Annotated in this window: 64 protein-coding genes, 4 pseudogenes and 1 riboswitch (1 of these 69 running past the window's edge); of the genes and pseudogenes, 40 read left to right on the forward strand and 28 right to left on the reverse strand. The window is 69.9% G+C overall.

Going from position 1 to position 90,683, the window contains the following annotated elements:
• A protein-coding gene (gene rsgA / locus IPN03_19825; GenBank protein MBK9375900.1) for a ribosome small subunit-dependent GTPase A crosses the window boundary here: on the forward strand, nt 1–1,057 show its 3' portion. 8 nt of this gene lie to the left of the window's left edge; 1,057 of the gene's 1,065 nt are visible here — the last part of the coding sequence; its start codon lies off the left edge, out of view; the stop codon is at nt 1,055–1,057.
• Between the two features lie 14 nt (nt 1,058–1,071).
• Here the strand turns inward: rsgA and IPN03_19830 are convergent, their stop codons facing one another.
• From IPN03_19830 to IPN03_19850, 5 genes are all read right to left on the reverse strand, one after another.
• Nucleotides 1,072–2,016, reverse strand: coding sequence for a phosphatase PAP2 family protein (locus IPN03_19830; GenBank protein ID MBK9375901.1), 945 nt, complete (start codon nt 2,014–2,016; stop codon nt 1,072–1,074).
• 10 nt (nt 2,017–2,026) lie between these two features.
• On the reverse strand, nt 2,027–2,749 hold the full coding sequence (locus IPN03_19835) for a CPBP family intramembrane metalloprotease (protein MBK9375902.1): 723 nt from the start codon (nt 2,747–2,749) through the stop codon (nt 2,027–2,029).
• Entirely contained in the window at nt 2,746–3,690 is a 945-nt protein-coding gene (locus tag IPN03_19840; protein ID MBK9375903.1) for an NAD-dependent epimerase/dehydratase family protein, read from the reverse strand. Before IPN03_19840 ends, IPN03_19835 begins: the two co-directional genes overlap by 4 nt.
• Before the next feature lie 163 nt (nt 3,691–3,853).
• Nucleotides 3,854–5,161 (reverse strand): HAMP domain-containing histidine kinase, encoded by a 1,308-nt coding sequence (locus IPN03_19845; protein ID MBK9375904.1) that lies wholly within the window; start codon nt 5,159–5,161, stop codon nt 3,854–3,856.
• Complete coding sequence (locus IPN03_19850) at nt 5,158–5,853, reverse strand: response regulator transcription factor (GenBank protein ID MBK9375905.1); 696 nt, start codon at nt 5,851–5,853, stop codon at nt 5,158–5,160. Before IPN03_19850 ends, IPN03_19845 begins: the two co-directional genes overlap by 4 nt.
• 164 nt (nt 5,854–6,017) lie before the next feature.
• On the opposite strand from IPN03_19850, the gene IPN03_19855 reads away from it, so the two are divergent.
• From IPN03_19855 to IPN03_19875, 5 genes are all read left to right on the forward strand, one after another.
• Nucleotides 6,018–6,458 (forward strand): hypothetical protein, encoded by a 441-nt coding sequence (locus tag IPN03_19855; GenBank protein ID MBK9375906.1) that lies wholly within the window; start codon nt 6,018–6,020, stop codon nt 6,456–6,458.
• A 137-nt stretch (nt 6,459–6,595) separates the two neighbouring features.
• On the forward strand, nt 6,596–7,828 hold the full coding sequence (locus IPN03_19860) for a glycosyltransferase family 39 protein (protein MBK9375907.1): 1,233 nt from the start codon (nt 6,596–6,598) through the stop codon (nt 7,826–7,828).
• A 96-nt stretch (nt 7,829–7,924) separates the two neighbouring features.
• Nucleotides 7,925–8,833: a fumarylacetoacetate hydrolase family protein gene (locus IPN03_19865; GenBank protein ID MBK9375908.1), complete on the forward strand. Its 909-nt coding sequence runs from the start codon at nt 7,925–7,927 to the stop codon at nt 8,831–8,833.
• The gene (locus tag IPN03_19870; protein ID MBK9375909.1) at nt 8,830–9,342 is read left to right on the forward strand and encodes a DinB family protein; all 513 of its coding nucleotides are present in this window, start codon (nt 8,830–8,832) and stop codon (nt 9,340–9,342) included. The genes IPN03_19865 and IPN03_19870 overlap by 4 nt, the downstream gene beginning before the upstream one ends.
• A gap of 4 nt (nt 9,343–9,346) precedes the next feature.
• A complete protein-coding gene (locus IPN03_19875; GenBank protein MBK9375910.1) occupies nt 9,347–10,045 on the forward strand; it encodes a 1-acyl-sn-glycerol-3-phosphate acyltransferase in 699 nt (232 codons plus the stop codon).
• A gap of 36 nt (nt 10,046–10,081) precedes the next feature.
• Here the strand turns inward: IPN03_19875 and IPN03_19880 are convergent, their stop codons facing one another.
• The 4 genes from IPN03_19880 to IPN03_19895 all read right to left on the reverse strand — a co-directional run bounded on the left by IPN03_19880 (nt 10,082) and on the right by IPN03_19895 (nt 15,266).
• The gene (locus IPN03_19880; protein ID MBK9375911.1) at nt 10,082–10,465 is read right to left on the reverse strand and encodes a hypothetical protein; all 384 of its coding nucleotides are present in this window, start codon (nt 10,463–10,465) and stop codon (nt 10,082–10,084) included.
• A gap of 35 nt (nt 10,466–10,500) precedes the next feature.
• Complete coding sequence (gene ispH / locus IPN03_19885) at nt 10,501–11,352, reverse strand: 4-hydroxy-3-methylbut-2-enyl diphosphate reductase (protein MBK9375912.1); 852 nt, start codon at nt 11,350–11,352, stop codon at nt 10,501–10,503.
• Between the two features lie 2 nt (nt 11,353–11,354).
• Nucleotides 11,355–13,688 (reverse strand): DNA topoisomerase 4 subunit A, encoded by a 2,334-nt coding sequence (locus IPN03_19890; GenBank protein MBK9375913.1) that lies wholly within the window; start codon nt 13,686–13,688, stop codon nt 11,355–11,357.
• Between the two features lie 84 nt (nt 13,689–13,772).
• Nucleotides 13,773–15,266: a S1 RNA-binding domain-containing protein gene (locus IPN03_19895; protein ID MBK9375914.1), complete on the reverse strand. Its 1,494-nt coding sequence runs from the start codon at nt 15,264–15,266 to the stop codon at nt 13,773–13,775.
• A 318-nt stretch (nt 15,267–15,584) separates the two neighbouring features.
• Between IPN03_19895 and IPN03_19900 the strand changes: the two genes are divergently transcribed.
• Both IPN03_19900 and IPN03_19905 read left to right on the forward strand, forming a co-directional pair.
• The gene (locus tag IPN03_19900; protein ID MBK9375915.1) at nt 15,585–17,582 is read left to right on the forward strand and encodes a 2-oxoisovalerate dehydrogenase; all 1,998 of its coding nucleotides are present in this window, start codon (nt 15,585–15,587) and stop codon (nt 17,580–17,582) included.
• Between the two features lie 66 nt (nt 17,583–17,648).
• Complete coding sequence (locus tag IPN03_19905; GenBank protein ID MBK9375916.1) at nt 17,649–22,133, forward strand: response regulator; 4,485 nt, start codon at nt 17,649–17,651, stop codon at nt 22,131–22,133.
• Here the strand turns inward: IPN03_19905 and IPN03_19910 are convergent.
• The 6 genes from IPN03_19910 to IPN03_19935 form a co-directional block, all read right to left on the reverse strand.
• The gene (locus IPN03_19910) at nt 22,093–25,146 is read right to left on the reverse strand and encodes a DUF1028 domain-containing protein (GenBank protein ID MBK9375917.1); all 3,054 of its coding nucleotides are present in this window, start codon (nt 25,144–25,146) and stop codon (nt 22,093–22,095) included. The two genes, IPN03_19905 and IPN03_19910, sit on opposite strands and share 41 nt — an antisense overlap.
• 133 nt (nt 25,147–25,279) lie before the next feature.
• Nucleotides 25,280–26,263: a hypothetical protein gene (locus tag IPN03_19915; protein MBK9375918.1), complete on the reverse strand. Its 984-nt coding sequence runs from the start codon at nt 26,261–26,263 to the stop codon at nt 25,280–25,282.
• 1 nt (nt 26,264) lies between these two features.
• Nucleotides 26,265–27,119: an ABC transporter permease subunit gene (locus tag IPN03_19920; protein ID MBK9375919.1), complete on the reverse strand. Its 855-nt coding sequence runs from the start codon at nt 27,117–27,119 to the stop codon at nt 26,265–26,267.
• Nucleotides 27,116–28,102 (reverse strand): ABC transporter ATP-binding protein, encoded by a 987-nt coding sequence (locus tag IPN03_19925; protein ID MBK9375920.1) that lies wholly within the window; start codon nt 28,100–28,102, stop codon nt 27,116–27,118. The genes IPN03_19920 and IPN03_19925 overlap by 4 nt, the downstream gene beginning before the upstream one ends.
• Before the next feature lie 71 nt (nt 28,103–28,173).
• On the reverse strand, nt 28,174–29,361 hold the full coding sequence (locus tag IPN03_19930) for a metallophosphoesterase (protein MBK9375921.1): 1,188 nt from the start codon (nt 29,359–29,361) through the stop codon (nt 28,174–28,176).
• A complete protein-coding gene (locus tag IPN03_19935) occupies nt 29,304–30,116 on the reverse strand; it encodes a ParA family protein (protein ID MBK9375922.1) in 813 nt (270 codons plus the stop codon). The genes IPN03_19930 and IPN03_19935 overlap by 58 nt, the downstream gene beginning before the upstream one ends.
• Nucleotides 30,117–30,199: 83 nt before the next feature.
• On the opposite strand from IPN03_19935, the gene IPN03_19940 reads away from it, so the two are divergent.
• The 3 genes and pseudogenes from IPN03_19940 to acnA all read left to right on the forward strand — a co-directional run bounded on the left by IPN03_19940 (nt 30,200) and on the right by acnA (nt 35,286).
• Complete coding sequence (locus tag IPN03_19940; protein ID MBK9375923.1) at nt 30,200–32,242, forward strand: bifunctional diguanylate cyclase/phosphodiesterase; 2,043 nt, start codon at nt 30,200–30,202, stop codon at nt 32,240–32,242.
• Between the two features lie 54 nt (nt 32,243–32,296).
• Nucleotides 32,297–32,575 carry a zinc ribbon domain-containing protein gene (locus IPN03_19945; protein ID MBK9375924.1) on the forward strand — a complete coding sequence of 93 codons (279 nt, stop codon included), beginning with the start codon at nt 32,297–32,299 and terminating at the stop codon, nt 32,573–32,575.
• Between the two features lie 149 nt (nt 32,576–32,724).
• Nucleotides 32,725–35,286 (forward strand): annotated as a pseudogene (gene acnA, locus IPN03_19950) (aconitate hydratase AcnA).
• 67 nt (nt 35,287–35,353) lie between these two features.
• Here the strand turns inward: acnA and IPN03_19955 are convergent.
• Nucleotides 35,354–36,796 carry an ATP-binding protein gene (locus tag IPN03_19955; protein ID MBK9375925.1) on the reverse strand — a complete coding sequence of 481 codons (1,443 nt, stop codon included), beginning with the start codon at nt 36,794–36,796 and terminating at the stop codon, nt 35,354–35,356.
• 386 nt (nt 36,797–37,182) lie between these two features.
• Nucleotides 37,183–37,323 carry a hypothetical protein gene (locus IPN03_19960; protein ID MBK9375926.1) on the reverse strand — a complete coding sequence of 47 codons (141 nt, stop codon included), beginning with the start codon at nt 37,321–37,323 and terminating at the stop codon, nt 37,183–37,185.
• Between the two features lie 48 nt (nt 37,324–37,371).
• On the opposite strand from IPN03_19960, the gene IPN03_19965 reads away from it, so the two are divergent.
• Both IPN03_19965 and IPN03_19970 read left to right on the forward strand, forming a co-directional pair.
• Complete coding sequence (locus tag IPN03_19965) at nt 37,372–38,760, forward strand: cyclic nucleotide-binding domain-containing protein (GenBank protein ID MBK9375927.1); 1,389 nt, start codon at nt 37,372–37,374, stop codon at nt 38,758–38,760.
• Between the two features lie 349 nt (nt 38,761–39,109).
• A complete protein-coding gene (locus IPN03_19970; GenBank protein ID MBK9375928.1) occupies nt 39,110–40,072 on the forward strand; it encodes an N-acetylmuramoyl-L-alanine amidase in 963 nt (320 codons plus the stop codon).
• A 7-nt stretch (nt 40,073–40,079) separates the two neighbouring features.
• Here IPN03_19970 and IPN03_19975 read toward each other — a convergent pair whose 3' ends face one another.
• Nucleotides 40,080–42,176 carry a M13 family metallopeptidase gene (locus IPN03_19975; protein MBK9375929.1) on the reverse strand — a complete coding sequence of 699 codons (2,097 nt, stop codon included), beginning with the start codon at nt 42,174–42,176 and terminating at the stop codon, nt 40,080–40,082.
• A gap of 88 nt (nt 42,177–42,264) precedes the next feature.
• On the opposite strand from IPN03_19975, the gene IPN03_19980 reads away from it, so the two are divergent.
• From IPN03_19980 to pulA, 5 genes are all read left to right on the forward strand, one after another.
• Nucleotides 42,265–43,200 (forward strand): NAD-dependent protein deacetylase, encoded by a 936-nt coding sequence (locus IPN03_19980; GenBank protein MBK9375930.1) that lies wholly within the window; start codon nt 42,265–42,267, stop codon nt 43,198–43,200.
• A gap of 136 nt (nt 43,201–43,336) precedes the next feature.
• A complete protein-coding gene (gene vorB, locus IPN03_19985; protein MBK9375931.1) occupies nt 43,337–44,734 on the forward strand; it encodes a 3-methyl-2-oxobutanoate dehydrogenase subunit VorB in 1,398 nt (465 codons plus the stop codon).
• Nucleotides 44,731–46,161 carry a 2-oxoacid:acceptor oxidoreductase family protein gene (locus tag IPN03_19990; GenBank protein MBK9375932.1) on the forward strand — a complete coding sequence of 477 codons (1,431 nt, stop codon included), beginning with the start codon at nt 44,731–44,733 and terminating at the stop codon, nt 46,159–46,161. Before vorB ends, IPN03_19990 begins: the two co-directional genes overlap by 4 nt.
• Nucleotides 46,158–46,415, forward strand: a complete 258-nt coding sequence (locus tag IPN03_19995; GenBank protein MBK9375933.1) for a hypothetical protein — start codon at nt 46,158–46,160, stop codon at nt 46,413–46,415. Before IPN03_19990 ends, IPN03_19995 begins: the two co-directional genes overlap by 4 nt.
• 247 nt (nt 46,416–46,662) lie before the next feature.
• Complete coding sequence (pulA, locus tag IPN03_20000) at nt 46,663–51,447, forward strand: pullulanase-type alpha-1,6-glucosidase (protein ID MBK9375934.1); 4,785 nt, start codon at nt 46,663–46,665, stop codon at nt 51,445–51,447.
• A gap of 28 nt (nt 51,448–51,475) precedes the next feature.
• Here the strand turns inward: pulA and IPN03_20005 are convergent, their stop codons facing one another.
• Nucleotides 51,476–53,698, reverse strand: a complete 2,223-nt coding sequence (locus IPN03_20005) for a patatin-like phospholipase family protein (protein ID MBK9375935.1) — start codon at nt 53,696–53,698, stop codon at nt 51,476–51,478.
• Between the two features lie 78 nt (nt 53,699–53,776).
• Nucleotides 53,777–53,871, forward strand: a riboswitch (TPP riboswitch).
• A gap of 80 nt (nt 53,872–53,951) precedes the next feature.
• On the opposite strand from IPN03_20005, the gene IPN03_20010 reads away from it, so the two are divergent.
• The 6 genes from IPN03_20010 (at nt 53,952) to IPN03_20035 (ending at nt 60,115) form a co-directional block, all read left to right on the forward strand.
• Nucleotides 53,952–56,123: a TonB-dependent receptor gene (locus IPN03_20010; protein ID MBK9375936.1), complete on the forward strand. Its 2,172-nt coding sequence runs from the start codon at nt 53,952–53,954 to the stop codon at nt 56,121–56,123.
• Between the two features lies 1 nt (nt 56,124).
• A complete protein-coding gene (locus IPN03_20015; protein ID MBK9375937.1) occupies nt 56,125–56,703 on the forward strand; it encodes a nicotinamide mononucleotide transporter in 579 nt (192 codons plus the stop codon).
• Nucleotides 56,700–57,302 (forward strand): ATP-binding protein, encoded by a 603-nt coding sequence (locus tag IPN03_20020; protein MBK9375938.1) that lies wholly within the window; start codon nt 56,700–56,702, stop codon nt 57,300–57,302. Before IPN03_20015 ends, IPN03_20020 begins: the two co-directional genes overlap by 4 nt.
• A 2-nt stretch (nt 57,303–57,304) precedes the next feature.
• Nucleotides 57,305–58,354: a haloacid dehalogenase-like hydrolase gene (locus IPN03_20025; GenBank protein ID MBK9375939.1), complete on the forward strand. Its 1,050-nt coding sequence runs from the start codon at nt 57,305–57,307 to the stop codon at nt 58,352–58,354.
• A gap of 71 nt (nt 58,355–58,425) precedes the next feature.
• Nucleotides 58,426–59,184, forward strand: coding sequence for a TerC family protein (locus IPN03_20030; protein ID MBK9375940.1), 759 nt, complete (start codon nt 58,426–58,428; stop codon nt 59,182–59,184).
• A 43-nt stretch (nt 59,185–59,227) separates the two neighbouring features.
• Complete coding sequence (locus IPN03_20035) at nt 59,228–60,115, forward strand: polyphosphate kinase 2 family protein (protein MBK9375941.1); 888 nt, start codon at nt 59,228–59,230, stop codon at nt 60,113–60,115.
• Between the two features lie 9 nt (nt 60,116–60,124).
• Here IPN03_20035 and IPN03_20040 read toward each other — a convergent pair whose 3' ends face one another.
• A complete protein-coding gene (locus IPN03_20040) occupies nt 60,125–61,111 on the reverse strand; it encodes a 50S ribosome-binding GTPase (GenBank protein MBK9375942.1) in 987 nt (328 codons plus the stop codon).
• Between IPN03_20040 and IPN03_20045 the strand changes: the two are divergent.
• The 7 genes and pseudogenes from IPN03_20045 to IPN03_20075 all read left to right on the forward strand — a co-directional run bounded on the left by IPN03_20045 (nt 60,993) and on the right by IPN03_20075 (nt 68,949).
• Nucleotides 60,993–61,349: pseudogene (locus IPN03_20045) on the forward strand (hypothetical protein). The gene IPN03_20040 and the pseudogene IPN03_20045 sit on opposite strands and share 119 nt — an antisense overlap.
• 73 nt (nt 61,350–61,422) lie before the next feature.
• Nucleotides 61,423–62,595 (forward strand): annotated as a pseudogene (locus IPN03_20050) (gliding motility protein).
• Complete coding sequence (locus IPN03_20055; protein MBK9375943.1) at nt 62,481–63,014, forward strand: hypothetical protein; 534 nt, start codon at nt 62,481–62,483, stop codon at nt 63,012–63,014. Before IPN03_20050 ends, IPN03_20055 begins: the two are co-directional and overlap by 115 nt.
• Before the next feature lie 51 nt (nt 63,015–63,065).
• Complete coding sequence (locus IPN03_20060) at nt 63,066–63,752, forward strand: GntR family transcriptional regulator (GenBank protein ID MBK9375944.1); 687 nt, start codon at nt 63,066–63,068, stop codon at nt 63,750–63,752.
• 113 nt (nt 63,753–63,865) lie between these two features.
• The gene (locus IPN03_20065) at nt 63,866–66,625 is read left to right on the forward strand and encodes a TonB-dependent receptor (protein ID MBK9375945.1); all 2,760 of its coding nucleotides are present in this window, start codon (nt 63,866–63,868) and stop codon (nt 66,623–66,625) included.
• Between the two features lie 114 nt (nt 66,626–66,739).
• Nucleotides 66,740–67,609, forward strand: a complete 870-nt coding sequence (locus IPN03_20070) for a cyanophycinase (GenBank protein MBK9375946.1) — start codon at nt 66,740–66,742, stop codon at nt 67,607–67,609.
• Nucleotides 67,606–68,949 (forward strand): CapA family protein, encoded by a 1,344-nt coding sequence (locus IPN03_20075; GenBank protein MBK9375947.1) that lies wholly within the window; start codon nt 67,606–67,608, stop codon nt 68,947–68,949. Before IPN03_20070 ends, IPN03_20075 begins: the two co-directional genes overlap by 4 nt.
• A 322-nt stretch (nt 68,950–69,271) precedes the next feature.
• On the opposite strand, the gene menC is transcribed toward IPN03_20075, so the two are convergent.
• From menC to IPN03_20110, 7 genes are all read right to left on the reverse strand, one after another.
• Entirely contained in the window at nt 69,272–69,943 is a 672-nt protein-coding gene (menC, locus tag IPN03_20080) for an o-succinylbenzoate synthase (GenBank protein MBK9375948.1), read from the reverse strand.
• Nucleotides 69,940–70,374, reverse strand: a complete 435-nt coding sequence (locus IPN03_20085) for a hypothetical protein (GenBank protein ID MBK9375949.1) — start codon at nt 70,372–70,374, stop codon at nt 69,940–69,942. Before IPN03_20085 ends, menC begins: the two co-directional genes overlap by 4 nt.
• A 48-nt stretch (nt 70,375–70,422) precedes the next feature.
• Nucleotides 70,423–71,952, reverse strand: coding sequence for a hypothetical protein (locus IPN03_20090; protein MBK9375950.1), 1,530 nt, complete (start codon nt 71,950–71,952; stop codon nt 70,423–70,425).
• Nucleotides 71,953–71,965: 13 nt separating this feature from the next.
• On the reverse strand, nt 71,966–73,384 hold the full coding sequence (gene yfcC, locus IPN03_20095) for a putative basic amino acid antiporter YfcC (protein ID MBK9375951.1): 1,419 nt from the start codon (nt 73,382–73,384) through the stop codon (nt 71,966–71,968).
• A gap of 202 nt (nt 73,385–73,586) precedes the next feature.
• Nucleotides 73,587–77,210, reverse strand: a complete 3,624-nt coding sequence (locus IPN03_20100) for a DUF748 domain-containing protein (GenBank protein ID MBK9375952.1) — start codon at nt 77,208–77,210, stop codon at nt 73,587–73,589.
• Between the two features lie 9 nt (nt 77,211–77,219).
• Nucleotides 77,220–78,077 carry a bile acid:sodium symporter family protein gene (locus tag IPN03_20105; GenBank protein ID MBK9375953.1) on the reverse strand — a complete coding sequence of 286 codons (858 nt, stop codon included), beginning with the start codon at nt 78,075–78,077 and terminating at the stop codon, nt 77,220–77,222.
• Complete coding sequence (locus IPN03_20110) at nt 78,074–79,231, reverse strand: sigma 54-interacting transcriptional regulator (protein MBK9375954.1); 1,158 nt, start codon at nt 79,229–79,231, stop codon at nt 78,074–78,076. The genes IPN03_20105 and IPN03_20110 overlap by 4 nt, the downstream gene beginning before the upstream one ends.
• Nucleotides 79,232–79,803: 572 nt before the next feature.
• Between IPN03_20110 and IPN03_20115 the strand changes: the two genes are divergently transcribed.
• From IPN03_20115 to traF, 5 genes are all read left to right on the forward strand, one after another.
• On the forward strand, nt 79,804–80,067 hold the full coding sequence (locus IPN03_20115) for a hypothetical protein (GenBank protein MBK9375955.1): 264 nt from the start codon (nt 79,804–79,806) through the stop codon (nt 80,065–80,067).
• A 106-nt stretch (nt 80,068–80,173) separates the two neighbouring features.
• Nucleotides 80,174–81,718, forward strand: a complete 1,545-nt coding sequence (locus IPN03_20120; GenBank protein ID MBK9375956.1) for an arylsulfatase — start codon at nt 80,174–80,176, stop codon at nt 81,716–81,718.
• Nucleotides 81,719–81,884: 166 nt separating this feature from the next.
• Nucleotides 81,885–83,324, forward strand: coding sequence for an arylsulfatase (locus IPN03_20125; GenBank protein MBK9375957.1), 1,440 nt, complete (start codon nt 81,885–81,887; stop codon nt 83,322–83,324).
• A 62-nt stretch (nt 83,325–83,386) separates the two neighbouring features.
• Entirely contained in the window at nt 83,387–84,058 is a 672-nt protein-coding gene (locus IPN03_20130) for a hypothetical protein (GenBank protein ID MBK9375958.1), read from the forward strand.
• A 40-nt stretch (nt 84,059–84,098) separates the two neighbouring features.
• A complete protein-coding gene (gene traF, locus IPN03_20135; protein MBK9375959.1) occupies nt 84,099–85,292 on the forward strand; it encodes a conjugal transfer protein TraF in 1,194 nt (397 codons plus the stop codon).
• Between the two features lie 7 nt (nt 85,293–85,299).
• Here the strand turns inward: traF and IPN03_20140 are convergent, their stop codons facing one another.
• Nucleotides 85,300–86,226, reverse strand: coding sequence for a dienelactone hydrolase family protein (locus IPN03_20140; GenBank protein MBK9375960.1), 927 nt, complete (start codon nt 86,224–86,226; stop codon nt 85,300–85,302).
• A gap of 108 nt (nt 86,227–86,334) precedes the next feature.
• Between IPN03_20140 and hydG the strand changes: the two genes are divergently transcribed.
• The 4 genes and pseudogenes from hydG (at nt 86,335) to IPN03_20160 (ending at nt 90,534) form a co-directional block, all read left to right on the forward strand.
• Complete coding sequence (gene hydG / locus IPN03_20145; protein MBK9375961.1) at nt 86,335–87,747, forward strand: [FeFe] hydrogenase H-cluster radical SAM maturase HydG; 1,413 nt, start codon at nt 86,335–86,337, stop codon at nt 87,745–87,747.
• A gap of 12 nt (nt 87,748–87,759) precedes the next feature.
• Nucleotides 87,760–88,749, forward strand: a complete 990-nt coding sequence (locus IPN03_20150) for a 50S ribosome-binding GTPase (GenBank protein ID MBK9375962.1) — start codon at nt 87,760–87,762, stop codon at nt 88,747–88,749.
• Nucleotides 88,749–89,771: pseudogene (hydE, locus tag IPN03_20155) on the forward strand ([FeFe] hydrogenase H-cluster radical SAM maturase HydE). Before IPN03_20150 ends, hydE begins: the two are co-directional and overlap by 1 nt.
• Before the next feature lie 385 nt (nt 89,772–90,156).
• On the forward strand, nt 90,157–90,534 hold the full coding sequence (locus IPN03_20160; GenBank protein MBK9375963.1) for a hypothetical protein: 378 nt from the start codon (nt 90,157–90,159) through the stop codon (nt 90,532–90,534).
• The last annotated feature ends 149 nt before the right edge of the window (nt 90,535–90,683 follow it).

A 90,683-nucleotide genomic window follows, 5' to 3' on the forward strand; every position in this document is an offset into this window, starting at 1 on the left:
GACCCGATTCGGGTGGGACCCTGACTTCGAAACCCTCTTCGAGGACTACGCGCGGCAGGGGCTCGCCCCCGGCCGCGTCCTGACCGCGACACGCGAGATCTACCGCCTCGCAACGCCGCACGGCGAGCTCGCCGGGGAGCTCTCCGGCCGCCTGCGCTTCGCGTCCGACACCCCCGCCGACCTCCCGGCCGTCGGCGACTGGGTCGCCGCGCGTGCCTACCCCGGCGACGACCTCGCCGTCGTCGACGCCGTCCTCCCGCGGCGGTCGGCGCTCGTCCGCCGCGCGGCGGGGCGTCGCGACGAGGCGCAGCTCCTCGCGGCGAACGTCGACCTCCTCCTCGTGGCGGCCCCGCTCGGCGGCGACCTGCGCGCGCGGCGCATCGAGCGCTTCCTCGCCCTCGCACGCGAGGCGGGCGTGCCGCCGGCCGTCGTCCTGACGAAAGCGGACCTCGTGGCCGACCCGGAGGCCACTCTCGCGGCTGCCCGCGAGATCGCCGGCGGCGCCCCCGTCGTCGCCGTGAGCGCGGTGTCGGGCCACGGCCTCGACGACCTGTCGGCCCTGCTCGTCCCCCGCGCGACGGCAGCCCTCCTCGGCCCCTCCGGCGCCGGGAAGTCGACGCTCGTCAACGCGCTGCTCGGCGAGGAGCGGCAGGCGACGCGCGAGATCCGTGACGCGGACCGGCGCGGCCGCCACGCGACGACGCACCGCGAGCTCTTCGCGCTTCCATCGGGAGCGCTTCTCGTCGACACCCCGGGCCTGCGGGAGCTCGCGCTGTGGGACGCCGCAGACGGCATCGCCGCGACCTACGACGAGGTCTCCGCCCTCGCCCCGTCGTGCCGCTTCCGCGATTGCCGTCACGAGGCCGAGCCGGACTGCGCGGTCCGCGAGGCCGCGGGCACGGGCGGCCTCGACGCCGGCCGCATCGCGGCCTGGGAGAAGCTCCGCCGCGAGGAGGAAGCGCTCGAGATGCGCCGAAACCTCGGCCCCGCGCGCGCCGAGCGCCTCCGCTGGAAGCGGATCATGGGTGGCGCGAAGGGGCCGGAGAAGCTCCGCTGAGACGGGGGTCTGGTCTACGTTCTACACGCTGCCGAGGTGTCCGGGCCGGCTCCCGAGAGCCGGCCCCACGCCCGCTGGACGAGCGGCGTCAGCACGACCGCGAGACCCGCCGTCGCGATGCCGAAGACCGCGTCCGTCACGTAGTGGAACCGTCCGTAGAACGTGGAGACGTAGAGGGAGAGGACCACCGGCGAGAGGAGCCAGAACGTCGGGCGGTGGTGCTTCCACGCCATGACCCACATGACCGTCGCGGCGGCGGCGTGGGGGCTCGGGAGGGATCCGCCCGCGTAGTGGGCATGGGTCCGGATGAGCTCCCCCACCCACGTGAAGAGCGCCCCGTCGAGCGGAATACGGAACCGGTCTGCCATCCAGTACATCGGGCTGGCGACCGGAAAGAGGATGAAGCCGGCGTCGCAGAGGACGTTCGCCAGGCCCAGCGCGAGGAAGTACTCCTCCGCCGCCGCCCGGCCCCGCCGGACCCAGAGGACCGCGCAGAGGACGGGGTAGAGAGGCACGTAGATGACGTAGCAGAACATCATCCACTCGGTGAGGGGAGGCGTGACGCATCGCTCCAGCCAGAGCGTTGGCTGGACGCCGAAGAGCCACGCCTCGAACGCGAGGACGAGGTCGTCCTGGAACCTTCCGTGGAGGACCAGCTGCAGGGAGGCGACGGCGCCGAACAGGTAGGCGTACGAGAGCGAAACGGTGGCCGTCCGCAGGAAGAACGCGACGACGGGGCGCCGGACGCGCGGCATCACGGCAGCCGAGGCGAGGACGGCGAGTGCGACACCAACGTTCTTCGCGACCAGGAGGGACCACCCTTCGACGGCCCCCCGGAAGCCCACGGCGAGGAGGCTGAAGAGCGCGAGGGTCGCGAGGATGACCCCGTCTGCAGCGCGCAGCTCCACCCCTCCGAAGACCCGCCGCGCCTCTCCGTCTCTCGTCGGTATACCGGTCATCGCGTGGAAGCTAGCGGCACACGATGAAGAGGTCGAGCGAGAGTCCGAGCACCCAGTGCGTCAGGAGGGGAACGAGCAGGGACCGCGAACGGAACGCGATGACGCCCCACACGAGACCGCCCAGGACGGCACCGAGCGTCTCGCCGAAGGGCTTTCCGACGTGGAAGGCGGCCGAGACGGCGGTCTGGACGAGGATGGCGTTCCAGTCCCCGATCTCCTCGCGCAGACCGAACTGGACGAACCCCCGGAAGCCGAACTCCCAGCCCGCGTAGAAAGCGAGGTACGCGAGGGCGTGGCCCCCGAACGCGAGCGGCCCCGCACCGGAGGCCCGGTTCAGCGGGTAGACGGCGAGGAACTCCGGCATCCGGGACGCCGAAAGGCTCAGGAGAGCCATGACCGGAGCGACCACGGCGAAGGCCTTCCATCCGAAGGAGAGGTCGCCCAGCTGCACCCCGTAGGCCGAGAGCGGCTCATGCAACACGAGCTTCACGATCAGGGCGGGAATCAGGCCCAGGAGGACGAAGGCCGCGGCGAATGAGTAGAGCCCGGCGGTGAAGACCGGGTCTCGCCCGAGGACGAACGTGGAGGCCAGGTGCCGGAGGTAGGTTGGCTGGTTCCCGAAGTAGAAGAAGAGGATTCCAAGGACCGACGCGCCGACGACGACGATGGTGGATTTCCGGCTGACCGGGGGAACGAGGTCTCCGGCAGAGGCGGGCTCCGCGCGCAGAATCACCGGCCGCCGCCCTGGCCGTGCAGCCAGTCCAGCGTCCGGCGCACACCCTCCCGAAGAGGCGTGATCCGGTAGCCGAGCTCCGTCTCGGCTTTCGCGCTGGAATAGGCCCAATCCTCGAGGAACGTCTCGACCCATCCGGGCGTGATCCGGGGATAGAGACCGAACCATTCGGCCTTCAGCTTCTCGAGGCGTGCGTAGGACACCGCGACCGGCCGAGGCAGCCCGATCTGGATGTGCCTCTTCCCCGTCAGCTCGTCCACGAGCCGCAGGAGACCTCTCAGCGAGATGTTCTCGCCTCCGAGGATGTACCGCTCGGCCACCCGGCCCTTCTCCATCGCGAGGAGATGCCCCTCGACGAGGTCGTCCACGAACGCGTAGTTCCCGACGTTCTCGCCGCTGCCGGGGACGACCGGGAACCTCCCGCGGTCGTACTCGTCGATCATCAGCGACACCGAGTTACCCTCGGTCCGCTTTCCCGGACCAAAGACCCGCGTCGGGTGTACGACCACGATGGGGACGCCCCGGGCGGCCATTTCCAGGGCCTCCCGCTCGGCAACGGACTTGGTCTCCTCGTATTCCGTGAGAAAGCGCGGCGTCGACCTCGGCGTCGCCTCGTTCCCGACGACCCCCTTCGTCGTCGGCCCGAAGACGACCACCGTCGACGTGTAGACGATGCGCCGTACGCCGGACTCCGCCGCGGCTTCGAAGACGTTCCGGGTCCCCCCGACGTTGAGCCGGGAGAACGTCGAAGGGTCCTTCGCCCAGTTCCGGGCATAGGCGGCGAGGTGAAAGACCTCCGAACAGCCTTCCAGCGCGCGGCGGAGCGAGGCGCGATCCAGGATGTCGCCTTCCACCCACTCCAGTCGCTCGGCGGCGGATCTCTTGCTCGTCGGGCGCGCCAGCGCCCGTACGGTTCGACCCCGGGCCAGGAGGGACGCCACGAGCCTGTCGCCGACGAACCCGGTGCCACCCGTGACGAAGACCCGTTCAGGGCTCAGATCGACTCCATCCGGACGGATGGGAGGGCGCTCCTCGGCGCGCTACCGTACATCGGTCGGCGATCGTAGCACTCGCGGTACGCCCACGATCCTTCATCGAATGGCGTCAGGCGCCGCTTCGCCAGCCGGGGAGGCGAAGCTCGAAGATGGCCTTCTCCCCGCCGCCCTCGGCAGCGATCACGTCTCCTCCGTGGAAGCGTGCGACGTGCCGCGCCAGTGCGAGGCCGAGGCCGAGACCGGGCGCCGCTTCCCTCGCCGCAGCTCCCCGGTAGAAGCGATCGAAGACCTTCTCGCGTTCCTCCAGCGCCAGCGCGACGCCGGGCGTCTCCACCGAGAGGGTCACCCGCCCGCCGTCGGCGGAGAGCACCGCCAGTGGCGTGACCCCTGCCGGTGCGTACTTCCGGGCGTTGTCGAAGAGGTTGTCGACGGCGAGCCGCAGGAGGTCCTCGTCTCCCCGGACGAGCGCCTCGTCCGGCGCCGTCAGCGCAATGGCCCGTCCGCTTCCTTCGGCGGATGCCCTCACCAGGTCGGCGACGTTCACGGTTTCACCGGCGCCGAGCCCGCTGGTTTCGTCACGCGACAGAACGAGGAGGGCATCCACGAGCCGCGCGAGCCGGTCCACCTCCGATGTCAACGCCTCCAGCTCGGTCCGGCACTCCCCCGAGGCCACCGCCGCGGCCCTTTCGGTCCGCAGTCGGATGCGCGTGAGCGGCGTCCTCAGCTCGTGCGCTGCGTTGAGGACGAACTCCGCCTCCCTGTCGAGCGCCGCTCCGAGCCGCCCGAGGACCCCGGAGAAGGCCCGCTCGAGAACGGCGGCCTCGGACGGGAGCGCTTCGTGCGGGACCGAAACGTAGTCGCGCGGGTGATCGACGGCGCCGAGGCGCAGGGCGAGGTCCTCCATGGGGCGCGCCGCCGCCCGGCCTGCCCAACGGCCAACGGCCAGAGCCAGCAGGGACGAGGGGATGGCCGCCAGAAAGAGCGCCGCCCAGAACAGGCGCCGGAGCGGAAGACCGTCCTGCGGCCGGCGGACGACCTCGAGGACAAAGCCCCCCGGCATCTCGCGCCGAACGCCAATCCAGCCCACCGGCAGACCGGTTGCGCCGTCGAGCCGTGGCCCCTCCCCGTGCTCGGCCACGACGACCGCCCCCTTCCGGATCTCCGCCCGGTCCGGGTGGACGATCATCTCCTCCAGGACCTCCTTGGCGGCCTCCGAGAGAGTGTGCCCGTGCTCCTTCATCTCCAGCCTGAACGTCCGCTCCAGGGTTACCGCGGTACGGTCCAGCTCTCGAAGGTCGTGCCGCTGCCAGAGGAGCCGCAGGGCGAGCGCGGCACCCGCGGCGAGGACGACGGAGGAGACCACCGCAGTCAGGAGCGTGGCGGCAACGGTTCGTCGCGAAAGAGAGTCGAACTTCATGTGCCGTCCTCGTCGAGCGCGTAGCCGATGCCCCGTACGTTGCGGACGAGACTCGACCCTCCGGGTCCCGGGACCTTCCGCCTGAGGCGGCTGACGATGACCTCGAGGCTCGCCGCGGCTTCCGGCGTGTCCCGTCCCCAGATGTCCCCCAGGAGGACCTCGCGAGGCACGACGACGCCGCGGGCCCGCACGAGCCTCACGAGAAGGTCCAGCTCGCGCCGCGTCAGAGGGATCTCCTCCGCTCCCCTGTAGGCTCGGCGACGGCGCAGGTCGATGCGGATGCCGGCGTGCTCGAGGACGGATTCCGCGACACCCGGCCGGACCCGCCGGAGGAGGGCGCGGACCCGCGCCTTGAGCTCGGCAAGGGCGAACGGCTTGCCGAGGTAGTCGTCGGCGCCCGCCTCCAGCCCCTCGACCCGCGAGCCGACGTCGGAACGCGCCGTGAGCATCAGGATCGGGACGTCGAGGCCCTGGCGGCGGATCTCTCCGCAGAGCTCGAAACCGGAGGCGCCCGGAAGGCCGACGTCGAGGATGACGACGTCGACCTCGGGCTCGACGAGTAGCGAGCGGGCGCTGTCGGCCCGTCCTGCGGATCGGACCTCGAGTCCCTCCTCCTCCAGCGCGCGGACGACGAACCTCCTCGTCTCCGCGTCGTCCTCGACGACGACGGCCCGGCGGCGTCGCTCCGTCACGCTCGGTCCTCCCCCTCGCCTGCCGCCGCCGCGGTCTTCGCAGCGACGAGCACGGCAGACGGGACGGGCGCGGTCGCAAGGAGTACCGCGATCTGGTCGACGGCGTGTTGAGGGAGCATTCCGGGATCGTACAGGCCGCACGGATCGTCGTATAACGCCGACGGATGCGCCTTCTCTCGTTCGTTCGGGCGGACCTCGGCCTCTCGCCGGCCCGTAGAGCCGGCCTCGTGCTGGTGATGGCCGTGCTGGCGGTCCAGGCCTCGAGGAACGTCGAGGGGAACCCTTCCGGGGCCTGGGACGCTTTCAGAGAGGTCCTCTCGACGTCCGCGCTCGAGTCGGACCGCCGCCTCGCCCCGATCAGAGGCCGGCTGCCCGCCCGCGGCGTGGTCCAGCTGGAGTGGAATCCAGGCGACGACGTGCAGCTCGGCTACCTCTCTCAGTTCGCGCTCGCTCCGCTCGTCCTGACGACCGAGCCCGTCCCGGGCCGCCTTCTCCTGGAGGACCCGATGATCCGCGCCGTCCCGGCAGACGCCGCCGCCAGGGGCCTTCGGCTCCTCCACCGGACGAACGACGGGATCGGCCTCTGGCTCCTGGAGGCTCCCTGATCCCTGTCGGTGCGGCCGGTATCGCCCTTCTGCCGACGATCCTGACCGCGTTCGTCCTGCGGCCGTTCCTCGCCGGCCGGATCGAGCGGCTGGCGATCGCGATTCCCCTCGGAACCGGCGCCTGGGCTCTCGTCCACGTGCTGGGCCTTCTGGCCGGAGGAAGCCCCGCCGTACTCATCGTCTCCGAGCTCGCACTGGGGGCCACCTGCCTCGTCGTCTCGGCCCGGGCGAAGGTCGTCCCCCTGCTTCCGGACTCCCGCGATCCGATCCTCGCGACCGCGACGGGGGCCACCGGCCTCGTCTTCGCCCTCTCCGTCGCTCTCCTCGGGTTCTCGCGTCACGCCGTTCCATTCGGCGGCTGGGATTCCTGGTCGATCTGGACCCTCCACGCCCGGTTCCTCCACCGGGGACGGACGGGGGCGTGGGTCGACATGTTCTCGCCGTTGATCGGCTGGAGCCATCCCGACTACCCCCTCCTCGTTCCCGCGACGATCGCCCGCACGTGGTCGATCACGGGCAGCGAGGGAGCGTTCGTGCCGTGGTTCGTCGCACTCGTCTCGACGCTCGGTCTGCCGCTCCTCGTCTTCGGCGTCCTCCGGCGAATCCGGGGCCCCCTCGTGGGGGCGATCGGGGCTCTCGCGATCGTCGCGTCGCCCCGAATCGTCCGGATCGGGGCAGAACAGTACGCGGACGTCCCCCTCGCGGGGGCCTTCGCGGCGACGATCGCGTTCCTGACTCTCGCAGGGGGTGCCGGGAGCCGCCGGACGGCGCTGCTCGTCCTCGCCGGGGTGACGGCGAGCGTCGCCGCCTGGACGAAGAACGAAGGCGCTCCCTTTGCGATCGCCGCGATCGCCCTGTCGCCCTTCCTCGGCACGGGGTCGGCGCCCGCCTCCCGGTTCCGCGACGCTGCCGCCGTCCTCGCTGGCGCCCTCCCGGGCCTGGTGGCGCTCGGGCTTTACCGGGCCTTCCTCGCCCCTGCCGAGACGGTCTTCGGCGGCGCGTTCGCCGGCCTCGCCCGCAAGTGCCTCGACGCGGAACGCCACCGCTTCGTTCTCGCGGCCGCCCGCGCGGAGATCCTCGAGCACTACGCCCTCGTCCTCGGCCTGCTCGCGCTGGCCGTTCTGCTGCTCGGTCCGGCCACCCGCCCGGAACGGAACGCCGCCTTTCCGGGTCTCGGGCTCGTCGCGATCCAGGCCGCCGTCTACTACGCCGTCTATATCGTCACCCCGCTCGACCAGCAGTGGCACACCTCGAACTCCATCCACAGGCTCTTCGTGCAGCTGGCCCCGTCCGGAATCCTCGGACTGCTGCTGCTCGCGGCGGAGCCCGGCCGCGGGCACCCCCCTCCCCGCGCCGGCGCGCCAGCCTGACGCTGCGGCCGGAGGGGCCGTGTCGTATAACCGCCACCGATGAAGCTCGTCACGTTCGCCCGCCCGGGGGGGGATCCCGCCGGCCTTCCCGGCCTCATGCTCCCCGGGGCGGGGCTCATCGACCTCGGCCGGGCCTCCGAGACCTTTCGCGGCCTCTCCGTTCTCGACATCGTCCGGCGAAACGAGGAGCTCCTCCCGGAGGCGCTCTTCCTCTCGACCGGGGAGGCGTCGCTCCCGAGCGGCAGCCTCCTCCGGGAGGACGAGGTCCGCCTCCTCGCGCCGCTGCCGCGGCCCGTCTCGGTGCGCGACGGCTACGCCTTCCGGCAGCACGTCGAGACGGCCCGCCGGAACCGCAGCCTCCCGATGATCCCGGAGTTCGACGAGTTTCCCGTCTTCTACTTCACGAACGCCCTCGCCGTCATCGGGCCGGGCGAGCTGCGCGTCGGGCGGCGCCGCCTGGAGAAGCTCGACTTCGAGCTGGAGTGCTTCGTCGTGATCGGCAAACGCGTCACGAACCCGACCCTCGAGGAAGCGGACGCTGCGATCCTCGGGTACGGCGTCATGAACGACCTCTCGGCGCGCACCCTCCAGATGGAGGAGATGAAGCTGAACCTCGGGCCGGCCAAGGGGAAGGACTTCGCGACCGCGATCGGCCCCTGGCTCGTCACGAAGGACGAGCTCGCGAGCCGGATCTCGCCCTCGCCGAGGGGCAACGTCCTCCACGCCCGGATGACGGCGCACGTCAACGGCGTCCAGGTCTCCGACGGAAACGTCGCCCAGATGAGCTGGACCTTCGCCCAGATCGTTCAGCGCGCCGCCGACGGCGTGACGCTCGAGCCGGGAGAAGTGATCGGCTCGGGGACGGTCGGCACCGGCTGCTTCCTCGAGCTGAACGGCTCGGGAATCACGAAGGACCAGTGGCTGCGCCCCGGCGACGTCGTGAGCCTCGCGATCGACGGCCTCGGGACGCTGGCGAACACGATCGTCGAGGACCCCGCGAGATGAAGGACGACCTCTTCGCGCTCCAGGACTACAACCTCTGGGCGAACCGGCTCCTCCTCGAGTCGCTCGCGCCCCTGACGCACGAGGAGTACGTCCGCGAGATGGGTGGCGGCTGGCCCTCGATCCGTGCCTCGCTCGTCCACCTCGCGGGCGCGACCCGCGCGTGGGCGGAGCGGTTCGAGGGGCGGGACGCGACGGTCCTCCCGGCCGTCGACGAGGTCGCGACCCTCGTCGACGCCGCACGGATGCTGAACGACGCGGACGCGCGGATCTCGGCGTTCCTCGCGACGCTGACCCCGGAGCGTCTCCTGGCGCCGCTCGCGTGGAGGAACCTGAAGAGGGAAGAGAAGGCGGCCCCCCTCTGGGCCGTCCTCCGTCACACCGTGAACCACGCCTCCTACCACCGCGGCCAGATCGCCGCGATGCTCAAGCGGCTGGGCGGAAGACCGCTCGCCACCGACCTCGTCCGGTGGGCGATCGAGCGCCACGAGACCGGCGCCTTCGAGGACTGAGCGCGTGATCGAGTCCTCCTTCGACCGCCTCGTGAGGCGCGGGATGATCCTCGCGATCGGGAATCTCCTCACGCCGGTCTACTTCCGCTGGCTGAACTCCGTGAAGGCCGAAGGGGTCGACGTCCTGAAGGCGCTCCCCCGCAGGAACGTCATCTTCCTGTCGAATCACCAGACCTACTTCACCGAGGCGATCGCTTTCTACGACCTCTTCTACATCGTCCACGACATGCCCTACGAGGACCCGCACCTGCGGTTCTCGGCGGCGACCGAGACGATGAAGAAGAACCTCCTGACGCAGATCCTGACCTACGCGGGCGGGGTCACGTTCCGGAGGTCCTTCCGCGAGGCGGGCAAGGAGGTCAACCGGCCGGTCGACCTCGAAGGAATCGGCAAGATCGAGGAGGCGATCGCCACGGGCTGGCTCCTCCACTTCCCCACGGGGACGACGCAGCACCACGCGCCGATCCGTCCCGGGATCGCACAGCTCCTCCACCGCACGAAGCCGATCGCCGTCCCCGTGCGCGTCGACGGCTTCCGCGACCTGCTCCTCCACAAGCAGTTCCCCGGCCGGACCGGAAAGAGCCCGACGATCCGCTTCTTCCCGCCGATGGACCTCGACGCGTTCTATGCCGCGCCGTTCGACAAGGAGACGGGCCGGAAGGTCATCGCGGAACTCGGGACGCTCATCCTGGACCCGGCGTAGGGACGCGCCCGTCCGCGGCGGCTCGGAGCCCGGGCGTCAGCCCTTCTCCGCCGGTTTCGACTTCAGCGACCGTGCCACGAGGCCGATGCCGCCCGCGAGGAGTCCGAGCATCATCAGCGTGTTGTAGAGGCTCGTCGGCCGGAACCAGATCTGGAGGTTCGCGATGATCCCCGCCACGATCATGAGCGCCCCGGCCCCGGTGAGAAGCCAGCCCGCCACCGACTTCCCGTCGAAGAAGAGAACGCCGATGCCGACGAGGAGCGGGATCAGCGTGAGGCCGAACGTGTTCGGCCCGAACCAGTCCCAGAAGCCGCTGTGGACCTGCACCTGCTGGAGGAGGAGGTAGCCCCCGACGACCATCATCGCGAGGCCGCCGAGGAAGAGCCCGACGCCGCCCGGCGTCCCGCCTGCACCTTTGATCTCCATGGCGAAAGTGTACGCCCCGGGGTGCCCGGTCAGCCGACCGCCCGGAGCCTCTCCACGACCGCCTCGACGTCGTAGTCGGGTGTCGAGGCGCCGGCCGTCACGCCCACCTTCCGCATCCCGGCGAAAGCCGCAGGGTCGAGATCCGCGGCCGTCCCGACGAAGATCGTCGGCTTGCTCTCTCCCGCGATCTTCACGAGCTCCTTCGTGTTCTTCGAGTGCTGCCCGCCGATGACGACGATGGCGTCGATCGAGGGGTCGGCGCAGAGGACGCGCAGGGCGTCCTGGTTCTCCTTCGTCGCGTAGCAGATCGTGTCGGCGATCCTCAGGTCGGGGACGCGGCGTCGCAGGTCCGAGACGTGCTCGGAGAATCGTTCGGCGCTGAGGGTCGTCTGGAAGACGATCTTGACCTTCGGGTGCGCCTCCCACGGGAACGCCTTCACCTCCTCGATGTCGTAGAAGATTCCGTACCGCTGCGGATCGAGGTCCTTCGTGTACCCGATGACCTCGCGGTGCCCCTTCTGCCCGAGGACCGCGATGAAGCACCCGTCGTCGAGCGAACGGGAGATCTCCCGGTGGATGTCGGTCACGAACTTGCACGTCGTGTCGATGGCCGCGAGCCCGAGCGAGGCCGCCTCGGCCCGGACCGACGGCGCGACGCCGTGGGCGGAGAAGACGATCCGCCCCGCGTGCTCCCGCGCCTCCTCGAGCCGGTGAACCGTGGGGAAGCCGAGCGTGGCCATCTCCCGCTCGACGCTCTCGTTGTGGACGACCTGGCCCAGGATCGCGCCCGTCTGTCCCTTCGCCGCAGCGATCCGGACGAGCTTGTCGGCGACCCTGACCCCGGCGCAGAACCCGTACTTCTCGGCGAGGACGACGTCCACGGCTACCTCCCCCCGCCCCCGGACCGCTCGGGAAGGTCCAGCAGGACGATCTCGGGAGGGACGGTCTTCACGAACCGGTCCCTCTTGATCATCTCGAAGCCCTTCCCCCCGCGCCCGACGACGTCGTACCGGCGGGTGACGGTGTACGTCGTTCCCTTCGAGTTCTCGAGCGTCAGCACGGCGCGCTTCTCGTCCTTCCCGAAGAGTGTCGCGCCGACGACCCGGTCGTCCTCGGCGAGACGGATGCCGATGACGCCCTTCCCCGGACCCGCGAGGACGGGAACATCGTCCGCGTCGAAGAGGATCGCCCTTCCCTTCTCGGACGCCAGCGCCACGACCGCGCCCCCTTCGCAGACCTCGACGGCCGCGACCTCGTCGCCGTCCGCGGGCTTGGCGAAGCGGCGACCCGAGCGCGTCGTCGCCTCCCTGAGCGGATCGGCCGAGAAGCGCAGGACCATGCCCTGGCGGGTCGCCGCGAGGAGGACGACGTCCTTCTCCGGCGTCACGCGCGGGTCGAGAGAGAGGGTCGCGACGACCCGTTCGCCGTCGGCGAACTTGAAGAGCTTCTGCACGGGCTCGCCGTAGCCCGTCGAGGCCGGGACGTCGTTCATCCGGAGGACGTAGGCCGATCCCCGGTTGCTGAAGAGGACGACGAGCTCGCGCGTCCCGCCCTGCAGGACGGCCAGGACGTCGTCCCCCTCCCGCAGCCGCGTCTGCTTCGGGTCCTTCAGCTGCCCGAGGCGCTTGAGCCACCCGTCGACGGTGACGACGGCGAAGGCGTCCTCGTCGGGAATGAACGCCTCGGCGTCGTACTCCGGCTCCTCGACCGCGGCGGAAACGCGCGTCTTCCGCTTCTCGCCCGAGAGGACGCCGCGCAGCTCGACGAGCTCGCGCTGGACGACCCCCCAGAGCTTCCCCGGCGACTTCAGGATCGCCTCGATCCGCGCGGCCTCGGCCCGCTTCTCGGCCAGCTCCTTTCGAATCGACTCGATCTCCAGGCGCGCGAGCTTGTAGAGCTTCGTCTCGAGGACGGCGTCGGCCTGCTCGTCGTCGAGGTCGAAGCGCTTCACGAGCTTTCCGGCGGCGTCGGCCTTGCCGTCGCTCTTTCGGATGATCCGGATCGCCTCGTCGAGCTCGTCGAAGATCTTCTCGAACCCCTCGAGGAGGTGGATGCGGCGGAGCAGCTCCTCGAGCTCGTACTCGAAGCGGCGCTTCACCGTCGCGAAGCGGAAGTCGAGGAAGTGCCTGAGGATCGCCGAGAGCGAGAGGCGGGCCGGCTCGGCGACCTCGGGGTTGGCCGTCGGGACGAGCGCCGTCAGGTTCACCGGCACGGTCGTCTGGAGCGGCGTGTGCCTGTAGAGGTAGCTCATCACGAGCGCCGGGTCGGCGTCACGCTTGAGCTCGAGGACGACCCGGACGTCGTCGGTCGACTCGTCCCGCACGTCGACGAGGGCCGGGAGCTTCCGCGCGATGATCACCTCGGCGATCTTCTCGACGAGCGAGGCCTTCGCGACGCCGTACGGGACGGAGGTCACGACGATCGCCTGCACGCCGCGGCCGCGCTCCTCGATCTCGTACTCGGCCCGGAGCTTCAGCGTCCCCTGCCCCGACTCGTAGATCTCCCTCAGCTCCTTCTTCGTCGAGAGGAGCTGTCCGCCCGTCGGGAAGTCGGGCCCCTTCACGAACCTCAGCGGGTCGGCCGCGGGGTCGTCGATGGCGGCGATCGCCGCGTCGAGGATCTCGACCGGGTTGTGGGGAGGGATCGAGGTGGCCATGCCGACGGCGATGCCGGAGGCGCCGTTCACGAGGAGGTTGGGGAATCGGGCGGGCAGCACGATCGGCTCGAAGTGGACGCCGTCGTAGTTCGGCTTCCAGTCGACCGTCCGCTTCCTGATCTCGGAGAGGAGCTCCACCGCCAGGGGCCGCAGGCGCGCCTCCGTGTAGCGGTACGCGGCGGCGGAGTCGCCGTCGAGGGAGCCGAAGTTCCCGTGACCCTCCACGAGCGGGGCCCTGAGGGTGAAGGGCTGCGCCATCCGGACCATGGCGTCGTAGATCGCCACGTCGCCGTGGGGATGGTACTTGCCGATGACGTCGCCGACGACCGTGGCCGACTTCTTGAACTTGGCGTCGGGCGTCAGGTGGAGGTTCTGGAACATGGCGAACAGGATCCGCCGCTGGACGGGCTTCAGGCCGTCGCGGACGTCGGGGAGGGCCCGGGCGGTGATGACCGAGAGGGCGTAGTTCAGGTAGCGCCGCCGCGCCTCCTCCGGGAGAGGAATCTCGGCATCGAAAGCCAGCGCCGGCTGGTCGGCGCTCTCGGATCGTTTCCTCGTCATGACCCCCCCAAGAGAAATCCCCCCGGCTTTGGGCCGGGGGGACGGATGTTACGGGGAAGCGCGGCCCCGGAGGGGCCGCCCGTCTCAGCGGGCCGACTTCGCCGACTTGTTCGGCTGGGTGAGCGCCGCCATGAGGGAGGCGCCGAAGTTCGTCGGGCGGCTCGGGTCGCTCTTCTCGCGCTTGGCCGAGTCCTCGCGGTACTTGCGGATCTCGCCGCGTTCGGCCTCCTCTCCGGCGCCCTTGGCCGAGAGGGAAATGCGGCGGCGCTGTGCGTCGAGGCCGATCACCTTCACCTCGACCTTCTGGCCGGGCGTGAAGAGCTTCGTCGCGGGGGTCCCGTGCGGGAGGCCCGTCTCGGAGTTCGGGATGAGGCCGGTGAGTCCGATCTCGAGCCGGACGAAGACTCCGAACGCCGCGACGTTCTCGACCTGTCCCGCGACGACCGAGCCCTCGGGCATCTTCGTGGAGAGCCCTTCCCAGGGGTCGGAGGTGGAGACCTCGCGGAGAGAGAGGGAGAGGCGGCGGTGCTCCTCGTCGATCTCGCGGACCCAGCCGGAGACCTCCTGGCCGGCCGCGACGGACGGGTCCTTGAGGTCGACTCCGGGGGGGAGCTGGGAGACGTGGACGAGACCGTCGATGCCCGGTTCGATCTCGATGAAGATGCCGAACTCGGCGTGGCGCGCAACGGGTTTCGTGAACGCGGTGCCGGGAGGGATCCTCTGGGCGAGACCCTCCCACGGGTCCTTCTCGAGCTCCTTCATGGAGAGCGAGATGCGCTTGCCCTCGTTCTCGACCTTGGTGACCTTGACGGACACGTCCTGGCCGACGGTGAGGACGTCCTTGGCGTGCGCCACGCGGCGGCGCGAGATCTCGGTGACGTGGACGAGGCCGTCGACGCCGCCGAGGTCGACGAACGCGCCGAAGTCGGTGATCGAGCGGACCCGGCCCGTGAGGATCGCGCCGACGACGATCTTGTCGCGGATCTCTCCGAGGCTCTTCTCCATGGCATCGCGAAGGAGGGCCGCGCGGCTGACGACGACGCGTCGCCCGTCCTCGGCGTACTCGATCACCCGGAAGTCGAACGACTGGTTGACGAACTCGAGGAGGCCCGGCTCGTCGTGGCGCCCGACGTCGATCTGGGAGACGGGGCAGAACGCGCGCGGCCCGCCCGGCCCACCGATGGCGACCTCGAAGCCGCCCTTGTTGCGGGAGAGGACCTTGCCGAGGACCGGAATTCCGGTCTCCCACGCGGCACGCAGCTCCGCCTTGGCGCGACGCGCGCCGGCGAGCTTCTTCGAGAGCCGGATGTCCGGCCCGGCCTTGATGACCACGGCGTCGATCCGGTCGCCGACCTTCTCGCCATCCAGCTCGTGGAGGTCCATCAGCGCCTCGGACTTGGCTCCGATCGAGACGAGCACGACGTCCGGCGTGATGCCGGCGATGATCCCGCTGACGGCTTCCCCTTCCTGGGGCCGCTTGCTGGCGGGGAAAGTCGCCTCGAGGGCGGCTTCGAATGCGTGACGATCCGCCGACTCGGTGGAGTCGACGGGGGGAACGGCAACGGCGTGTGTGGTCACGGACGGAACTCCTGCCCGCGGGACTGGGATCGCCGGGCGGTCCGGCGAAGCGCGGGAATGCGGATTGTACCCCCACCGGCCACCGGGCAACCGGAAAGCGTCGGGAGGCCGGCGACGACCCCGAAAATGAGAACCCATCGCGAAGTCTTTCTCGTATAGTCAAGGGTTTATGACCCGCAGACTTGCCGCCCTGCGCCCCTGCGCGGCCGGCCCCGGAGGACGTACTTGACCGAATCGCTCCTGACCGCGTCGGAGATCGCCCCCGCCCTCGCTGCCGTCAACCCGACTCGGGACGAGCTCCGTAAGTGGTACGCCCTCATGCACATGGGGCGCGTCCTCGACGACAAGGCCCCCAACTACCTCAAGCAGGGTCTCGGCTGGTCCTACCACGCGCCGTGCGCCGGCCACGACGGCATCCAGGTCGCGCTGGGGACGATCTTCCGGCCCGCATTCGACTACCTGTTCCCCTACTACCGCGACCTGACGACCTGCCTCGCGGCGGGAGTGACCCCCGAGCAGATCCTCCTCAACGGCATGTCGAAGGCCTCGGACGTCGCCTCGGGCGGCCGGCACATGTCGAACCACTTCGCCCGGCACGACCTCTACGTCTGGAACGTCTCTTCCTGCGTCTCCAACCACGCGCAGCACGCCGCCGGCCTCGGCCGGGCCATCCGGTCGTACGGGATGAAGAGCCTCGTCTACTGCTCGATGGGAGAGTCGTCCACCTCCGAGGGCTACTTCTACGAAGCCGTCAACGGCTGCTCCCTCGGAAAGCTCCCGGTCATCTTCGTCATCCAGGACAACGGATACGGCATTTCCGTCCCGAAGCGCCAGCAGACGGCGAACCACTACGCCTCGGACAACTTCGCGAGCTTCCCGAACCTCAAGGTCATCCACTGCGACGGCAAGGACGTCCTCGACTCGGTCCGCGCCCTGCGCGAGGCCGCCGAATTCGCGCAGAGCGGCGCGGGGACCGTCCTCGTCCACGCCGAGTGCGTGCGCATCGGCTCCCACTCGAACTCCGACCGGCACGAGCTCTACCGCGACGACGACGAGCTGGCCTCGGCCCGCGAGCTCGACCCGCTCCCCCGCTTCCGCCGTCTCCTCATCGAGGGGGGCGCGTTCTCGGAGGAGGAGATCCACGCGATCGAGGACGAGAACCGGCAAGCCTACGAGACCGCGGCGGACCGCGCCCGGAGCGCGCCCGACCCCGACCCGAAATCGATCCACGACTTCGTCCTCCCCGAGCCCTGGGTCCCCGAGGGAGACGGTCTGGCGACGGTCGCCAGGACACCGGCGACCGCTCCCGACGGCCGGCCGCTGCGCGAGTCGTCCCTGATCCACGCGATCAACGAGACGATGAAGGACCTCTTCCGCGAGAACCAGGACACGTTCATCTGGGGTCAGGACGTCGCCTCCGGCGAGAAGGGCGGGATCTTCAACGTCACGAAGGGAATGGAGAAGGAGTTCGGGAGCCACCGCGTCTTCAACGCCCCGATCGCCGAGGACTACATCCTCGGGATGGCCGACGGCTTCTCTCGCGTGTGCGACGGCGTCAGGGTCATCGTCGAGGGGGCGGAGTTCGCCGACTACTTCTGGCCGGCGGCCGAGCAGATGGTCGAGATGTCGCACGAGTACTGGCGGACGAACGGGCAATTCGTTCCGAACGTCACCGTGCGTCTCGCGTCCGGCGGCTACATCGGCGGGGGCCTTTATCACTCGCAGAACATCGAGGGCTGGCTCACGACCCTTCCCGGGATCCGGATCGTCGTTCCCGCCTTCGCCGACGACGCCGCCGGGCTCCTCCGGACGGCCGTGAGATCGCGGGGCATCACCCTCTACCTCGAACCGAAGTTCCTCTACAACTCCCCCCTCTCGAAGACGTTCGTCCCCGAGGGCTTTGCGGTTCCGTTCGGCAAGGCGCGCCTCCGGCGGCCGGGGAAGGACCTCACCGTCCTCGCGTATGGAACGCCCGTCCACTGGGCGCTCGAGGCGGCGGCGACCCTCGCGAAGGAAGGCAAGGAGATCGAGGTGCTCGACCTGCGCTCCCTCGCCCCGCTGGACTTCGACGCCATCGCCGCCTCCGTGAAGAAGACCTCGCGCGTCCTCGTCGCCCACGAGGACAAGGTGCACGGGGGCTTCGGCGGCGAGCTGTCCGCCCAGGTGACGAGCGAGCTCTTCGAGTACCTCGACGCCCCGGTCGAGCGGGTCGGATCGCCATTCACGCCCGTCGGGTTCAACCGCATCCTGGAACGGGCGATCCTGCCGAGCACCGGAACCGTGCTCGCGGCGGCCCGGAAGGTCCTCGCCTACTGACCTGTTCACCGAACTGAGCCTTTCTCGCGCGCCTCCGCGGGGGGCGCGCCGCCTTATCATCGGCCGATGCTCTCGGGGCCGAAGGGCTCGTCCGACTCCTCACCCGGCGTGCGCGGGTGCGCCTGTCGCGCCGCCTTCGTCGCCGTCGCCACCGCACTCGGCAGTCTGGCGTCGTCTCCGGCCGCGCACGCGCTCGACGCGACGCGCCCGCTCGCCCACGCGACGCTCGACAGCTGGGAAGCCGGGCAGGGCCTCCCCCAGAACACGGTCCAGGCGATCTCCCAGACGCCCGACGGCTACCTCTGGATCGGGACGCAGGAAGGGCTCGTCCGGTTCGACGGGACCCGGTTCACGCTCTTCGACCGGCGGACGACGCCGGAGTTCTCGGCGAACTCGGTCCTCGCCCTTCTCGCGGACCACGATGGCACCCTCTGGGTCGGGACGAACGGCGGCGGGCTCCTGCGAATGACGGGGACGCGCTTCGAAGCGCTCGGCCCACGGGAGGGCCTCGCTGGGCTGAAGGTCCAGTCCCTCGCGCGCGACGGGCGCGGCGTCCTCTGGGTCGGAACGGACGACGAAGGGCTCTTCCGACAGGAAGGTGCGGGTTTCCGGCGCGTCGAACCCACCGGCGGCAGCCGCTTCCTGGTGCGCACCCTCTGCGTCGACCGCGCGGGTGTCGTCTGGGCCGGATCGACCGGAGGCGGAGTCGCGCGCCTGCAGGAGGACGGCACCCGGGTCTTCACGATGCGCGAGGGGCTCCCGAACGACGCCGTCATCGCGCTGGCCCCGCACCCGGGCGGAGGCGTCTGGGTCGGTACCGCAGGGGGAGGCCTCGCGCGGGTGGTCGATGGGCGCGTGTCGACGAAGGAGGCGCCCCGCCTCCCGACGAGCCAGATCTCGGCGCTCCTCGTCGATCGCGAGGGGAGTCTCTGGGTCGGAACGTGGGGCCGGGGGGTCTGCAGGGTCTCGGGCGAGGGAGTGTCCTGCCGTTCGGCGTCGACGGGAGACCTCCCCGCGGACCACGTCTGGAGCCTCTACCAGGACCACGAGGGAAGCGTCTGGATCGGCACCTGGACCGAGGGGTTGCTGCGCCTGCGTCACGGCCTCTTCGTCAACCTCGGGCGGCGCGAAGGGCTCGCGGGCGAGAACGTCCGCGCGGTCACGCAGGACACCTCGGGAGCGGTCTGGGCCACCGTGGCCAGCGGCGGTCTCCACCGGATCGCGGGTCGCGCGACGCGGGTGTTCGGAACCGACGACGGGCTCCCGTCCGACCAGCCCTCGGCGCTCCTGGCCGCCCGCGACGGGCGTCTCTGGGTCGGCACTTACACCGACGGCCTCGCCGTCGGTCGGGGCGGCGCGTTCACCCGAGTCCCGCTCCCGCCCCCGGCCGTCGACTCCCGCGACATCCGGGCGCTCGCGGAAGACGAGGACGGGTCGATCTGGGTCGGGGTTCTCCCCGGCGGCGTCATCCGACTGCGCGACGGAGTCGCCCGCCGCTTCGGCGTCGTGGACGGCCTCCCGTCGGACCGGCTTCTCTGCCTCCTGCCCGCCCGGGGCGGGGGCGTCTGGGCGGGAACGACGGCCGGGCTCGCGCTCTTTGCGGGAGACCGTTTCCGGGCCTTCACGAAGCGCGACGGCCTGCCCGACGAGCGCATCCAGTCCCTGCTGATCGACGACGAGGGGACGCTCTGGATCGGGACGGGCGACGGACTGGCCCGTTTCCGGGACGGCGCGTTCGCCAGCGTCGGGACGAAGGACGGCCTCTACGACGGCCTCGTGAAGAGCGTCCTGCAGGACGAAGGCTGGCTCTTCATGACCGGCAACCACGGCATCTTCCGCGCACGCCGCGCCGACGTCTCGGCCACGATGGACGGCCAGAGGCGCGGTTTCTCGTCCGAGCACTTCGGCCTCGCCGACGGGATGCGCAGCGAAGGCTGCTCGGGGGGCACCCAGCCGGGCGCCGTCCGGACGAACGACGGGACACTCTGGATCGCCACGGCGCGAGGCCTCTCCATTCTCGACACGAAGCGCCTCGAGCGGCCCTCGCCGCTCCTCGCCCTCCGGATCGAAGGAGTCCTCTCCGACGGAGCGCCGGTCGAGGTGGGCGAGACCGTCCTCGTTCCCCCGGGCTCTTCCCGCCTCGAGATCCGCTACACAGGAATCAGCCTCGTCGCACCCGCCGACGTCCGCTTCCGGTTCCGCCTCGACGGCGTCGACCCGACCTGGGTGGACGCCGGCCGGGAGCGCTCCGCGAGCTACACGAACCTCTCGCCGGGGAGCTACGTCTTCGAGGTGGCGGCGAGGAGGGGGGGCGGCACCTGGACGACCGGCGCGAAAACGACCGTGACGATCGAGCCGACGCTCGCCCAGAAGGGGTGGTTCCGTGCGGCGGTCGCCGCCGGGGCGATCGCGCTCCTGGCCGCGGGCCTCCATCGCCGGACGCGCAGGCAGCGCCGTCGGCGAGAGGTCCTCGAGGAGCTCGTGACGGCCCGGACGGTGGAGCTCGAGGCGGCGACCCGCGAGGCCGAGGACGCCAACAGGGCCAAGAGCGCGTTCCTCGCCACGATGAGCCACGAGATCCGGACCCCGATGAACGGTGTCATCGGGATGACGAGCCTCCTCCTCGGCACGCCCCTGACGCGGGAGCAGCGCCAGTTCGCCGACACGATCCGGCAGAGTGGCGAGACGCTCCTTCGCCTCATCGACGACATCCTCGATTTCTCGAAGATCGAGGCGGGCCGGATGGGCCTCGAGCGGAGGCCGTTCGACGTCCGCTCGTGCCTCGAAGGGGCGGTCGACGTCCTCGCGCAGCGCGCCGAGGAGAAGCGCCTCGAGCTGACGCTCGACGTGGACGACGGGGTGCCGATCTCGCTCCTCGGCGACGTCACCCGCGTGAAGCAGGTCGTCATGAACCTCGTCGGGAACGCGGTGAAGTTCACCGACGCCGGCGAGGTGGCCGTCTCGGTCCGTTCGAACCCGGAGGGACCCGTTACGCCCGGAACGAGCGTCGACCTCGTCGTGACCGTCCGCGACACGGGGATCGGCATCTCGCCCGACCGGGCCGCCTCGCTCTTCGAGTCGTTCCGGCAGGGCGACAGCTCGACCACCCGCCGCTTCGGCGGCACGGGGCTCGGTCTCGCGATCTCCCGCCGGCTCGCAGAGCTGATGGGTGGGACCATCGCCTTCGAGAGTGCGCCCGGAAGAGGCTCGACGTTCCGGTTCGTCGCACGCCTGGAGGCGGCGAACCCCTCTTCGGGGTCGTTCGCCCTGCCGCGACGGAGTGCGTTCGCCGGTCGCCTCGCCCTGGTCGTCGAGGATGGCGCGACGACCCGGTCGCTCCTCGAACGGCTCCTGACCCGCTGGGGCTTCGCGGTCACGGCCTGTTCCTCGCTCGCCGAGGCGGTCTCGCTCGTGAGGGGCGGAGCACGATTCGACCTCGCGCTCGTCGACCGGGACCTCCCCTCGGGGGACGGCTCCATGGCCGCTCTGCAGTTCAGGTCGGCCGGCACACCGCAGTTTCCCGTCGTCCTCCTCGTCCCGCTCGGCGCCGAGGCCGACGAGAAGGACGAAGGGCTCTCCGCCCGCCTCGCCCGGCCCGTGAAGCCGGCCGCGCTCCACGAGGTCGTCGCCGCTCTCCTCGGGGGAAGCCGGCCGGCGGTCCGCAGGGAATCCTCGGCGAGGCCGAGGTTCGACGGCGCGATGGGTGCGCGCCACCCCCTCCGGATCCTCCTCGCCGAGGACAACCCGACCAACCGCGAGCTGGCGCTCCTGATGCTGGAGCGCCTCGGCTACGCCGCCGACGTCGCCGCGAACGGGGCCGAGGCCGTCGACGCCATCCGGCAGAACGTCTACGACTTCGTCCTGATGGACGTCCAGATGCCCGAGCTGGACGGGATCGAGGCGACGCGCCGGATCCGGGCCGAGCTCGGCGCCGCCGGACCGCGCATCGCCGCGATGACGGCGCACGCGCTCCCCGGCGACCGCGAGGCCTGCCTGGCCGCCGGCATGGACGACTACCTCGTCAAGCCGATGGGAATCTCCGACCTCGTCTCCGCGCTCGAACGGGCCGCCGCGGCCATTTCGCCCCTGGTCGACGAGGCGGAGTCACCCCCTCCTCCTTCGGAGTCCGCCGTTCCTCCTCCGCCCGGGCCGCTCCCGACGCCTCCCGGGCTCGACGAGAAGTCGTGGGCCCGCCTGCACGCCTCCCTCGGCGCGCGCTCGAGCGACCTCCTCCCGGGGATCGTCCGCTCCTTCGCCCACGAGTCGGAAGGGCTCCTGGCGTCGGCGCGCGCGGCGCTCTCGGCCGAGCGCGCCGACGAGCTCCACCGCGCCGTGCACACGCTCAAGTCGACGAGCGCGAGCTTCGGGGCGCTCGAGCTCTCGTCCCTCTGCCGCGAGGCGGAGTCGCGGGCGAAGGAGAACGAGACGACGACGCTCGGGCCCCTCCTCGACCGGATCGAGGAGGAGCTCGCCCGCGTCCGAACCGCCCTGGGGACTCTCCCCGGCTCTCCTACCGAGCCGCTGGAGCCTGGGCCACGATCCGCCCGATGAGCGCGGGGTCGTCGGGGAGGAGCCCGGCCTTCGGCAGTCGCGACGTCAGCTCGGCCCAGCTCCGGTCGATGGCGAACGTCTTCCGGAAGAGCGGCAGGGCCTCGTCGACCTTCCCCATGCCGACGAGCGAGACCGCCGTCCAGTAGGTCATCTCGGCGCTGCCGGGGACGATCGCCTGCGCGGCCGAATAGGCCTTCAGCGCCCCGGCGTCGTCCTTCTTCTCGACGGCGAGGTCTCCCTCGTTCATCAGGTTGTACGCGCGCCCCAGCGTCACGAGCCGGCGCAGCTCCGGGAGCGGCGCCACACTGTCCTCGACGCGCAGGTCGAAGACCCGGTCCTGCCAGGGCCGGCCCGTCGGGGTCCCGCTCACGACGATGAGCGCCGCCGACTGCTTCCCGCGGATGTCCCCGCCGGCGGCTTCCGCCGCGTCGAGCGCCGCGAGCATCCGTTCCGCGAGGTCGCCCTTCGCCGTCTCGAACGCCCTGGCCATCGCGGGCCAGACCGTCGCGTTCCGCATCATGTTCGCCTGGACGGAGTAGTCCTTCCCGACGTGGTGTCCGGCCGCCTCGATGCAGCTGGCGCCCGTGTGGGCCGCGACGCGCCCGGCGGCGTCGATCATCGCCACCTGGCGCACCTCGCGCCCCGCGTCGGCAGAAAGCAGGCCCCTCAGCGCATCCGGCGCAGCCCGCCCCGCCTCGAGCAGCGAGAGGCCGAGCGGCCCGTAGCTGGCGTCGACGAACGACTGGGTGGCGACGGCGCCGACCCCGGCTCGGGCCCAGGGAACCATCGCGCCCACCGAGAACCAGTGCGACTGGACCGCCACGCCGAGCTGCCCCGTCGCCGGGTCGCGCGCGACGATCGAGTAGGTGTGAACCGGCCGCGCGGGGACGGGAATCGAGGACGGAAGGTCGGGGACCCCGAGCTGAGACAGGACGAACGCCTGGTCGAACGCCGTCTCCTTCAGCCGGTCGTAACGGCCCGACGACCCGCCGTGCCCGCCCGCCATGTTCGTCTTCAGGAGGAGCGGGTTCGTGTCGGTCTTGAGCGTCCGGAGCTTCGCGACGTACTTCGCCGGCTCCCAGTACATGACCTGGCTGTCGTTGAAGGAGGTCTTCACGAGGATCGACGGGTAGGCCCCCTTCTTCAGGTTGTCGTAGGGGCTGTACGACTTCATGTAGAGGTACTCGTCCTTCTGCCTCGGGTTCCCCCACTCCTCGAACTCCCCGACGGTGAGCGGGAGCGTTTCGTCGAGCATCGTGTTGATGACGTCGACGAAGGGGACGTGGAGGATGGCCGCCCGGAAGAGCTCCGGCCTCAGGTTCACGACGGCACCGATGAGGAGCCCGCCCGCGCTGCCTCCCTGGATCGCGATCCGGTCCTTCGCGGCGAGCTTCGTCGTCACCAGCGCCTCGGCGCAGGCGACGAAGTCGGTGAACGTGTTCTTCTTCGACATCATCCGGCCGGCGTCGTGCCACTTCTTCCCGAGGTCGCCCCCGCCGCGGACGTGCGCGACGGCGTAGACGACCCCCCGGTCGAGAAGGCTCGGGAGCGCCGGGTTGAACGCGACGAACGAGGGCGCGCCGTACGAGCCGTAGCCCGTCAGGAAGAGCGGGGCGGTGCCGTCCCGCGGCACGTCCTTCCGGAAGACGACGCTGACGGGGACCTTCGTTCCGTCGGCCGCCGTGGCAAAGAGCCGCTCGGAGCGGTATCGCGACGGGTCGTACCCGCCGGGCACCTCGGTCTTCTTCAGGAGCGTCCGCTCGCGCGTCGCCATGTCGTAGTCGTAGACCATCGGCGCAGTCGTGAACGACTGCCACGAGAAGCGGAACGTCTTCGTGTCGTACTCGGGATTGGCCTCGGGGAACGACGAGGCGATCGCCTCCGGCACCTCGATCCGGTGCGTCGCGCCGGTCGACAGGTCCCGCACCGAGAGCTTCGGCAGGGCATCCTGGCGCTCGAACAGGACGAGGTGGCCCTTGAAGGCGTCGACGCCGGAGACCATGACCCCGTCCCGACAGGGGACGAGCTCTTTCCACGACGCCTTCCCGGGGCTCGCCGCCGGAGCGGTGACGACGCGGAAGTCACGACAGCCGTCGTTCGTCCGGATGTAGAGGAGGTCCCCCGCCGCCTCCACGTCGTACTCGTGGTCCTTCTCCCGCGCCGCGACGACCCGCGGGGCCTCGTCCGGTTTCGCCGCCGGGATCAGGCGCCACTCGCTCTGCGTGTGGCTCCCGGACTGCACGAGGATCCAGGCGTCGTCGCGCGAGCGCGACACGCCGAGGTTGAACCGCTCGTCAGTCTCCTCGTAGACGAGAACGTCCGGCCCCGTCGTCCCCACCGCGTGCCGGTAGAGCCGCCAGGGGCGCTTGGCCGCGTCTTCGACGACGTAGAAGAGCGTCTTCCCGTCCCCCGCCCACGCGACGGAGTTCACCTTCTCGACCCTGTCGGCCAGGAGCCTGCCCGTCTCGAGATCCTTCACCTGGAGCGTGTAGAGCCGGAAACCGGTCGTGTCGATCGTGTAGGCGAGGAACCTGCCGTCGTCGCTCGGAGCGAAGACTCCCCGGCCCACGAACTTCTCGGTCTTCGCGATCTCGTTCAGGTCGAGGACGACCTGCTCGGCCGCGTCGAGGCTCCCCTTCTTCCGGCAGCCGATCGGGTACTGCTGCCCCTTCTCCGTCCTCGAGTACCAGAAGTACCCTCTGTGGCGGTACGGCACCGACAGGTCGGTTTCCTTGATCCGCCCGACGGCCTCGTCGTAGACCTTCTGCCGCAGCGCCTCGCCCGGCTTCGTCACGGCGTCGGTGTACGCGTTCTCGGCGTCGAGGTACGCCTTCACCTCGGGGTTCTGCTTCTCGCGCAGCCAGAACCAGTCGTCCACGAGCTTCTCCCCGTGGACCTCGGTGACCTTCGGGACCTTCTTCGCGACGGGAGGCTTCACCCCGGGAGTTTCCCCCGCCGGGGCGACGAACGGAACGAGGAGGAGGGAGAGGGCGATCGTTCGAAGGGTTCGCACGCCCGAAGCATAGTTCCGAAACGGCGTCCTCCCGAAATGGGGTCAGGTCTTGATTTTCCACTATAGCCTCAGGCTATAGTGGAAAATCAAGACCTGACCCCATCGGGCTCTTGGGCGACTGGGTCGCGGCTTTCTACTCCGCAGCCCGGGCCTTCTCGCGCTTCGCCTTCGCTTCGGCGAGCATCCTGATGGTCGCCCCGTCGAGCGTGCCGGAGATCGTCACGGCGTCGCGGTCGCTCTCGACCTTGAACTTCCGGATGGCCGACACGACCTCGGGCCGTTCCTGGCTCGCGATCCTCATCGCCGCGAGGATTCCCCGAAGCGCGTCCTCGAGGAGCTCGCGCGTCTCGGCGTCGCCGCTGTAGCCGGCGCCCGAGAGGCGGATGGCGTCTCCCTTCACCGTCATCTCGAAGGAGAAGGTCGAGACGAGGTTCATCGCGCCGAGCACGTTGCGCGCCGCGTCCCCTTCACCGCTCGTGATCGTCAGCGAGCCCTTCGCCTGCGGGAGCTTCGTCCGGTCGACGAGGAGCCAGCCGGAGGCGTTGGCGTTCACCCTGTCGAGCTGCGCGCCGAGGCCGGCGCCCCCGAGGAAGCCGGTCCCGCCCGCGGCCCGGGCGGCGAGCGCCTTCACGACGGCGTCCTCGGAGCCGGCGACGAGAAGACGGCTGCTCACGAACGCGACCGCGCCGTCGCCCTTGTGGCCCGTCTGCCCCTTCTCCTTCAGGAGGAAGTACGTCCCGCCGGGAGCCGTGCGCGCCTCGGCGCCACGGGAGGCGACGGCCGCCGCGAGACGCTGCGGCTCGAAGCGCCCCTCGAAGGCGACGAGGGCTTTGCCCTTCCCGCCGTCCTCTGCCGCGAAGACGACGAGGTCGACGTCGTCGATCGGGTGGAGGCGCGCCTCGGCGAGGAACCTCGCGGCGTCGCCTTCGACCGTCGCCCGGTCGAACTCGGCGAAGAAGCGTGCGGCGAGGGGGCTCGTCCTGAAGTCGGCCACGCGCAGCATCCCGGCCGTCACCGAGTCGGGCGGGACGAGGGCGAGGGCGTCGTCGGTGGGGCGGGCCGCCTCGGACGGGAAGGCGAGGGCCGTGGCGAGGGCGAGGAGCGCGAGACGTCTCATGTCAGAAGTCCTTTCTCCGGAAGAGAAACGCGGAAAGCGTGAGGGAACCGAGGCCGAAGAGCGCGGTGGAGCCGAAGACGGCGAGGTGGTCGATCTCGCGGGTGCGGCGCGAGAGCTCGCCGTTCGACACGAAGTCGACCGTCGCCTGCGCGAGCTGCCCGGTCTTCGGGAGCACCCAGTAGAAGCCCCGAACGAGCGCGGCCGCCCACTCCGTGGCGAGCGCCGCCTCGATCTGCCGGTGCCCGGAGAGGATGGCCGCCAGGAAGAACACGGCGAAGGTCGCCATGATCGAGACCGCCGTCGACGAGGTGACGACGCCGACGAGGAACGCGAACGCCATGAGCGTCGCGATCGTGAAGAAGATGATCGCCCCGCCCAGGAAGAAGCGCGGGTGGACGACCCCCGTCTTCCACCAGATGAGGAGCCCCATCGCGCCGATGAGGTAGGCGACGTTCAACCCCGCGAGGAGGAGCCCTCCGGCGTAGCGCGAGAGGAGCAGCGGCACCCGTCCGACCGGCCGCGAGAGATAGAGGTCGATCGTTCCCTTCTCCTGCAGGCGCGGCACGAGGTGCGCCGTCGCGAAGACGGCGAGGAACGTCGCGACGACGTAGAGGAACCCGGAGAAGCCCGACTCGAAGCCGAGGACGAGCTTGTCGAGGTCGACGGTGCGCCGCCCGATCTCGAGCTCCTTGCCGAAGAGCTTCGCCCCGGCCAGGGCGCCGTCCACCACGTCGAGGTTCACGGCGGCGGCGAAGAGGGCGATGAAGAGCGTGGAGAGGGTGGCATAGGCGACGAGCGTCCAGCGCGCCGCGGCCTCGCGGAAGACCTCTTCGACGTTCGACGCGAGGACCTTCACTGCGGCCTCCCTTCAGGCTCCGGGCCCGGGCCCGCTGCGGCGCCCTGCTCTTCCGTCGCGTCGCCGGCCTTCACCAGGTCGACGAAGACGTCCTCGAGCGTCGAGCGGACCGGCGTCAGCTCGGTCACGAGGACGCCGCGGGAGCGCGCGGTGTCGACGAGGGCGTTCAGGTGCTCGGCGTCCCTCGCCGTCAGCTTCACGTGCCCGTTCACCCGCTCGGCACCCGCGCCCGTCTCGCGGAAGAGTCCCAGCAGCGCCTCGTCGATTCCCGTCCCGGCGAAGCGGTAGCTGAAGCCCTGCGCCGTCAGGTCGGCGATGCGCCCGGTCGCGACCGACTTGCCCTTCCGGAGCACCGCCACCCGGTCGCACGTCATCTCGATCTCGGACAGGAGATGGGAGTTGAGGAGGATCGCCGCGCCGCGGGCCGCCTCCTCGCGGAGGAGGTCGCGGATCTCGCGCCGTCCCACCGGATCGACGCCGTCGGTCGGCTCGTCGAGGAGGAGGAGATCGGGCCGGTGGACGAGGGCCGAGGCGAGGCCGAGCCGCTGCGTCATCCCCTTCGAGAACTTCTTCACCTTCATGTCGGCCCAGTCGGAGAGACGGACGCGGGCGAGGAGCTCGGGAATCCGGGTTTTCAGGTCGGGGCCGGATACTCCCGACATCCGACCAAAGATCGAGAGGGTCTGCCGGGCCGAGAGGTACCCCGGGAACCGGTGCCCTTCGGGGAGGTAGCCGACGCGTCGCCGGCTCTCGGGATCGGACGCGGGAAGGCCGAACAGCTCGGCCCGCCCGGAAGTCGGAAGAGTCAGGCCCAGGAGGATCTTGACGGTCGTCGTCTTCCCCGCCCCGTTCGGTCCGAGGAGTCCGAAGACCTCGCCAGAGGCGACCTGAAGGTCAAGACCGTCCAGGGCTCTCACTTCCCGCCGCGAGAACGGGGTCCGGAAGGTCTTCGAAAGACCCTCGGCGGAGAGGATGGCGGTCATGGCCCTCTCTACGGTGACCCGAGCCATCTGGTTCCCACGCGAGCCGGAATGGGGCGGAATGTCTCGTTCGCCTACCGGAGGTCGACCGCGAACGTCTCCTTCGCCACTCCTTTGCGCGTTGCCTCGATCGCCGTCAGGTGTGGCGGATCGCCACGTCGAGAGAGGCGAACCCGCAGGAAACCGGCCTTCGACGTCGCGTACCGGGTCGAAGGGATCTTCGAAACGACCGTCCCTCCCGGGAAGATGCCCGAACCCGACACGAGGACCCACCGGGCGGCTGGAACGGGCGCCTCGAGGACCTGCACGGAATGATCGTGTCCGGAGGCCTGGAAGAGGGCCGGGTGCTCGTCGAGCGCCGCGGCCAGGTCGGAACGGAGCCGCCTGTACCGGCGAGAAGCGAAGTCCTGGCCCGTCCCCTTCCCGTCCCTGTACGCGACCCAGAGCGACCCGAGCCCGGGAAGCGGAACCCAGAGCGTCGGGGCGGCGTCCCGAAGGGGGAAGACGTGGGGCTTCCAGTCGCCTGTCCTCGTGCCGTGCGGCCCGCCGCTGGAGAGCGGGTGGTGCGTCAGGAGGGCGAGCGGCCCCCTCCCGGCCGCCGCCCGAAGCTGCGCGACGGCCTGCTCCGCGCTGCTGGCCGCACAGGGAGACGTCGGTCCTTCCGGGCGAGGGCCTTCGTGGTGAAGCCACCACTGCGTGTCGAGGACGGCAAGCGTCACGCCGGAAGCGGTCGGCAGGAGGAGCGGCCCCGGGCAGCCGCCTCCCGGGGCGTAGAGCAGGCGCGGAGACCGCCGCGAGAGAAACCTCTCCTGGCGGACGACCGACGCCCACCCGTTCCGGCGCATTCCGTCCCAGTCGTGGTTTCCCGGCAGGAAGAGGACCCGCGCCCCCGCGCCGAGGGCGGCGTCGGCCTGGGCCGCGAGCCGCCTCTCGCCTTCCCTCCGCCACGGGTCGGCCTCGTCCGGGAGGCCGTTCGGGTAGAGGTTGTCCCCGAGGAAGACGACGAGCGTCCGCTCCGGGTCCTTCCCCGCTTCCGTGGCGAGAGCCCGGAGCAGGGGCTCGTCTGCGGCAGGCTTGCCGGCATCCCCGACGAGGAGCAGCGTCTCGACGCCCGCGGCGAACGGGCTCGAAGGGGGCGCTGCCACGTCGGCGGCTCCCGGCGCGGACGCGAGCCCCAGGCAGACGAGCCCCGCCGCCGCGAGCCTCACCGCGCCGCGGCCCGCGTTCCGGCCCGCTTCGCCGTCCCCCTCGCCGCCTTCCACAGCGTCGCCCACAGCTGCCGCAGCTCGCCGGAGAGCTTGTGCGAGGGGGCGTAGTGGACGAGCGGGGCGGACTCCTGGTGCGACTCGCGAACCTTGACCGACGCCGAGACGTACGGCGTCAGGACCGGGAGCCCCTCGGCCTTCAGCTCGTCGACGAGCTGCTGCGGAAGACGCGCCCTCGGCTGGAAGTTGTTGACGACGATCCCGGCAACCGTCAGCCCCGGGTTGTGGTCCTGCTTCACCTCTTCGACGATCTCGAGGAGGCCGTAGAGGGCGCGGCGGGAGAAGTCGTCGCAGTCGAACGGGATGAGGACCCGCTCGGCCGCGATGAGCGCCGACAGGGTGAAGAAGTTGAGGGCGGGCGGCGTGTCGAAGAAGACGTGCTCGTAGCCCGTGAGCGGCGCGAGAGCGTCGCGTAGCTTGTAGATCTTGTGCCGCCCTTCGAGCTTGGTGTGAAACGTCTCCATGAGGGGCTGCGTCGGCAGGACGTCGAGCCCCTCGAACGGCGAGGCGTGGATGAAGGTCCTGAGGCTCTCGTCGAAGAGCCGGATCGCGAGGCTCTGCTCGAAGAAGTCCGCGAGGTTCGGCCGGGCGGCCTTCGCCCGGGGCCCCAGGAGATAGTGCGACGAGCAACCCTGGGGGTCGAGATCGACGACGAGAGACCGTTTCCCCTCGTCGGCGGCCACCGCCGCGAGGTTGCTGACGAGCGTCGACTTTCCGACGCCCCCCTTCTGGTTGAAGACGACCCATCTCATGCGCGCCCTCCCGACCTCTGACTGGCCGGGGATCATCGCACCGGGCCTCGCGAGCACGTAACATGGAAGGGGGAGGATCGCGGGTGACCTCCGAGTCCCTGCTCCCGTTCTACGGCTACGTCGGAACGGCGGCCAGCGCGGCCGTGGCATCCGCCGTCCTCGCCTCGCTCCATCGCGCCCGCCAGCGGCCCTGGCTCAGGAGCTGGGCCTGGAGCTGGCTCTTTCTCACGTTTCACAGCCTCGGCTCGGCGGTCGCCTACCTCGCGGCCCGGACGGGTGTCGCGGGTCAGCCCCGGGTCGTCCTCGCCTCCCTCGCCGCGATCGCCGGCTTCGGCCAGCTCGTCTACCTCCTCGCCGGATCCCGCGAAGTCGGCACGGGCGTCCTCTTCCCGCGCCGGCGCCTCGTCCCGGTCCTCGCGGGCACGTCCATCCTCGCGGTGCTCATCGCGCTTCCGGGCTCGGCCGACCCGTCGGCGGCCTTTCTTCGCTACGCTCTCCGCTTCGGCGTCCGGTCCCTGACGGCCGGGATCGTCTTTCTCCTCGCGGCCTTCCTCGTGAGGCGGGGCCTGCGCGAGCGCCCCACCCTCGGCCGCACGCTCGTGTCGGGATCTCTCGCCGTCACCGGCGTCCACCACCTCCACTACCTGGTGGTCGGAATCGGCGGGTTCTCGTCCGGCGTGCGCCACCCGCTCCTGACGCTCCTGAGCTCGCTCGACGTCCTGCTGGCCGTCGTCACCGTCCTCGGCATCGTCATCCTCCTCCTCGAGGACGAGAGAAACGCCGCGGTGGCGGCCGCCGCCCAGCTGGAGCACATGGCGGGGCACGACGCCCTCACGGGCCTCCCGAACCGACTGATGCTCCTCGAGCGGACCGCCCAGGCCCTCCGGCGCGCCGTCCGGGACCGCCGCTCGGTGGCCGTCCTCGCGCTCGACATCGACCGGTTCAAGCTCCTGAACGATTCCCTCGGGCACGCGACCGGCGACGAGCTCCTGCGCAGCGTCGGGACGCGGCTCAAGGGCGCCGTCCGCGAGACCGACACCGTGGCGCGCCTGTCGGGAGACGAGTTCGGCCTCCTCCTGGAGGTCCGCGACCCCGACGAGGCGGACGCCGTCGTCGAGAAGATCCGCGCCGCCACGAAGAGGCCCTTCGTCCTCAACGGCCGGGAGGTCCACGTCACGCTGAGCGGCGGGCTCGCCGTCTCTCCCCGGCACGGCGACGTCGCGGAAACCCTTCTCGCCGCCGCCGACATCGCATCCTCCCGGGCGCGAGACGACGGGCGCGACACCATCCTGGCCTTCGACCCGTCGCTGAACGAGGCGGCGCGCAAGACGGTGGCCCTCGAGGGGGCCATACGCAAAGCCCTCACCGAAGGCGAGCTGAAGCTCTTCTACCAGCCCATCGTCTCCGTCGCGACGGGTCGGATCGAAGGGTTCGAGGCGCTCCTGCGCTGGGAAAGCGCCGAGCTCGGCCAGGTGCCCCCGTCCGACTTCATCCACCTCGCCGAGGCGAACGGCCTCATCGTCCCGATCGGCCGCTGGGCCCTGAAGACGGCCTGCGCCCAGGCCCGCGAATGGCAGAAGGCGGGCACCCCGACCCGGGTCTCGGTGAACCTCTCGGCGCGGGAGTTCCGGCAGCCCGACCTCTACCTGACCGTCCGCGACACCCTCTCCGAGACGGGCCTTCCGGCTCCGTTTCTCGACCTGGAGATCACCGAGCGCGTCGCCATGGAGAGCCCCGACGTCTCGCAGTTCGTCCTGCGCGAGCTGCAGTCCCTCGGGGTCTCGATCTCGATCGACGACTTCGGTACCGGCTATTCCTCCCTCGCCTACCTCCGGACCTTTCCGGTCGACACGCTCAAGATCGACGGCTCGTTCATCCAGGCGATGGCCAGCGACCCGCAGTCGGCCGCCATCGTCCGGTCGGTCATCGACCTGGCGCACAACCTGAAGCTCGGGACGGTCGCCGAAGGGGTCGAAACGGACGAGCAGGTCGCGATCCTCCGTCGCGCCGCGTGCGACCGGATCCAGGGATACGTCGTCAGCCGCCCTCTCCCGGCCGCCGAGGCGACGTTCCTCCTCATCGGCGACCGCCGGGTGGCCCGGGCCTCCGGCGGCTCCGTGGCCTGAGCCTCTTCGCCTTCCCTTCCGCCCGTCCGTAGAATCGACGCAGGAGGTCCTGCCATGCCCGTCTACGAGTACCGTTGCCGCGCCTGCGGAAAGAAGACCGAGGACCTCGTCCTGGCCGGCGACGCCGCCGGCTACGTCCCCGAGTGCGCCCACTGCGGCTCCGGCGACCTCGGCCGCCTCCTCTCGACCTTTGCCGCCCACGGCGGAGACAAGGGAGGCGATTCCTTCGACGCCCCGTGCGGCATGGGCTCCTGCGAGACAGGGGACATGAGCGCCTGCGGCATGGGCGGCTGCGGGATGGGGGGCGGGATGGGGGGCGGATTCGACGATTAGAATCCCCGCCGGTCCTGTTTTCGAGCCGACCGCCGGAGGAACGATGAACGACAGCTTCAAGACGAAGACGACCCTCTCCGCCGGAGGCGCGACCGTCTCCTACTACTCGCCTCGAGACGCTCGCGAAGGAGCACCCGGAGGTCCGGACGCTCCCTTACTCCCTCAAGGTCCTCCTCGAGAACCTCCTGCGCTGCGAGGACGGGCGCGTCGTGAAGTCCGAGGACGTCCTCGCCCTCGCCACGTGGGACCCGAAGGCCGAGCCCGACAAGGAGATCGCCTTCCACCCCGCACGCGTCCTCATGCAGGACTTCACCGGCGTTCCGGCCGTCGTCGACCTCGCCGCCATGCGCGAGGCCATCGTGGCGATGGGCGGCGACCCGGTCAAGGTGAACCCGCTCTCCCCCGCCGACCTCGTCATCGACCACTCCGTCCAGGTCGACAACTTCGCCTCCTCCCTCGCCTTCGGGCAGAACGTCGACCTCGAATACGAGCGCAACCGCGAGCGCTACGAGTTCCTCCGCTGGGGGCAGGGCGCGTTCAAGAACTTCCGCGTCGTTCCGCCGGGCACCGGCATCTGCCACCAGGTGAACCTCGAGTACCTCGCGAAGGTCGTCTGGACGAACGACGAGGGCGTCGCCTACCCCGACACCCTCGTCGGCACCGACTCCCACACGACGATGATCAACGGCCTCGGCGTCCTCGGCTGGGGCGTCGGCGGGATCGAGGCCGAGGCCGCCCTCCTCGGCCAGCCTGTCTCGATGCTCATCCCCGAGGTCGTCGGGATGAAGCTCTTCGGCAGGCTCCCCGAGGGAGCGACCGCCACGGACCTCGTCCTGACCGTCACCCAGATCCTCCGCAAGAGGGGGGTCGTCGGAAAGTTCGTCGAGTTCTTCGGGCCGGGCCTGGCGGCGCTCCCGCTCACGGACCGCGCGACGATCGCGAACATGGCGCCCGAGTACGGCGCGACGATGGGCTTCTTCCCGGTCGACGGCGAGACGATCAAGTACCTCGAGTTCACCGGCCGGAAGGCGCTCGCCCCGCTCGTCGAGGCATACTGCAAGGCGCAGGGGCTCTGGCGCTCCGAGGACGCCCCCGAGCCGCGCTTCTCCGGCACCCTGGAGCTCAACCTCGGCGACGTCGTCCCGTCACTGGCGGGGCCGAAGCGCCCGCAGGACAGGATCGCCCTCAAGGACGCGAAGAAGACCTTCCGCGAGCAGCTCCCGGCGATGCTCGGCAAGGGCGGGTCGGCCGACGCGACCGTCCCCGTCGTCGAGGGGCGGGTGACGTACGAGATGCCGCACGGCGCCGTCGTCATCTCGGCGATCACCTCCTGCACGAACACCTCGAACCCGTCGGTCCTCGTCGCGGCCGGTCTCCTCGCGAAGAAGGCGGTCGAACGCGGCCTCGACACGAAGCCGTGGGTCAAGCCGTCGCTCGCGCCGGGGTCGAAGGTCGTCACCGACTACCTGAACGCCGCGGGCCTGACGCCCTACCTCGAGGCGCTCGGCTTCCACCTCGTCGGGTACGGCTGCACGACCTGCATCGGCAACAGCGGCCCGCTCCCCGAGAAGGTCTCCGAGGCGGTGCGGACGGGCGACCTCGTCGTCGCGTCCGTCCTCTCCGGCAACCGGAACTTCGAGGGGCGCGTCAACCCGCAGGTGAAGATGAACTTCCTCGCCTCGCCGCCGCTCGTCGTCGCCTACGCGCTCGCGGGCGAGATGGACAAGGACCTGACGACCGAGCCGCTCGGCGTCGACCGGAACGGCCAGGCCGTCTACCTCAAGGACATCTGGCCCACGCCGCGGGAGGTCGCAGAGACGATCGCCGCCTCGCTCACGCCCGAGCAGTACGAGAAGGCCTACGGGGCCGTCTTCGAAGGAGACGCCGGCTGGCAGGCGCTCTCCGTGCCGGAGGGAGAGACCTTCGCGTGGGACGCGAAGTCGACCTACGTGAGGAAGCCGACCTTCTTCGAGAACCTCGGCAAGGAGCCCAGGCCCCTCGCCGACGTGCAGGGCGCCCGCTGCCTCGCCCTCCTCGGCGACTCCATCACCACCGACCACATCTCCCCCGCCGGCAACATCGCGAAGGGCTCACCTGCAGCCAAGTACCTCGGCGACAACGGCGTGAAGCCCGCCGACTTCAACCAGTACGGCGCCCGCCGCGGCAACCACGAAGTGATGATGCGCGGCACCTTCGCCAACATCCGGCTGAAGAACCTGATGCTCCCGGGCACCGAGGGCGGCGTCACCGTCCACGTCCCGACCGGCGAGACGATGTCGATCTACGACGCCGCGATGAAGTACCAGGAGGAAAGAACGCCCCTCGTCGTCCTCGCGGGCGCCGAGTACGGCACCGGCTCCTCGCGCGACTGGGCGGCCAAGGGGACGATGCTCCTCGGCGTGAAGGCCGTCATCGCGAAGAGCTTCGAGCGGATCCACCGCTCGAACCTCGCCGGCATGGGAGTCCTCCCGCTGCAGTTCGCCGCGCGCGAGGATGCGCAGACGCTCGGCCTCACCGGGAAGGAGACGTTCGACGTCGGAGACGTCGCCGACGGCCTCACCCCGCACAAGAAGATCACCGTCACCGCGACGAGCGACGACGGCACGAAGAAGACCTTCACCGCGACCCTGCGCCTCGACACCCCGAACGAGGTCGACTACTACCGCCACGGCGGCATCCTGCAGTTCGTGCTGCGGCAGATGACGGCGTAGGACGGCACCGGAAACAGACCGATTCGCCAGGAGGGCCGCGGGAGAGATCCCGCGGCCCTTTCCGTCGTCAGGCTGTGCTGATGGCTCCGGCGAACCGCGCGAGGACGCGCCGCGCCACGTCCCCGGCGGGCTGCGCGACCGATTCCGCGCCGACCCACAGGGCGTAGAGCGCCGCCGGGACGAGACGGACGTCGACTCCGTCGACCCGCAGCGTCGAGCGCGCGGTGCGCGTCGTCACGACGGTCTCTCCGAGGTCGTGCTGCCGCGCGAAGAGAACCGCCGCCGCGATCTCAGACGGATCTGTCAGCGGACGATCGGTCCACTTCACCTCGGTCACCCACGTCGGCCTCTGGGCCGCGTCGATTCCGACGAGGTCGACCTCCCCCCCTTCGCGATCCCACCGTGCGTAGTGGATCGGCGTCCGGGCGTGAAACCACTGCGCGAAGACGGCCGTCTCGACGAGGTCGCCCGTCGCCGGGTCGTCGGCCGACACCGGCGCGAAGAGCGCCGCGCGCATCGACGGGTTCGTCAGGTAGACCTTGAACGCCGTCGCCCGCTGGAAGCGCCGGGCGTTGCGGTCCACCCGGTGAACGACCTTCAGCAGGAAGGCCGCCTCGAGATACTCGATGTACCTCTTGAGCGTGTTCTTCGCGACCCCTGACTTCTTCGAGAGCGCCTCGAGGGAAACCTCATTCGCCGAGTTGAACGCGAGCGTGGTGAAGAGCGCGTTCAGCTCCTGCACGTCCTCGATGCCGTAGAGGGTCGGCAGGTCGCGCAGGAGGACCTTGTCGATGATGTCGGCCTTCACGAAACGACCGGGGTCCGCCTGGATCTCTGGCGAGAGCGCCACCTCGGGATACCCGCCGAAGTTGACGTAGGAGACGAAGCGGCGGTTGAGCGCCTCGATGTCCGCCGTCGGATTGGGCGCCCCGCGCTCGGGTTCCGTCAGAGAGAGGTACTCGGAGAACGTGAGCGGCGGCAGGAGGAAGTCGGTGAATCGCCCCGCCCCAGACTCCTGGCTCTTCCGCTTCAGCGCCGCCGCCGCCGAGCCGGACGCGACGAACCGCACCGACGGGTGCTGGTCGACGAGCGCCTTGAGGTGCCTCTCCCAGTCTCGCAGGTACTGGATCTCGTCGAAGAAGACGAACATCTCCCCGCCTGCGGTCGAAAGCCCGGTCGCCTCCTCCCAGGCCGAGAGGAGGTCGGCGAGGCCGAGGCCGTTGAAGAGGGGGTGGTCCACGGAGACGTAGAGGATCCTTTCCGGCCGAACACCCCGATCGAGGAGGACGCGGACGGCGTGCCGAATAAGGACGGTTTTGCCGACGCGCCGCGGCCCCATCAGGAGGACCGCGCGCCGGACCGGCGCGTCGAACGCGAGGGCCGTGAACTGATCGAGGTAGGCGCGAGGCGTCAGCCGGTCGTCGGGCTCTGGAATCCGGTGAGGCGCTGCCCACCACCCGTTGTCGGCCGTGATCCGCCGAAGCACCTCCTCGCGCGGGATCTCTCGCACGGCCCCACCCTACCGCTCGTGGTAAATAGAGTCAACACGCTGATCTTAGCCGATACGTTGCACGCAAAATACTGTGGCACAGAGTGATACATCAGTCGGACAGTGAACTGCCGCCGATCTCGGGGCGTTCGGAGGTCACGGTGGGCCTGCTCTTCCTGGTCGGAAGACCCCCTCCCGATGCCACGCCAGGTACGACCGATCCCCACCCTCGAGTCCATGGGCACGGAGCAGCCCGGCGCGGCCGCGTCGGCGCCGCTCGCCGGGACCGAGGAGATCGCTCGCGGGCGGGGACGTTCTCGAGGAACGTGTCGAGCTCCTCGATCTGGCTGCTCGGCAGTGCGTTCATCGGGTAGATGTCGATGGCACGCGTCCGCCGCGCACCGAACTCATGCCGACGCCTGTGCTTCCAGCCCCAAGCTCGAGCGGAACCACCGCTCGAACTTCGCCGGCATCGGGGTCCTCTCGCTCGAGTTCGCCGCGGCAGACGCCACGAAGAAGACCTTCACCGCCACCCTGCGCCTCGTCATCGCCCGTCACGCTTGCACCGGCGAGATCCGCATGTAGAGTTCCGTGCGATGGGTCTGTTCTCGGACGGTTCCAGGGGTGACTCTCCGGCGACACGCGAGATCGTCGAGGCCGCCCGCAGGCGGCTGAAGGAGAACCCTTCGGACGTCGGGGCCGTCATGAAGCTGGCGGACGCGCTCGCCGGCAGCGGCCGGAAGACGGAGGCCGTCCGGATCCTGAATCAGTACGGGCCGATCGTGCAGTCGCGGGGCCGCCTCGAGGCGGCGATCGCCATCTACAAGAAGGCGACGCAGCTCGACCCCGACAGCGAGCTGACCTCCTCCACGTACCTCTCGCACCTTCAGCTGCAGTCGATCCTCGAGGCCGAGAAAGCGGTGCGGGCGGCGGCGCCTCCCGCCGCCCCGTCCCCACCCCCTTCCGGCTCCTTCACCCGCCCGGGGCCCGACCCTCCTCCCGCGAGCACGTCATTCCAGCTCGCCGAGCCGGTCGCGGGCCCGCCGCCCAACGGCTCGCACTCGCTTCCGGCTCCTCCGCCGGGCCCGCCGCCGAGCGGGTCCCTGCCGATGCCCGAGCCGGCCTCCCCAGGCCCCTCGGCGTGGGGCCAGAAGAAGGAGGCCGTCCACGGAGCGACGATCGGAATCCCCCTCCTGAGGGACATTCCCCCTCTCCTGATCGACCTCGTGCTCCAGCGGATCAACCTGGTCACCCTCGCACCCGGCGAGGTCCTCTTCCGCGAGGGCAGCGAAGGCAATTCCGTCTACTTCGTGGTCCAGGGGACGCTGGCCGTGACGGCGCGGCACGACCTCGGCACGGAGGTCGTCCTCAGGGTCGCGAGGGACGGCGAGGTCCTCGGCGAGAGCTCGTTCCTCACCTCGATGCCCCGCTACGCGACCGTGACGGCCCGCGAGCAGTCCAACCTCCTCGAGCTCGACCGCAACGCCCTCGCCCCCATCGCGCGCAAGCACCGGGCCCTGGCGGATGCGCTGAACCGCGTCTACGAGGAGCGCATCCTCGACTCGGCACTCGCCCGCTCGCGCGTCTTCGGCGTCCTGCCGGATAACGATCGACGGCAGCTGGCGCTGAGGCTCGAGACGCTCCCGGTGCCGGCAGGAACGCTCGTGGTCCGGGAAGGCACGCCGGCGAAGGGCGCCTACATCGTCAAGCGGGGCGCGTTCCGTGTGACGTTTCGCGCGGGCGATCGCGAGGTCGCGGTCGCCCTTCTCCGGCCCCACGAGTTCTTCGGCGATCTCGCCGAGGGACGCGATCTGCCGCAGGCCGAGTCCGTCATGGCCGTGACGGACTCGGATCTTCTCTGTCTCGCTCCGGCGGAGCTGGCCGCGCTCCGCTCGCGCAGCCCGCAGCTCTCGGCGGCCCTCGACGCCCTCCGGCTCGATCGGGCCGAGAGGTGCGTGGCGGCGCTGCGCGCTGCGCGCCACTGACCGGGGGCTTGCCCGGGCCGGTTGCGGCGCGCAAGATCGCCGCGCGGGAGACAGGGCGATCAGCGACAGGATCAGAGAAAGAGGCACCGGCGTCGCGGCGATCCTCGTCCTCGCGGCGGGGCTCCTGAGAGCGGCACCCCTTCGGGCCGAGGTCCGTTCCGTACAGATCGCCAATCAGGGAATCGACTTCGCCGTCGGGTATCTCGACATGGGAGTCTCCGTCCGGTCCGACGGGCTCCGTGCCGGCCGGGAGGCCGGCTTTGAGTCTGTTCCTTTCGACACCGGCGCGACCTTCTCTGCCATCGGCCCCCACTGGCGCGGCACACAAGGTGTCTCCGTGGAGCTGGGTGTGAGCCCGGACGGCGTCCGCTGGGGAGCCTGGATCGCGGTCCCCGAGGAAGGAACGATCGAGGACCTCCGGGAGGACGGACGGCCGAACCCCTTCGCGGGCGAATCGGCCGGCGCGCTCGTCTTCGTGGCGCCCCAGAGCCGGTGGGTCCGCTACCGGCTCCGGCTTCCCGGCACGCCGCGGAACGAGGCCTCGCTGGCGTCGTTCACCCTCCACGTGATCGACCCGGGGCCGGAAGTTGCCGACGCGCGGACCACCCCGCTGCACCAGGCGCCGACACCCTTCGGGACACCCGCCGCAGGAGCCACTGCAGCCCCAGGCCCACGCCGGGCCCTCGCGCTGCCACCAGAGATCCCGACGTCGATCCCGGGACCGGCAAGCCCTCCGATCTCCTCCCGTGCGGCCTGGGGCGCGCGTCCTCCCAGGGACGGCTACACCTACACGATGGCCGGCCACATCGCGTTTCACCACACGGCCACCATCGAGGACTGGAGCGCCCGGACCTGGGAGGAGTGCGCAGCGCGGGTGCGCGCCATCCAGACGTACCACATGGACACGAACGGCTGGAACGACCTCGGGTACGCCTACGTCGTCTGCAAGCACGGCCACGTCTTCCAGGCTCGGGAAGACGACGCCGACGAGACCGACGTCCAGGGCGCGCACGACGGGTTCAACCGGGGCAGTACCGGCATCTCGGTCCTCGGCTACTTCCACCCTCCCGTCGATCACCAGCCGACCGCGGCGCAGGTCTCCTCGCTCGTCGATTTGATGGCCTGGATCGCGGGCCGCCGGGGTATCGACCCGCTCGGCCGGGGCCTCTACGAGGCGTTCGGCGCTCCGGTCGACAACGTCTACGGCCACCGCGAGGTCAAGGCGACGGACTGCCCGGGCGACCACCTCTTCGCCCTCAAGGAGGTCATCCGGGAGTCCGTGGCCGAGCGACTGCTCCGGCAGATCTACTGACCCGGGGCTACCAGATCTTCACGCGTTCCCCCGGGGCGAGATAGAGCTTCTGCCCCGGTTTCACGTTGAACGCGGTGTACCAGGCGTCGAGGTTTCTCACACAGTCCGCGCGGTACTCGGCGGGCGCGTGCCCATCGGTGACGATCCTCTGCCGGAGGGCCGCTTCGCGGGTCTTCGTCCGCCAGCTCTGGGCGAAACTGAGGAAGAACTGCTGGTCGCCCGTCAGGCCGTCCACGACCGGCGCCTCGCGGCCGCCGAGGGAGATGCGGTACGCGTCGTAGGCGACGGCGAGCCCTGCCACGTCGGCGATGTTCTCGCTCACCGTCAGCTTCCCGTTCACCGCGAGATCGGGAAACGGCCGGTAGGCGTCGTACTGCGCGACGAGCCTGGCGGCCGAGGCCCCGAAGTGGGCGAAGTCTTCCTTCGTCCACCAGTTCTTCAGCCGCCCTTCCGCGTCGAAGAGCGCTCCCTGGTCGTCGAAGCTGTGGCTGATCTCGTGGCCGATGGTGGCGCCGATGGCGCCGTAGTCCATCACCTCCGGCCGGTTCGGATCGAAGTCGGGCGGCTGCAGGATCGCGGCCGGGAAGTTCATCGCGTTCATCGCCGGGAGGTTCACCGCGTTGACGAGCTGGGGATTCATGACCCACTCGCCGCGGTCGACCGGCTGGCCGAGCTTCGCGAGGTTCCGGTGATACTCGAAGAGCGAGGCCCGCCGCGCGTTTCCGAGCGCGTCCCCCGCGACCACCTCGAGTCCGGAGTAGTCGCGCCATCGGTCCGGGTAGCCGACGTAGACCTTCAGGATGGCGAGCTTGGCTTTCGCTTTCGCCTTCGTCTCCGGGGACATCCAGTCGAGGCGGTCGACCCGCCTGGCGAAGGCGGCGATCTCGTTCTTCACCATCGCCTCGGCGCGCGCCTTCTCCGGCGGCGGGAAGTACTTCGCGACGTAGAGCTTCCCGACCGCCTCGCCGAGCGCCGCGTCGGTCACAGCGACGGCCCGCTTCCAGCGGTCGCTCTGCTTCGGTGTGCCCGAGAGGACCTTCCCGTAGAAGGCGAACTGCTCGTCGGCGAAAGCCTTAGGGAGAAACGTCGAGGCGCTCTCGACGGTGCGGAAGGCCAGGTACTCCTTCCAGGTCGAAAGCGGCTGGCCGCGTACGAGGGCGGCGATCCCCGTGGCCGCGCCCGGTTGCCAGACGATGAACTCCTGTTGCTCGCCGAGGCTGGCGGCCTCGAAGAAGGCGTCCCACTCGAGTCCGGGAGCGCGGACCGTGAAGTCGGAGCGCGTCCAGCGGTTGTTCCCCTTCGCGACATCCGACGAGTCGTCTCGGCTCGAGTGGGAGGTGGCGATGAGGCGCTCCATCTCGACGATCCGTCCCGCCTTCGCCTCGGCCTCGGCAACGGCGTCGCCGGAGAGCCTCAGGACCGCCGCGACGTGTTCCTTGTAGCGGGCCCGGATCTCGGCCATCCGCGGCGACGGGTCGAGGTAGTAGTCGCGGTCGGGCATTCCGAGCCCGCCCTGCAGGAGGAAGGGTGCGTACCGGGTCGGCTCGGCCAGGTCCTGCGCGACCCAGAGGCCAAGGACGTTGCCGGTGTAGAAGTCCGTGTTGTTGAAGGCGTCGACGTCGGCACGGAGCGTCGACCCGAGGAATCGGGCGAGCGCTCGGGAGTCGGCGATCGCAGCGATCTCCTCGAGCGCGGGCTTCAGCGGCGACATCCCCTTCGCCTCGATGGCCGCCTCGTCCAGGAACGTCGAGTAGGTGTCGCCGATCTTCCGGGCCTCGGATCCGGCGGGAGGCTTCGATGTCGCCGCCCCGGCGATCAGCTCGGCCGTCCGCTTCGCCGTCCGCTCGGTCATCTCCCCGCCCGAGCCCCAGGAGCTGCGGTCGGCCGGGATCTCGGTCGCCTTCATCCAGCTCCCGTTCGCCCAGGCGAAGAAGTCGTCCCCGGGAGCGACGGAGCGGTCGATGCCGGCGAGGTCGACTCCGGAGGAGGTCGCGGCCGCGGCGGCCGTCGCGGGAGGCGCCTGGGCGACGCGCGGGGCGGGGGCGCACGTCGCGGCGAGGAGGACCGCGAGGAGAACGGGAAGAGTGCGGGGTCGGGCCTTCATGCCCGACACGATAGGAACTCCGCGACGCGGCCGCAAGGAGGGTCCGGCGCAGTGCCATTCGCCGACTGCTGTACCTAGAATCCGGGCTATGGCTGCCGGCGCCGGCCTCGACTCCTCGCTCTCCCTCGCCGCCCGCGCCGTGGACGAGGCGGAGGCGCTCGTCATCACCGCGGGAGCCGGGATGGGCGTCGACTCGGGGCTACCCGACTTCCGCGGCCCGGAAGGGTTTTGGCAGGCCTACCCCGCGTTCCGCGACCTCGGCCTGCGCTTCGAGCAGCTCGCGAACCCGGAGTGGTTCTTCGAGGACCCCGCGCTCGCCTGGGGCTTCTACGGCCACCGGCTGAACCTCTACCGGCGCACCGTTCCTCACGAGGGGTTCGCGACGCTCCTCGGCTGGGCCGCTGAAAAGCCGCACGGCGCGTTCGTCTTCACGTCGAACGTCGACGGGCAGTTCCAGAAGGCGGGCTTCCCCGAGAGCCGCGTCGTCGAGTGCCACGGGTCGATCCTCCACCTCCAGTGCCTGCGCGGTTGCGGCGAGCCGATCCGTTCCGCGGCCGGCGTCGAGGTCGAGGTCGACGAAGCGACCTGCCGGGCGAAGAAGCCCTTCCCCACCTGCCCGGGCTGCCGGGGCCTCGCGCGCCCGAACATCCTGATGTTCGGTGACATGGGCTGGGACGACGCGCGGACGGACGCCCAGCACGCGACGCTCGAGACGTGGCTCGACGCCGCGAACGGGCCGCTCGTCCTCCTCGAGCTCGGGGCGGGGACGAACGTCCCGACGGTGCGGATGTTCTCGGAGCAGGCGGCCCGCGGGCCCCGGCGCACCTTCGTCCGGGTCAATCCGCGCGAGCCTCAGCTCGGGTACGGGTTCGCGGGTCCCGCGCCCGATTCACTCGAGGCGCTCCTGGAGAGCACGATTCCGCACTCTCGCCCGGTCGGGATCTCGATTCCCCTCGGCGCGCTCGATGCGATCCGCGGGATCGACGCACGGCGACGCCCCTCGGCCACGGTCGCGCCGGGCTGAAAAGGGGCGTCGCCTTCCCCATCCTCGCGCGTCTGCACGTGTGCTGATACCATGCTCTGTTCCCGAACGATCACCCTTGAAATGGTGCGTTTTCATCAGGTTCGGCCCGGTAAACTCCCCCATCGGAGGAGGCACCATGCCCGCCCTGAAGGAAAGACCGAAACCGTTCGTCCTCCCCGAGTTCTGCAAGGGCTGCGGGCGCTGCATCAGCGCGTGCCCGAAGCACTGCATCTCGATGGGGACCGAGATCAACCCCCAGACCGGGCTCACCCCGGTCGTCCTGGACCTGGAACACTGCAACGGCTGCGGACTCTGCATCGACGCCTGCCCCGAGCCCTACGGCCTCCAGCAGACCCCTTCGGACGCCGAGTACGAGCTGCAGGACCCTGAGAAGCTCTTCGGCGACCGGATGACCGACGCTCCCGAACCGGTCGAGATTCCGAACGAGATCATCCCGCTCCAGAAGATGGAGCCGCTCGTCCTGAAGGGGAACTACGCCGCCGCCGTCGGCGCGCTCCTCGCCGGCTGCCGGCACTTCTTCGGCTACCCGATCACCCCGTCCACGGAAGGCGCCGAGCTGATGGCCAAGCTCCTCCCGCACCTCGACGGGATGTTCCTGCAGGCCGTCTCCGAGGTCGCCGCCGTGAACATGATGTACGGCTGCGGCGGCGCCGGCATGCGGTGCCTGACGTTCACGTCCTCACCGGGCTTCTCGCTGATGCTCGAGGGGATCTCCTACATGATCGGCTCGGAAGTCCCCGCCGTCTTCATGAACGTCATGCGCGGCGGACCGGGCCTCGGCAACATCGCCCCCGAGCAGGCCGACATCAAGCTCTGCTGCCGCGGCCTCGGCCACGGCAACACGCACGCCATCGTCCTGACGCCTTCGACGCCGCAGGAGATGCTCGACCTGACGATGCTGGCGTTCGACCTCGCCTTCAAGTACCGCAACCCCGTCGTCATCGCCTCCGACGGCTACCTCGGCCAGATGACCGGGAAGGTCTCTCTGCCCGAGTCGATGGTGAAGCCCGGGATCCCCGCGTGGGGCGTCTGGGGCGACAGGGACCACCGCCGCAACCTCATCTCGTCGATCTACCTCGCCGAGACCGACCTCGAGGCGTGGAACGTCCACCTGAACGAGAAGTACGAGGCGATGAAGGTCGAGCAGCGCGCCGACCTCTACATGTGCGACGACGCCGAGGTCGTCCTCGTCGCCTGCACGACCCCGTCGCGGATGGCCAAGGGCGCCGTCGGGGCCCTCCGGGCGAAGGGGATCAAGGCGGGGCTCTTCCGCCCGATCACCGTCTGGCCCTTCCCGATCGAGAAGTTCAAGACCGTCCTTCCCAACGCCAAGCGGATCGTCGTCGTCGAGGCCTCGAACGGACAGCTCGAGGACGAGCTCAAGCTCGCCCTCGCGAACGCCGGGGTCCGCGACTACCCGGAGATCGAGCACGTGCGTCACTTCGGAGGGGTCCTCCCGCAGCTGGAGGAGATCGTCACGAAAGTCGTCACGGGGCAGGAGGTGACGGCATGAGCACGACCTCGTTCTACGGCAAGTTCGACCGCCACTCCCACGGCGAGGGGCTCAAGGGGCACGCGACCCACTACTGCCCCGGCTGCGGCCACGGCCTCGCCCACAAGTACCTCGCCGAGGCGATCGACGAGCTGGGAATCCAGGACCGGACCGTCGCCGTCTCGCCGGTCGGCTGCTCGGTCTTCCTCTACTACTACTTCGACGTCGGCAACACGCAGGCGCCGCACGGGCGTGCCCCCGCCGTGGCCATCGGCCACAAGCTCGCGAACCCCGAGTCGATCGTCGTCTCCTACCAGGGCGACGGCGACCTCGCCTCGATCGGCCTCGCCGAGATCGTCTCCACGGCGCAGCTCGGCATCCCGATCACCGTCATCTTCATCAACAACGCGATCTACGGCATGACGGGCGGCCAGATGGCCCCCACGACTCTCATGGGCCAGCGGACCGCGACGAGCCCCGACGGGCGGACCTCATTCACCGGCATGCCGATGAAGATGGCCGAGCTCATGTCGGGCCTCGATGGCCCGGTCTACGTCGAGCGCGTGGCCCTCTTCAACCCCAAGCAGAGGAACCGCGCCAAGAAGGCGATCCACAAGGCGCTCCAGATCCAGGTCGAGGGGCGCGGATTCGCGTTCGTCGAGGTCCTCGCCGAGTGCCCGACGCACCTCAAGAAGACGCCGGAAGAGACCGAGAAGTGGGTCGAGGAGATGATGCTCCCGGTCTTCCCGCTCGGCGTGAAGAAAGACGAGACCCGCGAGCCGTGGTGGAACGTCGCGAAGCCGACGTTCGAGACGGCGCGCGTCCTGAAGGAGATCGGCGCCGGCGAGGAGAAGGCCCCCCGCTACTGCACGACCTTCCCGTCGCACGTCGCCCCGCACGACATCTCGCTCAAGCTCGCGGGCTCGGGTGGCGACGGCGCGCAGACCGCAGCGATGCTCATCGTCCACGCCGGAATCAACGAGGGCTTCGACGCGACCCACATCCCGGCGTACGGCCCGGAATCGCGTGGCGGAACGTCCTACGCCGACGTCCACGTGGCCGACGGCGAGGTCCTCTCCCCCGCCTCGCCGAAGCCGAACGTCCTGATCGCCTTCAACATGCCGAGCCTCGTGAAGTTCGGGCCGGACGTCCCGCCGGGCGGGACGATCATCTACGACAGCTCGGTCATCCACGAGCTCACGCCGATGAAGGCGGGCGTGAGGGTCATCGGGGTCCCGATGTCGGAGATCGCCAAGGACCTCGGCAAGATCATGGTCAAGAACATCGTCGCGCTCGGGGCGCTCCAGGCCGCCACGGGCATCTTCCCGAAGGAGACGTTCCTCACCGCGGTGCGGCGGGCCCTGAAGGACAAGTGCGCCATGATTCCGATGAACGAGCAGGCGTTCGAGTGGGGCGTCAAGGCGGCCTCCGAGGTCCTCGTCCCGTGAGCGGCCCCGTGCAGGTCACGCTCAGCCAGAAGGAGTGGGATCTCGTCTCCTCGCTCCGCAACATCCCCGCGAGCCCGCTCAAGGAGCGGATCGACGCCCTCCTCGGCGATCTCGTCAAGTTCGCTGCCGACCCGAAGTGCTTCGAGTTCCAGGGGGACGGCGCTCCCTGCACGAATACGAACGGCGACTGCGAGTCGTGCCGCAAGGTCACCGACGTGATCGACCTCCTGCGGCGGCGGATCACGGCCCCGTAGGATTCTCCGGAACGGCACCTTCTCCGCCCGCCGGCGCCCTCCCGGGCCGGCGGGCGGTTCCGTTTTCGGGGCCGGCCCTCGCCTGAACCCGGGGATCGGATTTCTCGTCCTCCCGCCGGGCATGTCCTGAACTATGCTCGAAAGGTGGAAGAGGACTCTCCTCTTTACTCCAGCCGATTCCCGTTCGCGCCCAAAGACTTCACCTCGTCCTGCCGCTTGTCGTGGTCTGCCAGATGGAGGTGTTTCCGTGTCGATCCGCCTGACGATCGTCGCTCTCCTTCTCTCCCTCCCGGTCCTTCCGCTCGCCGCCGCCGAGCCGGCATCCGTCACGGTGGGCGGCAGCCTGCAGTCGGAGCTCGGATGCGCCGCTGACTGGGAACCGGCGTGCGCCGCGACGCACCTCGCCTTCGACAGCGAGGACGGTGTCTGGCAGCAGACGTTCGCGCTACCCGCCGGCAGCTGGGAGTACAAGGCGGCGATGGACGATTCGTGGACGGAAAACTACGGAGGAAACGCCCAGCCGGACGGCGCGAACATTCCTCTCGGTCTGGCCGCGCCCGGGAGCGTCAAGTTCTTCTACGACCACGAGACGCACTGGGTCACCGATAACGTGAACTCGATCATCGCGACGGCGCCGGGAAGCTACCAGAGCGAGCTCGGGTGCGCCGGCGACTGGGATCCCGGCTGCCTCAGGTCGTGGCTCCAGGATCCCGACGGCGACGGGACGTACACCCTCACCGCCACACTCCCCGCCGGCAGCTACGAGGTCAAGGCGGCGATCAACGAGAGCTGGACCGAGAACTACGGAGCGGGAGGAGCGCCGGGCGGAGCAAACATCCCCTTCACCGTGGCCGCCGATTGCGCGAAGACTCTCTTCTCCTACGATGCCGTGACACACGTGCTGACGGTGGGACCCGCTCCCGCCGTGACTCAGCCGTCCTCCGTGACGCTCGCCGGCAGTCTTCAGTCCGAGCTGGGTTGCGCGGGAGACTGGGATCCGGCGTGCGCCGCCACGCACCTCGCCTTCGACGCGACCGACGCCGTCTGGCAGGCGACATTCGCCGTGCCGGCCGGGAGCTATGAGTACAAGGGGGCGATCAACGACTCCTGGGCGGAGAACTACGGTCAGAACGCCACCTTCAACGGCGCCAACATCCCTCTGAATCTCGCCGCCTCGGCCAATGTGAAGTTCTACTACGACCACGTCACGCACTGGATCGCCGACAACCAGAGCAAGGTCATCGCGACGGTCGCCGGGAGCTTCCAGTCCGAGCTCGGCTGTCCCGGCGACTGGCAACCCGATTGCCTTCTCTCGTGGCTCCAGGATCCGGACGGCGACGGCATCTATTCCTTCTCGACCCGGGCGATTCCCGCCGGGAACTACGAGGCGAAGGTCGCCGTCGCCGAGAGCTGGGACGTGAACTACGGGGCCGGCGGCGTCCAGAACGGGCCCAACATCGGCTTCACCGTCGCCGCGCCCTGCCAGGAGACCTTCTTCCTCTGGGATGCGACGACGCACGTCCTCACCGTCACGACGGCTGGCGCGCCAAAGGGCAACCTCTCGAAGGCGCAGGCCCACTGGGTGAAAGGCGATCTCGTCGCGTGGAAGATCGCCGGCTTCCAGCCGGACTGGAGCGTCGCGCTGCACCACAGCCCCGGCGGCGGCCTGGCGCTCGACGGCACCGGCGTGACCGGCGGCACGGAGATCCCCCTGGCCCGGGATGCCGCGGGGCTTCCGGCCGACGTCCTGGCGAAGTTTCCCCACCTCGCCGGCTCCCTCGCCTTCCGCATCCCAGCGGCAGAGGCCGGCAACGTTCCCTCCATCCTGAAGGGCCAGGTGGCCGTCTCGGCGAAGATGGCGGACGCCACTCCGGTCGACGCCACGTCGCTGCAGCTCCCCGGCGTGCTCGACGACCTCTACACGTTCCAGGGGACCCTCGGCGTCGTCTGGAGCGGAGGCGCACCGACGCTGCGCCTCTGGGCGCCGACGGCGAAGTCGGTGACGCTGCATCGCTTCGCCGACTCGAATGCGGCTACGGTCGCGACGACGGCGCTCATGACGCTCGATCCGGCCACGGGCGTCTGGAGCATCACCGGCGACCCGTCCTGGTCGGGTCAGTTCTACCTGTTCGATGTGGAGGTCTTCGTACGCGGCACGGGCGCCGTCGAGCACAACCTCGTGACCGACCCCTGGTCGGTAAGCCTCGCAACGAACAGCGCGCGGAGCCAGATCGTCGATCTCTCGAGCGCCGCCCTCAAGCCTGCCGGATGGGACGCTCTCGCGAAGCCGGCGCTCGACGCGCCGGAGGACATCGCCATCTACGAGCTGCACGTCCGGGACTTCAGCGCGAGCGACGCGACGGTCCCCGCAGCCATGCGGGGAACGTTCAAGGCGTTCACCCAGGCCTCGTCGAACGGGATGCAGCACCTCTCTGCCCTCGCGGAGGCCGGCCTGACCCACGTCCATCTCCTTCCTGCGTTCGACCTCGCCACGATCGACGAGGACAGGTCCGCGTGGCTGTCGCCTGGTGACCTGTCGGCATTGCCCCCGGACTCGCAGCAGCAACAGGCTGCCGTCATGGCGGTCGCCGGCAGCGACGGCTTCAACTGGGGCTACGACCCGTGGCACTACACGGTACCCGAGGGAAGTTACTCGACGAACCCGGACGGCGCCACGCGGATCGTCGAGTTCCGCGAGATGGTGGCGGGCCTCGGCGCGGCCGGCCTGCGGACGGTCATGGACGTGGTCTACAACCACACCAACGCGTCCGGACAGAACGCCAAGTCGGTGCTCGACAGGGTCGTCCCCGGCTACTACCACCGCCTGAACGCCGACGGAAACGTCGAAACTTCTTCCTGCTGCGCCAACACCGCCTCGGAGCACAACATGATGGAGAAGCTGCTCATCGACTCCGTCGTGACGTGGGCGAGACAGTACAAGGTGGACGGCTTCCGGTTCGATCTCATGGGCCACCACATGAAGAGCAACATGCTCAACCTCCGTGCGGCCCTGGACGCGCTGACGCCCGCGACCGACGGCGTCGACGGGACGAAGATCTACCTCTACGGCGAGGGGTGGAACTTCGGCGAGGTGGCCGACAACGCGCGCGGCGTCAACGCGACCCAGGCCAACATGGCGGGGACCGGAATCGGATCGTTCACCGACCGGATGCGTGACGGCGCGCGGGGCGGAGGGCCGTTCTCGGGAATCCAGGAGCAGGGATTCCTCACCGGCCTCTCCTTCGATCCGAACGCGACCGACCAGGGGACTCCCGCCGATCAGCTGGGTCGGCTCCTCCTGCGCACCGACTGGATCCGCCTCGGCGCGGCGGGCAATCTCGCCGCGTTCCCGTTCGTCGACCGCAGCGGCAATCCGATCACCGGCGCCGGGCTCGACTACAACGGGCAGCCGGCAGGCTACGCCGCGGACCCGCAGGAAATCATCAACTACGTGGACGCTCACGACAACGAAACGCTGTTCGACGCGATCCAGCTGAAGCTGCCGGTCTCGCGCACCACGGCGGAACGCACCCGCGTCGAGAACCTCGGCGTCTCGCTGCTCGCGCTCTCCCAGGGCATTCCGTTCTTCCACGCGGGGATCGACATGCTTCGGTCGAAGTCGCTCGACCGGAACAGCTACAACTCGGGCGACTGGTTCAACAGGCTCGACTTCACCTACGCCACGAACAACTGGGGCGTCGGCCTGCCGCCCGCCGCCGACAACCAGGCGAACTGGCCGGTCATGCAGCCTCTGCTGGCCAACCCGTCGATTCGTCCTGGCACGGCCGACATCCGGAACGCGGTGGCGCACATGCGCGAGATGCTCGCCATCCGGAAGAGCTCGGCTCTCTTCCGGCTGCGCACGGCGAGCGCCATCCAGGGCCGCCTCGAGGTGCTGAACCCGGGGCCGGGCCCGGTGCCCGGACTCCTCGCGCTGGCCATCACTGATTCCGACGGATCGGTCGACCGGGACCATGACCTCGTCGTGGCGCTCCTCAACGCAACCGCCGCGCCGATCCGCTGGAACGTGACGGCGCTGGCGACACGCAGCCTGACGCTGCATCCGATCCAGTCGGCTTCGAACGATCCGACGGTGAGGACGTCGACGTTCTCCGGGGGGACATTCGACATCCCGGCACGCACGGCGGCGGTCTTCTGGTCCCTGCGCGCGTTGCTGCCGCTCGGCGTGGCCGCGTCGTTCGCGCCGACGGTGGTGCCCCTCGGCGCGCCCGCGACGCTCACCATCACCCTCTCCAACCCGAACACGGTTTCCGCCGCCGGCGTCGCGCTGAGCGCGTCGCTGCCGGGCGGCCTCGTGAACGTCACGCCCTCGAGCGCCAGCACGACGTGCGCCGGCGCGACCCTGACCGCAACGGCCGGAGCCACCACGCTTTCGATCTCCGGTGCGTCGATGCCGGCCTCCAGCAGCTGCACCGTGACCGTCGAGGTCACCAGCGCCGCTCCGGCGGTGTACGCCTACACTGTTCCGGCCGGCGGCGTGACGAGTACGGACACGCCATCGAACGGCGCCCCCGCAACGGCCGAGCTCACGGTCACCGCCCCGCTGATCGCGTCGAAGAGCTTCATGCCCGCCGCGATCTCGGCGTCGCAGGCGTCCACCCTCTCGATCACCCTCGTCAACCCGAACCCGATCCCCGTGACCGGAATCGCCTTCACCGACAGCTATCCGGCGGGCCTGGCGAACGCGTCGGCGCCGCTGGCGGCGAACACCTGCGGTGGGACGCTGACGGCGGAGCCGGACGGGTCGCTTCTGGCGCTCTCGGGAGGTTCCATCGCGCCGAACGGCACATGCACGGTTTCGGTCCAGGTCGTTGCCGTCGGCGAGGGGCCTCTGGTGAACAGCATCCCGGCGGGAGGCGTGACCGCTCTCGAGGTGGCACCGACGTCGGTGGAGGCGACGGCGGTGTTGCGGGCGTCCCTCACGCCGCCGATTCCTGCCGCCTCACCGCTGGCGCTGGCGCTTCTCTCCGTCGCGCTGGCGGCCGGGGCCATGTTCGCGCTGCGCCGGTGAGGAGCCGCGCTGGCCTGGGCCTGCCGCCCTAGAGCGGCACGCCGAGCGAGAAGTAGAACGCGTTTCGCCCCTTGTCCGCGAAGCCCCACCCGAGGTAGACCGGCCCGAGGATCGTTTCGGCGGCCGCGTAGAGGCTCCCCGCCCAGATCAGGCTCGAGGGGTGGATGTCCTCCGTCCGATTCCAGACGTTTCCGGCCTCCACGGTGGCGCCGACGAAGATGCCGCTCCCGACGAGGCTCGGGAGCTTCGAGACGCGGTACCGCGTTCCGAGGCGCGCCAGGCCGGCGTACTGCCCGGAGATCTGGCCCGTCCGGAGGCCCGAGAGCCTCCCGAACCCGCCCAGACGGCTGAGGTCGAAGAAAGGGAGCGTCGTTCCGCCGAACGGCCCGGAGGCCTCGACTCCCCCGAGGACCGTCCACTCGCCGAACGAGCGCGCGAACCTCGCGGCGGCCGAGAGCTTGTCGTAGGCCCACGCCCCTCCGAGGAATTCTCCGTAGACGCCGGTGTCGACCGTCGCGGCCCAGCCCGAGCGTGGAATCGTCGCGTCGTCGAGCTGGTCGAACCGGGCGAGGAAGACGGCGCCGGCCCGGTCGGCGGACGCGTCCTCGATGTCCGGGTCGCCGATGTCGACCGAGAACCGGCTCCGGTCCCGAAGGACTCCGGCCCGGACCTCGCCGAGCGGCCCCAGGGCGAGCCCCGCGTCGAGCCGGGCGTACAGACGCGTGTCGAAGGTGCGCGCGATGACGTCGTCGCCGTCGAAGACGTCCCGCAGCGAGCGATCCCAGCCGAGGCTCGGCGCGACGAAGAACCGTCGCTTCGAACCGAGTGGCTGGTAGAACTCCGTCGCGAGAAGGGTCCGCCGGCCGATCTCGAGGTCGGTCTTCAGCTCGCCGCGACGCGACCCGATGCGCGAGAGGACCCACCCGACGCGCAGGCCGAAGGAGCTCTCGCCCTCGAACTCGGTTCCGAAGACGAGACCGGTCCGGATCCGGCTCGGGGCGAGAGCCGCAGGACGGGGCACGATCGTGAGGACCCGCTGGTCCCGCGGCCCCTCCACCAGGAAGTCGACCGTGTCCCAGCCGCCGAGCCCGTGGACCTCGCGAAGGCTCTGGTGGAGCGCCTCCCAGCCCAGGGGCCCGGCCTTCAGGCCGACGGAGGACGTCACGATCGCGGTGTCCGCGTGGCCAGCGGTCTCGACACGGACCCGGGCGATGACCGGAACCTCCTCGGAATAGAGAGGCGGGTGGGCCGCCTTCCAGGCGGTGAACTCCCCGGGCGAAACCGACAGGAAGGCGAGCCGACCGGACGCGGCGCGTGCCGCCGCCTCGCCTCGCCCGATCGCCTCGTCGAACCTGGGGAAATCGAACGTGTCGATCCCCTCCAGGTCCGGAGTGACGAGGACGTCCCGTCCCTGGAGCATCCCGATCTGCTCCTCGACGTTCTTGCGAGTCAGGAAGTTGTTGGTCTGGCCCAGGACCTTCAGGAAGCCGTCGAGGTCATCTCTCTTCGCCAGCGGCATCGAGATGTCGACGGCAATGATCACGTCGGCCCCCATCTTCCGGACGACGTCGACCGGCAGGTTGCTCGCGACGCCGCCGTCGACGAGGAGGCGTCCGTCCAGCTCCACCGGCTTCAGGAAGCCGGGAACGCCCATGCTCGTGCGGATCGCGCGCGCCAGGTCGCCCGAGCCGAGGACGACGGCCTCGCCCGTCTCGATGTCCGCGGCGACGGCCCGAAACGGGATAGGAAGCCGGTCGAAGTCCCGGACCGAGCCGGCGCTCCACGTCATCCTCCGGAGGTGGTAGCCGAGCTCCTGGCCGGCGACGAGGCCCGAGGGAACGACGACCTTTCCATGCGCGAAGCCCAGCTCGACGTCGATGAGGTAGCGGGGGTCGTCCTCCTTGCGCCGGAAGGCCTCGTCCTTCCGCGACCGGACGTCGGAAAAGACGGCCTCCCAGTCGATCGTCCGGAGCTCCTCGGCCATCCTCTCCGGCGGCATCCCGATCGCGTAGAGCCCGCCGGCGAGCGACCCGCTGCTCGTCCCGGCGACGTAGTCGACCGGAATCCTCAGCTCCTCGAGGACCTTCAGGACGCCGACGAGCGCTCCGCCGCGCGCACCTCCGCCGGCAAGGGCGAGACCGACACGCGGGCGCTTCGGCGCCGCCAGAGCGCCCGAATCTGCCTCCTGCGCGACGAGAGGGCGCTGCCCGGCAAGGAGCAGGACGAGAGCCAACAGGGCCGTCCGTCTCACGTTCGCGAGCTCCTCCTGCTCCCGCAGGGTACTCGACCCCGTTGACACGAGGTGTCCGGACGCCCATATTCCCCGCCGACGGATGCCTAGGGGTGGCCGGGATTCCGGCCTGAGAGCAAACCCTCGAACCTGATCCGGGTCATTCCGGCGAAGGGAACGGCAAACGGAAGCGGGAGCTTCCGCAAACCTCGAGAGTCCCCGACGAATCCGCTTCGATCGCCCGCGCCCGAGGCGCGGGAGAGGGGGCGCTTCCATGACTTTCAGCCCGAGAAAGACAGCGGCTTTCCTCGCGGGACCTCTCGCGTTCGCCGTTCTCTTCGCGCCAACGCGGGCGGCCGGCGACGTCGCTGGCGACGACCTCGCCGCCGCCGAGACCCCCGCCGAGGAGAAGGCCCCGCCGCCGATCCTGCGACGGGCCGAGGACGTCGTCGTCCAGGCGGTCCGCGCCGACGCGGACACACCGGTGACGAAGACGGACGTCGCGCGCGAGGAAATCGAGAAGAAGAACATGGGGCAGGAGATGCCCCACCTCCTCAAGGACCTGCCGGCGATGACCTACTACTCGGACACGGGCCTGGCCAACGGCTACGCGTACGTTTCCATGCGCGGCGTCGGGCCGACCCGCATCAACTTCACGCTCGACGGCGCCCCGCTGAACGAGCCCGAGGACTCGACTCTCTACTTCGTCGACTTCGGCGACTTCGGGAGCTCGGTCGAGAGCCTCCAGGTGCAGCGGGGAGTCGGGACGTCGGCTGCCGGGGTCGCGAGCTTCGTCGGCTCGGTGAACTTCGCGAGCCTCGACCTTGCGGAGTCGACGGAGACGACGGCGCGCTTCTCCCTCGGCTCCTTCGGCAGCGAGAGGGTGACGGCGGGATTCCAGACGGGGCGGCTCGGCGACTCGGGCCTGAAGGCTTACGTGAGGGGGTCGTACCAGGACACCGACGGTTTCCGCGACAACTCGGCGATCCGCCAGCGAAGCCTGTACACGGGCCTCTCGCACGAGAGCGCCGAGGGCTACTTCAAGCTCTTCGGCTTCCTCGGCCGCGAAGCCTCGCAGTCGGCCTACTACGCGGTCGAGCCTCAGGTCCTCGAGGAGAACATCCGGTTCAACCCGCTCTCGCCCGAGGAGAAGGACGAGTTCGGCCAGCAGTTCCTCCAGGCGCAGTACACGCGGTTCCTGAGTGCGTCGACGAGCCTGGCCGGGCAGCTCTACGTCAACGACGCCGGAGGCTGGTACCGGCTCTTCGACGCGTCGAGGACCGAGCTGCGCGAATACGGCCTCGACTGGACGAACCTCGGGGCGGCCGTGACGCTCAAGACGACCCTCGGGCCGCTCGGCGTGACGCTGGGAGTCCACGGGAGCGACTTCGGGAGCACCCGGACCCGCGACGTCGTCGGGGGCGAGCGCGACTACCTCAACCACGGGTACAAGTCCGAAGCCTCGACCTTCGTGAAGCTCTCGCGGGACGCCGGGCCCTGGCACGTCTACGGCGACGCCCAGCTTCGGTGGGCCCGCTTCCGCTACGACGGGGACGTGGAGCTCGGCTCCGTCTCCTGGACGTTCTTCAACCCCAAGCTCGGCGTCCGCCGCGACCTCGGCAGGGACTTCTCCGTCTACGCCTCGCTCGGTGCGACGAGCCGCGAACCGGGGCGCGGGGACCTCCTCGTCGGCCAGGAGAACGCCACGGTCGCTCACGACCTGACCGCCGTGAAGCCCGAGAGGGTCGCCGCCTTCGAGCTCGGCACCGCGTGGAAGCACGGCCCCTTCTCGGCGCAGGTGAATCTCTACGACATGGAGTTCCGCGACGAGATCGCCCTCACGGGCGAGCAGTCGGAGGTGGGCCTCTCCATCCGGCGCAACGCCGACCGGAGCTTCCGGCGCGGGCTCGAGTGGGACCTCGCCTGGCAGCCGCGCTCTTCGCTCGCGGTGCGCTTCACCGGGAACTGGAGCTGGAACCGGATCCGTTCCTGGACGCAGTTCTACGACGTCTACGGCGCCGACGGGGAGTGGGCCGGCTCGACGAGCCGCACGTTCGAGGACGTCGAGCCCGTTCTCTCTCCGCCGTTCGTGGGGAACCTCCTCGTCGAGGGGTCGCCGCTCGGCTGGCTGACTCTCGGCGCGACGACCCGGTACGTGGCAGATTCCTACCTCGACAACACGAACCAACAGGGGATCGCGACCCCGGACTGGTGGAAGGTCGACCTCTCGGCGGCCGTAGACCTCTCGAGCTTCGTGAAGACGGGTCAGCCCCGCCTCAGGGTCCTCGTGGACAACGTCTTCGACAATCGCCGCGTGTGGGCGAACGGCTACAGCTACCTCTACGCCACGCGCGACGGCGCCGGACAGGACTCCCTCTCGGGGGTTCCGTACTTCTTTCCCATGGCGACCCGGAACGTGACGGTCGTCCTGGACCTCGGCTTCTGACGTGAGCCCGTACGAGATTGCCGGGTTCGTCTTCGGGGTTCTCGCCGTCTGGCTGACGGCGAAGGAGAGCCCCTGGTGCTGGCCGACGGGCCTCGTCAACGTGAGCCTCTACATCGTCGTCTTCTGGCAGGCGAAGCTCTACGCCGACATGGGCCTGCAGGTCGTCTACGTCGGCGTCTGCATCTACGGCTGGTGGGAGTGGCTCCACGGCGGCGCCGGCGGAGGGCGGCTCACCGTTTCGCGCGCGCCGCGTCGCACGCTCGTGGCGCTCACGATCGCGGGGGCGGCCTTCGCCGCCCTCCTCGGCCTCGCCCTCCATCGCGGAACCGATGCCTCCCTTCCCTTCTGGGACTCCACGACGACCGCCTACAGCCTCGTCGCGCAGTGGCTGCAGACGAAGAAGCGGATCGAGACCTGGTGGTTCTGGATCGCCGTCGACGTCGTCTACATCGGCGTCTACGCCGTCAAGGGGCTCTGGCTCACGGCCCTCCTCTACGCCATCTTCCTCGCGCTCTGCCTCCTCGGGCTGAGGGAGTGGAAGCGCTCTCTCGACGGGAATCTGGCTCCGGTGGCGGCATGAGGCCGCTGCGCGTCGTCGTCACCGGCTCGGAGTGCACCGGCAAGACGACTCTTTCCCGGGCGCTCGCCGCCCGCTTCGAGGCGCCGTGCGTGCCCGAGTTCTGCCGGGGCTACCAGGACGCCAGGGGCCTGCCGCTCACCGCGGACGACGTCGAGCCCATCGCTCGTGGGCAGATCGCCGAGGCGGAGACGGCGGAAGCGCTCTCGCCCCGTCTCGTCATCCTCGACACCGACCTCGTCTCGACCGTCGTCTATTCCCGTCACTACTACGGCACCTGCCCCGCCTGGATCGAGGACGCCGCCCGGGCCCGACGGGCCGACCTCTACCTCCTCTGCGTGCCCGACCTCCCCTGGGAGGCCGACAACCAGCGCGACCGCGGCGACCGCAGGGAAGACATGCACCGTCTCTTCGTCGAAGCTCTCGCGGGCCTCGGCGTCCTCGTCGAGACCGTCGGCGGCCGGGGGTCGAGCCGGGAGTCGGCGGCGGTGGCGGCCGTGATCCGGACCCTGCGGGCCCGGCTGCCGGAAGGGACCTCTCCCGCAATCGCCGACATCGTGCGAAGCTCCCTGAATCCGGACCGACGCGCAGGACAGGAGTGAGCATGAGCACGTCCTCTTCTCGAGCAAGGAACCTGCGCCCCGTCGCGGTCCTCGCGGCGATCGCCGCCATCGCGGCCTCTCCCGCACCCCCGGCCCCGCGGGTGACGCCGGCGCCGACGACCCGCCCCGCGGCCGCGGCGACGCCTCCACCCGCCAGACCTCTCCAGAGCTGGAAGGAGTCCCCCGCGAAACGCGCGCTCCAGCGATTCCTCAAGGAGATCGAGGCCTCCGGGAATTCCGGCGAAGCTCCCGCGGACGTCCGCGTCGCGGTGTTCGCGACCGAGGGCGTCCTCTGGGACAGCGGGGGCGTGTCGCTCGAAGACGCGTGGGCCCTCGATCGGCTCCGTTCGCTCGCGCCGACGAAGCCCGAATGGGCCTCGACGCCACCGTTCCCGGCCCTTCTCGGCAATGACCCCGCCGCCCTGGCGGCCCTCTCTCCCGCGGACCTCGCGCGCCTGTCCGCCGCGGCTCTCGCCGGGCTCGACCAGGACGAGATCCGCACACAGGTTCTCGCCTGGGTTCGCGTCGCCCCGCCCGGACGTCACGCACCCGCCGACCTGGCCCGTCCCGCGATGCGCGAGCTCCTCGAGCTCCTGCGCACCTGGAACTTCCGAAGCTACGTCGTCTCCGACGGCCCGGCCGAGGTCACCCGCGCTCTCGTCGAGGCGCTCTACGACCTGCCTGCGTACCGGGTGATCGCCCCCCTCTCGCAGATCGAGGTCCGGGACCAGGGCGTCCGCACCCGGTTCGTCTTCTCCGGCGAGCCGGCCCCCCCTCCGTCCGGAGCCTCCCGCCTTCGAACCGTCGTGCATCACCTCGGCGTCCGTCCGCTCCTCGTGGCCGGAGCACGGGAATCCGACGGTCCGCTTCTCGAGTGGGCGTCCGGCCGGAAGGCCCCGTTCCTGGCGCTCGGCTTCCGCGAGGCCGGGGCGCCGTCGGGCTCACGGACTCGTCCCCTCCCGACGGCGTTCTCCGGGGCCAGGTGGACGGTCGTCACGCCTTCGGAATACTGGCTGTCCCCTCCCATCAGACCGGCTGCGCCGGGGAAATGACCCCCGCGGCCGCGGCGCCGGGCTGCGGGTAGACTCCGCTTCGCGACCGTCAGGAATGGGAGAGCCGCCGGATGGAATGGATCCTCGAACCGCAGGGATGGATTGCGTTCCTGACGCTCGCCGCCCTCGAGCTGGTTCTCGGCATCGACAACATCGTCTTCATCTCGATCCTCGTCGGAAAGCTCCCGGCCGAGCGGCGGCAGAAGGCCTACCGGATCGGCCTCGGTCTGGCGCTGATCTCGAGAGTCCTCCTGCTGCTGTCCATCTCCTGGGTCATGGGCCTGACGGCCCCGCTCTTCACGGTCCTGTCGAAGGTGATCTCGGGACGCGACATCGTTCTGATCGTCGGCGGACTCTTCCTGGTCGCCAAGAGCACGCACGAGATCCACGACAAGCTCGAGGGCGTGGAGGGCGAGCACTCGACGAAGGCTTTCGGGTCCTACGGCGCCGTCCTCGCGCAGATCGTCGCCCTCGACGTCATCTTCTCTCTCGACTCCGTCATCACCGCGGTCGGGATGGTGAACAAGGTCGGCCTCATGGTCTCGGCGATCGTCGTCTCGATCGTCGTCATGATGTTCTTCGCCAACGCGATCGGCGACTTCGTCCACGATCATCCGACCGTGAAGATGCTGGCCCTCGCCTTCCTCCTGATGATCGGCGTCATGCTCATCGCAGACGGCCTGGGCCACCACATCCCGAAGGGCTACATCTACTTCTCGATGGCGTTCTCGCTCTTCGTCGAGATGCTGAACCTGAGGGCGAGGAAGGAACGCGACCCGGTCGAGCTCCGCTCGGCGTACGCCGATCCGACCGCCGGCGACGTGAAGTGAACATGGGACGGGACCCGCGACGGCGTACTCGCAGGAGGGAAGAATGAGCAAGGCCGCAAAGATCTCACGGGCATTTCGCGTCGAGAACGGCGGGAAGTTCCGCCTGAAGAACTTCGACCCGGGAGACACCGGGGGACTGAAGCTCGAGAAGGACCACGCTGCCGAGCTTCTCGACAAGGGTGTGGAAACCCTCGCCGCGCTCCAGGACAAGCTCTACGCCCAGGACAGGCGCGCCCTCCTCCTCGTCTTCCAGGCGATGGACGCTGCCGGCAAGGACGGCACGATCAAGCACGTCCTTTCGGGCGTGAACCCGCAGGGGTGCCAGGTCTATTCGTTCAAGGCCCCTTCGGCCGAGGAGCTCGACCACGACTTCCTCTGGCGGACGACGAAGTGCCTCCCGGAGCGGGGCCGGATCGGGATCTTCAACCGCTCCTACTACGAGGAAGTCCTCGTCGTGAAGGTCCACCCGCAGATCCTCGCCGGCCAGAAGCTCCCGCCCGAGGTCGTGTCGAAGCACGTCTGGCAGGAGCGCTACGAGGACATCGCCTCCTTCGAGCGATACCTCTCGCGCAACGGTGTCACCGTCGTGAAGTTCTTCCTGAACGTGTCGAAGAAGGAGCAGAAGAAGCGCTTCCTCGACCGCCTCGTGGAGCCCGACAAGAACTGGAAGTTCGCTCTGGGCGACGCCGCCGAGCGGAAGCACTGGGACTCCTACATGGAAGCCTACGAGGACGCCATCCGCGCCACCGCGACTCCCTGGGCGCCGTGGTACGTCGTCCCCGCGGACAACAAGTGGTTCACGCGGCTCGCCGTCGCATCGGCGGTGATCGACGCGCTCGAGAGGATGGACCTCGCCTACCCGGAGGTCGACGAGGCGAAGAAGGCCGAGCTCGCGAAGGCGAGGGCCGAGCTCGAGGCCGAGAAAGGCTGACGCCTCGTCCTACGAGTGGAGCTCGACGACGTCGCGGTCGGCCAGGACGTGCTGCCGGTCGACCTGCTGCCCGTCGAACTTCGCGTGCCCCCAGATCCGCGCGAAGCGCAGGGCCGCCGCGACGTCCTTGTGGACCCGCTCGGCCAGGTCGTGGACCGTGGCTCCCTCCGGCAGGACGAAAGGAGAGGCGAGGTCGGGCTTCTTCCCCGGCTCTTTCGCGAAGACGCGGACCCGCTTCAGCTCCCGGTAGAGGAGCGGCCGGAGCGCGTCGAGGCCCTGGCCCGAGAGAGCCGAAACCGGCAGGAACGGCAGGTCGTTCCCGATCGCCTCGCGGGCGATCTCGGCGAACGTCCCGTCGTCGAGGTCGCTCTTGTTGCCGAGGACGATCACGGGCCGCACCGCGAGGAAGGGCGGCGCGTCGGCCGGGACCGGCCTGACCCGCGGCCACACCCGCGAGCGCTCCAGGAGGTCGAGGAGGAGCTTCGCCGCCACCTCGCCGTCGTCGGCCGTCACGTCGAGGACGAGAAGGACGCCGTCCGCGTTGTGGACGAGGTTCGTGAGGTAGGGCTCCGTGTGCCCTTCGGCGACGGCGGGCGTGTCGACGAGCTGCACCTGCACTTCCTCGAACGGCATCATCCCGGGCTGCGGCGCCCGCGTCGTGAACGGGTACTCCCCGATCTCCGGGTGCGCGTGCGTGAGCGCCGCCAGGAGCGACGACTTGCCCGCGTTCGGCTCGCCGAGGAGGACCCACTGCCCCGCCCCCTCGCGCTTCACGTGCCCCGGGTCGGCCCGGCGCCCGCCGTGCGCGGCGTGGTCGACCTCGGCCTCCAGCTTGGCGAGGCGCTTCTTCAGGTCGGCGTAGAGCTTCTCGGTCCCCTTGTGCTTCGGGAGGAGGGCGATCATCTCGCGCAGCGCCGCGAGCTTGTCGTCGTGCGAGGACGCCGCCTTGAACCTCTCCTCCGCATCGTGGTACGGCGGCGTCAGGTTCGCAGTCACGGAAGAATCGATCCTCGCTGCCCTCGAAACGTCACCCGAGAACCGGGACCGTTTCCTGGGCTCCCTGTCGGCGCTGCTCGCCGAGACCGACGGGACGGCCCTCTTCGGGGAGGTCGGGATTCCGAGCGACCGGGGTTTCGTCGCCGAGCTCGGCGAGCGGATCTCCGCCCGGCTCATCCCCTCTCCTCGCGACGCCCACGACCTCGCGGCCTTCGTCCCGCGCCTCTTCTCGAGTCGGGGACGAGGTCGAGACGTTCTGCGGCCTCCCGCTCTCCGACGTCCACGGTTTCGTCCGGCTCCTCCAGGGAGGCCTGACGACGGAGGCGGTGGCGGCCGTGTCCCGCGGTTTCGCCGACGGTTTCCGGATCCTGCTGAGCCGGATACAGGCGCAGGGCCTCTCGCGCGACCTGCGCGTCCGCTCCACGCCGGGACCGGTCTACGCCTCGCCGTTCCACCGCATCCTCCGGTCGGGCGACGCACTCCTCGACGCCTGGATCGGCGGCCGGGAGACCGCCCAGGCGTTGCAGGCCTTCAACAAGGACTCGGGGGACTGCCGCAAGGAAGTCCGGCTCATCCAGCGCCACCTCGAGGACGCCGGCGTCAGCGTCGACGTCGTCTTCGGGCTCCAGGTGATCGACCGTTGCCTGACCCGGACCGCGCTCATGGCGGACGTGATGGAGGGCGGCGACGGACCCGAGCGTTCGAGGGCGCTCCACCGCCTGCTGTCGCGCCTCGTCCAGCTCGCCCACGAGGACAAGAGTGTCTTCCACCTCGTCCGCTGGAACCTCCACCTCCTCGACAGGAAGATCGTCGACCGGACGGGGAAGACCGGAGAGCACTACGTCGCGACCACGCCTTCGGAGTACCGGCACATCTGGCTGGCCGCGGCGGGAGGCGGAGCGCTCACCGTCCTCACGGCAGCCTTCAAGATGCTCGTCCACGAGTGGCACCTCGCCGCGTTCCCGGAGAGCTTTCTCTACGGCCTGAACTACGCCGTCAGCTTCCTGCTGATGCAGGCCTTCGGCCTCGTCCTCGCCACGAAACAGCCGGCGATGACCGCCGCGGCCCTCGCGCAGATCATGCGCGAGGCGAAGGGAGAGGACCGCGAGGAGAGGATCGCCGGCTTCTTCGCCCGGCTCACGAGCTCCCAGCTCGCGGCCGCTGTCTCGAACGTGGCGACCGTCGGCGTCGGCGCGGCCGTGTTCGTCGGCGGGTGGCTGCTCCTCGCGGGACGTCCCTGGGTCGACGAGAAGACCGCCCGGGACACGTTCCTCGTCCTCAGCCCGCTCGACAGCGGGACGATCTTCTTCGCTGCTCTCACCGGCGTCCTGCTCTGGATGGGAAGCCTCGCGGGCGGCTGGTTCGAGAACTGGTCGACGTACCACCGGCTTCCCGAGGGGATCGCCCGACACCCTCTCGGCAGGGTTTTCGGTCCCGAGAGGATGAAGCGCCTCGCCGACGGCCTCGCGAGGAACGCATCCGGGTGGCCACGAACGTCGCGCTCGGGTTCCTCCTCGGCTTCGCGCCGGCCGTCGGCCGCTTCTTCGGCATCCCGTTCGACGTCCGCCACGTCACGCTCTCGACCGGGCAGCTCGCGCTCGCCGCGTCGAGCCTCGGCGAGAGGTGGTTCGACGACGGGGCGTTCCTGCGCGGTCTCGCCGGGATCGGGGTCATGTTCGTCCTGAACCTCTCGGTCGCGTTCTCGCTCTCGCTGATGAATGCGGCGCGGGCGTACGAGATGCCGTCGGGTGAGCTGGGCGGAGTCCTGAGGCACGTCTTCAAGCGGGCGCTGAGCCGCCCGTTCGACTTCGTCCGTCCGCCACGGCGGTCGGCCCCGAGGTGTCAGTCCCGCCTGTCCACCCCTGCCCGAAAAGCAGTCATAAAACATTACAGGTGCAAATAGATAAGATTGTTCGTGACAGGGCTATCACAAATATATAATGTAAATAACATCATGCAGGGCCGAACCGGCACCGAGCATCACCGACAGCTTCGGCAGTGGGTCGCGGACCGCCTGCGGTCCGAGATTCTCGAGGGCCGCCGCCGTCCCGGCGACTGGCTTCGCCAGGAGAGCGTGGCTCGCGAAGAAGGCGTCTCCCAGACGCCCGTGCGCGAGGCCCTCAAGCAGCTCGTGTCCGAGGGACTCCTCGAGCACGTGCCTTACCGGGGCATCCGCGTCGTCACCCTCTCCGTCGAGGACGCCGAGGATCTCTACGCGAGCCGAGCCGTCCTCGAGCCGATGGCGGCCCGCCACGCCGCCGCGGAGATCTCGCCCGAGGAGCTGAAGGAGCTCACCTCGCTCCACCACCGGATGCTCGCGTGCGAGGTGCCGGCGCGCCTGAAGGAGTATCGCGACCTGAACCGGCGCTTCCACGAGACGATCATCTCGGCTTCGCGACGCCCGTTCCTGATGCGGACGCTGGGGCACCTCTGGTCGGCCTTCCCCACGATGCTCTGGAGCAACGTCCCGAAGATCGCCGTCAGCTCGCTTCCCGAGCGGGAGGAGCCCGATGCCGAGGAGCACGCCGAGATCGTCGCCTCGCTGGCGGCGCACGATCCCGAAAGGGCCGCCGAAGCCGTGAAGCGCCACGTCGAGGCGGCGGGAGAGACGCTCGTCGCCGCCATGAGAAGCGTTCCATGAAACACCTGACGCAGACCTCGGAGTGTGCCCTGCGCCGGGATTCGATCGAACAGAAACACGAGTCTGGCCACGGGTCCTCGGGCGCCGCCCGACCCCGGGAAGGAGGAGGAGTCATGCCACGGAAGCTTTCGATGGTCGTAGGGGCCGCACTGATCCTGTTGCTCGGGTTCTCGGGGGTCGCGAATGCCCAGGGGTCCGTGACCGGCAGCGTCCAGGGAACCGTCAAGGACGCCGAAGGCGGGGTCCTGCCCGGAACCCTCGTCACGGCCACCTCGACCGCCCTCGTCAAGGGCCGCATGTCGACGACCGCCGACGCCCGCGGGGGATGGCGTTTCCCCGCGCTGCCTCCCGGCAGCTACGCGTTCGAGGCCGAGCTCCAGGGCTTCAGGAAAGCCCGGCGCGACGGTATCCGCGTGAGCCTCGGCCAGTCGATGGCCATCGACCTCGTCCTCTCGCTCTCGTCCGTCGCAGCCGAGGCCGTCGTCACGGCCGAGGCACCGATGGTCAGCGTCGTCGAGAACAAGGTCGCGACGAGCTTCGGCGGCGACTTCATCAACAAGCAGGCGGTCCCGCGCAACTACTACCAGGTGCTCTCGGCCGCTCCGGGTGTCAACGTCGACACGTCGGCGTCGCCCGACAGCAGCAGCATGCTCGCGTACGGCGGCACCACCTCGAACCAGAACGCCTTCACGCTCGACGGCGTCAACGTCGGGGACGCGGCGAGCGGCAACTACTGGCTCCTTCCCAGCATCCAGTGGATGGAGGAGATCCAGGTCGCCGGTCTCGGCGCGAGCGCGGAATACGGCGGCTACACCGGCGCCGTCGTCAACGGCGTCACGAAGTCGGGCGGCAACACGTTCAAGGGGACGCTCGAGGCCTACTACCAGCCCGATTCGTTCGTCTCCGACAACTCGCCCGAGAACGACGAAGACGAGACGTTCACCTTCGAGGACTACGCCCTCAGCCTCGGCGGACCGGTCGTCAAGGACAAGCTCTGGTTCTTCGCCAGCGCCGAGTACTGGCACCAGGAAACGACGCCCGTCGGCGCCCGGGACACCTCGGACCGCAAGGTCCCGCGCTTCCTCGGAAAGCTCACCTACCAGCTGGGCGAGGGCAACCGGATCTTCGCGATGGGAGAGTACGACCACGTCAAGAACGACCGGCGCGGCATCGACGCCTTCACGTTCCCCGAGGCGGCGCCCAACCAGGACGGACCGAACGCCACCTTCGCCGTGAACTGGGAGTCGATCCTCTCCTCGGCGAGCTTCCTCAACGTGAAGGTCACCGGCTACGACGGCAACGACGACTTCCTCGGCTCCGCCGGGTTCGCGACGCCCGGCCACGACGACGCCTACGGCGATACCGGGTACGCGCTGGTGAACTCCAAGATCCAGGAGCTGAACCACCGCCACCGGGTGACGGGCGACGCCAACTGGAGCCTCTTCAAGGACGGCCTCTTCGGCGACAGCGACGCCCACTCGTTCAAGTTCGGCATCCTGTACGAGAAGTCCTCCACGACGGACGAGTGGCGCCGCAACGGCGGGTACACCTACTACGACGACTCGACGCTCTGCCCCGGGGACACCGAGGAAGCGCAGATCGCCAACTACCTCCGGGACCCATCCTGCGGCTGGTACGAGCGCTCCACGGGCTACGGCGAGTACGAGGTCCACGCGGAGCAGACGGGCTTCGTCGCCTACGCCCAGGACTCGCTGCGGATCAACCGCTTCACGGTGAATCTCGGCCTTCGCTACACGAACTACAAGGGCGGCTGGCGCGAAGGCTTCGGCAACCCCGACGTCTACGAAGCCGACTTCGTCGATCCGCGCGTCGGGTTCGCGTGGGACGTCCTCGGGAACGCCAAGCTCGCCGTCAAGGCGCACTGGGGCCGCTACCACTCCTCCATGTACACCTACCTCTTCGACCGCGAGGCGTCCGGCGGAGCCGCGGTGCCGGACGGCGACTGCTACTGGGACGGCTCGACGTGGGGCGACTGCAGCGAGGCCGTGCCGGACTCGGCCACGATGGGGACCATCGACCACCCGTACGTGGACGAGGCGCTCCTCACGATCGAGCACCAGCTCGGCAGGGACATGTCCATCGGCGCCGACTACGTCAACCGGCGCTTCCGCAACCTGATGGGAATGGTCAACACGAACGACGACTACGAGCGCGTGACCGGCATCCCGAACCCGATCGCCGGGGGCGAGCTCGAGGTGTGGAGCCTCAACGGCGACCCGGTCTGGTCGCTTTCGACCGACAACCCCGGGGAGCGGGACTACGACTCCTTCGTCGTCCGGTTCGACAAGCGCTACAGCCGCGGCTGGCAGCTCCGCTCCTCGCTCGTCTGGACCGACCTCAAGGGGAACGTCCTCAAGAACAACGGATACGCCCCCGAGCTCGAGGACCGGAACGGCCTCGTGAACGCCTACGGCAACATGGACTCGTCCTTCAACGAGTGGGAGTTCAAGGTCTCCGGCGCCGTCGACCTGCCCCTCAACTTCACCGCGAGCGGCCAGTACACCTACCTCACCGGCATGTACTGGACGCCCTACGGCAACGTCCGCCGCTACCTCGACGGCAACTCCGCCTCGGGCCGCTACATCTTCCTGACGGAGCGCGGCTCGGAGCAGCTCGAAGCCCGGAACATCCTCGATCTTCGCCTCGCCTGGGGGATGAAGATCGCAGGCGACACCCGCCTCGACCTCTCCCTCGAGTGCTTCAACGTCCTGAACACCGGGGAGGCTCTCACCCTGGACGACTACTACGGCGAGTACCGCAGCGGCACGTGGCGTCCGAACGCCACGTACGGCGCGGCCCTCAGCATCGAGACCCCGCGCCAGCTCCGGCTCGGCGCCCGCTTCAGCTTCTAGCTCCTTCCTCCTCCTTGCGATTCGCCGGGGCGGCCCGTGGCCGCCCCGCCTTTTTCTTCGGCGCGGCCGTCCGTCCCGCGCCGGCGAGTCCCGCCCGGCGGCCGAGGTATCCGGATGACACGTTCCCGCCTCCTCCTCTCGCTCGCCCTCCTCGCCGCACTTTCCTCCGCCGCCCTCGGCGGCGACGCGCCGGCGAAGGGGCACCTCGTCCTCATCGGCGGCGGCGACAAGCCTCCCGAAGTGATGCGGAAGTTCGTCGAGCTGGCGGGCGGCAAGGACGCCCCGATCGTCATGATCCCGACGGCCTCCTCCGAGCCCGACGCCGCCTCGTATTACGAGAAGCTCTTCCGCGAGGAGCACGGCTGCACGAACGCCGTCTCCCTCGACATCCGGAAGAAGGCCGACGCCCAGCGCGCCGACTGGACCGACCTCGCGAGGAAGGCCCGGGGCATCTTCTTCGGCGGCGGCGACCAGATCCGGATCACGAACGCCCTTCTCGGCACGCCCGTGGGCGACGCGATCGCCGCCGCGTTCGCCTCCGGGGCCGTCGTCGGCGGGACCTCCGCCGGCACCGCCTGCCAGAGCGAGCGGATGATCACCGGCGAGGGAAACTTCTCCCAGGTCGCCACGCGCAGCGTCGAGCTCTGGACCGGGCTCGGCTTCCTCCCCCCCGGCGTCGTCGTCGACCAGCACTTCATCAGGCGCCAGCGCCAGAACCGGCTCCTCTCCGTGATCCTCGAGAACCCGGACCTCCTCGGCGTCGGCGTCGACGAGGAGACCGCGATCTGGGTCCGCCCGGACGGCACGTTCCAGGTCCTCGGCCGCAGCGGCGTCATGGTCTTCGACGCACAGGGCGGTCGGGTCTCCCGCAAGCCTCGCGACACGGGCCAGGACCTCCTCGGCGTCCACGCCCTGAAGCTCCACCTCCTCCTCCCCGGCGAAACCTACGACCTCTTCACCAGAACCGTCGGAGGCGCCCGATGACTCTGGTCGTTCTTCTTCTCGCTCTCGTCGTCGGCGGAGGCGTGGCAGGGGCTCCGCCTCCGGCGGTTCCTTCCGCTCCCGCGCCCGGGTGGGACCAGGGACGATCGGTCTACGAGCGGCGTGTCCGGCCGGCCGAGGCGCCGGAGAAGGTCGACTGGGACGCGCGGGTGTCGGCGCTCCTTCGCGAGGAGCCCGGGGACGTGATCGTCACGGCCGTCGGCGACATGATCTTCAACGAGCGGATCAGCCACCTGAAGGAACCGGAGCGGAAGAACCTGCTCCGGATTCTCCAGGAGTCCGACGTGGCGATCGGGAATCTCGAGTTCTCTCTCAACGAGCGGCCGGAGCTGCAGAAGGTCTTCTACAACTTCCGGGCGCCGCGCGACTTCGCCTGGGAGGTCGCCGCGACCGGCATCAACCTCGTGAGCATGGCGAACAACCACGCGCTCGACTTCGGCGCGGAAGGTCTGAAGGAGTGCCTGCGGGCGCTCGACCTTTCGGGGATCGCGCACGCCGGCGCCGGACGGACGCTCGCCGAGGCGCACCAACCCGGGACGAAGAGAGTCCAGGGTCAGAAGGAGCGGCTCGCCCTCCTCTCCTACATGCGCTACTGGACGGATCGCGACCGGTGCGCCGACCCGTCCGGCCCCTGCCTCGCGACGATCAACCCTGCCGAAGTTCTCGTCGCCGGCGAGGGCGGGAAGGTCGAAACCGTCGAGGGGCCGCTCGCGGCCGACGTGAAGACGATGGAGGAGGACGTCCTCCTCGCGAAGCGGCGGCACGGCACCGTGATGGTCTCACTCCACGTCCACGACGTGAGCCACTCGCGGGCCTACGGCATCCAGGACACGACGCCCCCGAACGACCAGATCTCCTTCCGGAAGGCGATCGACGCCGGGGCCGACGCCGTCCTCGGCAGCGGGCCGCACGTCCTTCGCGGCATCGAGCTGCGAAACGGGAAGCCGATCTTCTACAGCCTCAGCAACTTCATCTACCAGTACCGGACTCCGAAGGTCATCCCCACGGACCTCCCCCACCAGCGCGACTCGGAGGTTGCCCGCCCGCCGAACGTCTCCGTCTGGGACCGCCGCGACCCCCGCGAGGTGATGGAAAGCGTCGTCGCCCGGATGACGTACCGCGACGGGAAGATCCGGAAGCTGGAGCTGATCCCCGTGACGATCGACGACGAGGGGCCACTTTACGGCGTCCCGCGACTGGCGCCGACGCACCGCGCCAGGGAGATCGTCGCGCTCCTCCAACGCCTCTCGGCCCCCTACGGCACGAGGATCGCGCTGAAGGAGTGGTACGGCGAGGTCGAGCTGCCGAAGGCCGGCGACTGACCTGCTGCTTGACGAGCACCACCCGGCGGTTCTTCGCTTGACATCCATTACCACATACTGATATAGTGATGGTATGTGCCATCCTGTTCGCTGCCAGAGATGCGGAAAGCCGACGTGGGCCGGTTGTGGCCGCCACGTCGAGGAAGCCCTCGCCAACGTCCCGAAGGCCCAGCGTTGCGACTGCCCCCCGGAGGCTTCCTTCATCCGGCGTCTCTTCAGCCAGTCCGGCAAGTGACGCTGCGGGCCGGCGCGGAGCCGGGCCGCCGGCCCTGGCGGTCCGCCAGGCGCCAGGCGGGCTACGCACGAGGCCGTGCCGAACCCGTCAGCGCAGCCGCTCGCTCCTGAGCGTGTACTTCTGCAGCCGGTCAGGGACCACCTCGACTCCGATCCCTGCCCCGCGCGGCACCTCGATGAAGCCTTCGTCGTCCAGGACGACCGCCGGCTCGACGAGGTCCTCGTGGAAGTACCGGCTCGTCTCCGACGTGTCACCCGGCAGCGTGAAGCCGTCGAGCGTCTGCAGGTGGATGTTCACCGCTCGGCCGATCCCGGTCTCGTCCATACCGCCCGACCAGACGGGGACGCCGCACGAAGCCGCGTGGCGGAGGATCCGGAGCGACTCCAGGAGCCCGCCGACGCGTCCCTGTTTCAGGTTGAGGATCCGGCAGCCGCCCAGGGCGATCGCCGCCTTCGCGTCGGCGAGATCGTGGATCGACTCGTCGAGGCAGAGCGGTGTCGCGAGCTGCTTCTGCAGGGCCGCGTGCTCGTAGAAATCGCTGTACGAGAGCGGCTGCTCGATCATCGTGAGACCGAACGCGTCGAGTCGCGCGAGGTGGGCGGCGTCCTCCGGCCGGTAGTCGCCATTGGCGTCGGCCATGAGCGGAATCTCGGGGAAGCGCTCCCTCACCGCGGCCACGTAGTCGACGTCCTTCCCCCTCTTCACCTTCACCTTGACCCGGTGGTAGCCCTTCGCGACCGCGGCCTCGACCTCCTTCACGAGATCGGCCGGGGTCTCCTGGAGCCCGAGGCTGATCCCCGACGAGATCCGCTTGCGCGGTCCGCCGAGGAGCTCGTGGAGCGGGACCCCCCCGCCTTCGCGACGAGGTCGACGAGCGCATTCTCGACCGTCGCCTTCGCCATCCGGTTCCCGCGCACGTGCTGGAAACGGGAATCGACCTCTCCGAGCGTCATCCCCGCCTCGACGAGCGGCAGGAGGAACTCGGTCACGATGTGCCGGGCCGACGTCGTCGTCTCGGCGGCGTAGAACGGGTCGGGGTCGGCGACGCACTCGCCCCATCCGACGACGCCGCCCGCCTCCACGCGGAGAACCAGCGCCTCCTTGCACGTCCAGGTGGCCGAGCTGATCGAGAAGGGCTGGACGAACGGAAGGCGGACGAGGAGGAGGTCGACCCTCCCGATCGCCGGGATCCGCTCGGCCTCGAGCGGGAAGGCCGCGGCCGCCTCGCCGGGGCCGGTTCATCGCGAAGCCGCGGCCGCCGGAGTGGCCCCTCTCAGCACCCTGAGGACCGGGATCCCGCCGTCCGCGGCGACGAGCGCCCGGAACACCGGGTACTGCCAGAGACCGTACATCGCCGACGGCTCGAGGAGGATCGCGGCCCGCATGGCGGCCTCGCCCTCGAGAGGAACGTAGAGGCTCCCCGCCGCGAGCTCCGTCTCCCGGACGTCGCCGCGCTTCACGATCGTCCGCCCGCCGTAGCGGCCATAGACGTCGTCGAACTTGTCCTCCACGCGCAGGAGCGTCCACGTCTCGGTCTCGACCGTCCGCGCTGCGGCGAGAGTCTCGAACGGAATGCCGTGGCGCGTCAGGAGCGCCCCGATCTCGCCGGCCGCCGTCGGGTCGACCGCATAGCCGAGCGGCGTCGGAACGCTCCGCTTCACCGCCACGTCGGTCATGAGGTTCGCGGTCGGGACCTTCAGCACCCTCCCCGTCGCCACGTCGACGACCGGGAAATCGGTCACCGTCCCCCGCAGGTTGACCCAGATCGCATCGGAAGGGAGAAACGCCGGAAGGGCGAGCTTCCGCGCGCGCTCGACGACGGCGCGATCCTCGGCCCTGCGTCCGGCTCCCTCGAGGAAGCGCCGGAAGAGGACGAGATACGCGTCGACGCGCTTCCCGAGGTCGCCCGAAGGGTTCTTCGCACTGTGGCGAACGGCCGCCTCGATGATGAAAGAGAGCCCGCCGTACGCGCCGATACCGTTGAGGCCTCCGTCGGTGTCGATCGCAGAGTGGCGCTGCTCGTCCTCCGGCGGGGCCCCGCCGACCCAGTAACGCAGGAAGCGGTGCCCCGCCTTCTCCTCCACCTCGGCCGATTCGTCGACCCACCGGCGCGCCGCCGCGATCCTCTCCGCGTCGAAGTGCGGGTTGTTCAGGCCGTCCATCGTGATGTCGGGCCACTTCTCCCAGCCCTTCTTCGTCCACTCCTGGGAGTCGCGGCCGAACTCGTGCGCGTCGACGGCGAGGTGCGGCCGCAGCCGCCGCGCGACGCGATGGAGCGCCTGCGTCTCGGGCTGCAGCAGCGTCACGTGGTCCCGGTTCAGGTCGGCGCCGGCTCCGTTCCGGCGCGTTCCCGCCACGGCGCCGTCCGGGTTCACCATCGGCATCACCCAGAGGTCGACGTCCGCGGGGAGCCGCGACGGATCGCGGACGATGTCGCGGATCAGGTAGAGGAGAGCGTCCTTGCCGGAGACCTCGTCGCCGTGCTGCTGCGCGTAGAAAAAGATCCGGAACGGGGCGTCGGCGCGGTGCGCCGCGTGGACGAGGTAGAGCGACCGCCCCTTCGCCGTCTTTCCCTCGACCGAGACGCGGACGGGACCCTTCCCGTCGACGCTCGAAAGGAACGCCTCCATCCCGGCATAGGACGTCGACGTCGCGAGCGTCCGGTGGTCCTCGGGGAGGCTTCCGGGCGCGGCCGACAGCGGGCCGACGGCTATGGACGCCGCCACGAGGGCGGAAGAGAGGAGGCCGCCTCGGGAAGTGGAGCTCATCGCCGCGCCCCTTTCAGAACGGCCCCCAGTGCGTCAGCACCGGCGGGACGAGAAGGAGGAACGCCAGGACCATCAGCGTCAGCATGAGCGGCAGGAACCAGCGCGCCCACTTCTCCCACGGGATCTTCGCCATGCCGAGGACGCCCATCGTCACGGCCGACGTCGGGAGGATCGGGTTCACCAGCTCGCAGAGCTGGTAGGCGTAGACCATCGTCTGGCGCGTCAGGCCGACGAGGTCGGCGAGCGGCGCCATGATCGGCATCGTGAGCGCCGCCTGGGCCGTCCCGGAGTGGATGAAGAAGTTGATGACGCACTGGACGAGGAACATCACCTGCGCGGCCACGATCCCGGGCAGGAGCGAGATGAGCCCCGAGCTGTGGAAGAGGATCGTGTCGAGGACCTTCGCTTCCTTCGCGATGATGAGGAGAGCCCGGCCGCACGCGATGATCAGCGCGACGTTGACCATGTCCTTCGCTCCCGCGACGAAGGCGGTCGCGATCGCGTTCGACTTCAGGCCCGCGACGATCCCCATCACGAGCCCCATGGCGAGGAAGAGGGCGCCGATCTCCTCGATGAACCACTGCTGCTTCAGGATCCCCCAGACGAGGACGCCCATCGCCGCGACGAAGAGGGAGAGGACGAGGAGCCGTCGCGAGGTCCACGGCTCCACGGCTCCCGACCCCTCGAAGGCGTTCCGATCACGGGCCTGGTCGATGTCGAAGACGGGGCTGATCTCGGGGCGGCGCTTGACGCGCGCGGCGTAGACCATCACCCACGCGATCATGACGCCCGTCGTCACGAACCAGGTCGCGACCCGGTAGCCGAGGCCCGAGTAGAGCGGAAGGCCGACGAGCCCCTGCGCGATGCCGACGGTGAAGGGGTTGAAGAAGGCCGCGCCAAAGCCCGCCGCCGCGCCGAGGAACGGGATCGCGACGCCGACGATCGAGTCGTACCCGAGCGAGAGCGCCAGCGGGATGCAGATGACGATGAACGGGATGACCTCCTCGGACATCCCGAAGACCGAGCCGGCCAGCGAGAAGACCGCCATCAGGACCGGGATGACGAGCTTCTCCAGAAACGGCCGCGACGCCAGCGCGGCGGTGATCTTCCGGATCGCGAACTCGATCGTCCCGGTCGCCTGGATGACGCTGAACGCGCCGCCGATGGCGAGGAGGAAACCGATGATGAGCGCGCCGTCGAGGAAGCCCCGGAACGGGGCGACGACCAGCCACTGCGGCCCGAGCCAGATCTTCTCGACCTGCTGGTACGTGCCGGGCACCGTCACCTGCCGCCCCGCCTTCTCCACCGTCTGGTACGTCCCCGAGGGGAGAAGCCACGACAGGACGAGGACGAAGACGATGAGGCTCCCGACGATCACCAGGGTGTGGGGCATCTTGAAGGTGCGCCCGTTCTCTTTCGCGGCCTCGGCCATCGGTGGGGTGCCTCCTCGCACTGTCTCGCTTTGGCGCCTTCTTCCGGGAACCGACCGCCCCGCGGGGCTCCGGAGAGGGCCACCGATCATAAAGTCGAAGGGCCCTCTCCGACCCTCCCGCAGACAATCTTTCCGGGACCGCTCCTCGGACGGAGAACGGCAGCAGGAACGGGGCACCGGCCACGCCGGGCGGTTCGGGCGCCTACTTCAGAACGAAGGCGGCCCGGGTGAGCGACTCGCCCGGCTTCGGCTCGGCCGCCGCCGCCGGATCCACGAGAAAGACGCGGTCCGGCGCGACCTGGCCAGGTCCGAGGAGGCGCTCCTTCACGACGGTGGCCCGGGCGAGCGCGAGCTGCCGCAGGTCGTCCGGCGTGACCACGAGGTTGGCGAGCATCAGCTTCTCCATTTCCTCGGGCGGGATCTGCTTGACGAGCCCGAGCGCCGTTCTCGGCTTGGGGAAACGCTCCTTCCTGTACGCACGCTCGAGGTACTCGGGCCACTCTTCCTTCGAGACGACGACCTCGTCGACGGACGCCGCCGGCGTTCCCGCCTTCGCGAGCTCTTCGGCCTTTCGCACCTTCACCTTCCGTTCGTAAAGGAGCCTCTGGAGCCCCTCGGCGTCCTTCGCCGCGTCCACCTTCCCCTCGACCTCGAGCTTCAGGGCCGGGCGCTTCCCGAGCGCCGCCGCGAGGGCGTCGAGCCGCTTCACTGCCTCGCCGTCCAGGCTCGAAGCGCCCGGCGCGAAGTCTACGAACGAGAGCTCCGGCCCGCCGCCGCCGAGGCGTCCGAGCAGGGCGAACGGGGAGAGGACCGCCTTCTTCAAGACGTTCCCGATGATCTTCCAGACGATCGGGCCGACCCGGAACTTCGGGTCGTCGACGGAGCCCGAGATCGGAACGTCGAGCCGGATGACGCCGTCGGGGTCCTTCAGGAGCGAGACGGCGAGCTTCACCGGCAGCTTCGTCGCGGTCGGGCTCTCCACCTTCTCGCCAAACGTGAACTGGTCGACGAGGAAGGAGTTCTGCGCCTCGAGCCTCCGCTCGTTCAGCTTGTAGGCGACGTTCATCGTCAGGCGGCCCTTCTGGACGGAGTAGCCGGCGTACTTCACGAAGTAGGGCGTCATCGGGACGAGGTCGATGTCGCGGAAGGCGACCTTGATGTCGGCGAAGGAAGTGGCCGAGAAGGGGTTGAACGTCCCCGTGATCTCGAGTGGCGCGGAGCTCTCGAGGCTCCCGCGCAGGTCGACCTCGGCGCGCGTCCCCGCCACGGACGACAGCCCCGAGATCCTTCCGCCGACGTCCTTCAGGTCGGCGCGGTACCCCGGCTTCACGAACCGGTCGTCGACGTGGAGCCGGCCGCCCTGCAGCGTCACGGCGTCGATCCTCACGTACGTGGCGCCCTCGCCCGGCGCCGCTGGCGTCGCTGCCGCCGCCGTCGGCTGCGGTTCCGGGGCCTTTCCGCCCGCCATCGCGGACTCGGCGGCCGCGTCGTCCACCGGGGGCGGCTCGGCGAGCCCGAAGGCCCTCCGGAAGTTCAGTTTTCCGGCCTCGTCGAGCTCGACCCGCGCGAAGAAGTCCGTCAGCGCCACCGTCCCGGCGACGAAGGACGGGGGGGTCGAGGTCGCCTTCATCCCCCCGAGCCGGAGCGAGTCCCACGAGAGGAGGTCCTGGCCGGCCGTGGGGTCCAGGAGCGTCAGCTTTCCGCAGGTCGCCTCGCCCTCCCAGCCGTAGGCGAACGCGCCGTCCGGCCCCTCCTTCACCGACACCTCTCCCTTCGCCGAGATCGTCCCCCGCGTCAGCGACACCTGGACGGTCTCAGGCGCGTAGCCGGCGAACGGCGGGAGCTCCAGGTCGGCGGCGTCGACCTTCAGCTGCGCGAGGACGGGTGAGAGGCCGAAGGTCCCCGCGACCGCGAGGCTCCCCTTCCCGTTCAGGGCGACCTTGCCGCGAACCTTCCCCTTCTCCCCGTGGGCCGTCGAGAGCCCCTCGACCGAGAAGCTCATCGGCGCGATCTCGAGGGTCACCGGGTGCGGCGCCGCTTCGTCGGCGAAGCGAACGGAGCCTCTTTCGAGAGAGATGGAGGCGAGCCGAGCCGTCCACTCGCCGCCTCCCGTGGCCTTCCCCTCCGCGGCCAGCTGTTTCGGTGCCGGTGTGGGTTCCTCCTTCGCCAGCTTCGCGAGGTCGATGCTGCCGTCCTTCTCCCGCACGATCTTCAGGTTCGCGCCGGACGCGGCGATCGACGCCACCCGAACCTCGCGCTTCCCGGGGTCGACCGCCCCACCCGTCATTGAGGCCGAGGGGATTCGGAGGAACTCCTCCTTCTCCCCGTTTCTCCGAGCACGCAGCTCCGTCACCGCGACCGACAGGTCGGAGAGCTCCGCCAGCTCCCCTGCGACGGGCCAGCGGTACCTCGTCGAGAAGTCGAGCTTCCCGCCCTCGACGGCGAAGAGGAGGCCGTCCTCGTAGTACGGCCCGTACCGCTTCAGCGGAATGCCCGTGAACGAGAGGGTCCCCTCTGAAACCAGCGGGTCGAGCGTGAGCTTCGCGGCGTACTCCAGCCGCTCCCCGGCGTCGGTCGTCGCCGAGACCTTCAAGGTCGCGGCCTGTCCCGCCGCCGTCGAGATGCCGGTGGCGGCGATCGCGATCTCCCCGGCGACCGCCTCAAAGGGACGCCGCGGGCGCTCGTCGCGGAAGAAGATCCGGCCTCCGGCCACCGCGAAGGCGTTGACGTCGACGCGCCAGCTTCCGCCCTTGCTCTTCGCCGGCTCCGCCGTCGGGCCGGGCGCGGGCTCGCCCGTGAACGCTCCCAGGAGCTTCTCGAAGACGGGAAAGCCGCCCCCCCGGTCGCGGTGGACCCGGACCTCCGGCGCGTCGACCGTCACGCTCTCGAGGCGCACGTCGCGGCGAAGGAGGTCGGCCGAGGCGAGGACGATCTCGAGCCGCTTCAGCCCGATGAGCGGTTTCGCTCCTTCCTCGGAGACGAGGAACTGCCGGAGCGCCGCCCTTCCAGAGAGGACCACCGCCGGGTCCTTCCCGGACTCCTGCCGGAACGAGAGGGCGAGCTCCGTGTCGAGCCGCCCCGAGGTGAGCCGTTTCGCCCATTCCGCCGGGACGTACGCGAAGTAATACGGCAGGTCGATGTCGGAAAGGTGGATGTCGAGCGTTGTCTCGCGCGTCCCGTGAAACGGCTTCGTCTTCCCCTTCAGCTCGAAGGCCGCCCCGTTCACCTTCGCCCCGAGGAAGGGCTCGGTGAAGACGTCCTGGTCGACGGGGAGGTTCGAGAGGAACGGCACGCCGACCTTCAGCTCCGTCACCGCGTGCTTCGTCCGCGCCGGCCGGTCGTCGAAGAGGATCGCGCCCCTCTCGACGCGGATGTTCGCGACCGAGAAACGCGCCGGCTTCGAATCCGGCTTCTCCTTCGAGAGCTCCTCGATGAGGTCCGAGATGCTCAGCGTCCCCGCCCCTGTCCGGGCGATCGAGATCGCGGGAGCCTCGACGACCGCTTCGCTCAGGACCGGGCCCCGGTGGTAGAGCGACGAGAGCTGCGCGTTCGCGAAGAGGCGCTCGACGGTGACGAAGGCCCCCGGCCCCTCCTTCTCCCCGACCCGGAGCCCCTCGAGGGTGAGGGAGAGGGTGAACGGATTTGCCTTGACCCCCTTCAGCGTCACCGGCCGGTGGAGCGCCGCCGAGAGCGCCGTCGGGAGCTTCGAGAGGACGACACGCGGGACGACGAGGAAGCCGATCGCCGCGTAGAGAAGGAGCGCCACGGCGACGCCGGCGAGGGCCCTGCGGGAGACCACGCGGAGGACCCGTTCCCGGATGCTCATGCCCCTACCTTAGACCAGCGCCTCGCTGCGGCGGAACACCAGAATCGCGACCCCGGCGATCGCCGCCTCCGTGAAGAAATAGGTCGTCGCGAAGACGGCGAAACGGGTGTCGCCGAGGAAGGTGATCGCGACGACCGTGGCGATCGCGCTGTTGCGCGTCGCGAACTCCACGGAAAGCGTGAAGCGCTCCCGGGCGTCGGCCCCGGTGACCTGCGCGACGATCGCGCCCGCGACCATGGCGAGGAGGACGAAGAGCGCCGAGGCCGCCGCCGTCACGGCGACGTGCTCGACGAAGCGCGCCCACTCGCTCCAGAGGATGAAGCCGAGGAGGAGGGCGAGAGCCGAAAGGGCGAACTTCCTCATCCCGGCCTCGTGCCGGGCCGCGAAACCCGGCGCCCGCGCCCGGACCGTCATCCCGAGTGCGACCGGCAGGACGAGCATCCCGAGGATCTGCGCCGCCAGGGTACCGACGGGAGCCTGGAAGCCGAACGGACGATCCAGCACGACCTCGAAGCCCCGCGTGAGGAGCGGCATCGTGACGACGGCAGCCGCGCAGGAGGCCGCCGTGAGCGTGACGGAGAGCGCCGTCGCGGCCCGCGCCAGGTAGCTGTAGACGTTCGAGATCCCGCCCACGGGGCAGACGGCGAGGAGGAGCATCCCGGCCGCGATCTCCGCGGGCATCGGCACGAACCGGAGGACGACGAGGGCGATCGGCGGGAGGAGGACGAGCGGCCCGACGAGGCCCGCCACGAGGAGGCGCGGCCTCGAGAGGACCCGGCGGAGCTCGGCGCGCGACACGTCCAGCCCGACGACCGTCATGAGGAGGACCGCGCACGCCGGGATGGCGACGTCGAGGACGGGTTTCACGCCCGCCGGATCCCGAGCTTCTTCATCCGCGACCGCAGCGTGCTCGGCTTGAGACCCAGGATCGCGGCCGCGTTCCCGGGCCCCTCGACGCGGCCGCCGCACCGCTCGAGGACGGCCTCGACGTGGGCGCGCTCGACGGCCTCGATCGTCTGCCCTCCCCCGGCGCCTCCCGGCCCGGCCGGGGCTCCGCCGCCGAAGGCCTCGTCCAGCTGCAGCGTCGAGCCGGGCGAGAGGATGAGGGCGCGCTCGACGACGTTCTCCAGCTCGCGGACGTTTCCCGGCCAGGGATAGGCCGAGAGGCGGTCCATCGCCGTGCGCGGGACCCTTTCGATGTGCCGGCCGATCTTCCCCTGCCGCCGCTGGATGAACCACCAGACGAGGAGCGGAACGTCCTCCCGGCGCTCGCGCAGGGGCGGGACGCGGATCGGGAAGACGTTCAGCCGATAGAAGAGGTCGGCCCGGAAGCGGCCGGCCTCGACGGCGGCGCCGAGGTCGTGGTGCGTGGCGGCCACGAGGCGGACGTCGACCTTCCGCGTCTGGCTCGAGCCGACCCGTTCGAACTCCCCTTCCTGGAGGACCCGGAGGAGCTTCCCCTGGAGGTCGAGGCCGAGGTCCCCGATCTCGTCGAGGAAAAGGGTGCCTCCGTCGGCGAGCTCGAAGCGGCCGATCTTCGTGGCGAGGGCGCCGGTGAACGCCCCCTTCTCGTGCCCGAAGAGCTCGCTCTCTATGAGCGTCGGCGGGATGGCGGCGCAGTTCACCTTCACCATCGAACGCCCGTGCCGCGGGCTGCGCTCGTGGACCGCGCGGGCGAGGAGCTCCTTGCCGGTGCCCGTCTCGCCGAGAAGGAGAACGGTCGAGCCGGTCGGCGCGACCTGGGCGACGAGGGCGAGCGTGCGCTTCAGGGCCGGGCTTTCTCCCACGATCTCCTGGAAGTCGTGCGACGCGCCCAGCTCCTCGCGGAGGAGGACGTTCTCCGCCGCGAGCTGGTCCTTCAGGCGGCGGACCTCCTCGAGGCTCCTCTTGAGCGTGAGGTCCCGGTGCTTGCGGTCGACGGCGCCCGCAAGGATCTGACCGACGATCCGGAGCCGCTCGACGTCCTCCGGGGTCCAGCGCCGCGTTTCGCGAAACGACCCCGTCGCGACGACCGAGACCAGCCGCCCGCCGACCGAGAGCGGGATCGAGACGTGCGACTGCAGGCCGAGGGCCTCCGCCCAGAGACGCTCGGCCGCGGCCTCCGTCGGCAGCTCGTGGAGAGCGTTCACGACGACGGTCTCTCCTGCGAGGAGCCTGCCTCTGACCCACGAGAGCTCGCGGATCGCGTTCGCCGTGTCGAGCTGGACGCCCGTCCGGGCCCACTGATGCGCCGACACGACGCCGTGGGTCTCGGGATCGAACTGGTAGAAGCTTGCCCGGTCCGTTCCCAGCTGCATCACGACACGTTCGAGGGCCGCGGCGATCTCCTCGTCCACGCCTTCGGCCGCCACGACCGCGAACCGGGCCGAGAGCTCGCCGAGAAGCTGCGTGAACCGCTGTTCCGACAAAGGCGACGAGCATTCTAGCCGGGCTCCCACGATATCTCGCGGGTGGCGCGATATTTCGCGGGCCACGCTCTCGATTCATACCGTCGGCCGAGCCCCAACCAGGCCACAAGACGTTACTCGTCAATCACTTGTCAAAGAGGGCTGCGCAACGCCCTCGGCGGCACGGCGGTTGCGCTGACACTCGCGTGGACCTGCACATCTCCACAGACGAGAAGAACGGTCTTCTGACCGTCCGCGTGGCCGGCCGGCTCAGCTCGGTCGGGCTCGGGGAGCTCCGCCGGGCGTGCCGCGAAGCCGCCCGGGTCCGGCTCGACCTCTCCGACCTCGTCTCCGCGGACGAAGCGGGGACGACCTTCCTGGCCGCGATGCGCGACTCCGGTGCCGACCTCGCCGGCGTGCCGCCCTACATCGACCTGCTGCTCCGGGCTCGGCTCCAGTCGACTGCGTAAGCCCGGGCTCTCCTCTTCAAACCGCACCCGTCAAACGAACGAACCGACGACGACTCCAAAGGAGGCCCCCGTGACTCGACGCAACCCCGTTTCTCTCTCCCTGCTCCTGGCCGCCGCGCTCGTAGCGCCCGGGGCCCACGCGCAGGCGCCGAAAGCGGCTCCGGCGGCCAAGGCGCCCGCGACCGCGAAGAAGCCGAACATCCTCGTCATCTGGGGCGACGACATCGGCGGCTTCAACATCAGCGCCTACAACCGCGGAATGATGGGCTACAAGACGCCCAACATCGACCGGATCGCGAGCGAAGGCGCCCTCTTCACCGACTGGTACGGCCAGCAGAGCTGCACGGCGGGCCGCGCGGCGTTCGTCACCGGCCAATCCCCCATCCGCACCGGTCTGACGAAAGTCGGCCTCCCCGGGGCGCCCGAGGGGATGAAGAAGGAAGACCCGACCGTCGCCACGCTGCTCAAGGCGCAGGGCTACGTCACCGGCCAGTTCGGCAAGAACCACCTCGGCGACCGCGACGAGATGCTCCCGACGAAGCACGGCTTCGACGAGTTCTTCGGCAACCTCTACCACCTGAACGCCGAGGAGGAGCCCGAGCACCCCGACTATCCGAAGGACCCGGAGTTCAAGAAGAAGTTCGGCCCGCGCGGCGTCATCCACAGCTTCGCCGACGGCCGCATGACCGACACCGGGCCGCTCACGAGGAAGCGGATGGAGACGATCGACGAGGAGGTCACGGCGAAGGCGCTCGACTTCATGGAGCGCGCGAGGAAGTCCGACAAGCCGTTCTTCCTCTGGTGGAACTCGACCCGAATGCACGTCTTCACGCACCTGAAGGCGGCGTCCGAGGGGAAGACCGGTCTCGGCATCTACGCCGACGGCATGGTGGAGCACGACGGCCACGTCGGGCAGGTCCTCGCGAAGCTCAAGGAGCTCGGCCTCGACGAGAACACCATCGTCATGTACTCGACCGACAACGGCGCCGAGACCTTCACGTGGCCGGACGGCGGCACGACGATGTTCCGCGGCGAGAAGAACACCCAGTGGGAAGGCGGCTACCGCGTCCCCGCAATCCTCCGCTGGCCCGGCGTCATCAAGCCCGGGACCGTGAACAACGAGATCGGCGCGCACGAGGACATGCTGACGACCCTCCTCGCCGCCGCGGGCGACACCACGGTGAAGGAAGACCTCCTCAAGGGGCGGAACGTCGGCGGCACGACCTACAAGGTCCACCTCGACGGCTACAACCTCCTTCCCGCCCTCAAGGGCGAGGCGGCGTGGCCGCGCAAAGAGTTCATCTACTGGACCGACGACGGCAGCGTCGCGGCCCTCAGGTACGAGAACTGGAAGGTCACCTTCCTGCAGCAGGACGCCGAGGGGCTCAAGGTGTGGCAGCAGCCGTTCACGCCGCTGCGCGCCCCCACGATCACGAACCTGCGGATGGATCCGTTCGAGCGCGCCGAGCACGAGAACGCGATGGGCTTCCAGCGGTGGTACATGGATCACATGTTCGTCATCGCCCCCGCGGGCGCCTACGTCGGCCGGTGGCTCCAGAGCTTCCGGGAGTTCCCGCCGCGGCAGAAGCCGGGCAGCTTCAACCTCGACCGGGTGATGGAAGCCGTCACCGCCAACCCCGGCAACGGCTGATCGCGGGGCTGACCGCACTTCGCGCGGGCCATCGACCGGACGGTCGGTGGCCCGCCTTCCGGCCCTCCGGGAGTCCGTGCTAGCGTCTGCGCCGTTCCGGTACAACACGCGGAGGCCGGGCGGCTCCTGCAGCTCGCTTTCGGCCCTCCGGCCAGGAGTCGCCCCGATGAGAACCGTTCCCGTCGCGCTCGCCCTCGCGTTCTTCGGTCTGCCCGCCGCCGCGGCGCCCCCCGCCTCGACCACCGCCGCCGCCCCCGCCAAGCCGAACATCGTCTACATCCTCGCCGACGACCTCGGCTGGAAGGACGTCGGCTTCCACGGCTCCGACATCCGGACGCCCAGCATCGACACGCTCGCCCGCCAGGGGGCGCGCCTCGAGCAGCTCTATACCCAGCCGCTCTGCACGCCGTCGCGCGCCGCCCTCATGACGGGCCGCTACCCGTTCCGCTACGGCCTCCAGACGCTCGTCATCCCGTCGAACGGCCGTTACGGCCTCGACACCCAGGAGTGGATCCTGCCGCAGGCGCTGAAGGAGGCCGGCTACCGGACGGCGATCGTCGGCAAGTGGCACCTCGGGCACGCCGACCGGAAGTACTGGCCGCGGCAGCGCGGCTTCGACTATCAGTACGGCCCGCTCCTCGGCGAGATCGACTACTTCACCCACTCGGCGCACGGCACGCGCGACTGGTTCCGGGACAACGAGCCGGTGAAGGAGGAGGGATACGTCACGCAGCTCCTCGGCAGGGACGCCGTGAAGCTCATCGAAGGGCACGACACGAAGACGCCGCTCTTCCTCTATCTCACGTTCACCGCGCCCCACGCCCCGTACCAGGCCCCGCAGGAATACCTCGACCGGTACAAGGAGATCGCCGATCCGTCGCGCCGCGCCTACGCCGCGATGGTCACGTCGATGGACGACGAGATCGGCCGCGTCCTCGGGGCCCTCGACCGGCGCGGGATGCGGGAGAACACGATCGTCGTCTTCCAGAGCGACAACGGGGGCCCGCGCTCGGCGAAGTTCACGGGCGAGGTCGACATGTCGAAGAGCACGATCCCGGCGGACAACGGCCCGTACCGCGACGGGAAGGGAACGCCCTACGAAGGAGGCACCCGCGTCGTCGCCGCCCTCTCGTGGCCGGGACACGTGCCCGCCGGAACGGTCGTCGACCAGCCGATCCACCTCGTCGACATGTTCCCGACGCTCGCCTCCCTCGCGGGCGCCTCGACGGCGAAGTGCAAGCCGCTCGACGGCGTGAACGTCTGGCCCGTGATCGCGGAGGGGAAGCCCTCGCCGCGCGAGGAGGTCGTGTACGGCATCGAGCCCTTCCGCGCGACCGTCCGCAAGGGGGACTGGAAGCTCGTCTGGCAGACCACCCTCCCCTCGAAGGTCGAGCTTTTCGACCTGCGGCAGGACCCGTCGGAGTCGACGAACCTCGCGGAGAAAAGCCCGCAGAAGGCCGACGAGCTGAAGCGGCGGGCCGAGGAGCTCTCCCGCGCGGCCACCGAGCCCCTCATCTTCAAGGAGGCGTTCGACGTTTCCTGGCGCGGGCTCTTCGGCTCCGTGGCGCTTCCCGGAACGGCGCAGGCGGCCGAGGCCCACCCCTGACGGAAGGGGGCGGTTCCAGGCTCGGCCACGGCAAGCCCGCAGGTCACAGATATCCTTCCGGCGTGAGAGATACGGATGCGACCCTCGTCCGCGCCAGCCTCAGGGCGCCCCGGGCGGGCGCCATCGCGGGGATCGTCTTCTCGCTCCTCCTCATCGTCAGCCTCGCCCTGATCCGTTCGGCCGTGCCCGCGGACCCCGGGGATTCCGGGTCGTGGCTCCCCTCGCACGCGAAGACGGTCGCCCTCGGGCTGAACATCCTGCCGTTCGCCGGCGTGGCGTTCCTCTGGTTCATCGGCGTCCTCAGGGACCGGATCGGCGACCTGGAGGACAAGCTCTTCGCCAGCGTCTTCCTCGGGAGCGGGCTCCTCTTCCTCGCCATGCTCTTCGCCAGCGCGGCGATTGCAGGCGGCGCGCTGACGACCTGGGGGACGATGCCCGCCCAGGCCGTCGAGTCCGGAGTCTTCCGATTCGCCCGGACGACCGTCTTCCAGCTCATCAACGGTTACGGGATGAGGATGGCGGGCGTCTTCATGATCACGACCTCGACGCTCGCGATCCGGACCGGGATCTTTCCGCGCCCGATGGCCTTCCTCGGCTACGCCCTCGCGCTCCTCCTCCTGCTCGGGAGCGGGCGGCTCCCCTGGGTCCCGATGGCGTTCCCGGCCTGGACGCTTCTCGTGAGCGTTCAGATTCTCGTGGCGAACTTCAGACCCCGGCACGAGGAACGAGCCTGAATGCGCGTCGGGCCGGCAGACGGCTAAACTGTCGGCCAGAATGAGTCGCTCTCGCCGGATTCTCCTCGCTACCGTCGTTCTCGCAGCCGCTGCGTTCCTCTTCGCGGCAGCTCCTGCCGCGGCCCAGATGCCCTTCGCCCCTTTCGGCGCCCGGCAGGTCGCCCTGGGCGGGGCGAGCGTCGGCCTCGGCGACGACCCGGCGAGCTTCGTCGACAACCCGGCCCTCCTCACGCCCGCAGGACGAGGGGGGGCCGCCGCTTACGGAGAGCTCGCCACCGCGAGCAACGAGTTCGTGCCGAAGCTGGCAGGGGTGACGGGGAACGACCCGGTCGAGCTCGCGAGCTTCGACTCCCTCGACGCCGCTTCCGTCCGAGCGAACCTCTTCGCGCTCTCCGAGCCGGGCACGAGCGTCCTCGGCGACAGCCGGTCGGCGATCGCGACCGCCATCAACGGATGGGGCATCTTCGTCGGATCCACCGCGTGGACCGCCGCTGTGGCACGACCCGACCTCGTCCACGTCGAGAGCGGGATGGACCCGGCGACGAGCTTCGCCTTCAACGACTCCGTCGTCGCCTTCCGGGCCCTGTCTCTCCAGGAGTACGCGGTGTCGCGGGCGATCCCCTTCTTCGACGGCGCCTTCGTCATCGGCGTCACCGGCCGATACATCCGCGGAACGACCGGGATCAAGGAGGAGAGCGCCTTCACGACCGACATCTCGAGGCTCTCGACCTTCGTGAGGCGCGGGACGAGCGGCATCGAACGGTCCAAGTCCCGCTACGCGTACGACGTGGGCGCCGTCATCAACATCGGCGCCCTGCGGCTCGGCGGAGTCATGAAGGGGGTCAACCGCCCGCAGTTCCAGTTCAACGACGACGTCGCTCCACCCCTCGATCGCGGTACCTCGGTCGTCGTGGGGCAGCAGACGCGCGTCGGCGCCTCTTTCCACATCCAGAGCCTGCGCATGCGGATCGCGGCCGACTACGACCTGAGCAAGAACGAGACGCTGGCGGAGGGCCAGCTCAGCCGGAACGCCGGCGGCGGGCTCGAGTTCGCCTTCGGGGCCTTCGACGTCCGGGGCGGCGTGACAGTGAACCTCGAGGCCCCCGACAAGCCCTACGTCTACTCGTTCGGGGTCGGCTTCGGGAACCCGAAGGCGAAGCTGGACCTGGCGGGCATCTATCGCTCGAACGACGGTGCGTACGGCGGGGTCCTCACGACCCGCGTCGGGTTCTGACGGCCTATCAACTCTCCGGGGTGACCCGGTCGACGACCAGCGACCCGTCCTCGACGCCGCGGCGAATCGCCTCGAACCAGGAGTCCGGCACGTCCCCGACCGGAGGCGCGTCGAGGGCATCTCTCAAGAACGAGTAGAGGAGGCGCCGGTAGAGCACCCGGGCCCCGTCCTTCGACCCTCCACAGAAGAACCTGCAGGCGGCGTCCGTAGGGTCCTCGGCGTCGCAGTGCGTCCCCCCGACGATTCTCACGTCGTCGCTTTCGAAGGGCAGGTTCGCGAGGAGCTTTCGGACGCTTCCCTTGGAATTGCACGCCGACGGCTCGGACCTCAGGCTGAGAAGCCGGGGCACGGCCACCTTCTTCGCCGCCCCGATGGTCCTCTCCCACGGGACGGCGTCGAGGAGCACGACGGCCCGGACCCGGGCGCCGCTCGCCGCCGCCTCGAAGGCCACCGCGCCGCCCGCGCTGTACCCGGCGAGGGCGATCCGCTCCGGATCGACGAGCCCGAAGAGCGGGTCGCCGGGGCTCGCGGAGCGGGCCTTCAGCCACGCGACGTGATCCCTCGTGCTCTCGACGTTCGCCAGCTGGGCGCGTTCCCCACCGAGGAGGCTGACGAGGTTCGCGACGAGAACGACGACGCCCCTCTCGGCGAGGAAACGCGACGTGTTCGCGTGACGGACCTTGCTCCGGGCGAACCCGTGGTCGAGGACGACCGCCGGCCACGGGGGAGGCGGAAGGCCGTTCGCCGCCTGGGGGATGTAGAGGTCGTACGCGACCCGGTCGCCCCGGGCCATCGTCCGTTTCCCGGTCTCGACGGCGACGCCGAACGGCCGCGGGACAGGCAAAGCCGCCGGAGGCGGAGCGGAATGAGCCGGAGCGTGCGCCGCGTTGAGCGCCAGCAGGAGAGCCACCCGGGCGACCCGACCGTGCCTCACGAACGACCCTCCCCGCGGGCGGCGCGCCTGACTGGACCCGCCCCCCCTCGCCGGGGGAAGATACCCGATGGCCCGGTCCCCGCGGGACAGCGGCCAAGGGGGCTTTCCATGGTGTCTCTCACGGCCCGTTCCGGGGCGGCGGTCCACATCGACGACGAGGCCGCCTGGCGGGACCTCGCGTCCGCCTCGCAGACGGACGCCGGCGAGGTCCGCGACCTCCTGGCGAAGGCCCTCGAGATGAAGGGGCTCCGGGGCCGCGACCTCGCCGTCCTCTCCGGCATCTGTGACCCCGGACTCCTCGACGAGCTGTTCGACACCGCCCGCCGCGTGAAGGAGACGATCTACGGGAAGCGGCTCGTCCTCTTCGCGCCGCTCTACATTTCGAACCTCTGCGGAAACGAGTGCCTCTACTGCGCCTTCCGCGTCCGGAACACGGAGCTCGAGCGCCGCACGCTGACCCAGGAAGAGATCGCCCGCGAGGTGCGCTGGCTCGAGGAGCAGGGGCACAAGCGGATCCTCCTCGTCGCCGGCGAGGCGTACCCGAAGGAGGGCTTCGACTACGTCCTGAAGTCGATCGAGACGATCTACGCCACGTCGAGCGGGCCGGGAGAGATCCGCCGCGTCAACGTCAACGTCGCGCCGCTGACGCAGCAGGAGTTCGTCCGCCTGAAGGACGCGAAGATCGGCACCTACCAGCTCTTCCAGGAGACGTACCACCGCGAGACCTACGGCAGGGTCCACGTCGCCGGGAAAAAGGCCGACTTCGACTGGCGGCTCTCGGCCATGGACCGGGCGATGGAGGCCGGAATCGACGACGTCGGCATCGGCGCGCTCTTCGGCCTCTTCGACTGGCGGTTCGAGCTCCTCGCGCTCATGCAGCACGTCGAGCACCTCGAGACGGCCTTCGGCGTGGGACCGCACACGATCTCCGTCCCGCGCATCGAGCCTGCCACGGGCTCCGCCCTCGCCGCGCACCCCACGCACCCCGTCTCCGACGTCGACTTCCAGAAGCTCGTCGCGATCCTGCGCCTCGCCGTCCCCTACACGGGGCTCATCCTCTCGACGCGCGAGACGGCGGAGATGCGCCGGGAGACGTTCGCCCTCGGCATCTCGCAGATCTCCGCCGGCAGCCGGACGAACCCGGGGGGATACGACGACGGCCCGGGCGAGCTCCACGCCGGACAGTTCTCCCTCGGCGACCACCGCCCGCTCGACGAGGTGATCCGCGACGTCGCCTCCCTCGGCTTCGTCCCGTCGTTCTGCACGGCCTGCTACCGCCTCGGGCGGACCGGCGCCGACTTCATGGACGTCGCGAGACCCGGAGACATCAAGGAGCACTGCAACCCGAACGCCCTCGCGACGTTCCAGGAGTACCTCGACGACTACGGCTCAGAGGAGACGAAGCGGGAGGGCGAGGCGTGCATCGCGCGGACGCTCACCGAGATGGAGCCACCGCTTCGGGAAAAGGCGGCCGAAATGGTCGAGCTCGTGAAGAGTGGCCGCCGCGACGTCTACTGCTGAGGAGCGCGAAGGATGAACACGGCCCCGCGCAGCCTCCGCACCCACATCGGCCTCTTCGGCCGGCGCAACGTCGGCAAGTCCAGTGTCCTGAATGCGCTCACCCGGCAGGAGGTCGCCATCGTCTCGGCGACGCCGGGGACGACGACCGACCCGGTCGAGAAGCCGATGGAGTTCCTCCCCCTCGGGCCGGTCCTCTTCGTCGACACCGCGGGAATCGACGACGAGGGGGCGCTCGGCGTGCAGAGGATCGCGAAGACGCGCAAGGCGCTCGAGCGGACCGACCTCGCCCTTCTCGTCGCCGAGGCGGGTTCGTGGGGCCCGTTCGAAGAGGAGCTCCTCGCCGAGATCCGCGCCCGCTCCCTCCCCGTCGTCGTCGTCCTGAACAAGGCCGACGCCGGCGCTGTCGACGCCGCATTCGAGGCTCGCCTCGCCGGCCTCGGGGTCCCGGCCGTCGAGACGGTCGCCACGTCCGGCTCAGGCATCCCCCAGCTGCGCGAGGCGCTCCTTGCCGCGGCCCCGTCCGACGCCGTCGAGGGACGGCGCATCGTCGGGGACCTCGTCTCCCCCGGCGACCTCGTCGTCCTCGTCACACCGATCGACGCCGAGGCTCCGAAGGGGCGGATCATCCTGCCGCAGCTCCAGACCCTCCGCGACCTCCTCGACTCCGGCGCCATCTCCGTCGTCGTACGCGAGCACGAGCTTCGGAGCGCGCACGCCGGCGTCCCGCTCGAGTTCGAGACGGTCCAGGGGCGCGACTTCCCGGACGACCTCTCCCGCTTCGCCCTCGTCGTCCACTGCGGCAGCTGCATGGGGAACCGGCGCGAGATGCTCTCGCGCCTCCTCCGCGGCCGGCAGGCGGGCGTCCCCATGACCAACTACGGGCTGACGATCGCCCGCTCGCTCGGCATCCTCGAGCGGGCGCTCGAGCCGTTTCCCGCCGCCCTGGAGGCCCTCCGCGACTCCCGCGCGAAAGCCGAACTCCCCGTGGAGGTGACGAAGTGATCGATCGCGCTGGAATCCTGGCCTGGCTTCGCGAGACCGACCCGACCCGCCTCTCGCGGCTCTACCGCCGTGCCGACGCCGTGAGGCGCGAGCGCGTGGGCGACGAGGTCCACCTGCGCGGCCTCGTCGAGATCTCGAACCACTGCATCCGGCGCTGCGCCTACTGCGGCATTGCGGCCGCGAACGACGCGCTGCCCCGCTATCGGATGACGAAGGACGAGATCCTCTCCTGCGCCCAGACGGCGCAGAAGCTCGGCTACGGGTCCGTGGTGCTGCAGGCGGGCGAGGACTACGGCCTGACCCGCGGCTGGGTGGCCGACGTCGTTCGCTCCATCAGCTCCTCGACGGGCCTCGCCGTGACGCTCAGCCTCGGCGAACGCCCCGACGAGGACCTCGCGGCCTGGCGCGAGGCGGGCGCCGACCGCTACCTCCTCCGCTTCGAGACGTCGGACCCCGTTCTCTACGAGGCGATCCACCCCTCGACCCCGGAACGGCGCTCGGATCGCTTCGCGATCCTCGGGCGCCCTCGCCGCCCTCGGGTACGAGGTCGGGAGCGGCATCCTCGTCGGAATCCCGGGGCAGACCCTCGAGAGCCTCGCCTCGGACCTCCTCCTCTTCCGCGACATGGACCTCGACATGATCGGCGTCGGGCCGTACATCCCCCACCCGTCGACGCCGCTCGGGAAGGGCCTCTTCCCGTTCGCCCCCGAAGGAGAGCAGGTCCCGGCCGACGAGGAGACGACGACGAAGGTCGTCGCCCCCTCGCGCGCCTCGTCCGCCCCGACGCCAACATCCCGAGCACGACGGCCCTCGCGACGCTCGACCCGTCGTGGGGACGGGAGCGCGGACTCCTCCGCGGGGCGAACGTCGTCATGCCGAACCTCACGCCCCCGGCCTACCGCGCGCTCTACGAGATCTACCCGGGCAAGGCGTGCGCCTCGGAGAGCGCCGAGGAGTGCGCGAGCTGCCTGCCGAACCGGATCCGGATGATCGGGCGGGTTCCGGGGACGGGTCCGGCGCGCGGAGGAGCTCCGGGATGCCGGCGGTCCTGCAGGAGCTGCTGGCCTGACTCGGGAGCATTCGCCGGGCGGCGGCCTATGGTCCCGACGTGGACCCGCCTGCGCCGCTGCCTACCATGCCCCACCGGGAGAGAAAGTGATGAAGAGGACGGCCGGAAGCCCCCCGGGGCCCACGTTGCGCTCGCCTGCTTTCCTGGTCGCGGCAGGCCCGGCATTCGCGGATTTCGAGGACGACGTGAGGAGCGGGCCTGGGCGGGATCCTGGGTCGTGGCGCATAGGTGGAAATGTCCTCCGGCTGCCTGGGCATCTACAACAACAACGAGGTCCGCGGCCGGCTGAGCTCGAACAAAGGGGAAGCCGGCGGTTCGCGGAAGGCGAGCTCGCGCGCGTGGACAAGGTCAGCGTGAAGTCCGACCGCGTCGACCTCTACCTCACCGTCGCGAGCCGGTCCTCGTGCCCCGCGAGACGGACCCTTCACCCTCTACGACGACGCTCCTGCCGCGTCCAGTTCATGGTCGACGTACCCGCAGAGGTCATCAAGGGCCGTCGGATGGACGACGTCGACGCGCAGCTGCTCGATGTCGTGGGCGAGTACGAGAGCGCGGCAGCCCCACGCCGGTCCGTGCCTGGAACCGGCGCGAGCGCGACCCGTATCCGCGCGACTACGAAGACCCTCGCGCGGCACGCAGCCTGGAAGGCCGAAGGGGTGAACCGCGCCCTCGCGGCGACGCGCATGGCCGCTCTCGACGCGGCGAGCCAAAGGTGATCGAGCGCGTCACCGACGACGCCCTACCTCGACGGATTCGCCGCAGGGGTGGACGCCCAGCGCAGCCGTTCGACCTTCCTGCCCGGACCTCGCCGGCGCGCTGCAAGCGGCGAGCAGCGCCACTCCGAGCGACCGACGGGGCGGCTCCC

The organism is Holophagales bacterium, assembly GCA_016719485.1.
Classification (GTDB): Bacteria; Acidobacteriota; Thermoanaerobaculia; order UBA5066; family UBA5066; genus UBA5066.

Bases quoted from the DNA above. Each gene is read 5' to 3' on its own strand.
- IPN03_20030 (MBK9375940.1), top strand. From the start codon at position 58,426: ATGGAATGGATCCTCGAACCGCAGGGATGGATTGCGTTCCTGACGCTC.
- IPN03_20025 (MBK9375939.1), top strand. From the start codon at position 57,305: ATGAGCACGTCCTCTTCTCGAGCAAGGAACCTGCGCCCCGTCGCGGTC.
- IPN03_19870 (MBK9375909.1), top strand. From the start codon at position 8,830: ATGAAGGACGACCTCTTCGCGCTCCAGGACTACAACCTCTGGGCGAAC.
- IPN03_20010 (MBK9375936.1), top strand. From the start codon at position 53,952: ATGACTTTCAGCCCGAGAAAGACAGCGGCTTTCCTCGCGGGACCTCTC.
- yfcC (MBK9375951.1), bottom strand. From the start codon at position 73,384: ATGGCCGAGGCCGCGAAAGAGAACGGGCGCACCTTCAAGATGCCCCAC.
- IPN03_20100 (MBK9375952.1), bottom strand. From the start codon at position 77,210: ATGAGCATCCGGGAACGGGTCCTCCGCGTGGTCTCCCGCAGGGCCCTC.
- IPN03_20125 (MBK9375957.1), top strand. From the start codon at position 81,885: ATGAGAACCGTTCCCGTCGCGCTCGCCCTCGCGTTCTTCGGTCTGCCC.
- IPN03_19915 (MBK9375918.1), bottom strand. From the start codon at position 26,263: ATGAGACGTCTCGCGCTCCTCGCCCTCGCCACGGCCCTCGCCTTCCCG.
- IPN03_19865 (MBK9375908.1), top strand. From the start codon at position 7,925: ATGCTCCCCGGGGCGGGGCTCATCGACCTCGGCCGGGCCTCCGAGACC.
- IPN03_19830 (MBK9375901.1), bottom strand. From the start codon at position 2,016: ATGACCGGTATACCGACGAGAGACGGAGAGGCGCGGCGGGTCTTCGGA.
- IPN03_19905 (MBK9375916.1), top strand. From the start codon at position 17,649: ATGCTCTCGGGGCCGAAGGGCTCGTCCGACTCCTCACCCGGCGTGCGC.
- IPN03_20070 (MBK9375946.1), top strand. From the start codon at position 66,740: ATGACACGTTCCCGCCTCCTCCTCTCGCTCGCCCTCCTCGCCGCACTT.
- IPN03_19965 (MBK9375927.1), top strand. From the start codon at position 37,372: ATGGGTCTGTTCTCGGACGGTTCCAGGGGTGACTCTCCGGCGACACGC.
- IPN03_20060 (MBK9375944.1), top strand. From the start codon at position 63,066: ATGCAGGGCCGAACCGGCACCGAGCATCACCGACAGCTTCGGCAGTGG.
- IPN03_19890 (MBK9375913.1), bottom strand. From the start codon at position 13,688: ATGACGAGGAAACGATCCGAGAGCGCCGACCAGCCGGCGCTGGCTTTC.
- hydG (MBK9375961.1), top strand. From the start codon at position 86,335: ATGGTGTCTCTCACGGCCCGTTCCGGGGCGGCGGTCCACATCGACGAC.
- IPN03_19855 (MBK9375906.1), top strand. From the start codon at position 6,018: ATGCGCCTTCTCTCGTTCGTTCGGGCGGACCTCGGCCTCTCGCCGGCC.
- IPN03_20150 (MBK9375962.1), top strand. From the start codon at position 87,760: ATGAACACGGCCCCGCGCAGCCTCCGCACCCACATCGGCCTCTTCGGC.
- IPN03_19945 (MBK9375924.1), top strand. From the start codon at position 32,297: ATGCCCGTCTACGAGTACCGTTGCCGCGCCTGCGGAAAGAAGACCGAG.
- vorB (MBK9375931.1), top strand. From the start codon at position 43,337: ATGCCCGCCCTGAAGGAAAGACCGAAACCGTTCGTCCTCCCCGAGTTC.
- IPN03_19980 (MBK9375930.1), top strand. From the start codon at position 42,265: ATGGCTGCCGGCGCCGGCCTCGACTCCTCGCTCTCCCTCGCCGCCCGC.
- IPN03_20075 (MBK9375947.1), top strand. From the start codon at position 67,606: ATGACTCTGGTCGTTCTTCTTCTCGCTCTCGTCGTCGGCGGAGGCGTG.
- IPN03_19925 (MBK9375920.1), bottom strand. From the start codon at position 28,102: ATGACCGCCATCCTCTCCGCCGAGGGTCTTTCGAAGACCTTCCGGACC.
- IPN03_20090 (MBK9375950.1), bottom strand. From the start codon at position 71,952: ATGAGCTCCACTTCCCGAGGCGGCCTCCTCTCTTCCGCCCTCGTGGCG.
- IPN03_19845 (MBK9375904.1), bottom strand. From the start codon at position 5,161: ATGAAGTTCGACTCTCTTTCGCGACGAACCGTTGCCGCCACGCTCCTG.
- IPN03_20020 (MBK9375938.1), top strand. From the start codon at position 56,700: ATGAGGCCGCTGCGCGTCGTCGTCACCGGCTCGGAGTGCACCGGCAAG.
- IPN03_19960 (MBK9375926.1), bottom strand. From the start codon at position 37,323: ATGACGAGGCGCAGGGTGGCGGTGAAGGTCTTCTTCGTGGCGTCTGCC.
- traF (MBK9375959.1), top strand. From the start codon at position 84,099: ATGAGTCGCTCTCGCCGGATTCTCCTCGCTACCGTCGTTCTCGCAGCC.
- IPN03_19990 (MBK9375932.1), top strand. From the start codon at position 44,731: ATGAGCACGACCTCGTTCTACGGCAAGTTCGACCGCCACTCCCACGGC.
- IPN03_20065 (MBK9375945.1), top strand. From the start codon at position 63,866: ATGCCACGGAAGCTTTCGATGGTCGTAGGGGCCGCACTGATCCTGTTG.
- IPN03_19975 (MBK9375929.1), bottom strand. From the start codon at position 42,176: ATGAAGGCCCGACCCCGCACTCTTCCCGTTCTCCTCGCGGTCCTCCTC.
- IPN03_19900 (MBK9375915.1), top strand. From the start codon at position 15,585: ATGCACATGGGGCGCGTCCTCGACGACAAGGCCCCCAACTACCTCAAG.
- IPN03_19935 (MBK9375922.1), bottom strand. From the start codon at position 30,116: ATGAGATGGGTCGTCTTCAACCAGAAGGGGGGCGTCGGAAAGTCGACG.
- IPN03_20035 (MBK9375941.1), top strand. From the start codon at position 59,228: ATGAGCAAGGCCGCAAAGATCTCACGGGCATTTCGCGTCGAGAACGGC.